Annotated in this window: 98 protein-coding genes and 1 pseudogene (1 of these 99 only partly in view); 42 read left to right on the top strand and 57 right to left on the bottom strand. The window is 63.0% G+C overall.

Annotation, left to right across the window (positions count from 1 at the left end; all coding sequences use genetic code 11):
- Together NKJ90_RS15535 and NKJ90_RS15540 are read left to right on the top strand one after the other, a co-directional pair.
- A protein-coding gene (locus tag NKJ90_RS15535) for a BtaA family protein (RefSeq protein ID WP_023756993.1) crosses the window boundary here: on the top strand, window positions 1–63 show its end. It extends 1,185 nt beyond the left edge of the window; only the last 63 of its 1,248 coding nucleotides appear in the window; its start codon lies off the left edge, out of view; its stop codon occupies window positions 61–63.
- Window positions 60–746, top strand: a complete 687-nt coding sequence (locus NKJ90_RS15540; RefSeq protein ID WP_023756992.1) for a class I SAM-dependent methyltransferase — start codon at window positions 60–62, stop codon at window positions 744–746. The genes NKJ90_RS15535 and NKJ90_RS15540 overlap by 4 nt, the downstream gene beginning before the upstream one ends.
- On the opposite strand, the gene NKJ90_RS15545 is transcribed toward NKJ90_RS15540, so the two are convergent.
- Complete coding sequence (locus NKJ90_RS15545; RefSeq protein ID WP_023756991.1) at window positions 743–2,122, bottom strand: serine hydrolase domain-containing protein; 1,380 nt, start codon at window positions 2,120–2,122, stop codon at window positions 743–745. The two genes, NKJ90_RS15540 and NKJ90_RS15545, sit on opposite strands and share 4 nt — an antisense overlap.
- A 231-nt stretch (window positions 2,123–2,353) precedes the next feature.
- Between NKJ90_RS15545 and NKJ90_RS15550 the strand changes: the two genes are divergently transcribed.
- Complete coding sequence (locus NKJ90_RS15550; protein ID WP_023756990.1) at window positions 2,354–3,154, top strand: glycoside hydrolase family 25 protein; 801 nt, start codon at window positions 2,354–2,356, stop codon at window positions 3,152–3,154.
- 298 nt (window positions 3,155–3,452) lie between these two features.
- On the top strand, window positions 3,453–4,631 hold the full coding sequence (locus tag NKJ90_RS15555) for a lytic murein transglycosylase (RefSeq protein ID WP_023756989.1): 1,179 nt from the start codon (window positions 3,453–3,455) through the stop codon (window positions 4,629–4,631).
- Window positions 4,632–4,726: 95 nt separating this feature from the next.
- Here the strand turns inward: NKJ90_RS15555 and NKJ90_RS15560 are convergent, their stop codons facing one another.
- Window positions 4,727–5,947 carry an alanine racemase gene (locus tag NKJ90_RS15560; protein ID WP_352486312.1) on the bottom strand — a complete coding sequence of 407 codons (1,221 nt, stop codon included), beginning with the start codon at window positions 5,945–5,947 and terminating at the stop codon, window positions 4,727–4,729.
- A 210-nt stretch (window positions 5,948–6,157) separates the two neighbouring features.
- Between NKJ90_RS15560 and NKJ90_RS15565 the strand changes: the two genes are divergently transcribed.
- Window positions 6,158–7,075 (top strand): DMT family transporter, encoded by a 918-nt coding sequence (locus tag NKJ90_RS15565; protein ID WP_023756987.1) that lies wholly within the window; start codon window positions 6,158–6,160, stop codon window positions 7,073–7,075.
- Window positions 7,076–7,514: 439 nt separating this feature from the next.
- Here the strand turns inward: NKJ90_RS15565 and metF are convergent, their stop codons facing one another.
- Entirely contained in the window at window positions 7,515–8,432 is a 918-nt protein-coding gene (gene metF / locus NKJ90_RS15570; RefSeq protein WP_023756986.1) for a methylenetetrahydrofolate reductase [NAD(P)H], read from the bottom strand.
- A complete protein-coding gene (locus tag NKJ90_RS15575; protein WP_023756985.1) occupies window positions 8,432–9,439 on the bottom strand; it encodes an ArsR/SmtB family transcription factor in 1,008 nt (335 codons plus the stop codon). Before NKJ90_RS15575 ends, metF begins: the two co-directional genes overlap by 1 nt.
- A 176-nt stretch (window positions 9,440–9,615) precedes the next feature.
- On the opposite strand from NKJ90_RS15575, the gene tsaA reads away from it, so the two are divergent.
- The 4 genes from tsaA (at window position 9,616) to NKJ90_RS15595 (ending at window position 12,562) form a co-directional block, all read left to right on the top strand.
- A complete protein-coding gene (tsaA, locus tag NKJ90_RS15580) occupies window positions 9,616–10,155 on the top strand; it encodes a tRNA (N6-threonylcarbamoyladenosine(37)-N6)-methyltransferase TrmO (protein WP_023756984.1) in 540 nt (179 codons plus the stop codon).
- Window positions 10,152–10,466, top strand: coding sequence for a DUF2293 domain-containing protein (locus NKJ90_RS15585; RefSeq protein ID WP_023756983.1), 315 nt, complete (start codon window positions 10,152–10,154; stop codon window positions 10,464–10,466). Before tsaA ends, NKJ90_RS15585 begins: the two co-directional genes overlap by 4 nt.
- 173 nt (window positions 10,467–10,639) lie before the next feature.
- A complete protein-coding gene (locus NKJ90_RS15590; RefSeq protein ID WP_023756982.1) occupies window positions 10,640–11,593 on the top strand; it encodes a D-amino acid aminotransferase in 954 nt (317 codons plus the stop codon).
- Window positions 11,594–11,722: 129 nt separating this feature from the next.
- Complete coding sequence (locus NKJ90_RS15595) at window positions 11,723–12,562, top strand: SDR family oxidoreductase (protein ID WP_352486313.1); 840 nt, start codon at window positions 11,723–11,725, stop codon at window positions 12,560–12,562.
- 47 nt (window positions 12,563–12,609) lie between these two features.
- On the opposite strand, the gene NKJ90_RS15600 is transcribed toward NKJ90_RS15595, so the two are convergent.
- Together NKJ90_RS15600 and NKJ90_RS15605 are read right to left on the bottom strand one after the other, a co-directional pair.
- Complete coding sequence (locus NKJ90_RS15600) at window positions 12,610–13,227, bottom strand: MOSC domain-containing protein (RefSeq protein WP_023756980.1); 618 nt, start codon at window positions 13,225–13,227, stop codon at window positions 12,610–12,612.
- Between the two features lie 4 nt (window positions 13,228–13,231).
- Window positions 13,232–13,801: a TetR/AcrR family transcriptional regulator gene (locus NKJ90_RS15605; protein WP_245266379.1), complete on the bottom strand. Its 570-nt coding sequence runs from the start codon at window positions 13,799–13,801 to the stop codon at window positions 13,232–13,234.
- A 195-nt stretch (window positions 13,802–13,996) separates the two neighbouring features.
- On the opposite strand from NKJ90_RS15605, the gene NKJ90_RS15610 reads away from it, so the two are divergent.
- The 3 genes from NKJ90_RS15610 to NKJ90_RS15620 all read left to right on the top strand — a co-directional run bounded on the left by NKJ90_RS15610 (window position 13,997) and on the right by NKJ90_RS15620 (window position 15,527).
- Entirely contained in the window at window positions 13,997–14,419 is a 423-nt protein-coding gene (locus tag NKJ90_RS15610) for a tautomerase family protein (protein ID WP_023756978.1), read from the top strand.
- 19 nt (window positions 14,420–14,438) lie between these two features.
- Window positions 14,439–14,837, top strand: a complete 399-nt coding sequence (locus NKJ90_RS15615; RefSeq protein WP_023756977.1) for a VOC family protein — start codon at window positions 14,439–14,441, stop codon at window positions 14,835–14,837.
- A gap of 114 nt (window positions 14,838–14,951) precedes the next feature.
- Window positions 14,952–15,527: a methyltransferase family protein gene (locus NKJ90_RS15620; protein WP_023756976.1), complete on the top strand. Its 576-nt coding sequence runs from the start codon at window positions 14,952–14,954 to the stop codon at window positions 15,525–15,527.
- A 4-nt stretch (window positions 15,528–15,531) separates the two neighbouring features.
- On the opposite strand, the gene NKJ90_RS15625 is transcribed toward NKJ90_RS15620, so the two are convergent.
- The 7 genes from NKJ90_RS15625 to NKJ90_RS15655 all read right to left on the bottom strand — a co-directional run bounded on the left by NKJ90_RS15625 (window position 15,532) and on the right by NKJ90_RS15655 (window position 21,385).
- Complete coding sequence (locus NKJ90_RS15625) at window positions 15,532–16,653, bottom strand: beta-ketoacyl-ACP synthase III (RefSeq protein WP_023756975.1); 1,122 nt, start codon at window positions 16,651–16,653, stop codon at window positions 15,532–15,534.
- 101 nt (window positions 16,654–16,754) lie between these two features.
- Window positions 16,755–17,090: a hypothetical protein gene (locus tag NKJ90_RS15630; RefSeq protein ID WP_050589465.1), complete on the bottom strand. Its 336-nt coding sequence runs from the start codon at window positions 17,088–17,090 to the stop codon at window positions 16,755–16,757.
- A 104-nt stretch (window positions 17,091–17,194) separates the two neighbouring features.
- Entirely contained in the window at window positions 17,195–17,986 is a 792-nt protein-coding gene (gene tam, locus NKJ90_RS15635; RefSeq protein ID WP_031259520.1) for a trans-aconitate 2-methyltransferase, read from the bottom strand.
- Window positions 17,983–18,249 (bottom strand): type II toxin-antitoxin system RelE family toxin, encoded by a 267-nt coding sequence (locus NKJ90_RS15640; protein ID WP_023756972.1) that lies wholly within the window; start codon window positions 18,247–18,249, stop codon window positions 17,983–17,985. The genes tam and NKJ90_RS15640 overlap by 4 nt, the downstream gene beginning before the upstream one ends.
- Window positions 18,246–18,494 (bottom strand): DUF6290 family protein, encoded by a 249-nt coding sequence (locus NKJ90_RS15645; protein WP_023756971.1) that lies wholly within the window; start codon window positions 18,492–18,494, stop codon window positions 18,246–18,248. Before NKJ90_RS15645 ends, NKJ90_RS15640 begins: the two co-directional genes overlap by 4 nt.
- Before the next feature lie 59 nt (window positions 18,495–18,553).
- Window positions 18,554–20,203, bottom strand: coding sequence for an energy-dependent translational throttle protein EttA (gene ettA / locus NKJ90_RS15650; RefSeq protein ID WP_023756970.1), 1,650 nt, complete (start codon window positions 20,201–20,203; stop codon window positions 18,554–18,556).
- 177 nt (window positions 20,204–20,380) lie between these two features.
- Entirely contained in the window at window positions 20,381–21,385 is a 1,005-nt protein-coding gene (locus NKJ90_RS15655) for a ribonuclease T2 family protein (protein WP_023756969.1), read from the bottom strand.
- A gap of 189 nt (window positions 21,386–21,574) precedes the next feature.
- Between NKJ90_RS15655 and NKJ90_RS15660 the strand changes: the two genes are divergently transcribed.
- The 3 genes from NKJ90_RS15660 to NKJ90_RS15670 all read left to right on the top strand — a co-directional run bounded on the left by NKJ90_RS15660 (window position 21,575) and on the right by NKJ90_RS15670 (window position 25,429).
- Entirely contained in the window at window positions 21,575–22,507 is a 933-nt protein-coding gene (locus tag NKJ90_RS15660) for an alpha/beta fold hydrolase (protein WP_023756968.1), read from the top strand.
- A 100-nt stretch (window positions 22,508–22,607) separates the two neighbouring features.
- Complete coding sequence (locus tag NKJ90_RS15665) at window positions 22,608–23,783, top strand: CaiB/BaiF CoA transferase family protein (protein WP_023756967.1); 1,176 nt, start codon at window positions 22,608–22,610, stop codon at window positions 23,781–23,783.
- Window positions 23,780–25,429: a thiamine pyrophosphate-binding protein gene (locus NKJ90_RS15670; protein ID WP_023756966.1), complete on the top strand. Its 1,650-nt coding sequence runs from the start codon at window positions 23,780–23,782 to the stop codon at window positions 25,427–25,429. Before NKJ90_RS15665 ends, NKJ90_RS15670 begins: the two co-directional genes overlap by 4 nt.
- Before the next feature lie 48 nt (window positions 25,430–25,477).
- Here NKJ90_RS15670 and NKJ90_RS15675 read toward each other — a convergent pair whose 3' ends face one another.
- Entirely contained in the window at window positions 25,478–25,918 is a 441-nt protein-coding gene (locus tag NKJ90_RS15675) for a CHRD domain-containing protein (RefSeq protein WP_023756965.1), read from the bottom strand.
- Between the two features lie 160 nt (window positions 25,919–26,078).
- A complete protein-coding gene (locus NKJ90_RS15680; RefSeq protein WP_023756964.1) occupies window positions 26,079–27,362 on the bottom strand; it encodes a cystathionine gamma-synthase family protein in 1,284 nt (427 codons plus the stop codon).
- Between the two features lie 120 nt (window positions 27,363–27,482).
- Between NKJ90_RS15680 and NKJ90_RS15685 the strand changes: the two genes are divergently transcribed.
- Window positions 27,483–27,941 carry an Lrp/AsnC family transcriptional regulator gene (locus tag NKJ90_RS15685; RefSeq protein WP_352486317.1) on the top strand — a complete coding sequence of 153 codons (459 nt, stop codon included), beginning with the start codon at window positions 27,483–27,485 and terminating at the stop codon, window positions 27,939–27,941.
- Window positions 27,942–28,075: 134 nt separating this feature from the next.
- Here the strand turns inward: NKJ90_RS15685 and NKJ90_RS15690 are convergent, their stop codons facing one another.
- The 5 genes from NKJ90_RS15690 to NKJ90_RS15710 are packed head-to-tail and all read right to left on the bottom strand — an operon-like array spanning window position 28,076 to window position 32,436.
- On the bottom strand, window positions 28,076–29,047 hold the full coding sequence (locus tag NKJ90_RS15690) for an ABC transporter substrate-binding protein (RefSeq protein ID WP_031259518.1): 972 nt from the start codon (window positions 29,045–29,047) through the stop codon (window positions 28,076–28,078).
- 41 nt (window positions 29,048–29,088) lie between these two features.
- The gene (locus tag NKJ90_RS15695; RefSeq protein ID WP_023756961.1) at window positions 29,089–30,243 is read right to left on the bottom strand and encodes an ABC transporter permease; all 1,155 of its coding nucleotides are present in this window, start codon (window positions 30,241–30,243) and stop codon (window positions 29,089–29,091) included.
- The gene (locus tag NKJ90_RS15700; RefSeq protein WP_023756960.1) at window positions 30,240–31,118 is read right to left on the bottom strand and encodes an ABC transporter permease; all 879 of its coding nucleotides are present in this window, start codon (window positions 31,116–31,118) and stop codon (window positions 30,240–30,242) included. Before NKJ90_RS15700 ends, NKJ90_RS15695 begins: the two co-directional genes overlap by 4 nt.
- Window positions 31,119–31,655, bottom strand: a complete 537-nt coding sequence (locus NKJ90_RS15705; protein ID WP_023756959.1) for an endonuclease domain-containing protein — start codon at window positions 31,653–31,655, stop codon at window positions 31,119–31,121. It lies immediately after the preceding gene.
- A complete protein-coding gene (locus NKJ90_RS15710; RefSeq protein ID WP_023756958.1) occupies window positions 31,645–32,436 on the bottom strand; it encodes an ABC transporter ATP-binding protein in 792 nt (263 codons plus the stop codon). Before NKJ90_RS15710 ends, NKJ90_RS15705 begins: the two co-directional genes overlap by 11 nt.
- 131 nt (window positions 32,437–32,567) lie before the next feature.
- On the opposite strand from NKJ90_RS15710, the gene NKJ90_RS15715 reads away from it, so the two are divergent.
- Entirely contained in the window at window positions 32,568–32,972 is a 405-nt protein-coding gene (locus NKJ90_RS15715; protein ID WP_023756957.1) for a cupin domain-containing protein, read from the top strand.
- A gap of 29 nt (window positions 32,973–33,001) precedes the next feature.
- Here the strand turns inward: NKJ90_RS15715 and NKJ90_RS15720 are convergent, their stop codons facing one another.
- From NKJ90_RS15720 to aptA, 6 genes are all read right to left on the bottom strand, one after another.
- On the bottom strand, window positions 33,002–33,379 hold the full coding sequence (locus tag NKJ90_RS15720) for a hypothetical protein (RefSeq protein WP_023756956.1): 378 nt from the start codon (window positions 33,377–33,379) through the stop codon (window positions 33,002–33,004).
- Window positions 33,380–33,395: 16 nt separating this feature from the next.
- Complete coding sequence (locus NKJ90_RS15725) at window positions 33,396–33,764, bottom strand: hypothetical protein (protein WP_031259513.1); 369 nt, start codon at window positions 33,762–33,764, stop codon at window positions 33,396–33,398.
- Window positions 33,765–33,766: 2 nt separating this feature from the next.
- On the bottom strand, window positions 33,767–35,218 hold the full coding sequence (gene hydA, locus NKJ90_RS15730) for a dihydropyrimidinase (protein ID WP_023756954.1): 1,452 nt from the start codon (window positions 35,216–35,218) through the stop codon (window positions 33,767–33,769).
- A gap of 64 nt (window positions 35,219–35,282) precedes the next feature.
- Window positions 35,283–36,533 (bottom strand): Zn-dependent hydrolase, encoded by a 1,251-nt coding sequence (locus tag NKJ90_RS15735; RefSeq protein ID WP_023756953.1) that lies wholly within the window; start codon window positions 36,531–36,533, stop codon window positions 35,283–35,285.
- A 3-nt stretch (window positions 36,534–36,536) separates the two neighbouring features.
- Window positions 36,537–36,983, bottom strand: coding sequence for an endonuclease domain-containing protein (locus NKJ90_RS15740; RefSeq protein ID WP_023756952.1), 447 nt, complete (start codon window positions 36,981–36,983; stop codon window positions 36,537–36,539).
- 112 nt (window positions 36,984–37,095) lie between these two features.
- Window positions 37,096–38,424, bottom strand: coding sequence for an omega-aminotransferase AptA (aptA, locus tag NKJ90_RS15745; RefSeq protein WP_023756951.1), 1,329 nt, complete (start codon window positions 38,422–38,424; stop codon window positions 37,096–37,098).
- Between the two features lie 226 nt (window positions 38,425–38,650).
- Between aptA and NKJ90_RS15750 the strand changes: the two genes are divergently transcribed.
- On the top strand, window positions 38,651–39,286 hold the full coding sequence (locus NKJ90_RS15750) for a TetR family transcriptional regulator C-terminal domain-containing protein (RefSeq protein ID WP_023756950.1): 636 nt from the start codon (window positions 38,651–38,653) through the stop codon (window positions 39,284–39,286).
- 4 nt (window positions 39,287–39,290) lie between these two features.
- On the opposite strand, the gene NKJ90_RS15755 is transcribed toward NKJ90_RS15750, so the two are convergent.
- The gene (locus tag NKJ90_RS15755; protein WP_023756949.1) at window positions 39,291–40,178 is read right to left on the bottom strand and encodes a helix-turn-helix transcriptional regulator; all 888 of its coding nucleotides are present in this window, start codon (window positions 40,176–40,178) and stop codon (window positions 39,291–39,293) included.
- 103 nt (window positions 40,179–40,281) lie between these two features.
- On the opposite strand from NKJ90_RS15755, the gene NKJ90_RS15760 reads away from it, so the two are divergent.
- Window positions 40,282–41,127 (top strand): SDR family NAD(P)-dependent oxidoreductase, encoded by an 846-nt coding sequence (locus NKJ90_RS15760; RefSeq protein WP_023756948.1) that lies wholly within the window; start codon window positions 40,282–40,284, stop codon window positions 41,125–41,127.
- Window positions 41,124–41,846 (top strand): SDR family oxidoreductase, encoded by a 723-nt coding sequence (locus NKJ90_RS15765; RefSeq protein WP_023756947.1) that lies wholly within the window; start codon window positions 41,124–41,126, stop codon window positions 41,844–41,846. Before NKJ90_RS15760 ends, NKJ90_RS15765 begins: the two co-directional genes overlap by 4 nt.
- Before the next feature lie 231 nt (window positions 41,847–42,077).
- On the opposite strand, the gene otsB is transcribed toward NKJ90_RS15765, so the two are convergent.
- The 10 genes from otsB to NKJ90_RS15815 form a co-directional block, all read right to left on the bottom strand.
- Window positions 42,078–42,839, bottom strand: coding sequence for a trehalose-phosphatase (otsB, locus tag NKJ90_RS15770; RefSeq protein WP_023756946.1), 762 nt, complete (start codon window positions 42,837–42,839; stop codon window positions 42,078–42,080).
- On the bottom strand, window positions 42,836–44,614 hold the full coding sequence (locus NKJ90_RS15775) for an alpha,alpha-trehalose-phosphate synthase (UDP-forming) (protein WP_023756945.1): 1,779 nt from the start codon (window positions 44,612–44,614) through the stop codon (window positions 42,836–42,838). The genes otsB and NKJ90_RS15775 overlap by 4 nt, the downstream gene beginning before the upstream one ends.
- A 142-nt stretch (window positions 44,615–44,756) precedes the next feature.
- Entirely contained in the window at window positions 44,757–46,919 is a 2,163-nt protein-coding gene (locus NKJ90_RS15780) for an amylo-alpha-1,6-glucosidase (protein ID WP_352486319.1), read from the bottom strand.
- A gap of 44 nt (window positions 46,920–46,963) precedes the next feature.
- A complete protein-coding gene (locus NKJ90_RS15785; RefSeq protein WP_023756943.1) occupies window positions 46,964–48,025 on the bottom strand; it encodes a glycosyltransferase family 4 protein in 1,062 nt (353 codons plus the stop codon).
- Window positions 48,026–48,180: 155 nt separating this feature from the next.
- The gene (locus NKJ90_RS15790; protein ID WP_023756942.1) at window positions 48,181–48,558 is read right to left on the bottom strand and encodes a DoxX family protein; all 378 of its coding nucleotides are present in this window, start codon (window positions 48,556–48,558) and stop codon (window positions 48,181–48,183) included.
- A 67-nt stretch (window positions 48,559–48,625) separates the two neighbouring features.
- A complete protein-coding gene (locus NKJ90_RS15795) occupies window positions 48,626–49,084 on the bottom strand; it encodes a carboxymuconolactone decarboxylase family protein (protein WP_023756941.1) in 459 nt (152 codons plus the stop codon).
- A 10-nt stretch (window positions 49,085–49,094) separates the two neighbouring features.
- Window positions 49,095–49,613, bottom strand: a complete 519-nt coding sequence (locus tag NKJ90_RS15800; protein ID WP_023756940.1) for an RrF2 family transcriptional regulator — start codon at window positions 49,611–49,613, stop codon at window positions 49,095–49,097.
- A gap of 107 nt (window positions 49,614–49,720) precedes the next feature.
- Window positions 49,721–51,034, bottom strand: a complete 1,314-nt coding sequence (preA, locus tag NKJ90_RS15805) for an NAD-dependent dihydropyrimidine dehydrogenase subunit PreA (RefSeq protein ID WP_352486320.1) — start codon at window positions 51,032–51,034, stop codon at window positions 49,721–49,723.
- Window positions 51,035–51,036: 2 nt separating this feature from the next.
- On the bottom strand, window positions 51,037–52,401 hold the full coding sequence (locus NKJ90_RS15810; protein WP_023756939.1) for an NAD(P)-dependent oxidoreductase: 1,365 nt from the start codon (window positions 52,399–52,401) through the stop codon (window positions 51,037–51,039).
- 131 nt (window positions 52,402–52,532) lie between these two features.
- On the bottom strand, window positions 52,533–53,270 hold the full coding sequence (locus tag NKJ90_RS15815; protein WP_023756938.1) for a gamma-glutamylcyclotransferase: 738 nt from the start codon (window positions 53,268–53,270) through the stop codon (window positions 52,533–52,535).
- 172 nt (window positions 53,271–53,442) lie between these two features.
- Here NKJ90_RS15815 and NKJ90_RS15820 point away from each other — a divergent pair, with 172 nt between their 5' ends.
- Window positions 53,443–54,219 carry a VOC family protein gene (locus tag NKJ90_RS15820; RefSeq protein ID WP_023756937.1) on the top strand — a complete coding sequence of 259 codons (777 nt, stop codon included), beginning with the start codon at window positions 53,443–53,445 and terminating at the stop codon, window positions 54,217–54,219.
- A gap of 82 nt (window positions 54,220–54,301) precedes the next feature.
- On the opposite strand, the gene NKJ90_RS15825 is transcribed toward NKJ90_RS15820, so the two are convergent.
- Window positions 54,302–54,790: a hypothetical protein gene (locus NKJ90_RS15825; RefSeq protein ID WP_023756936.1), complete on the bottom strand. Its 489-nt coding sequence runs from the start codon at window positions 54,788–54,790 to the stop codon at window positions 54,302–54,304.
- A gap of 193 nt (window positions 54,791–54,983) precedes the next feature.
- Between NKJ90_RS15825 and NKJ90_RS15830 the strand changes: the two genes are divergently transcribed.
- Complete coding sequence (locus tag NKJ90_RS15830) at window positions 54,984–55,376, top strand: DoxX family protein (RefSeq protein ID WP_023756935.1); 393 nt, start codon at window positions 54,984–54,986, stop codon at window positions 55,374–55,376.
- A 23-nt stretch (window positions 55,377–55,399) separates the two neighbouring features.
- On the opposite strand, the gene NKJ90_RS15835 is transcribed toward NKJ90_RS15830, so the two are convergent.
- Both NKJ90_RS15835 and NKJ90_RS15840 read right to left on the bottom strand, forming a co-directional pair.
- Complete coding sequence (locus NKJ90_RS15835; RefSeq protein WP_352486322.1) at window positions 55,400–57,826, bottom strand: GcvT family protein; 2,427 nt, start codon at window positions 57,824–57,826, stop codon at window positions 55,400–55,402.
- Window positions 57,827–57,883: 57 nt separating this feature from the next.
- Window positions 57,884–59,422, bottom strand: a complete 1,539-nt coding sequence (locus tag NKJ90_RS15840; RefSeq protein WP_023756934.1) for a trimethylamine methyltransferase family protein — start codon at window positions 59,420–59,422, stop codon at window positions 57,884–57,886.
- Window positions 59,423–59,639: 217 nt separating this feature from the next.
- Between NKJ90_RS15840 and NKJ90_RS15845 the strand changes: the two genes are divergently transcribed.
- Entirely contained in the window at window positions 59,640–60,230 is a 591-nt protein-coding gene (locus tag NKJ90_RS15845) for a transglycosylase SLT domain-containing protein (RefSeq protein WP_352486324.1), read from the top strand.
- Window positions 60,231–60,259: 29 nt separating this feature from the next.
- On the opposite strand, the gene NKJ90_RS15850 is transcribed toward NKJ90_RS15845, so the two are convergent.
- The 6 genes from NKJ90_RS15850 to NKJ90_RS15875 form a co-directional block, all read right to left on the bottom strand.
- Window positions 60,260–62,470, bottom strand: coding sequence for a dipeptide ABC transporter ATP-binding protein (locus NKJ90_RS15850; protein WP_031259506.1), 2,211 nt, complete (start codon window positions 62,468–62,470; stop codon window positions 60,260–60,262).
- 73 nt (window positions 62,471–62,543) lie between these two features.
- A complete protein-coding gene (locus NKJ90_RS15855; protein WP_023756932.1) occupies window positions 62,544–63,701 on the bottom strand; it encodes an ABC transporter permease in 1,158 nt (385 codons plus the stop codon).
- Window positions 63,702–63,713: 12 nt separating this feature from the next.
- A complete protein-coding gene (locus NKJ90_RS15860) occupies window positions 63,714–64,748 on the bottom strand; it encodes an ABC transporter permease (RefSeq protein WP_023756931.1) in 1,035 nt (344 codons plus the stop codon).
- Between the two features lie 226 nt (window positions 64,749–64,974).
- On the bottom strand, window positions 64,975–66,627 hold the full coding sequence (locus tag NKJ90_RS15865; RefSeq protein WP_023756930.1) for an ABC transporter substrate-binding protein: 1,653 nt from the start codon (window positions 66,625–66,627) through the stop codon (window positions 64,975–64,977).
- A gap of 266 nt (window positions 66,628–66,893) precedes the next feature.
- Window positions 66,894–72,947: a translocation/assembly module TamB domain-containing protein gene (locus NKJ90_RS15870; protein ID WP_352486327.1), complete on the bottom strand. Its 6,054-nt coding sequence runs from the start codon at window positions 72,945–72,947 to the stop codon at window positions 66,894–66,896.
- A gap of 2 nt (window positions 72,948–72,949) precedes the next feature.
- Complete coding sequence (locus NKJ90_RS15875; RefSeq protein WP_352486329.1) at window positions 72,950–74,878, bottom strand: autotransporter assembly complex protein TamA; 1,929 nt, start codon at window positions 74,876–74,878, stop codon at window positions 72,950–72,952.
- A 273-nt stretch (window positions 74,879–75,151) separates the two neighbouring features.
- On the opposite strand from NKJ90_RS15875, the gene NKJ90_RS15880 reads away from it, so the two are divergent.
- The 8 genes from NKJ90_RS15880 to NKJ90_RS15915 all read left to right on the top strand — a co-directional run bounded on the left by NKJ90_RS15880 (window position 75,152) and on the right by NKJ90_RS15915 (window position 88,983).
- The gene (locus tag NKJ90_RS15880; RefSeq protein WP_023756927.1) at window positions 75,152–80,632 is read left to right on the top strand and encodes an alpha-2-macroglobulin family protein; all 5,481 of its coding nucleotides are present in this window, start codon (window positions 75,152–75,154) and stop codon (window positions 80,630–80,632) included.
- A gap of 174 nt (window positions 80,633–80,806) precedes the next feature.
- A complete protein-coding gene (pbpC, locus tag NKJ90_RS15885) occupies window positions 80,807–82,888 on the top strand; it encodes a penicillin-binding protein 1C (protein WP_023756926.1) in 2,082 nt (693 codons plus the stop codon).
- 336 nt (window positions 82,889–83,224) lie between these two features.
- On the top strand, window positions 83,225–84,250 hold the full coding sequence (locus NKJ90_RS15890; RefSeq protein ID WP_023756925.1) for a sulfate ABC transporter substrate-binding protein: 1,026 nt from the start codon (window positions 83,225–83,227) through the stop codon (window positions 84,248–84,250).
- A gap of 18 nt (window positions 84,251–84,268) precedes the next feature.
- Window positions 84,269–85,120 carry a sulfate ABC transporter permease subunit CysT gene (cysT, locus tag NKJ90_RS15895; protein WP_023756924.1) on the top strand — a complete coding sequence of 284 codons (852 nt, stop codon included), beginning with the start codon at window positions 84,269–84,271 and terminating at the stop codon, window positions 85,118–85,120.
- Window positions 85,113–85,997, top strand: a complete 885-nt coding sequence (gene cysW, locus NKJ90_RS15900; RefSeq protein ID WP_023756923.1) for a sulfate ABC transporter permease subunit CysW — start codon at window positions 85,113–85,115, stop codon at window positions 85,995–85,997. Before cysT ends, cysW begins: the two co-directional genes overlap by 8 nt.
- A 13-nt stretch (window positions 85,998–86,010) precedes the next feature.
- Window positions 86,011–87,054, top strand: coding sequence for a sulfate/molybdate ABC transporter ATP-binding protein (locus tag NKJ90_RS15905; protein WP_023756922.1), 1,044 nt, complete (start codon window positions 86,011–86,013; stop codon window positions 87,052–87,054).
- A gap of 235 nt (window positions 87,055–87,289) precedes the next feature.
- Entirely contained in the window at window positions 87,290–88,276 is a 987-nt protein-coding gene (locus NKJ90_RS15910; protein WP_023756921.1) for a sulfate ABC transporter substrate-binding protein, read from the top strand.
- Window positions 88,277–88,533: 257 nt separating this feature from the next.
- Window positions 88,534–88,983, top strand: coding sequence for an RrF2 family transcriptional regulator (locus NKJ90_RS15915; protein ID WP_023756920.1), 450 nt, complete (start codon window positions 88,534–88,536; stop codon window positions 88,981–88,983).
- Between the two features lie 363 nt (window positions 88,984–89,346).
- Here the strand turns inward: NKJ90_RS15915 and NKJ90_RS15920 are convergent.
- The 7 genes and pseudogenes from NKJ90_RS15920 to NKJ90_RS15950 all read right to left on the bottom strand — a co-directional run bounded on the left by NKJ90_RS15920 (window position 89,347) and on the right by NKJ90_RS15950 (window position 97,338).
- Window positions 89,347–89,902, bottom strand: a pseudogene (locus NKJ90_RS15920) (gluconokinase).
- A gap of 2 nt (window positions 89,903–89,904) precedes the next feature.
- Window positions 89,905–90,891 (bottom strand): ABC transporter permease, encoded by a 987-nt coding sequence (locus tag NKJ90_RS15925; protein ID WP_023756918.1) that lies wholly within the window; start codon window positions 90,889–90,891, stop codon window positions 89,905–89,907.
- Window positions 90,888–91,868: an ABC transporter permease gene (locus NKJ90_RS15930; protein WP_023756917.1), complete on the bottom strand. Its 981-nt coding sequence runs from the start codon at window positions 91,866–91,868 to the stop codon at window positions 90,888–90,890. Before NKJ90_RS15930 ends, NKJ90_RS15925 begins: the two co-directional genes overlap by 4 nt.
- Complete coding sequence (locus NKJ90_RS15935) at window positions 91,865–93,412, bottom strand: sugar ABC transporter ATP-binding protein (RefSeq protein WP_023756916.1); 1,548 nt, start codon at window positions 93,410–93,412, stop codon at window positions 91,865–91,867. Before NKJ90_RS15935 ends, NKJ90_RS15930 begins: the two co-directional genes overlap by 4 nt.
- A 77-nt stretch (window positions 93,413–93,489) precedes the next feature.
- On the bottom strand, window positions 93,490–94,617 hold the full coding sequence (locus NKJ90_RS15940; protein WP_352486332.1) for a sugar ABC transporter substrate-binding protein: 1,128 nt from the start codon (window positions 94,615–94,617) through the stop codon (window positions 93,490–93,492).
- Window positions 94,618–94,921: 304 nt separating this feature from the next.
- Window positions 94,922–95,950, bottom strand: a complete 1,029-nt coding sequence (gene gntR, locus NKJ90_RS15945; RefSeq protein WP_023756914.1) for an HTH-type transcriptional regulator GntR — start codon at window positions 95,948–95,950, stop codon at window positions 94,922–94,924.
- 158 nt (window positions 95,951–96,108) lie between these two features.
- Entirely contained in the window at window positions 96,109–97,338 is a 1,230-nt protein-coding gene (locus tag NKJ90_RS15950) for an MFS transporter (RefSeq protein ID WP_352486334.1), read from the bottom strand.
- A 174-nt stretch (window positions 97,339–97,512) separates the two neighbouring features.
- On the opposite strand from NKJ90_RS15950, the gene NKJ90_RS15955 reads away from it, so the two are divergent.
- On the top strand, window positions 97,513–97,800 hold the full coding sequence (locus tag NKJ90_RS15955; RefSeq protein ID WP_023756912.1) for a DUF3175 domain-containing protein: 288 nt from the start codon (window positions 97,513–97,515) through the stop codon (window positions 97,798–97,800).
- A 16-nt stretch (window positions 97,801–97,816) separates the two neighbouring features.
- On the opposite strand, the gene NKJ90_RS15960 is transcribed toward NKJ90_RS15955, so the two are convergent.
- Both NKJ90_RS15960 and NKJ90_RS15965 read right to left on the bottom strand, forming a co-directional pair.
- A complete protein-coding gene (locus NKJ90_RS15960) occupies window positions 97,817–98,593 on the bottom strand; it encodes a FadR/GntR family transcriptional regulator (protein ID WP_023756911.1) in 777 nt (258 codons plus the stop codon).
- A 102-nt stretch (window positions 98,594–98,695) separates the two neighbouring features.
- Window positions 98,696–99,592, bottom strand: coding sequence for an NAD-dependent epimerase/dehydratase family protein (locus tag NKJ90_RS15965; RefSeq protein WP_023756910.1), 897 nt, complete (start codon window positions 99,590–99,592; stop codon window positions 98,696–98,698).
- A gap of 119 nt (window positions 99,593–99,711) precedes the next feature.
- On the opposite strand from NKJ90_RS15965, the gene NKJ90_RS15970 reads away from it, so the two are divergent.
- Window positions 99,712–100,650 (top strand): NAD(P)-dependent oxidoreductase, encoded by a 939-nt coding sequence (locus tag NKJ90_RS15970; RefSeq protein ID WP_023756909.1) that lies wholly within the window; start codon window positions 99,712–99,714, stop codon window positions 100,648–100,650.
- Between the two features lie 18 nt (window positions 100,651–100,668).
- Here NKJ90_RS15970 and NKJ90_RS15975 read toward each other — a convergent pair whose 3' ends face one another.
- Together NKJ90_RS15975 and NKJ90_RS15980 are read right to left on the bottom strand one after the other, a co-directional pair.
- Entirely contained in the window at window positions 100,669–101,451 is a 783-nt protein-coding gene (locus NKJ90_RS15975) for a FadR/GntR family transcriptional regulator (RefSeq protein WP_023756908.1), read from the bottom strand.
- A 179-nt stretch (window positions 101,452–101,630) separates the two neighbouring features.
- On the bottom strand, window positions 101,631–102,620 hold the full coding sequence (locus NKJ90_RS15980; protein WP_023756907.1) for a sugar-binding protein: 990 nt from the start codon (window positions 102,618–102,620) through the stop codon (window positions 101,631–101,633).
- Between the two features lie 494 nt (window positions 102,621–103,114).
- Here NKJ90_RS15980 and NKJ90_RS15985 point away from each other — a divergent pair, with 494 nt between their 5' ends.
- The 9 genes from NKJ90_RS15985 to NKJ90_RS16025 all read left to right on the top strand — a co-directional run bounded on the left by NKJ90_RS15985 (window position 103,115) and on the right by NKJ90_RS16025 (window position 111,347).
- Window positions 103,115–103,855, top strand: coding sequence for an ATP-binding cassette domain-containing protein (locus NKJ90_RS15985; RefSeq protein ID WP_352486338.1), 741 nt, complete (start codon window positions 103,115–103,117; stop codon window positions 103,853–103,855).
- A gap of 39 nt (window positions 103,856–103,894) precedes the next feature.
- On the top strand, window positions 103,895–104,893 hold the full coding sequence (locus NKJ90_RS15990) for an ABC transporter permease (RefSeq protein WP_023756906.1): 999 nt from the start codon (window positions 103,895–103,897) through the stop codon (window positions 104,891–104,893).
- A 327-nt stretch (window positions 104,894–105,220) separates the two neighbouring features.
- Complete coding sequence (locus NKJ90_RS15995; protein ID WP_023756905.1) at window positions 105,221–106,048, top strand: helix-turn-helix domain-containing protein; 828 nt, start codon at window positions 105,221–105,223, stop codon at window positions 106,046–106,048.
- 121 nt (window positions 106,049–106,169) lie between these two features.
- A complete protein-coding gene (locus NKJ90_RS16000; protein ID WP_023756904.1) occupies window positions 106,170–106,613 on the top strand; it encodes an SRPBCC family protein in 444 nt (147 codons plus the stop codon).
- 13 nt (window positions 106,614–106,626) lie between these two features.
- Window positions 106,627–107,418 carry an FAD binding domain-containing protein gene (locus NKJ90_RS16005; protein ID WP_023756903.1) on the top strand — a complete coding sequence of 264 codons (792 nt, stop codon included), beginning with the start codon at window positions 106,627–106,629 and terminating at the stop codon, window positions 107,416–107,418.
- 56 nt (window positions 107,419–107,474) lie between these two features.
- Window positions 107,475–107,957 (top strand): (2Fe-2S)-binding protein, encoded by a 483-nt coding sequence (locus tag NKJ90_RS16010; protein ID WP_023756902.1) that lies wholly within the window; start codon window positions 107,475–107,477, stop codon window positions 107,955–107,957.
- 126 nt (window positions 107,958–108,083) lie between these two features.
- On the top strand, window positions 108,084–109,451 hold the full coding sequence (locus NKJ90_RS16015) for a xanthine dehydrogenase family protein molybdopterin-binding subunit (protein WP_023756900.1): 1,368 nt from the start codon (window positions 108,084–108,086) through the stop codon (window positions 109,449–109,451).
- Between the two features lies 1 nt (window position 109,452).
- Complete coding sequence (locus tag NKJ90_RS16020) at window positions 109,453–110,457, top strand: xanthine dehydrogenase family protein molybdopterin-binding subunit (protein WP_023756899.1); 1,005 nt, start codon at window positions 109,453–109,455, stop codon at window positions 110,455–110,457.
- Window positions 110,458–110,465: 8 nt separating this feature from the next.
- Entirely contained in the window at window positions 110,466–111,347 is an 882-nt protein-coding gene (locus NKJ90_RS16025) for an AAA family ATPase (RefSeq protein WP_023756898.1), read from the top strand.
- The last annotated feature ends 267 nt before the right edge of the window (window positions 111,348–111,614 follow it).

Here is a 111,614-nt window from a genome sequence, read left to right on the forward strand (position 1 = left end):
TCGACTCGCGACCGCTCCGCCATCTATGGCGGCTTCCACCTCTATGTGAAGCGTGCAGCGTGAGCACGACCGAACTGCCGGCCAGCCCAGAATTCAAGGCAAACCATGCCGAATTGATGGACGGCGTCTACCGCTGGCAGCGCCACATCTACGACCTGACCCGCAAATATTACCTGCTCGGCCGCGACCGGCTGATAGCGGAGCTTGATGTGCCCGCCGGCGGCAACGTGCTTGAGCTCGGCTGCGGCACCGGCCGCAACATTATCCTCGCCGCTCGCAGATACCCGGAAGCGCGCTTCTTCGGCCTCGACATCTCAGCCGAAATGCTGGAGACGGCCGGCGCCGCGATGACGCGCGAGGGTCTGTCCGGCCGCGTCGTGCTGGCAAGGGGCGACGCCACGGATTTCGATGCCGAGGCACTCTTCGGTGTCGAACGCTTCGATCGAATCTTCGTGTCCTACTCGCTGTCGATGATCCCCGATTGGGAAAAAACGGTGCCGACAGCGCTTGCCGCACTGTCACCGAACGGTTCGCTGCACGTCGTCGATTTCGGCCAGCAGGAAGGTCTGCCGCGCTGGTTTCGCGCGCTGCTGCGCGGCTGGCTCAGAAAGTTCCATGTCGCGCCGCGTGAATCGCTGCGCGAGGTTCTGGAATCGGAATCTCGGCGAACCGGCGCAAGCTTCCGCTTTCGCACGCTTTATCGCGGCTATGCCTGGCTGGCCGTGATCGGGCAGCCAAAGGGCTAATGCAGCGCCTTCACCAGCGCGCCCACCATCGTCTGCGGTCGGTAGCCGAGTTTGGCCGGGGTCAGGCCCAGCCGCACCACCACCAACTGCTCAGAGGGGATGATGGCGACCGTCTGCCCGTCATGGCCCTCCATCCAGTAGGTGTCCTTTGGCAGGCCTGCGGCGACGCCCGCGCCCGGGTTTTCCTCATCGCCCGGAGCCTCGATCCACAGCTGGCCCTTGCCGTAGACTTTCGATGCGGCTGCCGGCTCCCGCATCCAGTCGACGAAGCCGGCCGGCAGGATTTGGTTGCCGTTCCACACCCCGCTTTGCAGCAGGAACTGACCGAAGCGCGCCCAGTCATGCGCGGTTGCGTAGAGATAGGACGAGCCGACGAAGGTGCCCTGCTCGTCCGTCTCCAGCACCGCGCTGTGCATGCCGAGCGGTTCGAACAGCGCCGTGCGCGGCCACGTCAGCGCCTTGGCCTTGTCGCCGATCGCGTCCTGCCAAAGGCGCGACAGCATCACCGCCGTGCCGCTCGAATAGGAAAATATCTTGCCGACCTCGGCCGCCAGCGGCTTTGATTCGGCAAAGCCCGCCATGTCGGGCTCCAGATAGAGCATGCGCGTGACGTCGGCGACGTCGCCATAATCCTCATTGAACTCCAGCCCGCTTGACATCGCCATCATGTCGGCAAGGCTGATGGCATTGCGGCCGTCCGCCTTCCACGGCCCGAACAGTCCCTTGTCGGTGAAGGTCATCTTGCCGTCCTTGAACAACGTGCCGACGATGGCGGCATTCACCGTCTTGGTCATCGACCAGCCGAGCAACGGCGTCTTTGCCGAAAAACCTGCACCATAGCGCTCGGCGACGACACGACCGTTCTTGACCACCACCACCGCGCGCAACCCAGGACCGGTCAGTGCCGCATCGTCCAGCAACTTGGCAATCAGCGGGTCCGGTGATGCCTCGATCCGCTCACCTTCCGGCCACAGCGCATTCTGGCTGACCTCCGGGGACGCCGCATGAATTGCCGTCCGCCGCACCTTGCCGACATCGCCGTCGGGGACCGAAGCGCAACCCAGCCCGTCACGGGCGACGGCGACGCTCTTGCCGAGGAAACCAAATAAGCCCGCGGAGACCGTTCCCCTGTTCTTGTCCACCGAGATCCGCATCAACCGGAGCAACGGATGCCCAGGCGCCTGCACGTCGACGGCCAGCACCTCATTGGCATTGCGTCCGGCGATAAAGACGTTCGAACAGACGATCTTGGCCGAGTAGCCCGAGCCGACGCGGATCAATTCCGGCGGCGCGATATAAAGCCAGGCAAAAAGCGCGGCGATTGCCAGCACGATCAGGCCAAGTAGCCATTTGACGATCTTGACGACGATCCGCATTTGTTTTCTTTCCTCCCAGGTCTCGCCGGACGCTGGTGTCATCGATTTGCCGCCATTGCTTTCGCAAATCATGGGGCTTGTCGAGCGTCGTCAACGGATTATCAACCATGATCGGCGATCAAAGGATAGGTTGGAGCGATGCTGTGGGGCGATCGCTCGGAGAGGCCAGTCGAGGGGGCCACCCACAACAAAACCCATCAGCGACCGGCTGAATCCGGCTCGGGAGTTGCGATGCGCCGTCTTGCGGTCCTTTTCGTGCTGACACTGCTTGGCGCCTGTTCGACCGTTGACGACCTCTCGCCGCTGTCGCCGTCCGTGTCGAACAGCCAGGCGGTCGCCGTGCGCGCGCCGCGCTTTGCCGATTCCAAGCCGCATGAATGGGAAAGCGGCGCGCCGTGGAGCTACGCTGTCCACGGCACCGATGTCTCCAAATACCAGACCTCGGTCGACTGGCCAGCGGCCAGGGCCAGCGGCATCTCCTTCGCCTTCATCAAGGCGACCGAGGGCGGCGACCGTTTCGACGACTATTTCAACGAGCATTGGGCGCGCACCAAGGCCAACGGGATTCCGCGCGCGGCGTATCATTTTTACTATTTCTGCACCCCGGCTGCCGTGCAGGCGCGCTGGTTCATCCGCAACGTCCCTGTCGATCGCTCGGCAATGCCACCGGTCCTCGACATGGAATGGAACCCGCAATCGCCGACCTGCAGGCTGCGTCCCGACGCGGTCACCGTGCGCGCGGAGATGACCACCTTCCTCGAAATTGTCGAACGGCACTACGGCAAGAAGCCGATCATCTACACCTCGGTCGACTTCTTCGACGACAACGAACTGGCGAGCTTCGGCGGGTATCCCTACTGGCTGCGCTCCGTCGCCGGCCATCCGCGCGAGAAGTATGGCAGCCACCCTTTCACCTTCTGGCAATACACCGGAACCGGCATCGTTCCGGGCATGACCGGCAAGTCCGACATCAACGTCTTCAACGGCAGCGAAGCCGCCTGGAACAAGTGGCTGCGGCAGAACACCCGCTGACATCGTGACAACGGCGGCGAAGCCTCGGGAATAAGCGCTGCGGCAGAACACCCGTTGGCATCGTGACAACGGCGGCGAAGCCTCGGGAATAAGCGCTGCGGCAGAACAACCGTTGACACCGGGGCAACAGCGGCGAAGCCTTGGGAACAAGGGCTGCGGCAGAACAACCGTTGACATCGGTGCTGTCGCCTGCTTTTCGACACAGGCAGCGGTAAAGAGTGCAACCGCAGGCAATTCAGGGCGTTGGGCTTCCCGGCGAAGCGCGACAAATGCCCCGGTTCGTTTCGAGAGGAAACCGATGCGACTGCGTTCTCAAGCCCTCGCGGCGCTGTTCCTGTGCGCCTTGGCCGTGCCGGCGATGGCGCAGGAATGCGGCGGCGACTTCGAAGCCTGGAAGCAGGGCGTGGCAGCGGAAGCCAAGGCGGCTGGCGTCGGCCCAGTCGGTCTCGACGCGCTGGAGGCCGCAGCCATCGATGAGAAGGTCCTCGCACGTGACCGCGCCCAAGGCGTCTTCACCCAGACCTTCATCGAATTCTCCGACCGCATGATCTCGGCCTACCGGCTGAAGCAAGGTGCGGCGAACCTGACGAAATACGCCGATGTCTTCGCCCGCGCCGATCGGCAGTTCGGCGTCCAGGCGCCGATCATCGCCGCGTTCTGGGCGCTGGAAACCGATTTCGGCGCCGTACAGGGCGAATTCCACACGTTGAGCGCCCTGGTGACGCTTTCCCATGATTGCCGCCGCCCGCAACTGTTCCGGCCTCAGTTGATGCCGCTTCTGCAATTGATCGATCGCGGCGTGGTGCCGGCCGACGTCAAGGGTGCATGGGCCGGCGAGATCGGCCAGACGCAGATCCTGCCGTCCGATTATCTGGTGCGCGGCGTCGATGGCGATGGCGATGGCAAGGTCGACCTGCGCGGCAGTGTGCCGGACGTGATCATGACCACCGCCAACAAGGTACTGTCGCGTGGCTGGAAACGCGACGAGCCCTGGATCCAGGAAGTCCGCGTGCCCGAAGACATGCCGTGGGACCAGACCGGTCGCACCAACAAGCTGCCCCTATCGCAATGGGCACAATGGGGCATCACCAACCCCGACGGCACGCCGCTGATCGACAACGGCCTCAAGGCCGGCTTGGCGCTGCCTATGGGCCGCAAAGGCCCCGCCTTCCTCGCCTATGACAATTTCGACGTCTATCTCGAGTGGAACCAGTCCTTCACCTACGCTCTGACCGCGGCCAATCTCGCCGCCCGGTTGGCGGGAGCAAAACAGTTCGACCCACGCAATCCCGAGACCGGTCTCGAGAGCGAGCAAATGAAGGCTTTGCAGACAAAGCTCGAAGCAAGGGGCTACGACGTCGGCACAGTCGACGGCATCCTCGGGACCAACACCCGCGAGGCGATCCGCAAGGAACAAATGCGGCTAGGTTTGCCGGTGGATGGCTGGCCGACGCCGGAGCTATTGGCAAAGCTTTAGCGAATAGCGAATAGCGAATAGCGAATAGAAGGTAGTCCTTCCTTGCTGCTGTCTCAGCAAATCTTCCCTATTCGCTACTGGCTATTCCCTATTCGCTATCCCGCCATCGTCTCCAAGCTCGCAAACCCTTGTGGCACGTCGCCCTCGTCGAAGGGCGTCGTGACCTCGACGAAGGTGTCGGGATAAAAGCCGTTGAAGCGGGTCCTTAGCGACAGCGAATAGGCGCCGATGTGGCCGATCTCGATCCAGTCGCCGGTGTCGACGGTTTCCGGGAGCCAGAACGGCCGCGACAGGATGTCGACGGAATCGCAGGTCGCACCGCAGACCTTGAAAGGCACGATGCTCTTTTCCTCGCCATTGCGCGAACGGATCGCCGGATCGGGAATGAAACGCGCCGGCAGGGTGATCTTGCCGGTCCATGAATCCGACAGCGATGCCCAGATGCCGTCATTGATGTAGAGCCGCTTGCCCTTGCGCAGCAGCACCCGCACGATCAGCGACAGGCAGCGCGCCACGATCACGCGGCCGGGCTCGGCCACCAGCGGCATCTGGTCGAACTGGTATTCCTTCAGGTCGCCGGACAGCCGCGACATGATCTGGCCGAGCGACGGCATCTCGATCTGCTTGCGGTTGGGATCATGGCCGTATTCGGCGGGAAAACCGCCGCCGACATCGAGCCCGGCAATATCGAAGGTCAGCCGGTTGCGCACCCAGTCGGCCGACGCAAGCGCCCGCTCATAGGTGTCGGGATCCTCGATCTGGCTGCCGACATGGAAACACAGGCCGACCTTGTAGCCGGTACGGTTCAGCCGCTCGGCGAGTTCGATGGCATAGGCCGGCCCGGCCCCGAACTTCTTCGACAGTTCGTAGGCGGCATGCCCTTTGGTCTGCACCCGCACGAAAACACTGATCGAGCTCGGATCGACGTCGAGCGCCCGCACCACGCGGGTCAGTTTGGTGATCTCGTCCTCATGGTCGAGCGAAATGACGCGAATGCCGTACTTCTCCAGCGCCAGCTTGATGTCCGACTGCGCCTTGACCGGGTGCATGTAGAGCATCTCGGCATCGGCAGAGACCGCGCGCACGGCGGCGAACTCGCCTGGCGAAGCCACATCGAAAGCCTTCACGCCGGCCTCGACCAGGGTCTTCAGCACGATCTGCTCGCCATTGGTCTTGACCGCATAAGCGGTCTTGCCGGGGAACATGGCCATGAACTGTTTGGCATCGGCGATCAGCACTTGCGGGCGGAAGCAATAGACCGGGTCGTCCGGACGAAGCGCCAGTGCCGCCTCGCGGGCATTTTCGAATCGCTGCATCGACGAATCCTTGACCTAGCCTGCGCACAATTAATCCAAGCTAGCGGCTAATGAAAACAATTCTGTGTCTCGCGGCGCTGTCGCAGCGGAGCTAGGTCTTGGCGTGAAGGCTTGCCATCAATCAGGTTTCGGGTGGCCCTTGTGGCCGGATCCGATATGCGTTTCGCCTGACCGACTGGCATTCAGGCCGTCTGGGGGGAGAACGATCACATGGCGATAGCCGGGGCGACTGCATCACGCGGGCCGATGGTGCTCAAGGATTGGGGCCAGCTCCTGCTGCTCGGTGCAATCTGGGGCGGCTCGTTCTTCTTTGCCCGCATCGCGGTGGCGGAACTCCATCCACTGGTGCTGGTGCTGTTTCGTGTCGCCATCGCGGCGGTCGCGCTGCATACCTATCTCGGCCTGCGTGGCCCCTCCTTCCGACTCGCGCTTCCGCATGCCGGCCTGTTCTTCCTGCTGGCACTCACCAACAACGTCGTCCCCTTCTCGCTGATCTTCGCCGGCCAGACGGAGCTTGGCGCCGGCGTTGCCTCGGTGCTCAACGCGACGACGCCGTTCTGGACATTGATCCTGGCCAATGCGTTGACATCAGACGAAAAGCTTTCCTGGAACAAGCTCGCCGGCATTGCGCTCGGCATCGCCGGCACAGCTGTGATGATCGGCCCCGGGCTGCTTGCCGGGCTCGGCGGCCCGGTCTGGGCCAAATTCGCGCTGATCGGCGCTTCGCTGTCCTATGGCATTGCCCTGATGGTCGCCCGCCGCTTCAAGGGCGTGCCCTCGCCGGTCATCGCCACCGGGCAATTGACCGCCTCGACCATCATCATGATTCCGATCGTGCTCTTCACCTATGGTCCAGCAGGCCTGTTCTCGGCCTCACCGCCGGTGTGGGCCGCGGTGCTGGCGCTGGCGCTCTTGTCCACCGCCTTCGCCTACATCCTCTATTTCAACCTTGTTGCCTCCGCCGGCGCCACCAACGCGTCGCTGGTCACGCTCATCGTGCCGGCCAGCGCCATGCTGCTCGGCTTCCTGTTCCTCGGCGAGCGGCTCGAATTGTTCGAAGTCGGCGGCGTGGTGCTGATCGCCCTTGGCCTCGTCACCATCGACGGGCGACTGTTCGGAAGACGTTAGCCGTGCGTCCAACTGGACGCGCCGTAGCGCGAAAGTCAATTCGACTTTCGCGGGGGTAGCGCTGCCATGACACGACAGAGACACATCACCGCCATAATTTATTCACAGGTCTGAAGCCAGTTTTTGCCTAGGAGTTTCAACGCCTAACGGCAAAAGACGGGTCGCGAATCTCACAATCACGTCGCAATGCAGCATATTTTCCGCTTGCCTGTGGCACAAATGAACCTAGACTCCTGGACGTAGCTCTTTAAGAGGAGGCTATGTCATGGGACTTACGAGGCCTATCAACGCATTGATGATCTGTGCTGCGTTCGCCTTTATCGGAGCCCTCATTATGGGTTTCCTTCCCTGACCGCCAAAGCGGGGAAGACCAGCACCCAAATAGTCCAACCAATTCAAAAGGCCGGGTTTTTCCCGGCCTTTTGTTGTTGAGCCTGGCTCAGGCAGCGGCTGATCCGGCGGCCGTCGCCTCATGCGAGCGGATGCCGATCATATGGCAGATGGCAAAGACCAGATCGGCCCGGTTCATCGTATAGAAGTGGAAATCGCCGACGCCGCGCTCGACCAGATCCATGACCTGTTCGGCCGCCACCGCCGATGCCACCAGCGCATGCGTCTGCGGGTCCCGGTCGAGGCCCTCGAACCGTTCCGCCAGCCAGCCGGGCACATGCGCGCCCGCCCTCGCGGAAAAGTTCGCGACCTGCTTGAAACTGTGAACCGGCTGGATGCCCGGCACAATGGGGATGTAGATGCCGGCGCGGCGGACGCGCTCGACATAGCGCTCGTAGAGATCATTATCGAAGAAGAACTGGGTGATCGCCCGCGTCGCGCCATTGTCGACCTTGCGTTTCAGCATCTCGATGTCGGTGGCGAAATCGGGGCTTTGCGGATGCTTCTCCGGGTAAGCCGCGACGGAGATGTCGAAATCCGCGATCGACTTCAGCCCGGCGACCAGCTCCGCGCCATTCTCGTAGCCACCGGGATGCGGGCGATAGGGTTCGCCGACGCCGGAGGCCGGGTCACCGCGCAGCGCCACGAACCGGTTGATGCCGATCGACTTGTAGTCCTGGATGACCGCGTCGACCTCGTCGCGCGTTGCACCGACACAGGTCAGATGCGCCGCGGCAGGAATATCGGTTTCCGTCAGGATGCGCTTTACGGTGCGGGCGGTGCGCTCACGTGTCGAGCCGCCGGCGCCGTAGGTCACCGAGACGAATTTCGGCTTCAGCGGCTCCAGCCTTGTGACTGTGTCCCAAAGCCTGGCCTCCATGTCGTCGGTCTTCGGCGGAAAGAATTCGAAGGAAACCCTGACCTTGTCGCCGATGTCGGGGCGGCGGGAAAAGCGGAACTGGTTCATCAGGCGGTTTCCCTTATCTGCTTGCTGTCGTTGGAAGGATCGGCGATCAGCAGCCGCCGGTCGCGGCCAAGCCAGAGTTTCACGGTGAGCCTGGCCTCGTTACCGCCGCGCGGCTCGAACTCCTGGGCATCTTCCAGATCGAGCCCGGCTTCCGCAAACCAATCGATGATCTGCCGGTCGGAAAAGCCGAGCCGCACATGGGCATGCTCGTCGCGCAGGAATTCCAGCGTATGCGGCGCGAAGTCGACGATGACCAGGCGCCCGGCCGGGCGCAAAAGCCGCGCCGCCTCATGAATGGCGCGCGCGGGATCGTCGAGATAATGCAGCACCTGGTGAATGGTGACGAGATCGAACGCATCGCGCTCGACCGGCGGCGCGAAGATGTCACCCTGCCGCACCTGCGCGTTTGAAACGCCGGCCTTGTCGAGATTGGCCCGTGCCACGGTCAGCATTTCGCGCGACATGTCGATGCCGACGCCGCGCCGGTAGAGTGGCGAGAAGATTTCGAGCAGCCGCCCGGTGCCGGTGCCGAGATCGAGCATGGACTGGAACGGCCGCTTGCCGACCAGCTTCAGCATGGCGGCTTCGACGGCGCGATCCGGCACGTGCAGCGAACGGATATGGTCCCAGCTCGCCGCATTCACGGAAAAGTACTGGACCGCCCGGTCCTGCCGCTTGCGCTTGACCGAGGCCAGCCGTTCGAGGTCGCGTTCAACCTGCGGATCGGCATCGCGAATGCCGGAAACCAGCCCCATGACGAAGTCACGTGCGGAATCCGCGTCCGACAGGCGGAAGAAGGCCCATGACCCTTCCTGATAGCGGCCGATCAGCCCGGCCTCCAGCAGGAGCTTCAGGTGCCGCGAAACGCGCGGCTGCGACTGGCCGAGAATTTCGGTAAGATCGGAAACAGTGAGGTCGCCGCGCGACAACAGTGCCAGTATGCGCAAGCGGCTGGATTCGGCCGCCGCCTTCAACGTATCCACCATGGTGTCGAGCGAGACATGCATCAGCGTATTCTCTTTGAAAAGATATAAACATATGTTTATGTCGATTTTCAAAACCTTGCAAGCGCTATGTCGCTGCCGGACAAGAAAATGCCGCATGCGTGATTCTCGATGCATGTCGCCTAAAAGTATGTCGCCGTTTTGAGATAACGACATGCACCAACAAAAAGATGAGCGGAATGACCGGATCGCGTGAGATGTTCGAGGAACGCGAAGGCGAGCGTAGGCTGGAAAACGATCCGGCATCTATGCCACCGGATGGCGGTATCGTCTTCATCGGCCGCATCGCTTCGCCATGGGCGACGAGGGAAACCTGCCCGAAGAACATGCGTGCCGCGGGCGAGACCGGACAGCCCGCGGTGCTGACCATCGACGCGCCCTATCGCGAGGGCCTGCAAGGGCTGGAGCGCGCCAGCCACGTCATCATCCTGTCCTGGCTGCATCATGCGCCGCGAGACCTGATCGTGCAGAAACCGCGCCATGCGGCTGAAGCGAAAGGCGTATTTTCGCTGCGCTCCCCGGCCCGCCCTAACCCAATCGGGCTGCATGTGGCCAGGCTGGTGGGGCTCGACCAAGACACCGGCCGCATCGATCTCGACGCCATCGACGTGCTCGACGGTACGCCGGTCATCGACCTGAAACCCTATTTCGCCTCGACCGACGCTTTTGCCGAGGCAACCATTGAAGGGCGCGACGAGCCCGATCGGATCCGGCCATGACGGCGCCGACCGGCCGCCGCCGCGCCATCGCCAAGGCGCTGACGGCACTGCTGCCGCTGGCGCCCTATGCCGATATGGAGAAGATCCGCACCGACGCCGGTGCGGTCCACATGAAAACCTTGCCGCCGGGCATCGCCGTATGGCTGGCGACGATTGCCCATATCCGCCACATGCACACCGATTACGAGAAACTGCTGGCCGAAGGTTACGATCGCGACTCGGCGCGTTTCTTCGTCATCGAGCAGACCAACGTCGTGCTCACCCGCTGGCGCGCGACCCGCCTGCTCGACGCCGATGACGAGGAGGATTGAACGCAGTCATTTCCGCGCGAGCAGGGCGACGGCAGAACCGGAATGGTAGTGCAATTCCAATCCAATGTATCGTTCAGACAATCATGGAGGCCGAACAGCGCCGAGCGGTTGGCTCTATGCCTTCTGCCTAGCATCGCTAGCCTGCTGGCCTCGCCTTGCGTCAGGAGGTCCCAATGAGGGAGACGATGAACGAGATGCAACTGCCCATCGTCGGCGACCGCCATCTCGACCCACATTCTTACCCCGAGGGCGTCGCTTTCCTTGACGGCCAATACCTGCCGATGTCGCAAGCCAAGATCTCGGTGCTGGACTGGGGCTTTCTGCATTCCGACGCCACTTATGACACCGCGCATGTCTGGAAAGGTCGTTTCTTCCGGCTCGACCTGCATCTGGACCGCTTCTTCGGCGGGCTGGACAAGCTGCGCATGACGATCCCCTTCTTCCGCGAAGGCGTGACCGAAATCCTGCACAATTGTGTGGCGCTGTCCGGCCATCGCGCCGCCTATGTCGAGATGCTGTGCACGCGCGGCGCCTCGCCGACCTTCAGCCGCGACCCGCGCCAGGCGATCAACCGGTTCATGGCGTTCGCCGTGCCATTCGGTTCGGTTGCCAATGCAGAGCAGTTGCAGCGCGGCCTACGCGTCGCCATCAGCGACAAGGTGCGCATTCCGCCGGCTTCGATCGACCCGACGATCAAGAACTACCACTGGCTCGATCTGGTGCGCGGCCTCTACGATGCCTACGACCGCGGCGCCGAGACCGCGTTGATTCTCGACTTCAACGGCAATGTCGCCGAAGGCCCGGGCTTCAACGTCTTCTGCGTCAAGGATGGCAAACTGTCGACGCCTTCCATTGGCGTGCTGCCCGGCATCACAAGGCGCACCGTCTTCGATCTTTGCATCGAACAAGGTCTTGCGGCCGCCGCCACCAATGTCAGCGTTGCCGCATTACGTGACGCCGACGAGGTTTTCATCACCTCCACCGCCGGCGGCATCATGCCGGTGACGGAGGTCGACGGCGTCCGGATCGCTGACGGCACGGTCGGCGCGGTCACCAGCCGGCTGATGGGACTTTACTGGGAGAAGCACGACGACCCGGCATGGTCGAGCCCTGTGAATTATCCCTGATCGACCGGCGTCCTGTAAAAAGATTCGCCTCGGCCTCTGGAAAATCAGGCGATAGACCGTATATGCCTCAAAGCGGAGCAGCCTCCGTTTCCACCGAAATCACGCCCGCAGGGGCAAGGACTCCACACTATGACAAACAAGGTTTGGTTCATCACCGGATCGTCGAAGGGCTTTGGCCGCGTGTGGGCCGAGGCAGCGCTAGCGCGTGGCGACCGCGTTGCCGCGACCGCCCGCGATGCCGGCACGCTCGCCGATCTCGTCGAGAAGTACGGCGAAAACATTGCCGCGATGAAGCTCGACGTCACCGACAAGAAAGCCGTCGATGCCGCTGTCGCCGAGGCGCACAGGCGCTTTGGCCGGCTCGACGTCGTCATTAACAATGCAGGCTATGGCCATTTCGGCGCCATCGAAGAAGTCAGCGAGCAGGAAGCCCGAGACCAGATCGAAACCAATGTCTTCGGCGCGCTCTGGGTCACGCAGGCAGCGCTGCCGATCATGCGGGCGCAGCGGTCCGGCCACATCATCCAGATCTCGTCGATCGGCGGCGTCAACGCCTTTGCCTCGCTCGGCCTCTACCACGCCTCGAAGTGGGCGCTGGAGGCGCTCAGCCAGTCGCTGAGCATCGAGGTCGCGGAATTCGGCATCCATGTCACGCTGGTCGAACCCGGTGGTTTCTCCACCGATTGGGCCGGCCCGTCGGCAAAGGTCTCCCAACCGATCGAGGCCTATGCGCCCGCCCGCGCCAAGATGGCAGAACGCCGCGCCAATTCGGTCGCCGGCGATCCCGAGGCCACCGGGCCGGCCATGCTGGCCATTGTCGACGCCGCCGAGCCGCCGCTCAGGGTATTCTTCGGCGACGGCGGCTTGCCGATGATCAAACAGGAATATGCAAACCGCATCGCCATGATGGAAACATGGGACCACGTTTCCATCATGGCGCAAGGCGAGAAGAAGAACCGCAAGGGCTGAAGCCCAGCGCTTTTGCTACGCCGCTCCATGGGCGGCGTAGCCTACTCTCAGGCTTGATAGATCCATTGTTCCGGTACGCGTACCGATATCTCTTCGCCGGCCCGGATCGTTCCCGGCTTCTCGACCCAGGCGACGACGCCACGCAGCCGCTTTGCCGCCTTCGGGAACAACAGCGCACCGGCCTCGATATCGGCCATCTCTGCATGTTCGGCGATCGAACGGCCGGCGATTCGGCAAGGGCCGTTCTGCGCGTCGACCTTGATGGTCACGCCGCCCTTGAAGAACAGCAGCGTGCCGGGCGGCAGCATTGAGAGGTTTGGCACTCCTTCGATCACCAGGTTGGCGCCGATCCACTCCGGCTTGATCTCGGCCAGGCTCATCCGTTCCGCGACGATGGCGAGTTCATCCAATGCCACGATCGATATCTGCCGTTCGTTGCGCATTTCGGTGCCGCGCGGATACCAGGGCTCGCGCCCGCCCGAACGCCGCGTCGACCCGGCATGGAAATCGCCCGCTATGCCGTCGAAACCCAGCCGCAATTCGTCCGCCGGGCGCGTCTGGAAATGATCCGATGGTGCCGCGTAAAGTGCTGCCGCCTTGGCGACAAGCTTTCGCGCGGGGACGATTTCAACCGGCTTTTCAGCTTGGGGGAAGAGATCCAGCATGGCTTCATTCCTTGGATGATGCCGCTTGGTTTTGCCCTTCGGCTGGCAAGGCCGCAAGAGCGGTTTGGGCCAAACCGCGCAACTCTTCGACCGAAGCGCCGTCCCGAGCCTGGATCGACATGCCATTCATCACACCGGCAAGGTATTTGGCGAAGCCCTCGACCGAGAGGTTTTCCGGGAGGTCGCCCACTACCCTGCCCTTGGCCAGCCGGGCTGCAATCGCCGCTTCACTTGCCTTGCGATAGATCTTGAGTTCATCGGCGATGGCTTGCGCCTGCGGCGAGGCTGCCAACGCGCCGCTGACGAACAGACAGCCAGCAGGCTTGCCGGGCCTGGAATACGCCTCCGCCGCGCCGACCAGCAACCGCCGGATCGCTTCCCGCGTCGATACCGGCGCGCTCAGCGCTTCCAGCGCAAACCCAATCTCGGTTTCGTGGTAGCGCGTCAGTGCCTTGCGGAACAAGGTCTCCTTGTCGGTGAAGGCGTTGTAGATCTGCGGCGGCGTCAGGCCCATCGCCTCGCGCAGCATGGCCAGCGACGTCGCCTCATAGCCATGCTCCCAGAATAGATGCATCGCCGCATCCAGCGCCCGGTCGGGGTCGAATGCGCGCGGCCGTCCGCCACGGGGCTTTTCCAAATCTTCCATATCGATCGATACGAAACCTGTTGACTCGCCTTCTTCTTGTAACGTAACAATTGATACGAAACATCGCAAGCCGGACGAATATCCGCCGGAAGCTATGCAAACCAGCGAACAGGAGAGAGCCAAATGCCAATCACCGTGACCGCGCCGGAAGGCGTACTGACCCCTGCGGGAGAACGCGAGATCCTGCCGCGTCTCAGCACCGCCCTCATCGAAGCCTCGGGCGCCACCGGCAATCCGTTCTTCACCGCGATCGTCGGCGGCACGGTCCATGTCCTGCCGCTTCATCGCATCTACGCCGGCGGCGTCAATTGCCCGGTCGTGATGGTCGAGCTGAAGCTGCCCAACATCGGCCTCGGTTCGATCGAAGCTCGAAATAGCTTCATCACCGCAGCCGCCGGGATCGTCGCCGAGCTTTGCGAGCCAAACCACCGGCCCGAAGACACCTGGATCAACATCGTCAACGCACCCGACGGCGGCTGGGGGATCGGTGACAGGCAATATACGGGCGAGGCGCTTATCACTGCCGCCACCGCCGCCGCGCACTGATCCGGCAAAAAGCAAACCCATGCGGCTCTCCCCTTCCCTGTTCTTCACCACCAATTGCGAACCGGCACTGACCTTCTACGAGCAGTGCGGCCTTGGCCGGGGGACGATCCTGCTGCGCTGGGGCGACAACGATATGCCGGTGCGAACCGAAGCCATGCGTGGAAAGGTGCTGCACGCGCGGTTCGAAGGCCCAGGCGTCCTGTTCCACGCTTCGGACAATGACGATGCGGAGCCAATGAAAGGCTCCGCCTTGATGCTGGAATTCGACGACCTGACCGCGATGCGCGGGCTTTTCAACCGCATGGGTGAGGCTGGCCGGATCACCGTCCCTCTGGCGAGGCAAGTTTGGGGAACCAGGTTCGGCATGCTGGTCGACGCCTTCGGCGTGCAGTGGATGTTTAACTGTCCCAATGAATGAGGTCCGCTGCGGGTCACGATCTTCTTACCTGAATCGAACCACTCCCACACAGCGCCGCATTGCCGCCGCGCTGTGCCGGCTACATGATGCCTCCGAACCATCGCGGAGGGTCTCATGCGTCCCGGGACGGCAATCACGCTTCTTTGGCTGATCTGGGTGATGTCGTGGGCCGCTGCCGCCTTCTGGGCCGACAAAGCCTCGAAGCGTGCCGGCTTCCGGGCCGAGGCGCCTTACCGCGCGGCTCTGATGACCGGCACCATCCTGCTCTTCATTCCGGCGCATAACTATGTCGGCCGGCTTCGCCTGTGGTCTCCCAACCTTGCCGAAGCCTGGATTTGCGTCGCACTGATTGCCGTAGGCTTCGCCCTCTGCTGGTGGGCGCGCCTGCATCTCGGTCGCTTGTGGTCGGGCACCGTCACCGCCAAGGCCGGGCACCGTGTCGTCGACACTGGCCCGTACGGCCTCGTCCGCCATCCGATCTACACAGGACTGCTTTTGGCAATCCTTGCCACCATGGCGGCGAAAGGCACTGTCTGGGGTGTTGCCGGCGCCCTCCTGCTGACCATCGGCATCGTCATGAAGGCAAAGCTCGAGGAACGCTTCCTGCGCGGCGAGCTGGGCAGCGCCTATGACGACTACATCAGGCGGGTACCGATGCTGGTGCCGTTCGCACCGGTCTGGCACGAATAGCTCTCTACAGCATCCTGAGAAGCGCGCCGCCTATCGAATAGCCCGCGCCAAAGGCACAGATCAGGCCGAAATCGCCGGGTTTCATGTCGGCGTGGTTCTCCGAAAGTGCAACGATGGCGCCGGCGCCCGCCGTGTTGCCAAGCCGTTCAAGCACCATCGGCGCGCGATCGTGATCGACCTCGTGGCCGAATGACAGTTTCAGGATCATGGCATTCATCCGCGCATTGGCCTGATGCAGCCAGAAGCGCCTCACCGCCTGTGGCGTCAGGCCGTGCTCGGCGAGGAATTCCACGATGAACTTCTGCCCGGCAACGGTGACTTCCTTGAACACCCTGTTACCGACCTGCTTGATCAGATTGCCTTCCAGGTTGATCATGTAGGGGTCGTCCTGGGCGGTTCGGGTGTGGTAGCCGAGATTGGTGCGGATGTTGTTCGACATCTGCGTCCAGATGCGTGTGTCCAGCACCTCGAAACGCCCAGGCCGTTTGTCGCCCTGAGCAAGTCCCTCCACCACCATCGACACCGAGGCATCGCCGAAGATGAAATGCGTCTGCCGGTCGCGGAAATTGAGATGGCCGGTGATGATTTCCGGCGTCGTCACCAGAATGCGCTTGTGCGCGCCCGAGCGCACCAAATTCACTGCCATGTGAAGGGCCGCCGCGGCGGACGAACAGCCAAGCCCCATGTCGAATCCGGCGCCCTTGGTGCCCAGCGCCTCCTGCATTTCGACGGCGATCGCCGGATAGGGCCGCTGGTGGTGCGAGGCCGAGCAGATCACAAGGTCGATATCGGACGGGTCTAGGCCAGCATGGTCGAGAGCCTTCTTGGCCGAGGCGATACCGAACTCGGCTTCAAGCGACAACGCATCGTCGGGCCGTGCCGGAATGCGCGGCGCCATGCGGGTCGGATCGAGAATGCCCTCGCGCTCGATGACGTGACGGGTGCGCACGCCCGAAGCGTGGACGATGAAGTCACTGTCGGATTTCGGCAGCGGCGGCTCGCCGGTGCCCAGGCGGCGCGCATTCTCCATGTCGACCCAGGCATTGAAGCTGGCGACCAGTTCTTCATTGGTGATTGTGGCTTCAGGGATTTCAACGCCGATGCCGCTGATGATGACGCGATGCATATATCCAGTCCGTCCGGCGTTCCAGGCTTCATGTGGACGCCGGAATGCGCCGGCGCAACAGTTTTCTCACCGCGGCGGTTTACACCGACTTAAACCAATCCTCACCAAGCGCACATCTTGGTGTTGGTCTGCGGGTTGTTCCAGCAGGCACCATCGTCGCGGCTGCGCACGAACTGCCCCGGCAGCGGCACATTGCGGTGGCCGAGATTGACATAACCATAGGCTAAGCCCGGCTCGTCGATCTCCAGAACATAGGTCGGATAGCCCGGCGCCGAGATGCGGAAACTGCCGGCGCCGTCAATCGAGCGATAGCTGCAGGCGAAATAACCGTCATCGCTGGTGAAGCAGCGCGCCCGCTTGGCCTCCGCCGAGATCGAGAACGCCAGAAGTGCCGCCGCGCACACGCCACCGCCGAAAAGCATCTTTTTCAGTGTCATTATCCACCCCTGCCACGCGGGCATTGTCATCCCATCGGAATGAATTGCGCATGGCGGCGAAACGGGGTCAAGCGGCGACAACAGGCGTCGTGCAAGATGGATAATCAGGCCCGTTTGGCGACGATGAAGATGCGCGGAAAGCGCAAAAGCACTTTGCCGCTCGCCGTCTTCGGATAGGCCTTGGCGATCTTGGCCGTGTAGCTGTCGAGGAACAGCGCCCTCTCATTCGCATCGAGCGGGTCGACAAAGGGCTTCAAACCGGTCGACTTGACCCACTCGACGATCGCCTCGGCGTCGGCAAGCGGGTGGTTGTAGATCGTGTGCCAGATGTCCAGCCGATCGCTGAGCGGCGAAAGAAGGTCATAGTAGAACGACACCGATGGCAGGGGGGCGCGCGCCGCGCCCTTCATCTTGGCGGAAAACGGCATTTCGGCGGCGGTTTCCCGCATCAGGCGGTGCGAGTCCTCGCCCATATTGTCGGGCATCTGAACGGTCAAGGCGCCACCCGGCGCCAGGAAGCCCATCAGCCGCTGGAAGACCGCGGGATGCTCGGGCAGCCATTGGAACACCGCATTGGCGAAGATCACGTCGACCGGCTCCGCCGGCTGCCATCTTGAGGCATCGGCGAGATCAAAAGTGACCTCGGGGAGACGCGCCTTCGCCTTCTCGATCATGTCGGGCGAAGTGTCAAAACCGCTTACCTGCGCATTCGGCCAGCGCTGGACAAGCAGCTCGGTCGAATTGCCCGGCCCGCAGCCGACGTCGACGACCCGGCGCGGAAAATCCACCGGCACCTGCGCCACCAAGTCCCGCGCGGGCCGCGTGCGCTCATCCTCGAATTTCAGGTACTGAGCGGCTGACCAATCGGGCTTTTGTAAAACGCCGCCGTTATTCATCGATAGACCTCGCGACGGTTGCCTATTTCCACGACCAGGACGACAAGACGGCTATCCCAGAACTGGACGATGATGCGATAGTCGCCGACGCGAAATCGCCAAGCTTCTTCTTTGGTCGCTGTCAGACGCTTGGCCAGAACTTTCGGATCGGGATGCGCCGAAACTCTTCCAGAGAGGAACTCCAGGATTCGGCGCTGGTCTTTTGTCGAAAGCCGCTCAATATCTTTTTTGGCTCGCAGCGTGAACTCGACACGCCAACTCATCCAGCGGCGGGCTTCTTGCCGCGCTCCTCGACTTCACGAAGTTCAAGCTTGCGGATCATCTCCTCCAGCGGGACACGAACGCCGTCATCATTCCTGATGCGCTCCTCGGCAATCCTGGCGTCCTGCCAATCCTCGATAGCCTCGAGGATCGCATCAACTGCGATCTGATCGGCCGTGCGACCGCTGGCCTTGGCCATGTCGGCTAGCAGCTTCTCGGTCTTTTGCGGCAGTTTGACTGTGATCATATACAGCTCCGTCAGGCCAATTTAGGTCAAACGCCGATCACCCGCAACGGCCCTGCCCCTTACCGCGTCAGCCTCTTATAGGTCATGCGGTGCGGGTTGACGGCATCCGGCCCGAGGCGGCGGATCTTGTCCTGCTCGTAATCCTCGAAATTGCCCTCGAACCATTCGACGTGGCTGTCACCCTCGAATGCGAGGATGTGCGTCGCCAGGCGGTCGAGGAACATGCGATCGTGCGAGATGATGACCGCGCAACCGCCGAAGTTTTCCAGCGCGTCTTCCAGTGCGGCAAGCGTTTCCGTATCGAGATCGTTGGTCGGTTCGTCGAGCAGCAGCACGTTGCCGCCGGTCTTCAGCATCTTGGCCAGATGCACGCGGTTACGCTGGCCGCCGGAGAGATTGCCGACCTTCTGCTGCTGGTCGCCGCCACGAAAGTTGAACGAGGCGCAATAAGCACGCGTGTTGGCCTCGAACTTGCCGAGTTTGACCACTTCGGCGCCGCCGGAAATCTCTTCCCACACCGTCTTCGACGGATCGAGCGCATCGCGGCTCTGGTCGACATAGCCGAGCTTCACCGTTTCGCCAACGCGGATCGTGCCGGCATCCGGCTTTTCCTGACCGGTGATCATGCGGAACAGCGTCGTCTTGCCGGCGCCATTCGGGCCGATGACGCCGACGATGCCGCCGGGCGGCAGCTTGAATTCCAGCCCGTCGATCAAAAGCGTATCGCCAAAGCCCTTTGACAGGCCTTCCGCCTCGATCACGACATTGCCGAGCCGCTCGCCATGCGGAATGACGATCTGTGTATCGCTCGGACGCCGCTTGTCGGCTGCATCCAAAAGATCCTGGAACGCCTGGATACGCGCCTTGGATTTGGTCTGGCGCGCCTTCGGGCTCGACTGGATCCACTCGCGCTCGCGGCCGATGGCGCGCTGGCGGGCGTCGTCCTCGCGACCTTCCTGCTTGAGCCGCTTGGCCTTGGCTTCGAGGTACTTGGTGTAGTTGCCCTCATAGGGAATGCCGCGGCCGCGATCGAGTTCGAGGATCCAGCCGGTGACATTGTCGAGGAAGTAGCGATCGTGCGTGATGATCATCACGGCGCCCGGATAGGCACGCAGATGCTTTTCCAGCCACGCCGTGGTTTCGGCGTCGAGATGGTTGGTCGGTTCGTCGAGCAGCAGAAGGTCGGGCTGGCGCAGCAAGAGCTGGCAAAGCGCTACGCGGCGGCGCTCGCCGCCCGAAAGCTTGGTGACTTCTGAATCCTTGGGCGGGCAGCCCAGCGCTTCCATCGCCATCTCGACCTGTTGTTCGAGATCCCACAGGTTGAGCCGGTCCATCTCGTCCTGGAGCTTGGCCGACTCGTCGGCCGTCTCGTCGGAATAGTTCATCATCAATTCGTTGTAGCGCTCGATGATGGCGGTCTTGGCGGCGACGCCTTCCATGATGTTTTCGAACACGGTCTTGTTCGGATCGAGGGCCGGCTCCTGTGCCAGGTAGCCGACAGTGGCGCCTTCAGCCAGCCAGGCTTCGCCGTTCCACTCCTTGTCGAGCCCGGCCATGATCTTGAGGATCGTCGACTTGCCCGACCCGTTGGGGCCGAGGATGCCGATCTTGGCGTCGGGATAGAAGGACAGATGGATGTTCTCGAGCACCTTCTTGGTGCCGTAGGCCTTGTTGAGCCCGGCCATGTGATAGATGAACTGGCGTGCCACGCGCGCTTTCCCTGATAAACTGACTGATCCAGAAAACGGACTGGATTTGTCGAATTGAGTGGAGGTTGGCCGCTATGTAGGCGATGCGGCGGCGAACGGCAATCGCTTTTGCCATATCTGGCCGGTCACGTGGACAAGCGCGCGCTGCCGGTACCCGCCCGGAGCCGCACCCCGCATTTACTGGAACCCGATCGCGTCGACGGTGCCGGTCGGGCAGCCGGCCTTGTTGGTCGGCACCGACGCCAGCAGCAGACCCTTCAGCGAGCTGTCGGGGCCGATCGGGCCAGCGAGGCCGAGTGTCAACTCCCCGATCAGCCGCCGGCCGCTCGACGGATCGATGACGCAGGACACGCGTACACGGTCCCCGGCCCCGGCACCGAAGGCGGCGTCGAAGGCGCCGCGAATCTGGTCCGCCGTCAGCTTGCCGCCGATGTTCTTGGCAAAGAGACCGCGCACCGGCGAGCTGTTCACCTCACGCATCAGCTTGAGCGCGTCGGAGAAGTATTCCTGCTGGCTCTTGCCGTAGCAGGTGCCGTGCTTGATCCACTCATGCCGATCGAGCTGCGAAGCCGTGCCTGGCATCACCTTGTCGAGTTCCGCGCGTGTGACCGCGTCCAGATTGACGGGCGGCAGATCCTTCCAGTGGGCCGGAATGTCGTTGGCCTTGTCGCCAGCTGACGCCTGGCAATAGAAATTGCCGTTCGGCTGCGGCCACAATCCGTGCAAGGTGAAGTTGGTGGCATCGAATTCGTTCGGGTTTTGCGCCTTGCATTCGGCCTTGTTCGACTTGGTCTCGCAAAAAGCCGGCTGCCAGCTCAGTGCGAAGACGTATTCGGGTTTTCCGGACATTGCCAGGTTGCCTTTATCGACTGGTGCTGCCGGCACGGTCGCCACGCTGCCAGAGACATGGCCGCAGCTAACCTTCACCCACCGTCGCTCCGGATCGGCGCCCGGCACCTGGATAAGGTAATGCGTCGGCGCCTCCTTGTTACCGGCAAGCAACTGGTAGCTCTGTCCGGCATCGGTCGAGACATTGCCGGGGTTCTTGCCGTTCTTGATGGCTTGCGTTGCCGGACAGGCGGCGTCGGCGACGAAGCTGCCGCTCATCTTGACATCGGCATGCGCCACACCGGCCAGCGACGCCGCCAGCATGGCCAATCCGAAAACAACACCAATGCGCATGGAGAATCCCCGGCTGAAGAAAGTGGGCGACAGACTGAAGCTGTCTCCATGTCAGAATTGCGATATTTCAGCGGCCAAATGCAAGAAACATCGTCGCGGAAAAGCAGGCACAGCGGATTGACGCAAAACCGGCACCGGCGCAAACAAAGCCGGCGCCGCGATGGTGCCGGAGCCTGGAGACCAAGCGGCATGTCATTCAGCCAGCAGCGCGTGGTTGCCTCGCCGACCGGTGCCGTTCTCAATCTTTTCGTCAGGCATGCCGAGGGCCGGCCGCGTGCCGTTGTCCAGATCAATCACGGGCTGGCCGAGCACGCCGCGCGCTATGCCCGCTTCGCCGATTTCCTCGCCCAGCGCGGCTTCCACGTCTATGTCCACGATCATCGCGGCCATGGTGCGACCAAGGCCCCCGACGCGCCGCTCGGCAGGTTCGCCGGCAAGGACGGCCCGGCCAAGGTGATCGCCGACATCGATGCCATTCACGATGTCATCGCCAGCGAATGCCCGAACCGGTTGGTCATCCTGTTTGGTCATTCGATGGGTGCGTCCATGGCGCTGAACTACCTGCTGCGCCATTCGCCGCGCGTTCATGCCGCCGCGATCTGGAACGGCAATTTTTCTCAAGGCCTGCTCGGCCAGCTGGCGCTCGGTATTCTTGCCTGGGAGCGGTTCCGGCTGGGCTCGGACGTTCCGTCGCGGCTGCTGCCGAAACTCACCTTTCAGGCCTGGGGCAAGGCGGTGCCTGACCACCGCACGCTGTTCGACTGGCTGTCACGCGACGAGGCCGAGGTGGCGAAATACATCGCCGATCCGCTCTGCGGCTGGGATGCTTCGGTGTCGATGTGGCGCGACGTTGTCGGTTTGGCGCTGAACGGGGGCAAGGATGCCGGCTTTGCCGGCATCCGGCGCGGCCTTCCCGTCAACATCGTTGGCGGCGAAAAAGATCCCGCCTCGGACTACGGCAAGGGGATCATGCATCTTGCCGGTCGCATGCGTGCGATGGGCTTTTCGAATCTCGTTTCAAAGGTTTACGCCGACACCCGCCACGAAAGCCTGAACGAAGTGAATCGCGACATCATCATGGATGATTTTGCGACCTGGGCCGACGGCGTGCTGAAGGGTTGAAGGGATTGGCCTATCGCAAGAGCCGTGACAGCCATTGCAGGGCTTGATAGAGGCTCTGCATTCGCAGCAATCAAGGTGATTGCAGCAACCACGGTGATTTATGGCCGAACCCCCGCTGAAAGGCGTCCGCGTCGTCGAACTCGCCCGCATCCTTGCCGGGCCATGGGCCGGGCAATTGCTTGCCGATCTCGGCGCCGATGTGATCAAGGTCGAGAGCCCCGATGGTGGCGACGATACCCGCAAATGGGGTCCGCCCTTCGTCATGGGCAAGGATGGCGAGAACCTGTCGGCTGCCTATTACCATTCCTGTAATCGTGGCAAGCGCTCCATCGCCATCGACTTCTCGACGCCGGCGGGCGCCGAGACCGTGCGCCGGCTGGTCGCGACGTCGGATGTGCTGATCGAGAACTTCAAGCTCGGCGGCCTGAAGAAGTACGGCCTCGACTATGACAGTCTGCGCAAGATGAACCCCCGCCTCGTCTATTGTTCGATCACCGGCTTCGGCCAGGATGGCCCATACGCGCCACGCGCCGGCTACGACTTCATCATCCAGGCCATGGCCGGCATGATGTCGATCACCGGCGAGGTTGGCCGCGAGCCGCAAAAGGCCGGCGTCGCCATCTCGGACATCTTCACCGGCCTGTATTCGGTCATCGCCATCCAGGCTGCACTACGCCATGCCGAACAGACCGGCGAAGGCCAGCAGATCGACATGGCACTCTTCGACACCCAGATCTCGGCGCTCGGCAACCAGAACCTCAACTATCTCGTTTCCGGCAAGTCGCCGGTGCAGATGGGCAATGCGCATATGAACATCGCCCCTTACGAAGTGGTGCCGGTCAGGGATGGCCACATCATCCTGGCCGTCGGCAATGACGGCCAGTTCGCGAAATTCTGCGCTGCCGTCGGGTTGGACGATTTGCCTGTCGATCCAGACTTTGCGACAAATCCGGCCCGGGTCGTCAACCGGGTCAAGCTGCGCGAACGCATCATCGAGGCGCTGAAGGTTTTTGATCGCGATCCGCTACTGGCAAAGCTGGAAGCGGCGAGCGTGCCGGCCAGCCCGATCAACACGATCGGCCAGATGTTCGCCGATCCGCAGACCATCGCGCGCGGCATGCGGCTCGATCTCGACGACGGCCACGGCAACCTTCTGCCGTCGGTGCGCGCGCCGATGATCATGTCTGGTACGCCGCTCGTCTATGAACGTCCCTCGCCGCGCCTGGGCGAGCACACGCAAGAAATCCTGGCCGAACTGGAGAAGTCTGGACAATGAAGACCGGCGGACAACTGATCGTCGACGCGCTCGAAGCCAACGGCACCGACCGCATCTATTGCGTGCCGGGTGAATCCTATCTGGCGGTGCTCGACGCGCTGCACGATTCGGCGATCCGCACCATCGTCTGCCGCCAGGAAGGCGGTGCGGCGATGATGGCCGATTGTCACGGCCGCCTGACCGGCAAGCCCGGCATCTGCTTCGTCACCCGCGGCCCCGGCGCCACCAACGCCTCGGCCGGCATCCACATCGCCATGCAGGATTCCATACCCGTCATCCTGTTCATCGGCCAGGTCGCCAGCCATGCCAAGGAGCGCGAGGCCTTCCAGGAGGTGGATTACGTCAGGTTCTTCGGTGACATCGCCAAATGGGTGGTCGAGATCGACGATGCGTCGCGCATCCCGGAATTCGTCACCCGCGCCTTCGCGGTGGCGACATCGGGCCGCCCTGGCCCGGTCGTCATCTCGCTGCCGGAAGACATGCTGACCAGCGTCGTCGAAGCGCCCATCGCGCTGGCCCACACACCGGTCGAAACGCGAGCCGGCGAAGCCGAACTCGACGCGCTGGAGAAATTGCTGGCCAACGCCAAGCGGCCGTTCGTCATCCTCGGCGGCACGCGCTGGGATGCCGAGGCGGTTGCACAAATGCGCACGATCGCCGAGGCGTGGTCGCTGCCGGTCGGTTGTTCGTTCCGCCGCCAGATGCTGTTCGACCATCTGCATCCGAACTATGCCGGCGATGTCGGCATCGGCATCAATCCGAAGCTGGCGACAGCGATCAAGCAGGCCGATCTCGTGCTGCTGATCGGCGGCCGCATGGGCGAAATGCCGTCGTCCGACTACACGCTGTTGAAGAGCCCCTATCCGGACCAGGCGCTTGTCCATATCCATGCCGACGCAGGTGAACTTGGCCGCGTTTACCGGCCGGCACTGGCGATCAACGCCTCGCCATCCGCCTTTGTCGAGGCTTTCGCCAAACGCAAGCCGGCCTCGGCTCCGAGTTCGGCAGCCGAAACGTCAAAGTTGCATGCCGCCTATCTCGACTGGTCGACGCCGCCGGAGAGCGGCCCCGGCTCGGTCCAGATGGGGCCGATCATGAACTACCTGGAAAAGATGTTGCCTGACGACGCCATCCTCACCAATGGCGCCGGCAATTACGCTACCTGGGTGCATCGCTTCCATCGCTCCCGCCGCTTTGCCACGCAAGCAGCACCGACCTCAGGCTCGATGGGCTATGGCACGCCTGCTGCGGTCGCCGCCAAAGAGCTGTTTCCGGATCGAACCGTGGTCGCCTTCGCGGGCGACGGCTGCTTCCTGATGAACGGGCAGGAGTTCGCCACCGCCGTGCAGTACGACCTGCCGATCGTCGTCGTCGTCGTCAACAACGGCATCTACGGCACCATCCGCATGCATCAGGAGCGCGAATACCCCGGCCGCGTCATCGCCACTGATTTGAAGAACCCTGACTTCGCGGCCCTCGCCCGCGCCTATGGCGGGCATGGCGAGACGGTCGAGAAGACCGCGGAGTTCGCCCCGGCCTTCGAGCGTGCCCTCGCCAGCGGCAAGCCGGCGATCGTCGAAATCAGGCTCGATCCGGAGGCGATCACGCCGACCCGGACGATGAGCCAGATCCGCGACAAGGCGTGATTCACACAAAAGGGGCGGTCGCCCGCCCCTCTTTCGGAACAGCCTGTACTACTTCGCCTTTTCGATCTGGCCGCGGATCTCACCGTCCTTGTTGGCTGATGTATGGATGTTGACGTAATATTTGCCCGACTCCAAGTCAGCCGCCTGGGCATCCGTCAGCGTTTCAGATCCCCTGATCGGGCTCTTGAGTTTTTTGAATGGGATGACCGGGTCGGCGTTTGCACCCATCGCCGCCGGGCCGTGAATGTGCGCGCCCGTTGCTGGTCCGCTGAGGCCTGAATATTTGACGTTCCAGCTGAGCTTCTTCTTGGCCGTGTCGAACGTGAAAGTGGCCGTGCCCTTGCCCTTCGTGGTGACGGGCGGGTTTTGCTGGCCGCCGTCGAGCGTCGCCTTGAACTTTTCCGTGGCGGCCAGAGCCGGCGATGCGAACAGGAACGCGGTCGAAATGGCCAGCGCCGAAAGCGCCGGGAAGAAGGATAGGTTGCGCATGAAGCACCTCCGATTGGGATGTCGCATCCGTCGCGCCTCCCGGCGCGCGCATGCGGTAATGCAACGGCTGAGCAGCGAAATGTATCCCACCACACGCTTTTGTGATGGCTGATGAAGGAATCCGATCGCTTGCCCTTCCCGGATTCCAGGGAATGACCCGTCAGACCGCCGCCAGCGCCTGCGTCAGGTCGGCGATCAGATCGTCCGGGTGCTCGACACCGATCGACAACCTGACCGTGGTCTCAAGCACGCCGATGCGCTGGCGCACCTCGACGGGAATTCCCGAATGGGTCATGGCCGCGGGGTGACTGGCCAGCGATTCCGTTCCGCCGAGGCTTACCGCCAGCTTGAATATCTGCAGCCCGTTGAGGAAGGCGAAGGCCGCCTTCTCCCCGCCCCTGATGTCGAAGGAGAAGGTCGATCCGGCGCCACTGCATTGCGCCCTGTAGACGCGGCCCGCTGGCGTATCCTCGCCCAGGAACGGCAAATAATGTACCTTCTCGACCTTGGCATGATCGCGCAGGAATTCGGCGACCAGGCGCGCATTGTCGTTGGCCCGCTCCATTCGGATCGACAGCGTCTCCAGCGACCGGCCGAGCATCCAGCAGGAATGCGGGTCGAGCTGCGTGCCGATCGCGCCGCGAAGCGCCTTGATGGGCTTGGTGACCGCCTTGCTGCCCATGGCGGCGCCCGCGATCAGGTCGGAATGGCCGCCGACATATTTGGTCAGCGAATAGACAGAGACATCGGCGCCATGTTCGATCGGCCGCTGGAAAACCGGGCCGAGCAATGTGTTGTCGCAGACGACGATCGGCGTCGACCCTTGAGCCGCGCCAATCTCGTCGGCGATCGTCCGCATCAGGTCGATGTCGACCAGGCTATTGGTCGGATTTGACGGCGTCTCGACCAGGATGACCGATACGCGGCCTTTCGCGACGGCCGCGTCGGTAGCCGCGCGCACTGCCGTCTCGTCGACGCCGTCGGCGAAGCCGACAGCGCCGACGCCGAGACCTGAAAGCGTGCGCGTCAGAAGCGTCTCGGTGCCGCCATAGAGTGGCTGCGAATGCAGGATGACGTCGCCCGGACGGGCATAGGCGAGCAGAATGGTGGCGATCGCCGACATGCCTGACGAAAACAGGATGCAGGCATCCGTCCCCTCGTAGATCGCCAGCCGGTCCTCGACGATCTCGCTGTTGGGATGGTTGAAGCGCGAATAGACCAGGCCGGACGCGGTACCGCTCGGCGGCTCCTTGCGGCCCGACGTGTAGTCGAAGAAGTCGCGTCCCTCTTCCGCCGACTTGAAGACGAAAGTCGAGGTGAGGAATACCGGTGGTTTGACCGCGCCCTCCGAAAGCTGCGGATCGAAACCATAGCTCAGCATCAGCGTCTCCGGATGGAGCTTGTGGTTGCCGATATGGGTTTTCGATGGGCGTGGCGCGGTCATGTCTTTCTGCCTTATTCGAGGAGTGTCGCGGCAATTTATGCGATCCTGATCCGCCAGTCCTTGCTATTCTTCGGCTCGCATGCCTGCATTCCCGCAACAAATTGCCTGGAGAGACCGAAAGTGCAGCAGAAGATAGCCGATGATTTCGACCGCAGGATCCTGCGTGAGCTGCAGGCCGATGCCCGCATCACCAACAACGAGCTTGCCGAACGGATCGGCTTGTCGCCGTCGCCTTGCCTCCGGCGGGTGCGGCGGCTGGAGGAAACCGGCGTCATCAGGGGCTACACCACGTTGGTCGACCCCACAGCCTTCGGCTGGAGCATGGTCGCCATCGCCACCATCCGGCTCAGCCGCCAGAACGAGGACGAGATCGTGATGTTCGAGGATGCGATCCGCGGCTGGGAAGAGGTCCTGGAATGCCACCTCGTCACCGGCTCGCGCGACTATGTGCTGAAGGTAGTGACCGGAAGCCTCGAGCAGTACGAGCGCTTCATCAAGGAAAAGATCGCGCGACTGAAATGCGTCGCCTCGATCGAGACCAGCTTCGTCATGAACACCATAAAGGAACGGCGCCTCTAGCACCAATGCATGTCGCGCAAAAGTGTGCAGCGGTTTTGGGATAACGACATGCATCAAAACAAAGAGATAGAGCGGTTCTACCGAACCGCTCTATCCAGAGGCGCCGTTCGAGATCGAGATGTTGCCGACTAGGCTTACTTGACCGCCTTGTCGGTGATGGCGGTGGTGTAGGCGCCGGTCGGCTCCTTGGTGATGATCTTCTGGTCGAGCAGCGCCTTGGCGGTGCGCTCGTAGGTTGCCGGATCGAGCTTGCCGTCGGCATTGTCGATCAGCTTGGCGACTTCGCTCATCATCCGCTTCTGGTGGTTTTCGTCCTGGCCGCCGCCGTCCATGACGATGCTCGCGGCTTCGTCATTGTGGTCGATGGCGTATTTCCAGCCCTTCATCGAAGCGCGCACGAAACGCACCATCTTGTCCTCGAAGGCCGGATCCTTGAGCTTGTCTTCCGACGCATAAAGCCCGTCTTCGAGCAGGTCGTTGCCCATGGCCGAATAGTTGAACACGGTCAGCTGTTCGGGCTTGTAGCCGGCGTCGATCAGCTGCCAGTACTCGTTGTAGGTCATGACCGAGATGCAATCCGCCTGCTTCTGGATCAGTGGCTGCACGTCGAAGCTCTGCTTCAGGACGGTGACGCCGTCCGGACCGCCATCGGTCTTGAGGCCAAGCTTGTTCATCCATGCGTAGAACGGATATTCGTTGCCGAAGAACCAGACGCCGAGCGTGTGGCCCTTGAAGTCGGCTTCGGTCTTGATCGGGCCGTCCTTGGGGCAGACCAACTCCATGCCGGCCTTCTTGAACGGCTGGGCGATGTTGACCAGCGGCACGCCCTTCTCGCGGGCGGCCAGCGCACCGCCCATCCAGTCAACGATGACGTCGGCGCCGCCACCGGCGATCACCTGCTCGGGGGCAATATCCGGACCGCCCGGCTTGATGTCGACGTCGAGGCCTTCGGCCTCATAGAAACCCTTGGCCTTGGCAACATAGTAGCCGGCAAACTGGGCCTGCGTGACCCATTTCAGCTGCAAGGTCACCTTGTCGGCGGCCATTGCCTGGAAAGCGGCTAGCGACATCGCGCCGGCCAGAACTGGAATAACAAGTCTTTTCATGTTTTTACCCTCTGAAGTTAGCACCCTTAAACCCACCGCCCCTATCCACCACGGACAGAGGGATGCCAAAACGTGACGGCTCTTTCGACAAGAGCGACCACGCCATAAAAGACCGAACCCGCAAGTGCTGCAACTGCGATTTCGGCCCAGACCATGTCGATGTTCATCCGCCCGACCTCGGTCGAGATGCGGAAGCCCATGCCGACGACAGGCGTACCGAAGAACTCGGCGACGATGGCGCCGATCAGCGCCAGCGTCGAGTTGATCTTCAGCGCGTTGAAGATGAAGGGCGCGGCTGCCGGTAGCCTGAGCTTCAACAACGTCTGCCAGTAGCCCGAAGCATATGTGCGCATCAGGTCGCGTTCCATATGGCCCGAGGCGGCGAGACCCGCGACCGTGTTCACCAGCATCGGGAAGAAGGTCATAATGATGACCACCGCCGCCTTGGACTGCCAGTCGAAGCCGAACCACATGACCATGATCGGTGCGACGCCAATGATCGGCAGCGCCGAGACCATGTTGCCGATCGGCAGCAGCCCGCGCCGTAGGAACGGCACACGGTCGGCGAGCACCGCGGCGATGAAGCCGGCGCCACTGCCCACGACATAGCCGAAGACAACCGCCTTGAAGATGGTTTGACGGACGTCGGCGCCGAGTACAGGCAGCGAACCGGCGATGCGCACGCCGATGGCGCTAGGCGGCGGCAACAGGATGAAGGGGATGCCCGCGCCTCGCGTCACCGCTTCCCAGATGATCAGGATCCAGGCGCCGAAGATGGCTGGGATGATCAGGCGCAACCCCGTCCGAGCCCAACTGGCGAAAGGACGTAATGACGACAGCACCGCCACGCAGCGCCAGCCAAGCAGCCATGCGGCCGCGAGCAGCAGGAAATACGGCGCCAGTGCGGTGCCCTCAAAACCGGTAATGCCCGATATCAGCAGCCAGGCGATCAGGTGAGCGCCGACAAAGAGCACCATCGCTTCAGCAAGGGGCGGAATCCTGGTCATCGAGACCAGCGCTGCCAGTATGGCCAAGCCGAACATCAGGCTTTTGGCTCCGAGATAGGGATAATTGATGCTGACCGTTGGGTCCGTAAGCGCCGCCGCTTCCGGCTTCGACATCGCGCCGAGCGCCACCGCGATCAGGCACAGCACGATGGCCAGCCCAGCTTGCCAGGAAAGCTTCAGCCAGTTCATGCCGGCCTCCCGCCCATGGCACGGTCGACGATGCGCCCGGCAATGCCGACCACCATGACCAGAAGTGCGGCCACCACAGAGCCGGCGACCAGCGCCGACCAGATGTCGATGGACTGGCTGTAATAAGCGCCGGCCAACAGCTTGGCGCCGATGCCGGCGACAGCACCGGTCGGCAGTTCGCCGACGATGGCGCCGACCAGGCTTGCCGCCACCGCCACCTTCATCGAGGTGAACAGGAACGGCACCGAGGCCGGCACGCGCAATTTCCAGAACGTCTGCGCACGGCTGGCATTGTAGGTGTGCATCAGGTCGAGATGCATGATCTCGGGCGAGCGCAGCCCCTTCACCATGCCCACGGTCACCGGGAAGAACGACAGATAGGTCGAGATCATCGCCTTCGGCACCAGGCCGGTGATGCCGATAGCCGCCAGCACGACGATGATCATCGGCGCCACCGCCAGGATGGGAATGGTCTGCGAGGCGATAATCCACGGCATCAGGCTGCGGTCGAGCGTCGCCACATGCACGATGCCGACAGCGATGATGATGCCGAGCGCCGTGCCGAAAGCAAAGCCGAGCAGCGTGGACGACAGCGTCACCCAGGCATTGTAGACGAGGCTGCGACTGGAGGTAACGGGCCGCAGGAACGTGTTTTCGAAGAAATTCACCGCCACCTGATGCGGCGCCGGCAGCGTCGGCTTCGGCTGCGCCAGCGTGTTGGCGATGAACCCGCTCAAGGCAGGTGATTCACCGGCGCGGCGGTCGAGATCGCGCTGGAACGGTGTGTTGAGGATGACGGCGAAAACATACCAGAGGACGACGACGCCAGCGAGGATCGAGGTCACGGGAATGAGCTTGTCGCGGAAGGTGTCCATCTAGCGAGCCTCGCCAGGTACGCGCCCTCCTCTCCCCGACGGGGAGAGGGTGGCCGGAGCGAAGCGGAGGTCGGGTGAGGGGGTAGAAATCTTTCCGTCCAGGCAAGCCAAGATCGTATCCAGGACCGCTCGACGTTCGGCCAAAACCTCATGGTTCCAGAACCGGAGAACCGAATAACCATGGCCATTCAGCCAAGCTGTTCTGGCCGGATCGGTTGGTGAATCCGCGTGTTGGCTGCCGTCGAGTTCGACAATCAGGCCCATCTCACGGCAAACAAAATCAGCGATGAATGGCCCAAGCGGCACCTGCCTCACAAATTTGTAGCCGTTGAGGTGACGGCCCCTCAGTTCTCCCCAAAGCCTGTACTCGGCTTCGGTCTCGTCAAACCGCAGCTTTCGGGCGCGCTCGGTTGCCCCGACCTTTCTTTTGGTCGGATCTGTCGGCGCCGCCCCCTCACCCGACCTCCGCTTCGCTCCGGCCACCCTCTCCCCGTTGGGGAGAGGAGGAAGCCCATCGTTCGCCCCCTCAATCATCATAACTATGCCCTGCCCGCAGCCCGTCGCGCACCCGCGCGGCGATCGCCAGAAACTCCGGCGTCTCGCGGATGTCGAGCGGCCGTTCTTTCGGCAGCGTCGACTCGATCACATCGCTGACGCGGCCGGGACGCGGCGACATGACGACGATGCGCGTCGATAGATAGACGGCTTCGGGAATGGAGTGGGTGACGAAGCAGATCGTCTTGTTGGTCCGCCCCCACAGTTCCAGCAATTGCTCGTTGAGGTGGTCGCGCACGATCTCGTCCAGAGCACCAAACGGCTCGTCCATCAGCAGCAGGTCGGCGTCGAAGGCCAGCGCGCGGGCGATCGAGGCGCGCTGCTGCATGCCGCCCGACAATTGCCAGGGATATTTCTTTTCGAATCCCGAGAGGTTGACGAGGTCGAGCGTTCGCTTGATGCGTTGCGCCTGCTCCGCCTTGGACAGGCCCATGATCTCCAGCGGCAGCCCGACATTGCGCTCGATGGTGCGCCAGGCAAACAGCGCTGCCGCCTGGAAGACATAGCCATAGGCGCGTTTCTCGCGTGCCTGTTCTGCTGTCATGCCGTTGACCGAAATCGTCCCCGAGGTCGGCTTCTCCAGATCGGCGATGACGCGCAGCAGCGTGGTCTTGCCGCAGCCCGAGGGCCCGATGAAGGAGACGAATTCTCCCTTGCCGATGGTGAGATCGACATTGGACAGCGCCTGCACCGGCCCGTCACTGGTCTGGAAGGTCAGCCCAAGTTTGCTTGCCGCGACGACGGCTGGCGAAATCCCTGTCATCGGCTGCCGCCCGCCTGGTCCCGTCCCCGCAGCGCCGGCTGGAATCCGATTGCTTTTATTGCGATGTTGTTTTCCACTCGCCCTGTCCCATTGGTCTTGTCCCACACTCAATCGACGCCCGGAGTTTCCCGATGTCGCCCAAACCCACTTGTCACCTTATCCGCCCTGAAAGCACTTATGAAGGCAAGCAGGGATTGACCTATTTCGCCGGCATCGCCGCCGAAACCGTCGGCGCCTCCGGCATCTGCATGCACGTCCTCACCATGCCACCCGGCGCCCGCGCCAAGGCGCACATGCATGAGAGCCATGAAACGGCGATCTATGTCCTCTCCGGCGAAGTCCATACCTGGTATGGCGACCGGCTTGAGCATCATATCGTCGTCAAGGCTGGCGACCTTTTCTACATTCCCGCCGGCGTGCCGCATTTGCCGGCCAATCTGAGCGGCGCCCCGTCTTCGGCCGTCATTGCCCGCACCGATCCCAACGAACAGGAAAGCGTCGTCCTGTTGCCGGAACTGGATGCGCTGGTCGCCTGAATCCGACGGCATCGATAGGAACTTGCGCGTCATCGGCACCGGGAAACTTCCCCGTACACAGTGCCATCCTCATCCGCGATCACCAGCTTCTTGGCGTTCTTGGGACTGCGCTTGATGGTGAACTGTATCGGCGACTGACCATCCCCGCCGTCTGCCTCGCACATTGACTTTACCACCAGCGAACCGTCAGCCTGCGTCTTCTTGTCGGTAAAGGTGCAGGCGTTGGTCGCGGTGATGAATTCCGTAGCGTTCAGCAGCAGCATGTCTTCCGCATAGACTTTCTGGCCGTTCTTGTTGATGCAACCGGACTTGTTGCCATAGGGCTTGGACAGATCGATGCCCGCCGCCGAGGCTTGGCCCGCAGCCAGCACGAGAACCATCGCGACAGATAGACCAAAACCACGCATGCTCACCCCCAAAACGTCACAAACATGATTGCAGCGGCCCCATTTCCTCAAGGCCGGGGATGGCGACAAAGAAACCATCCACTCCCTTGTTGGTGACCACGACGGTTTCGACCGTCGTTCCTGCCTCGCCTTCGGCAGAACAGGTCGAAATCAGCGATTGTGCACCCAGCACCGGCTTCAATTGATGCGCGAACCGGCAGCCGCTGCCATAGGTTTCGATGCCTTCGGCGGTCAGGACGATATAAGCGTCACTGTCCTGATAGCCGACCTTGAGGCCGGCACACCCGACATCATTGCCCCAGGAGCCGGCCAGCACGCCGCCTGCTGCCGGGCCGGAGACAATTGCCGCCAGGACCAACGAAAAAAGCGCGGCCGAACGCGCCAAGCTCAAACCCCGGTCGCCGGGATACCGGTGCGTTCCACCTTGCGCGGCGCGGAAATCTCTTTCCACGTCGACAGCGCCCGGTTGACCGCCGCATTCGGCTCGCGAGCGACGAACTCGCCATGGCCGGGCTTGGCCTTGACCTCGGCCTCCTGGATCGACAATTCGCCGCGGGAGAAGACGAAGCGCGGCAGGCCAGTCACCTCGAACCCTTCGAAGACGTTGTAGTCGATCACCGACTGCTGCTTTTTCGACGTGATCTTCTTCTTGGCGCCGGGATCCCAGACGACGATGTCGGCATCGGCGCCTTCGACGATGGCACCCTTTTTCGGATACATGTTGAGAATCTTGGCGATGTTGGTCGAGGTCACCGCGACGAACTCGTTCATCGTCAGCCGGCCGGTGTTGACGCCGGTGGTCCATAGAACCGGCATCCGGTCTTCCAACCCGCCGGTGCCGTTCGGGATCTTGGTGAAATCACCGACGCCGTTGCGCTTCTGCTTGGTGGTGAAGGCACAGTGGTCGGTCGCCACCACCTGCAGCGAGCCCGCCTGCAGGCCGGCCCAGAGCGAGTCTTGGTGGAGCTTATTGCGGAAGGGCGGACTCATCACGCGGCGCGCCGCATGGTCCCAGTCCTTGTCGAAATATTCACTCTCGTCGAGTGTCAGATGCTGGATCAGCGGCTCGCCGAACACCCGCATGCCCTTCTGCCGCGCCCGGCGGATCGCTTCGTGGCTCTGCTCGCAGGAGACATGCACGACATAGAGCGGCACGCCCGCCATATCGGCGATCATGATGGCGCGGTTGGTCGCCTCGCCCTCGACTTCCGGCGGCCGCGAATAAGCATGACCCTCGGGACCATTGTTGCCGGCGGCAAGCAGCTTCTGCGACAGGGCGGCGACCACGTCGCCGTTCTCGGCATGCACCAGCGGCAGCGCGCCGAGGTCGGCGCAGCGCTGGAACGACGCATACATCTCGTCGTCGTCGACCATCAGCGCGCCCTTGTAGGCCATGAAGTGCTTGAACGAGGTGATGCCCCTGTCGACGACATCAGCCATCTCGTCGAACACCTGCTTACCCCACCAGGTGATCGCCATGTGGAAGGAGTAGTCGCAGGATGCCTTCGAGGTCTTGTTGTCCCACATCTGCAACGCTTCGAGCAGCGACTGCTTCGGCGCCGGCAGGCAGAAATCGACCACCATCGTCGTGCCACCGGCAAGGGCTGCCCGCGTGCCGGATTCGAAATCGTCGGCCGAATAGGTGCCCATGAACGGCATTTCGAGATGGGTGTGCGGGTCGATGCCGCCCGGCATGACGTAGCAGCCGGTGGCGTCGAACTCGTGGTCGCCATGCAGTCCCGCGCCGATGGCGACGATCTTGCCGTGGCTGAACAGCACATCGGCCTTCCACGTGCGGTCGGCGGTGACGATGGTGCCGTTCTTGATGACTTTGGTCATTTTCGTGTTCCCTTGCTCTCTTCGCGCTTCTTTGCGAGCGGCGTTTGGAAAGTAGTTTCTAAGCTCACTCCACGATGACAGCCGTCTCCACCACTGCATGGAACAAAACGTCGGCGCCGGCGCTGGCCCATTCCTTGGTGATCTCCTCGGCCTCATTGTGGCTCAGCCCGTCGACGCAGGGGCACATCACCATGGCGGTCGGCGCAACGCGATTGATCCAGCAGGCGTCATGGCCGGCGCCGGAGACGATGTTGCGGTGGGAATAGCCGAGGCGTTCGGCGGCATCGCGGATCGCCTTGACGCAACCGGCGTCAAAGGTGACCGGATCGAAAGCGCCGACCTGTTCGATCTCGTAGCGGATGTCGAGCGCCTCGCAGATCGTGTCGATGCCTTCGCGGATGCGGCCGTCCATGGCGTCCAGCACTTCCTTCTCGGGCGAGCGGATATCGATGGTGAAGACGGTGCGGCCGGCGATGATGTTGCGCGAGTTGGGATAGACCTCCATGTGGCCGACCGCGCCGACGGCATCGGGCTGGTAGTCCATGGCGATCTCGTGCACCAGCTCGATCACGCGTGCCATGCCGAGCCCGGCATTGCGGCGCTTGGGCATCGGCGTCGAACCGGTATGCGCCTCCTTGCCGGTCAGCGTTACCTGCAGCCACTTCAGGCCCTGGCCGTGGGTGACGACACCGATGTCGATGTCTTCGTCCTCGAGGATCGGTCCTTGCTCGATATGCAGTTCGAAGAAAGCGTGGATCTTGCGGTCACCGACCTTCTCGGTGCCCTTCCAGCCGATGCGTTCGAGCTCCTCGCCGAATTTTTTCCCCTGCTGGTCGGTGTGCCCGTAGACATCGGCCTGGTCGAGCACGCCGGCGAACACGCCGGACGCCATCATCGCCGGCGCGAAGCGCGCGCCCTCCTCGTTCGTCCAGTTGGTGACGACGATCGGATGTTTGGTCTTGATGCCGAGATCATTGAGCGAGCGCACCACTTCAAGCCCGCCCAGCACACCGAGCACGCCGTCATATTTGCCGCCCGTCGGCTGCGTATCCAGATGGCTGCCGACATAGACTGGCGGCAGGCTGGGATCGGTGCCTTCTCGGCGGGCAAACATCGTGCCCATCTCGTCGACGCCCATTTCGAGCCCGGCCGCATCGCACCAGCGCTTGAACAGATGCCGGCCCTCGCCGTCCTCGTCGGTCACGGTCTGGCGATTGTTGCCGCCGGCAATGCCGGGGCCGATCTTCGCCATCTCCATGATGGAATCCCACAAACGGTCTGAATTGATTCGCAGATTCTCGCCGGGTGCGGCCATGCTTTAAAACCTCATCGATTGCAGGACGCCCGCGTCCCCCTCCCCCTCGAGGGGAGGGTGGCCGCGAAGCGGTCGGGTGGGGTCGCCGAACATGCGCTCGACCTTCTCCTTGACCACCTGTGCGACATGCCAAGCGCTATTTATGACATCGGGCTCGTCAACGCGAAAGACGTCGAACCCGAGCGAGCGGAGATAGGCATCGCGGACGGCATCGTGCCGTTTACCCCTCTCGTGTTCGTGCAGATCACCATCGACCTCTACGACCAGCTTTACGGCGAGGCACGCGAAGTCGACGATATAAGGCCCGATCGGGCACTGGCGGCGGAACTTGATGCCCACCGACTTCAGCTCCCGCAGTTCATACCACAGCAGGGATTCGCCCTTGGTCGCGTGAACTCGAAGCGCGCGCGCCTTCTGGCGCATTTCGAAACTGACGCGGGTACGGGGCATCAGGAGCGACCTCGCAGCAAAAGATCAGGTCGGCGCACTGCCGCACCGACCCCACCCGACCGCTTCGCGGCCACCCTCCCCTCGAGGGGGAGGGATATCCGCGTCCAGTTCTTCAATCGATCGCCCTCAGCACTTCCCGGACATGGTCGATCAACTCGTTGATCTGGCCCTTGGTGATGATCAGCGGCGGCGACAGCGCGATGATGTCGCCGGTGGTGCGGATCAATGCGCCGCGCTCGAACGCCTTGACGAAGGCGGAGAAGGCCCGTTTGGTCGGCTGGCCGGCGATCGGCGCCAGCTCGATCGCTCCGATCAGGCCGATGTTCCTGATGTCGATGACGTTCGGCTCGCCCTTCAGCGAATGCAGTGCGTCTTCCCAGTACGGCGCCAACTCCTCGCCGCGGGTGAGCAGGCCCTCTTCCTTGTAGGTGTCGAGCGTGCCCAGAGCGGCTGCGCAGGCGATCGGATTGCCCGAATAGGTGTAGCCGTGGAAGAACTCGATCATGTGCTCGGGACCGGTCATGAAGGCGTCGTGGATTTCCTTCTTCACGAACACCGCTCCCATCGGGATAACGCCGTTGGAGACGCCCTTGGCGGTGGTCATGATGTCGGGCGTGACGCCGAAGTAATCGGCGGCGAACGGCGTGCCGAGACGGCCGAAACCGGTGATGACCTCGTCGAAGATCAACAGGATGCCGTGCTTGGTGCAGATCTCGCGCAGCTTCTGCAGATAGCCCTTCGGCGGCAGGATGACGCCGGTGGAACCGGCGACCGGCTCGACGATGACGGCGGCGATGGTCGAGGCGTCATGCAGGGCGACGATGCGCTCCAGTTCGTTGGCGAGTTCCGCGCCATGCTCCGGCACGCCCTTGGTAAAGGCGTTCTTTTCCGGCAGATGCGTGTGCGGCATATGGTCGACGCCGCCGAGCAGCGTGCCGAACATCTTGCGGTTGGTGACGATGCCGCCAACCGAGATGCCGCCGAAATTGACCCCGTGATAGCCGCGCTCGCGGCCGATCAGGCGCGTGCGCGAGCCCTCGCCCCTGGCGCGGTGATAGGCGATCGCCATCTTGAGCGCGGTTTCGACCGATTCCGAACCGGAATTGGTGAAGAAGACATGATCCATGCCCTTGGGCGCGAGGTCGACCAGGCGGTTGGCCAGTTCGAAGACGATCGGGTGGCCCATCTGGAAGGCGGGCGCATAGTCGAGTTCGGCGGCCTGGTGCTGGATCGCCTCGGTGATCTTTGGCCGGCAGTGGCCGGCGTTGACGCACCACAGGCCGGCGGTGCCGTCGAGCACCTTGCGGCCGTCGCTGGTCGTGTAATGCATGTCCTTTGCGGACACCATCATGCGCGGCGCCTGCTTGAACTGCCGGTTTGCCGTGAACGGCATCCAAAATGCGCTGAGATCGTTCGGCGTGACTTTCAGCCGGTTGGACATGACCAAGACTTCCCCTTGTAACCTGTTTCGGTGCGCCCAACGCTTGGTCTTTGCCGCGCTTTCATGCTACGCAAATTTTGACCGATTGGACAAACGTTAGCACCGCCCTGCCGGCGGTCAAGGGATTACTAGCGGAAATGCAGCACCTGAAGTGCGTTCCACAGGCTAGGGAAAAACTGGTCCAGAGAATTGGTCCAGATGACCCTCAACACGAGGGCTTGCAACGGTGACCACCGGGACGGACGCCCCTCGCCGGACCCGCATCCAGCAGGAAAAGCGGGAACTCATCCTGGAGGCGGCGCTCGAGGTGTTCTCCACCAACGGTTTCCGTGGTTCGACCATCGACCAGATCGCCGAAGCCGCCGGCATGTCGAAGCCGAACCTGCTCTACTATTTTCGCCGCAAGGAAGACATCCACGAGACGCTGATGCAGCGCCTTCTCGACACCTGGCTTGCGCCGCTGCGCGAGTTGGACGACATTGGCGATCCGCTCACCGAATTGCGCAGCTATATCAGGCGCAAGCTGGAGATGGCGCGCGATTTCCCGCGCGAGAGCCGGCTGTTCGCCAACGAGATCCTGCAAGGCGCGCCGCGCATCATGCCGCTGCTGGCCGGCGAGTTGAAAACGCTGGTCGACGAGAAAGCCGTCGTCATCAAGGGCTGGATGCGCGCCGGCAAGATTGCCCGCACCGACCCCTGGCACCTGATCTTTTCGATCTGGGCAACGACGCAGCACTATGCTGACTTCGACGTCCAGGTCCGCGCCGTGCTCGGGCCGAACCGCGGCGGTGACGGCCGCTTCGAGGACGCGGCGAGGTTCTTGGAGCAGCTGTTCCTCGACGGGCTCAAGCCAAAGGGCTGACACCTCAGGCGCTGCGACGTTCGGCTGGCAGCGCGTCCAGTAATGTCTGCAGCTTGGCGACGGAGTTTTGCTCGGCAAGCGGCGTGTAGACGATCAGCTTCATGTCGGAGCCGTCGCCGATCGACAAGCTCATATGCTCGAAGGTCATGGCGCCTGCGCTCGGGTGCCGGACGTGCTTCACTCCCGACAGTCGGTGCGCGACGTCGCGCTGCGGCCACCAACTGCGAAACTCGGGGCTAGAGCGTGTCATCAACTCAATCAGCCGCTCGAAATCCGGGTCGCCGACATATCTGGCGCTTGCGGCCCGAAACGAGGCAAGCACGGTGCGCGCCAATTGCTCCCAGTCAACCAGCAGGCGCCGGTGGTGCGGGTTGGTGAACACCATGTGGACGATGTTGCGGGCGTCACCTTCCAGCAGGCCATAATCGCCGAACACCGCGACCGCCGCCGGGTTCCAGGCCAGCACGTCCCAGCGCCGCCCGACAACATAGGCCGGCTGCAGCACCAAGCTCTGCAGCATATGCAGCAACGGACCGTCGACCTTTTCCGGCGCTACGGCACGGCGCTCCGGCTGCTGGCGGTCGGCAAGGATGAACAAATGCTGTTTTTCGGCGACGTCGAGGCGCAACGCTTCGGCGAGCGCGGTCAGCACCTCGACCGACGGCCTGACCTCACGCCCTTGCTCCAGCCATGTGTACCAGGTCGTGCCGACGCCGGCGATCATCGCCACCTCCTCTCGGCGCAAGCCCGGCGTGCGCCGCCTGAGACCCGTGGCGATGCCTGCGGCTGACGGCGTCAGCCTTTCGCGGCGCGAGCGCAGGAAGGCGCCAAGCTCGCGCCGGCGGCTGTCTTCAGCCGAGTGAGTAGGGGTCGGGCGGGGTTGGGACTCCATGCGCCTAATATAGCAGTATTGATACCAGGATAAAGTTTGAACTGTTTGGCTCGCGCCAACTGCCCCATCTTCCACTCAGAGCAACAGAACGGAGGCTCTGAACATGGACCCGAAAGACAAGACAATCCTCGTCACCGGCTCAACCGACGGCGTCGGCCGCGTCGTCGCGCAACGGCTCGGCGCCGCGGGCGCCCGCGTGCTGGTACATGGCCGCGATGCAACGCGCGGCAAGGCTGTTATCACTGAAATTGAAGCCACCGGCGGCAAGGCCGAGCTTCTGGTCGCCGACCTGTCGTCATTGGCCGAGGTCCGCCGTCTCGCTGAGGCCGTGCGCGCCGGAACGGACCGGCTCGACATCCTCATCAACAATGCCGGTGTCGGCACCGCGGGGCAAGGCGCCAAGCGCCAGGTCAGCGCCGATGGCTACGAACTGCGCTTCGCCGTCAATTATCTCGCTGGTTTTCTGCTGACGTCGGAGCTTCTGCCGTTGCTGAAGGCCAGTGCTCCGGCGCGCATCGTCAATGTCGCCTCGGCGGGGCAGCAGGCGATCGACTTCGGCGATGTCATGCTGACCCGCTCGTATGACGGCGTGCGCGCCTATTGCCAGAGCAAGCTGGCGCAGATCCTGTTCACCATCGACCTTGCGGAGCAGCTAAAGGGTACCGGCGTCATCGTCAACGCGCTGCATCCGGCGAGTTACATGAACACCACCATGGTTCGGCAGGCGGGTGTCACGCCTTGGAACTCGGTCGAGACCGGGGCTGACGCTATCCTCAATCTCGCCACGTCGCCAGCGCTCGACGGAAAAAGCGGCCTCTATTTCGATGGCCTGCGCGAATCCCGAGCCGATGCCCAAGCCTACGACGCCAAGGCAAGACAACAGTTGCGCGCCTTGAGTCTCGACCTCATCGGCCCGGCCTCACCAACATCGAAAGAACAGCGTTCATGACCAAGGCAACCCAGCACACCGTTATCATCGGCGGCTCGTCCGGCATCGGCCTGGCGACGGCGCACAAACTGCTTGGCCCCGGCATGAAGGTGACCATCACCGGTCGCAACGAAGAGAAGCTGAGGAGCGCGTGGAAAAGCCTTGGTGGCGCTGCCGACAAGGCTGCTTTCGATGCCGCGAAGCCGGACGAGGTCAGCGGGTTCTTCGAGCGCCTTGGCCCGTTCGATCATCTCGTGTTGGCGGCGAGCGGCGGCAAGGGCCTTGGCCCTTTCCCGACGCTCGACCTGACCGACATCGGCAGCGGCGTCGACGAGAAAGTCCGCCCGCAACTGTCCTGCCTGCAGGCGGCCTTGCCGACACTCAGCAAGGGCGGATCGGTCACCTTCATCTCGGCCGTCTCGGCTCAGCTCGCCATGCCGGGCGTCGCCGGCATCGCTGCCATCAACGGCATGCTGTTGACCGTGGTGCCGATCCTGGCGGTGGAGCTGAAGCCCTTGCGCGTCAATGTCGTCGCGCCCGGCGTCATCGACACGCCGTGGTGGGATTTTCTGCCCGAGGAGCAGCGACAGGCGCTCTTTGCCGATTATGCCGGCAAGACCCCGGTCGGCCGCGTCGGCCGCGCCGAGGACGTCGCGGAGGCAATAGCCTTTCTCGTATCCAACGGCTTCATGACCGGCCAGGTGCTGACGTGCGATGGCGGTCTGCGGTTTGCGGCTTAACAGGGCGCTCCGGAACGTGGGAATAATCAGGCGTGTCGGCCCCATACATCTTGTTGTCGATCGCTTCTTGCCATCTGGAATCGGCATCGGACGGTGAGACGCCGGCGGTCCCATGCGAGCGGGAATGAAGCCAATTCGGCGTGATTTCTCGAATCAATTGTGCAAGGCGTCCCATCGAAACCGTTCCTTTCCTTCCTTTCCCGCACGCGCGATCGCGGTTGCGCCGTAGACCTAAAGTTGGCCTCTCAGCCAGGCGAGCGTCTCGGCAACGCCGGCAAGGCCGTACTGCGCCGTGGTATATTCTGGTGGTTTGACCCTTATCGATATGCCGCCGGCATCGTTGACGGTTTCGAAGCCGTTTTCGTCCGACGTGTCGTCGCCCAGGAAGACCGGGCGCCGGCCGGTGAATGGCGCGATATCCATGAAACGCCGGATCGCGGCGCCCTTGGCCGCCTCGAGCGGCAGCAACTCGACACCGGCATTGCCGGCAACCACCCGGTAGCCCTTGGGCAGCACGGCCAGCGCTTGCTCGACAAGCTGCGTCGCGCGAGGGAGCAGGTGCGGGGCGGCGCGCGTGTGGATGGCCAGCACCCGGCCTTTGCGCTCGATATACGCCCCACGACCGAGCTCGGCCTCGATCTCGTCGGCAAGAGCCGCAATATCCGACGGCTCATCCGCGATTTCGACGTCGTCGCCCGGCAGGAGCCTGTGTTCCAGGCCATAAAGCCCGGCCGCGCGCAGCTTCAAAGGCTGAAACAACTGGTCCACGGCCGCAACGGAGCGGCCTGTGATGAAGGCCAATGCGCCGTTCAACTTGTGATCCAGGCCTTGCAGCAAAGCGCGAAGCTCGGCGCTGACCGAGACGGCGTCCGGATGTTCCGCATGCTCCAGCAGGGTGCCGTCGATGTCGAGGAACAACGCCCAATCGCCGGTCAGCAAGGCCTGCGGCTTTTGCAGGGTTTTGCTCGCAACCTTTTGCAGGATTTCACTCATGACAGCGCCACCCGTTTCCGCTCGAACATGGACACGACATTGTCGATGCCCGGCGGCCGGTCGCCAGCACCGGTTACGCGATCGAGGTCACCGCGCTTGCGCAAGCGTGCCGCGTCCAGAAGCATGCTGCCGGCCCAGCGATAGACATTGTTGTCGCGAACCATCTGCCGCATGGGCCGCATGCGCTCGCGCTGTTCGTCTGGCGTCATGTTCAGCGCCTGCAGCAGCGCTTCGCTCATCATGGCCGCGTCGTAGGGGTTGACGATCAGCGCCTCCAGCAATTCGCGCGAAGCACCGGCGAATGTGCTGAGCATCAAGACGCCCTGTTCGTCGTCGCGCGCCGTGACGAATTCCTTTGCGACCAGGTTCATGCCGTCATGCAGGCTGGTGACCATGCATATGTCAGCGGCCCGATAGATCTCATAGACCTGTTCCTGCGAATGATGTTCAGCCACCATGATCACCGGCTTGTAGCCCTCGCTGCCGTAACGCTGGTTGAGCTCTTCTGCATAGCGATGGCATTCGTCGTGGAGCAGCTTGTAGGCCGGGAGCGTGCCACGGCTGGGGGCCGCGATCTGCAGGAAGACCAGTTTTCCGATCCACTCAGGGTATCGCTTGAACAATTCGTCCAGCGCATGAAACCGATCCAGAATGCCCTTGGTGTAGTCGAGACGTTCGACCCCGACGGCCAGCTTCACATCCGCCGTAAGTCCGAACCTATTCCGCAGGCGGGCGCGGCAGTCATCGGCATCAGGCAGTTTTGCCAGCAGGTCCGCCGGCCATTCTATCGAGATCGGATAGGCGTGCACCAGCGTCGTCTGCCCACCATAGGAGATGGCCGCATCCGCCCGCTCGATACGGCTTTCCAGGAAGCGATCGACGCTCTCGGTGAAATTGTTGGCATGGAACTGGGTATGGAAGCCGATGATCGAACTGCCGAGCAGCCCTTCGAGGATGCGTTCGCGCCATGGGCAAATGCTGTAAACCTCCGAATTCGGCCATGGGATGTGCCAGAAGGTGATGACGATCGCCTCGGGCAGGCGCTCTCGGATCATGCGCGGCAGCAGCGCGAAATGGTAGTCCTGGACCAGCACGATCGGCCGCTCGTTACGCGCCTCGGCCACCACCGTGTCGGCGAACTTCCGGTTGACGGCTTGATAGGCTTCCCAATCCGAGGCGCGAAAGATCGGCCGGGTGAAGGCGATGTGGCAAAGCGGCCAGAGGCCCTCATTGGCGAAGCCGAGATAGTAGCTCTGATATTCTTCCTCCGTCAGCCAGACCCGGCGCAGGGTATAGGACGGATTGCCGGGCGGCACCTGCACGCGGTCGTTGTCGTCGACCATGAGACGGTCCGCCGTTCCGCCGCCATAGGCGATCCAGGTGCCGCCACAGGCGCGGGTAATCGGCTCGAGCGCAGACACCAGCCCGCTGGCCGGCACCAGTAATTCGACGTCATCATTCTTGCTGTTGTGGATATAGGGTTCGCGGTTGGACACCACGATAACCTGCGCCCCCGGCAGGTCGTCGGCCAGAATCTTGCGCAATGTTTCAGGCGACCATGTCACCAGCGCCGCATCGGCCGATTGGCCATTCTTTTCGAACTCGCGTATCACCTTGCGCGCCGCTTCCGCGGCTACGTCTTCGCCGGCGATATGTGCAACCGTCGGAGGGCGACTGCGGCGCTGACGCGATATGGAGACGAAGACGGCGAAAGCGGAAAAACCGAGGCTCGCAAAGATCAGAACCCAGAGCAGGTCCGCACCGTAATTTGTCATTGGAATATCAACTCACCTCCGGCCGTTCGGCCGCCGTCTTGTTCGTGTTCCCGATTTAAGACTACCCGCGGGGATAGGGCCGCCGTTCGGGCCTGTGCTTTTTGCAACGCAGAAAGCCGGGATCGGTTCCGCCCAATTTGGTTCATGTTCTGACGACGAGCGGCACCAGCCCTTCATGGCGGTCCGCGAGGAACGCGACTACCCGATCGCCGACGCGTTGGAAGGTAAGATCGACCACCCTTTCGCCGACGCCTAGGTGGCGAAGCGTGAGCGTGTCGATGCCTATCGGCAGCCTGGGACGGGTAACGCGGATTTCACCATCCCAGCCGTCGATTTCCAGGCCAAGGCAGGCCTGCATCAGCATGAAGGCGGAACCCGCCGACCACGCTTGCGGCAGGCAGGCTACGGGATAGGCGATCGGTGCTTCGCCCGGCGCTCGGGTAAAACCGCAGAACAGTTCCGGCAACCGCATGTTGAAATGGACCGCGGATTCGAACGTGCCGCTCAACAGGCGAACCACGCTTTCACGCTCGCCGTAGCGCGCCAGGCCGGTACCGCACATAGCGGTGTCATGCGGCCAGATCGAGCCATTGTGATACGACATTGGGTTGAAGAACACGGCATCGTCGGCAAGCGTCCTCAACCCCCAGCCGGAATGGAAGGAGGCGGAAAGAAGCTGATCGGCGACCATCCGCGCCCGCTCCGGCTCAGGCAGTCCGACAAAGAGGAGGTGGCCCGCATTCGAGGTCCGCACCTTGCAGGGCTCCCCTGCTCCATCGATCGCCAACGCATAAAAGCCCAGATCGTCGACCCAGAAATCGCGTTCCACCGCTGCCCGCATGGCCTCCGCGCGGTCATCCCAGTGATCGGCCCTCTCGTCCTCGCCGCGGCGACGGGCAAGTGCGGCCAGCCCCCGGAAGGCGGCAAAGACATAGCCTTGAACCTCGACCAGCGCGATCGGACCCTTGGGGATGCGGCCATCGGCGTGAAAGATGGAATCGAAGCTGTCCTTCCATCCCTGGTTGGCGAGGCCGGACTCGGCGGCCCGCTGGTAGGTGACGAATCCGGTCTCGCGGCCCGCCTCCTCCGTCCATTCTGCCGCGGCGCACAGCGACGGCCACAGGATGTCGATGAACGCCATGTCGCCGGTACGATCGGCATAGGCACAGGCGAGATGGATGTAGAGCGGCGTCGTGTCGACGCCGCCATAGTAGCGGCCGAACGGAAGCTCCCGCAGCGCCGCCATCTCGCCCTTGCGCGTCTCGTGCATGATCTTGCCGGGCTGCGAATCGCTGAATGGCAATGTCTCCGTCGCCTGGTGCTGGGCAAGGAAGGCCAGCACCCCCCGCGCCAGGCCTGGATTGAGCCACAGCATCTGCAGCGCCGAGATGACGCCGTCACGGCCGAACGCCGTCGAGAACCAGGGGATGCCGGCATAGGGATAGGGTCCCGTCGCCAGTTCGGTTGTGAGCAGCGCGACATCGGCGCGGGCGCGCTCCACCCAGTCGTTGAAGACGCGGCCCGAACTGTGCACCGTTGCGCCGTGGCGGCGCTTGGCCCGCATGCCAAAGCGAGCCCGGGCGGCGGCCGCCCGGAAACGGTCGCGGTCAGGCGCATCCGCCATCTCGGGACCGACCTCGACATAGAACACCTTGCTGCTGCGCTTGGTGACGGCAACCAGGAAATCGGCGCGTTCGGAGGTCAATTTGTCCGGCGCCTGCGAGAACGATATCGCCGATACGCGCACCAACTCATCCAACCCCTCGTAGCGCAGCAGGACGGATGTCGCATTCATCTCGGCCACATGGGCCATTCCGCGCCTCGGCCGCGTCGAGCCGCGCACTTCGAACATGTCACGGAAATCGGCGGCAAAGTGCAGGGAAACGCCGATTGTCGAGGTCTCCCGGCTGTAGTTGGAAAGGGTGATGCGCTCGAACAGCCTGTCCTGCCATAGCAGCCTGACGCGTTCGATATGAATCGCGCCCTGCGGAATGTCGCGGCCGCTGACGCTCTGGATCGGCAGATTGGTCAGGTTGGCGGTGAACAGCACATTGTCCTGGCTGAGGGAGGCGCCAAGCAGCGACGTCTGCCTGCCGCCGATGGTCAGCCGGAATTCGGAGAGCACCCGTGTATCGTCGCGGAAGAAACCGTCGCCGGCGCCGCGTATGTCGCCATAGGCATCGGCAACCGCAAAGCAGTCGGCCTGCTTGAGCGCAAACAGCCGGTGCGGCTCACGAGGAGCGGTCGCGTCGAGCGACGCAAGCGCTACGGCGGGATCGAGCTGGCGCTCATCGAGTTGGGCCATTCGTCACAAATCCTATTGTTTCGTTGCCATCGCTCGAACGTTGCTCACGATGCCTTCGCCTCAACCGGGACGCCGATCAGGCGCGCATAGGCGGCGAGGTAGTCCCCAGCCATTCTTCTGGCGGAAAACCGCTTTTCGAAAACAGCCCTCACCTTTCGCCTGTCGAGTCGCAGCAGGTCCGGCACCGCGGCGACGGCGTCGTCCATCGACCCGGCAATAAAACCGGTTACGCCCTGATCGATGATCTCTGGCAGTGCACCACAATTCCAGGCGATCACCGGCGTGCCACAGGCCATAGCCTCAATGGCGGCAAGACCGAACGGCTCCGGCCAGTCGATCGGAAACAGCAGGCCAGCCGCCTTGCCGAGAAATTCCACTTTCTGGTCCTCTTCGATCTCGCCGACATAGACGACACGGTCGCCGTCGATCAAAGGCTCGACCATCTCGTGGAAATAGGAACGATCGTCGTCGCCGATCTTTGCCGCAAGCTTCAGTTTCAAACCCGAGCGCAAGGCGATCTCGATGGCGCGGTCCGGGCGCTTGTCGCGTGAAAACCGGCCGAGGAAGCAAAGATAGGGTTCCTCCGCCGTCGTCTCGAAACTCGGCTCGTAGATGTCGGTCGGCAGTCCGTGGTGAATCGTCGCCAACCAGTTGGCCTTTGCGAGGCCCGCCTTCTGGCTGCGCGAAATGGAAATCATCGGAAAGCGCGGAAAATGCGCATAGGCCGGCGCCAGGTCGACATAATCCAGCCTGCCATGCGGCGTCGTTACCGTCCGCTCCGCCATGTCCTCGAAGAAGGAAAAGTGCAGGAAGTGGCTGAGATGGAAGTGGATGACGTCGAACTCCCGCGCCCGTTTCCGCACATCGGCAAGCATCGAAAGATGCGCCGCGATCTCGGATTTGAAGGGACGCGGATCGAGGCGAAGCGCGCATTCCCGGCCGGCCACCAGCTTTGCGGAAGTCCGGCTGTCGCCACTGGCAAACAGCGTCACCTCATGCCCCAACTCGACGAGCGCTTCGGTGAGATACGACACGATGCGTTCGGTGCCACCATAGAGCCTTGGCGGCACCGACTCATAAAGCGGCGCGACATGGGCAATTTTCATATTGTGTCCTGGATGCTCGGCATACAGGTGCCAAATGCGTCAACGGCTCGATTGGTTCCGATTTAATGATCGATGCCGTCTGCGCCATGCGTCCGCCCTTGTCCTGAAAACGCGCATCGAGGGAACGAAAATGGCTTAGGGCCGCGGCCGGACTGTCAAACAGACTGCGCGATCAGCGTCAGGAAACCGCCGACTAATGCGACATTGCCGACGAAGCCATTGATGCGCGAAGCCCGATCCGGGCCCTGGTGGTCCCAGAAATTGTGGAACATCGGCGTGGCGACGATGAGGAATAGCAGCAGTACCGCCGCAGCGATTGCCGTCCACAGGCCGGCGATCACCAGCACGCCGGCGGCGAGCCGAAGCACGATGCCAAGCCACAGCGCCAACCGCGCTTGCGGCACGCCGCGCGCGGCCATCAGCTGGGTCAGGAAAGCCGCGTTCTGAATGTTGCGCAGGCCGGCGAAAACGAAGGCGCCGCCGAGCAGCAGGCGGCCAAGAAACAACAAGCCCGAAGGCAAATCGGCAGGCATCGAACTCTCCCTTTGAAAAACGATTGGAGCGCCGCCTCTCGACGGCGCTCCAAAACTGACCGGACAATCAGGCGGCCTTGGCCGCCGGCATCGGATGAAGTGCCTGAAACGGGACGCAGAGCCGGTTCCAGGTGTTGATCATGCCGAGCGCGACGGACAGCTTGACCAATTCTTCTTCCGAGAAATGCTCAAGTGTCCTTGCATAGAGTTCGTCCGGCACGCCGTTGTTGGCGATCAGGGTCACCGCCTCGGTCCAGGCTAAGGCGGCGCGTTCACGCTCTGAAAACAGAGGCGATTCCTTCCACGCCGACACCAGGTAGAGCCGCTGCTCGGTCTCGCCGTCGCGCCTCGCCTCGCGGCTGTGCATCTCGACGCAGAACGAGCAGCCATTGATCTGCGACGCCCGCAATTTGATCAGGTGCAGCAGGCTTTCCTCGATCCCGCATTCGTCCACCGCCTTGTTGAGCGCCGACACCGCCTTCATGATCTCCGGCGCCTTGGCGAAAAATTGCAGCCTCTGTTTCATCTGATGTCCTTTACGCTTGCTTGGTTGAACTGGATTTCTGCGGCCGCTGATGGCGCGCGACAAAGGCGCAGCCGGCGGCGACCGAACGCGGATCGGCATCGGTCACGTATTCCGAAACGATGTCGGACAGCTTTGCTTCGGCGAGTGCAGCGCGATAGGCCTTCTCGGCCTTCAGCATCGCGGCGTTGATGCCGCAGGGTTTGACATAGGCAGACGCGTCGAGCCTGACCGGACCGTTGCGGCGGATCTCGCCGCAGCGAAAGGCCGGCTCACGCCCTTCGACGGCCAGCACGATATCGAGCAGCGAAATCCGTTCGGCCGACCGCGCCAGCCGATAGCCGCCGGCCGGTCCCGAGACCGATTCCAGGATGCGCGCGGCGGTAAGCATGTTGAGATGTTTCAGGAGATAGCTCGGCGACAGGCCGAAAGCCTCCGCCATAGCGGAGGCCGCCATGGTGCTGTTGCCTTCGACACCGGCCAGCATGGCGGCGCAGTGGATGGCTGCCTCAACGCCCTCGCCCAACTTCATTGGATGGATTTCCTAATCATGGATATTCTTTATCGTGGATAATGTTTATCTGCAATAGGAAAATGAAAAAACGGCGTCCGAAGGCGCCGTTTTTGTCGAACGGCTCGCTACTCCGCCGCCACCTTGGCCATCGGGTTGTTGGGGTGCGTCGTCCAGTTGGCGTAAATCGGCGACACCGGCTTGCCGGTGCGCTGGTCCATCGCGCCGGCGGCCAGCGGCTCCATGGTGATGCAGTTCTCGACCGGGCAGACATTGACGCACAAATTGCAGCCGACGCATTCGGCCTCGATCACCTCGAAGTGCCTCTTGCCGTCGACCATGCTGGTGATCGCCTGATGCGAGGTGTCCTCGCAGGCGATGTGGCAGCGGCCGCATTTGATGCAGGCGTCCTGGTCGATACGCGCCTTGGCGACGTAGTTGAGGTTGAGATACTGCCAGTCGGTGACATTGGGCGTGGCGCGGCCGACGATGTCGTCGAGCGAGGCATGGCCCTTCTCGTCCATCCAGTTTTCCAGGCCGGCGATCATCTCCTGCACGATCTTGAAGCCATAGGTCATCGCCGCCGTGCACACCTGCACATTGCCGGCCCCGAGCGCCATGAATTCGGCCGCGTCGCGCCAGGTGGTGATGCCGCCGATGCCGGAGATCGGCAGGCCGTGGGTTTCGGGATCGCGCGCGATCTCGGCCACCATGTTCATGGCGATCGGCTTCACCGCCGGGCCGCAATAGCCGCCATGCGAGCCCTTGCCGTCGATGGTCGGCTGCGGCGCGAAGCTGTCGAGATCGACGCCGGTGATCGAGTTGATGGTGTTGATCAGCGAAACCGCGTCGGTGCCGCCGGCGTGTGCCGCGCGCGCTGGCTTGCGCACATCGGTGATGTTGGGCGTCAGCTTGGTGATGACGGGCATGCGGGTGTTCTGCTTGCACCAGCGCACCACCATTTCGATATATTCCGGCACCTGGCCGACGGCGGCACCCATGCCGCGCTCCGACATGCCGTGCGGGCAGCCGAAATTGAGCTCGATGCCGTCGGCTTCGGTCTCCTCGACCACCGGCAGGATCGCCTTCCAGGCCTCCTCGACGCAAGGCACCATCAGCGAGACGACGATGGCGCGATCGGGCCAGTCCTTCTTGACCTGCTTGATCTCGCGCAGGTTGACCTGCAGGTCGCGATCGGTGATCAGCTCGATATTGTTGAGGCCAAGCAGTCGGCGGTCGGCGCCCCAAATCGCGCCATAGCGCGGGCCGTTGACGTTGACCACCGGCGGGCCTTCCTCGCCCAGCGTCTTCCACACCACGCCGCCCCACCCGGCCTTGAAGGCGCGGATGACGTTGTAGGCCTTATCGGTCGGCGGCGCCGAAGCGAGCCAGAACGGATTGGGCGATTTGATGCCGACGAAATTGTTTCTGATATCTGCCATGCTCATGCCCTCCCGTTCGAGGTCAGTGCCCGATTGATACTCTCCGCCGCGTCGCGGCCCTGCGCGACCGCCGAGACGGTGAGGTCGTCGCCGCCGAAGATGCAGTCGCCGCCGGCCCAGACCCTGGCGAGTGAAGTGCGCCCTTCGGCATCGACCTTGATGCGGCCTGCTTCGAGCTCGATAGACGCGCCGCTGCCGTTGAGTGCTGCCGGCACAAAGCTCTGGCCGATGGCCTTGAACACCTGGTCCGCAATGAGCGTCAGCGTCTCGCCTGTGCCGGCAAGCGTGTCGCCGTTCAACGCCGTATATTCGAGTTCGATGGCACTGACCTTGCCGCCCTCGGCTATGACCCGCTTCGGCTGCAGCCAATGGCGAATGGTGACGCCATTGGCGGCGGCAAGATCCTGTTCGAACTCGGACGCGTTCATGTGCTCCTGGCCGCGCCGGTAGCAGATAGTCACCTCCTCGGCGCCGAGCAGCTTCGACTGCACGGCGGCGTCGATCGCCGTCATGCCGCCGCCAATGACCACGACGCGCCGGCCAACCGGCAGGCCGGAAAGGTCACTCGCCTGACGCAGCTCGGCAATGAACTCCACCGCATTGACGACGCCGTCCGCGTCCTCGCCATCGGCGCGCAGCGCATTGACGCCGCCAAGCCCCATGCCGAGAAACACCGCATCGTAATTGCGGATCAGGTCCGACAGTTGATAGTCGCGGCCAAGCGCCTTGCCGTTCTGGATATCGATGCCGCCGATCGCGGTCACGTAGTCGACTTCGGCCTGGGCGAAATCGTCGACGCTCTTGTAGGCGGCGATGCCGTATTCGTTGAGGCCGCCTGCCTTCGGGCGCGCCTCCAGTATGGTCACGTCATGGCCATGGCGGGCAAGCCGGTGCGCGGCGGCAAGGCCGGCCGGCCCGGCGCCGACCACGGCGACTGTCTTCCCGGTCGGCTCGGCGCGCGCATAAAACTGCTTGTTCTCGCCCATCGCGACGTCGGTAGCATAGCGCTGCAGGCGGCCAATCTGCACCGGCTTGCCCTCCGCCACTTCGCGTACGCAAACTTCTTCGCACAGCGTCTCGGTCGGACAGACGCGGGCGCACATCCCGCCCAGAATGTTCTGATCGAAGATCGTCTTGGCCGAACCGATCGGATTGCCGGTCGATATCTGGCGGATGAACAGCGGAATGTCGATCGAGGTCGGGCATGCATTCATGCACGGCGCGTCGTAGCAGAAATAGCAACGGTCGGATTCGACCAGCGCCTCATGGTGATCGAGCGGCGGGTGCAGGTCGGAGAAATTGTCCGCGTACTGGTCGGCCGAGAGCCTCCCGCCTGCAATGCCTTCTTTGAACTGGCCTTCTGGCATTTTCAGTTCCCCATGTTTTTCGCTTTGGGGAAGGCTAGCACATTTAGTTTTTTTATCAATTGGTCAATTTTTCGCGCAAGACCGCGCAAGACGTTGAAAAGCTTCGCAATAATATGAATTTTTTACTCATGTTAAGGCGATTGCCGTTGCCTCCGCGGAGCGAGCGAATGGCTCGGATCAAGTCTGCGGCCATGAATAACCCTGACCTCGTCCGCGACCAGTTGCTGCAACCGCCACAGGTTGCGATCGTGGATGCCGAATGCTTCGAGATGGCTGACCGTGTTGTAGAGATATTCGGCGCCGGACCCGATATGACCGCAAGCTCTGGCCAGCACGCTCGCCACCTTGTCCAGCGGCTGGTTCAGCGACGTTCCCCTGCCCTTCACGCCGACCCAGAAGCCGAGCGCGCGCAGCGCGCCTTGCAGCGTGTGCACCGGCAGCCACCTGACCGTGTCGATGCTTTCGTGGTCGCTGATCTCGCGTCGCAGCAGCCTTTCGATCTGGGTCGGTTTTTCGCCCTCCGGCAAACGATAGATCACCCCGTTGCACCGGCCGCCCCGCTCGAGCGCCATCATCAGACCCGGCTGCTCGGCGCTGCCGCGCCAGCGCACCATGTCGAGGCAGAAGGAGCGGTGCCAGCCAAAGGCGGTGGCGAGCTGTTGCTCGACCGACTCGAATTCCGGCTTCCAGATCAGCGACCCGTAGGCGAACACCCACAGCGGCCCCTCATCGGCTTCACCGGACAGCCGCAAGGCAAGGGCCCGGAAATCCTCGTCGTTCAACTCCGTCCAGCTCGGGTCCGGACCGGGATCGGCCTCTTCCCGATGGCACAGTGCGACAAGCTCGGCCGTGAGCGACATAAAGCGCATGAATGATAACCCCTCATGACCGCAGAGAAATCGAAAAACGCCGGGCGCGCAATCGGGGAACGCTTGGCATGCAGAGACATTGTTGTTCGGGGGCTGTCGGATTTCCGTGGTGAAGATCGTCCTAGGATGGATCGGACGACGATCGATGCATGAAAGGTGAGGAGACCGAAAAATGCCAAAAGCCCCGATGCCCTTCTTCTGGTACGAATTGATGACATCAGACCTCGACGCCGCCGAGGCGTTCTACCCCAAAGTGGTCGGCTGGACGGCACAGCCTTTCGACAAGGCGCCCGGCATGCCACGCTACATCGTCATGAATGTCGGCGAGCGTGGCGTCGCCGGCCTGATGACCCTGCCCGAGGATGCCGCCAAGATGGGCATGCCGCCCGCCTGGCTGGGCTACATCCATACAAAAGATGTCGATGCCGCAACGGCATCGCTGGAAAAAGCCGGCGGCACCGTTCACCGCCAGCCCGAAGACATTCCGGGCGTCGGACGATTTGCCGTCGTCGCCGATCCTCAAGGCGCGACATTCATGTTCCTGCAGCCGAACGGCCCCGACCAGCCTGTCGTGCCGGCCAGCACGCCCGGCCATATCGGCTGGCACGAGCTTTACACGAGCGACTGGAAGGCCGCGTTCGATTTCTATTCGGACCAGTTCGGCTGGATCGATGCCGGTGATTTCGACATGGGCCCGATGGGCACCTACCAGACCTTCACGGCGGGCCCCGAATCCGGCGGCGGCATCATGAACAAGCCGGAGCAGATTCCAGTCCCGGTCTGGCAATTCTATTTCAATGTTCCGGCCATCGACGCGGCCGCCAAACGCGTGACCGACAATGGCGGCAAGATCCTGATGGGGCCGATGGAGGTCCCCGGCGGCAGTTGGGTCGTCCAGTGTCAGGACCCGCAAGGCGCGCATTTCGCATTGATGGCGCCGGTACGCTGACGGCGATAAACAGCGTGGGAACAAAGCGCCGGCCTTTCATCGCACCACCGATGAAGGCGGTATTCCTTAGCCTGGCGCCGACCTATTCCGGCGCCAGGACCGCGACCTTCAGGTCAGCCCCTTTCGCGCCGCTGAACTGGACGGTGGCCGGGCCGGACGCAAGCTTGAAGCGTACGCTCTTGCGGATGCCGGGGCAGGTTTTCACGCCGCTATAGCCCGCCGACTTGATGGCGTGACCATCCTGAATGACATCGATCCAGGCCTCACCCGAGAGACTTATCTGTATAGCTCCCTCGGGTGGCACCTCCACGCTGGTAACAGCGCCGAACGTGCCTGCCACCGGAGCCCGTTCGGGCGGTATCGCGAAGCCGGCTCTCTCGACCGGCACCAGTGCCAGGTCCGCGGCCGCACCGACCGCCAGCGTCGTTCCCGACGGGGTCGCCGGCGCTGCGGCAAACAAGACCTGTTCCCGGGTCACCGGCCATTTGAAGGCCTCGCAGCCTGCCTCCTCGGCCACGGCGAAGCTGGTGCCTGCAAGGAATGCGAATAGGCTGATGACGACTTTTTTCATGGCAAGGGGACCCACGGGTTGGAGTTCCACACCAATACAACCATAACGGAAATAATGCAACCCTAGCGTGAATAATATAAAGTGGCTGCGGAACATTTCCGATCACCGACTGTTGATGGCAGGCCATGGGATGTGAATGGTCCATTGCCAGGCGATAATTTATGCCCGGCCCGGGAGGTAAAGGGAGTTTAAGATGAAGCTTTTCGATGGCCTTGCCAGATATCAGCCGCAGGCACTCGGCGTATTGCGCATCGTCACGGCCCTGCAGTTCATCGAGCATGGCTCGCAGAAACTGTTCAATTTCCCGGTCGGCGAGCATGCCGAAGCCCTGACCGGACTGACACTCTCAGCCGGCATCCTCGAATTCGCAGGCGGTATCCTGCTGGCGCTGGGGCTGCTCACCCGCCCGGTCGCATTCCTTCTGGCTGGCGAAATGGCGATCGCCTATTTCATGGCGCACATGCCGCGCGACTTTTTCCCCGTCAACAACGGCGGCGATTCGGCGATCTCGTTCTGCTTCATTTTCCTTTATCTGGTGTTTGCCGGCGCCGGCGCCTTCGCGCTGGACAATCGCCGCAACGCCTGACGCCTTGCAGCGCCCGCCTGGCTTCAGGCGCGCATCCGCTCAAAATTGGCGTCGAACAACGGAGCCGGTTGCATGCGCGCCGCATGTCGCTTGCCCAACAACTCGATCTCGAACCCGTCGCTCTCATCGGCGATCTCTTTTGGCACATAGCCGACAGCGACGGATTTTTTCGAGTGATGCGCGTAGCCCCCCGACGTGACCCAGCCTCGCACGGCGCCGCCGAACCAGATTGGCTCGTCGCCGATGACATCGGCGTCGTCTGCATCGACGATGAAGGCGCGCAGGCGCAGCCTGCCGCCTTGCTTGCGCTCGGCGAGCGCAGCGGCCTTGCCGATGAAGTCGGCGTCCTTGCCGTAGGCTACGAAACGGTCGAGCCCGGCCTCGAGCGGCCCGTAGATCGGCCGGTACTCGCGTCCCCAGGAGCCGTAGTTCTTTTCCAGCCGCAGCGCGTTGAGCGCGCGCGAGCCGAACAGGCCGATGCCGAATTCCTCGCCGGCCGCCATCAAGGTCTGGAATGCGGCGCGCTGGTATTCCGGCGCCACCCAGATCTCGTAGCCGAGATCTCCGGTGTAGCTGACGCGGCCGACCAGGCACGACGCCATGCCGATGTCCATCCTGCCGATGGCCATGAACGGAAACGCCGCATTCGACACATCGGAGCGCGTGGCCTTTGCCAGCACATCCCGCGCTTTCGGCCCGGCGATCGACAGGCCGGTGAGCTTCTGGCCAAGCGCATCTATGCGAACCGATCCGTCGTCAGGCAGATGCTTTTCGAACCAGCGCATGTGGTATTGCTCGGCGATACCGGAGCCAGCGAGGAACCAGCCTTCGCTACCCAGATTGGCCAGCGTGAAATCGCCGATCAGTCTGCCGTCGTGCTTCAGCATCGGCGCCAGCGTCATGCGGCCGGGCTTCGGCAGTTTGCAGGCAAGCATCCGGTCGAGCCAGGCGGCCGCGCCCTCGCCCGTCACCTCGTATTTGGCAAAGCTCGAAATCTCGGACAGGCCGACACCGTCGCGAACGGTCGCGACCTCCTTGGCCAGTTGTGTGAAATCGCTCGAGCGGCGCCAGGAGAACTCGTCCTTGACGCCCTCCGGCGCGTACCAGAGCGGCACCTCCAGCCCATAGGCAACGCCCCATTGCGCACCCTTGGCCGACAACAAATCATAGACCGGCGTCGTCTTCAGTGGCCGCCCCGCGGGCAGTTCCTCATTGGGGAAGCGGATCGAGAACCGCCTGGAATAGTTCTCGCGCACCTTGGCGTTGGTGTAGGCCATCGTCGCCCAGTCGCCATAGCGCGCGACATCCATCGCCCAGATGTCAGCGCCGGGATCGCCTTCGATCATCCAGTTTGACAGTGCCAGCCCGACGCCGCCGCCTTGTGAAAAGCCAGCCATGACACCGCAGGCGACCCAGAACCCTGGCAGCCCGCGCACCGGCCCGACCAGCGGGTTGCCATCCGGGGCGAAGGTGAAGGGGCCGTTGATGATCTGCTTGATGCCAGTGTTCTGGAAGGCCGGGAAATGCCGGAACCCGACTTCCAGCGACGGCGCGATGCGGTCGATGTCCGGCGCCAGCAATTCGTGGCCGAAATTCCACGGCGTCTGGAACTCGGACCACGGCTTGTTGGCCTTCTCATAGGTGCCCATCAGCATGCCGCCCCGCTCCTGGCGCAGGTAGAGCTCGCCATCGAAATCGACCGCGTGGATGATTTCGGTACCAGTCTTGGCGTTCCAGGCGGCGACCTCCGGCATGTCCTCGGTGATCAGGTACATATGCTCCATCGCCAGCACCGGCAGTTCGAGCCCGACCATGCGGCCAACCTCGCGCGCCCACAGGCCGCCGGCGTTGACGACATGCTCGGCCACCACCTCGCCCTTGTTGGTGATGACGCGCCATAGGCCGTCCGGACGACGCACGATGTCCTCGACCTTGGTGAAGCGTTCGACCTCGGCGCCTAGTTTCCGCGCCGCCTTGGCATAGGCATGGGTGACGCCGGAGGGATCGAGATGGCCATCCTCCTTGTTCCTGACAGCGCCGACGAACTGCTTGGGATCGAGCAGCGGCATCAGCTCGGCCGCCTCGCTGGGCGAGATTTCCTCAAGCTCGATGCCGAGATAGCGGCCCTTGGCGACGACGCCGCGCAGCCAGTCGAGGCGTGCCTCGGTCGCCGCCAGGAGCACGCCACCGGTCAGATGCACGCCAGTCGCCTGGCCGGAAAGCTCCTCGATCTCCTTGTAGAGGTTGATGGTGTATTTCTGCAGCTTGGCGACATTGGGGTCGCCATTGATGGTGTGCATGCCGCCGGCCGCATGCCAGGTCGAGCCGGACGTCAGCTCGTCTCGCTCCAGCAGCACCACGTCGGTCCAGCCGTGGCGGGCGAGATGGAACAGCACGGAGCACCCGACGACACCACCGCCAATGACCACGACTTTTGCATGCGATTTCATGGATTTTTCTCTGATATCAGTGGGTTGGATGGGCGAATGGATTCACGATGGGAGGCATCACGGTTCGCCCTGCCCGATCGCTTCCTTACGCTTGGCCATGTAAGCCTCCAGCGCCTCGCGCACGGCGACGTCCATCACCGGCTCGACATAGTCTTCCAGCGCCTTCTTCCACAGCCGCGTCGCGCGTGCCGTGGCGTCGAGCCCGCCGGCTTCCTGCCAGGCCTCGTAGTTCTGCCAGTTGGACAGCATCGGCTGGTAGAAGGCAGTGGCGTAGCGCTCCAGCGTGTGCGGCTCGCCGAAGAAGTGGCCGCCGGTCGGCACCGCGCCCAGCGCCTCGACGGCAAGCTCGGCCTCGTTGACCTCGATCGGACGCAGGAATTCCATCATGTGCTGGATCATCTCGACATCAATGATGAGCTTCTCGAATGACGCCGTCAGCCCGCCCTCCTGCCAGCCTGCGGCATGATAGACGAGATTGCCGTGGCCGAGCACCGCGCCCCACAGCGCCATCAGCGTCTCATAGGCGCCTTGCGCGTCGGCGGCATTGGAGGCCGAGCCCGGCGTCGTGCGATATGGCAGCCCGTAGCGCCGCGCCAGTTGCCCCGACGCGATGTTGGCCTTGGTGTTCTCCGGCGTGCCGAAAGCCGGTGCGCCCGACTTCATGTCGACATTGGAGGTGAAGGCGCCATACATGACCGGCGCGCCGGGACGCACCAGCTGCGTCAGCACGACGCCGAACAGCGCCTCCGCATTCTGCTGCGCCAGCGCGCCGGCCAGCGTCACCGGGCTCATCGCTCCCATCAGCGTGAATGGCGTCACCGCAACGGACTGGCCGAACTCGGCCATGGTCATCAGCCCCTCGGCCATCATCTCATCGAAGCGGCGCGGCGAGTTGACCGAGATGATGGTGGTGACGCCGGGGTCGTCGCGCAACTGGTCGAGGCTCAAGCCTCGGGCGATCGCCATCATTTCGATGCCGTCGAGCGCCCTGCCCCGGCCGATTGCCGAGACATGGAAACTCTTGTCGGTCAGCGTCAGATTGGTGAAATAGGTGTCGAGATGGCGGGAATTGGCCGGCAGCTCGACCGGCGCGCAGACCTGGTTGCCGAGCATGTGGATGCAGTTGAAATGCTGCGCCAGCCGGGTCAGGTCCGAATAGTCGCGCAGATTGCCGGCGCGACGGCCGCGCTCCATGTCATGCACATTGGGCGGTCCGGCAACGAGGGTGAAATTGATGGTGTTGCCGCCGAGATGAACGGCCTTGGCCGGATTGCGCGGAGTCAGCACATAGCTCGACCGCGTGGTTTTCAGTGCTTCGGCGACCAGACCGCGATCGATGCGGACATTCGCCGAGGCATGATCGACCTTGGCGCCGGCCTTCTCGAAAAGCGCCAGTGCGCGCGGGCTCATAACCTCGATGCCGAAATTCTCCAATATGTGCATCGACGCGTGGTGGATCTGCTCGATCTGGTCGGCAGACAGCATGGCCATTGGCGGATAGGGATTGGTCACGCGCCGCAGCGGCAGTTGCGGAATGGCCGACGGGCCCCTGTTGCTGGTGCGCTCTGCGCCGCGTTTGCGTCTCGGTTCGTTCATGCCTGGCATCAAAGCCCCGGCAAACCAGGCAAGCTGTCAGAAATACGTCATATGCGGGCGTGATTTTAGCCAAGGCGGCATTTCTGTGATTTCAATATAGATAAAACGACGAAATGCGTCGATTTATTGATACGATGCTTTCTCTGAGGACCACGCCGCCGAAGCATTAACGAAGGCTGCAAGATTCCCTTTATGATTTCGGCCTATTGCTCTGCCGATGCGTAGTTCGAGTTTTAGTAAAATTGCTGCGGTTTGCGTGCTGCTGGCGCTTTCGGCCTGCGCCACCGCGCCCAATCATATCAACAATGTCTGCGCCGTCTTCGATCAGAATGACGGCTGGTTCGACAACTGGCAGTCGGCCGCCGAGCGCACGCAGCAGAAATATGGCGTGCCGGTTCCCGTGCTGATGGCGACGGTGCGCAAGGAATCCGGCTTCAAGAGCAACGCCCGGCCGCCACGCACCAAGCTTCTCGGCTTCATTCCGTGGAAGCATGTCTCATCGGCCACCGGCTTCTCACAGGCGCTGGACGGCACCTGGTCGCAATATCAGGGCGAGACCGGCAACTGGGCGGCGCGGCGCACGAAGTTCGCCGATGCGGTCGATTTCGTCGGCTGGTATCACTCCAAGACGGCAGACACCTACGGCATCGCCCGCAACGACACCTATAATCTCTACCTTGCCTACTATCTCGGCTGGACCGCCTATGGGCGAGGCAACCGGGGCGATGCCGGCGTACAGGGCTACGCGCGGGCGACCGACAAGATGGCCCGCGATTATGCGCAGCAGTTGAGCCAGTGCGGCAACTAGAAGGACTGCCGCGACAGCGGCAGCCTTGATCAGCTCGGCTTCGGCTTCTTGCCGCGCGGACGCTTCGGCGGCGGGCCGGCAAAGCCGGGGCCATCGCCATGCGGCGAGTCCTCGGGCACGCCCTCATGCGCGGCATGTTCCTTGTCGAACTTGATCACCGGCTCCATCTTGGCCAGCACGTCGTCGGAGAGCCAGCACAGGCTCATATGGCCGTCGCCGAGATGCTTGACCGGCGGCACCTTGGTCTCGCACAGATTATCCGGCACCAGCTTCTTGTAGCCGCAGCGCGTCTGGAACGGACAGCCCGACGGCGGGTTCATCGCCGACGGGATATCGCCTTCCAGCACGATGTGGCGCTTGACCACGCTGGTGTCGGCGATCGGGATCGCCGACAGCAGTGCCTCGGTATAGGGGTGATAGGGCGGCGCGAAGATCTGGTCGGTCGTGCCCTGCTCGACGATATAGCCGAGATACATCACGACGACGCGGTCGGCGATGTAGCGAACGACGGACAGATCGTGGCTGATGAACAGCATCGTCGTCTTGTTCTTACGCTGGATGTCCATCAAAAGCTCGGTCACCGCTGCCTGCACGGACACGTCCAGTGCCGAGACCGGCTCGTCGGCCACCACAACCTTGGCGTCGCCGGCAAAGGCCCGCGCCACGCCGATGCGCTGCTTCTGGCCGCCGGATAGCTGGCGCGGCTTGCGGGTCTCGAAGGCCCGCGGCAGCTTCACCAGGTCGAGCAGTTCCAGCATGCGCTTGCGCCGGTCGGCAACCGTCTTGCCGACATTGAACTTCTCCAGGGTCCGGATGATCTGCGAGCCAACAGAATGGCTGGGATTGAGCGTGTCGAACGGGTTCTGGAACACCATCTGGATCGACGATACAGTCTCGACGCTACGGCTCTCGATGCCGGTCGACTGGATTTCCTTGTTGCCCAGCGTCACCGTACCGGCACTTGCCGTCTCCAGCCCGAGCAGCACCTTGGCCAACGTCGACTTTCCGCAGCCGGATTCGCCGACGATGGCAACGGTCTCGGATTCGCGCGCCATGAACGAGATCGTCTCGTTGGCCTTGACGACGCGGCCCTCGCTCGAGCCGAACACCTCGCTACCGCCGACCTTGTAGTATTTTCTCAGATCCTCGATCTTGAGCACCGGCGCGCCGGGCACGACGCGCTCCTTGACCTTCTTGGCGCCCGGCGGCAGCGCGTCCCAGTCGATCTCGTTGAAGCGCACGCAGCGCGAAAAATGGCCTTCGTGACCCGCGACCTCGATCATCGGGATTTCGGCGGCGTTGCAGACGCCCTCGACGAAATGGTGGCAGCGTGGGCCGAAATTGCAGCCCTTGGGCCGCTCGTGCGGCAGCGGCAATTGCCCTGGGATGGAAATCAGCGGCCGTGAGTTCTTGTCGGCGCCGGGCAGCGGAATCGAGCGGAACAGCCCTTGCGTATAGGGATGGCGCATCCGGTCGAACACGTCCTTGATCTTGCCGGTCTCAACCGCTTCGCCCGAATACATCACCGTGATGCGGTCACAGGTTTCCAGTATCAGGCCAAGATTGTGCGAGACGAAGATCATCGACGTGCCGAACTTCTCGCCAAGCCCCTTGACCAGGTCGACGATGCCCGCTTCCACCGTCACGTCGAGCGCCGTCGTCGGCTCGTCGAGCAACAGCAGCGCCGGCTTCGACAGCAGCGCCATGGCAATGACGATGCGCTGCTGCTGGCCGCCGGAGAGCTGGTGCGGATAGGAGCGCATCATGCGCTCGGGATCGGGCAGCTTGACCGAGCGCACCATTTCAAGCGCGCGCTTATACGCCTCTTCCTTCGACACCTTGTCGTGGATCAGCGGCACTTCCATCAACTGCTGCCCGACCTTCATCGCCGGGTTGAGGCTCGCCATCGGCTCCTGATAGATCATAGCGATCTTGTTGCCGCGGATGGTGCGCAACTCCTCGTCGGAGAGCTCGCCCATGTCCTTGCCCTGGAACTTGATCTTGCCGCCGACGATCTTCCCGATGTTGGAGAGGTCGCGCATGATGCCGAGCGACACGGTCGACTTGCCGCAGCCGGATTCACCGACGATGCCCATCGCCTCGCCCGGCATGACGGTGCAGGAAAAATCCATGACCGCCGGTATCTCGCCCTTGCGGGTGAAGAAGGAGATCGACAGGTTCTCGATCTCGATGATCGGCCCATTGGCCGGCTTGGCGGGATTTCGAACTGCCTCATTCATGGGTCGCTCCAATCCTGGTTCTTTCGGGCCTGGTTCTTGGTTCTTTCAGGCGCATCGGGTCGAGACCCGCAGATCAGTCTTTCATCGATTGTTCGCGCAGCGAGTCAGCGAGCAGGTTCAAGCCCAGCACGAACGACATCAGCGCGATCGTCGGCGGCAGCGCCGGGTGGACGAAGGAACGCAGCAGCCGGCTGGCGTCCTTGATCGCGGTGCCCCAGTCCGGGCTTTCCGGCGCCAGGCCAAGGCCGAAATAGCCGAGCGTGCCGAGTAGGATGGTGGTGTAGCCGATACGTAGGCAGGCATCAACGATCAGCGGCCCGCGCGCATTGGGCAGGATCTCCCAAAGCATGATGTACCAGGGCGACTCACCGCGTGTCTGCGCCGCTGCCACATAGTCGCGTGTCTTGATGTCCATCACCAGGCCGCGCACGATGCGGAACACGCCGGGGCTGGAGGCGAACACCACCGCCACGAAGATGTTGAGCTGGTTGGGATCGATGTGCACGATCCGCAGCGGGTCCTTGTCGAACACAAGGCCGAGATAGATCCAGCCGCCGACGATCAAGGTGATGCCGAGCAGGATGTAGAGCCGGTCGGGCCGGTTCTTGTAGCGCGTCCAGAACAGCACGCTGAAGAAGATGATCGGAAAAAGGAAGAACACGCCGGCCATCGCATAGGGGATCGGCGTATCCATGATGCCCGGCGTCACCAGCAGGTAGAACAGCAGGATGACCGGGAAGGCGAGCACCAAATTGGCCAGGAACGACAGCACCGTGTCGATCTTGCCGCCGTAATAGCCGGCCGGCAGGCCGAGCGTGATGCCGACCATCAGCGCGAAGCCGGTTGCGGCAGGCGCGATGATCAGCACGATCTGGCTGCCAAAGACCATGCGCGAGAACACGTCGCGCGCCAGCTTGTCGCCGCCGAACAGATAGGAAAGTCCCGATTGCGGTTCGATGGCGCCCGGTAGCACATCCTTCATGATGGGGACCTGGGCCAGCGGATCGAACGGTGAGATCGTTGCGGCGAAGATCGCCGTGAACAGCCAGAACAGGCAGATGCCGACGCCGACGACGCCGACGCCGCTATCGAACAACTGGCCGTAGAGCGCCAGCTTCTTCTTGTAGGCGTAGCTCGCGCCCATGACGATGACGAGCGCGATCCAGACCGGCCAGAAGCGCGACAGCACTTCGAGAACGACGGTGAAGCCACTGATATATTGTACCGGCATCCGCTTCGCTCCCTACTGAACTCTGATACGCGGATTGAGAAACGCGTAGCCGACATCGGAAATGAGCTGCGTGATCAAGACGATGAACACCGAAACCAACGAGCAGCCGAGCAACAGGTCGATATCGTTGTTGCCGGCTGCCTCGACCAGCGTATAGCCGAAGCCCTGGTAGCGGAACATCACCTCGACGATGACGACGCCTGTGAGCAGCCAGGGAAACTGCAGCATGATGACTGTGAAGGGCGCGATCAGCGCGTTGCGCAACGCGTGTTTGATCACCACGCTGCCGAAGGAGAGACCCTTCAATCGGGCGGTGCGGATATATTGCTGCGTCATCACCTCGACCATCGAAGCGCGCGTCATGCGGGCGATGTAGCCGATGCCGTAGATCGCCAGCGTCATCACCGGCAACGTGAAATTGTAGAAGGTGATGCCCTGGCTCGCCGAAGCGGCCGAGCCATTCAGCAAGCCAAGCCACGAGGCGAAGATGACGGTAAAGATGACGCCCGATACATATTCAGGCGTCGCCGTCGAAGCGATCGAGGCGACCGAAAGCACGCGGTCGGTTCGCGAGCCCTCACGCATGCCGGCCAGAATGCCGATCAGCAGCGAGATCGGCACCATCACCGCCAGCACCCAGAACATCAGGATACCGGTGGCGCCGAGCGCCGGAAACAATTTCGAGGCGACCGATGCCTTGAACTTGGTCGAGCAGCCGAAATCGCCTTCGAGGACGCCAGCGAAGGTTGGCACGACCGGATCGTTGCAGAAGGAGAACCGCTGCGCCGGCTTTCCGGTCGCAGGGTCCGTCACCGGTTGCTTGGGCACGACGCCCAGCCACTGGCCATAACGGACGAAGAAGTTCTGCCGGTAGCCATGATTGACCAGCCAATTCTCAAGCTGCTCGGCCGACGTATGCATTTCGGTCTGGCTGATCGCCAGCTTCTTCAGATTGGGTTCGAGGTTAATCAGGAAGAAGACAACCATGGTCAGGCACAGCATCGTCAATGCCATGGTGCCAAGACGCCTGATAACGAAAGAAAGCATGGCTGCCCCTGCCGATGGGTTGGGGTTTGAGCCGGCTATGAAAGCCAACCCTGCCGTGACCGGCGGGGCTGGCTGTCAAACAGGCCTTCGGATGCGATCAACTTTGTTTTTGTTGCATGACCTTGGCCTGGAGTCCCGCAACTTTTTTGAGAAGCGCGGACCCACAGGGGCAGACGATGCAAAGAGCGAGGGAAAGGGGCGACGCCCCTTCCCCTTGTCGGCGCAATCAAGCCTGTTCGAGCCAGACCTTGCCGTAGTCGCGCTCGAAGGTCGGGTGCATCTTGTAGTTCTGCACCGCCTTGACCGAGTGGCTGTACAGCTTGCGCCAGTACGGCTGGATGATGATGCCTGAATCCTGCAGGATCTGCTCGATATCCTTCATCATTTCCTTGCGCTTGGCGGCGTCGGCAACGGCGAGCGCCGCATTGAGCTTGGCATCCCAGTCGGGATTCGACCACGCCGTCTCATTCCAGGCCTCGCCGGTGCGATAGGCGATGGCCAGGACCTGGACGCCGAGCGGGCGCATGTTCCAGTTGGTCATCGACAGCGGATACTTCGTCCAGTCGTTCCAGAACGTCGAGCCCGGCAGAACGGTGCGCTTCACCTTGATGCCAGCTTCGCGCAACTGGGCGGCGATCGCATCGCCGGTGTTCTTGTGCCAGTCCTCGTCGACGGTGATCAGCTCGTGTTCGAAGTCCGCCTGGCCGGCTTCCGCCATCAGCGCCTTTGCCTTGGCCGGATCGCGGGCCACCTTGGGCAGCTCGTAATATTCCGGATGGATCGAGCACACATGGTGGTTTTCGGCCACCGAGCCGGCATTGCCGTAGCCGAGCTGCAGGACGACATTGTTGTCGACCGCAAGCTGCAGCGCGTTGCGCACCTTCTGTTCGCCATAGGGCTTGTTGTTGACGTTGGAGCGGCAGACGATGGTCGATGCCGTAACGATTTCCGACTTGACCAGATCCATGCCGTCGAGAATCGACACATAGTCGGCCGAGGTCTCGAAATTGGTGTGCACCTCGCCAGCTTCGAAAGCGCTGACCATGGCGGCCGGATCGGTGCCGTAGTCGATGAATTCCAGGCCATCGAGGAACACTTCGCCGTCCCACCACTTGTCGTCGGTGCGGCGCTTGTAGACCACTTTCTGGCCGACATCGTAGGAGACGAGTTCGAACGGACCGGTGCCGATCGGGCAGGCCTTGAAGTCGCCGCCCTTCTCGTCGAAGCTCTTGTGGACGATCAGGCCGGGATAGTCGCACATGTTGGGAATGAGCGCGATGTCAGGCTTGCCGAGCTTGAGTACGACCGTGTGGTCGTCAGGCATGGTGACGGCGCTCTCGTCGAGCTTGTCATCCTTGACCAGCGAGCCGAGACGGCCGGGCATCGAATTGCCTTCGGCTTTCTTGTCGGCCCAACGCTTCAGATTGAAGACGACGTCGGCGGCAGTGAAGGGGTCGCCATTCGACCAGGTGACGCCCTTGCGCACATGCAGCGTGTACTGCGTGGCGTCGTCGTTGACGTCCCAGCTCTCCAGCAGGTAGGGGCGGAACGTGTATTCGGATGTATACTTGACCAGCGGCTCGAGCGCCTGGCGCTCGGCATTGGCAATTTCCGACCAGTCGGCTTTGCGCGGGTCCTTGGGATCCTTGATCCACTGGGCGATCTTGAGCGTGCCGCCCTTCTTGCCTTTTACCTCTTCGGCCTTCGCCGGAGTCGGGTCGGCGAGGCCGAGCAAGCCGTAAGCCATTGCCGTCGACGCACCGAAGACGCTGGCCATGGCCAGGAATTCGCGGCGATCCACCTTGCCTGCCTTGGCGTCTTCGGCCATGGCCAGGATGTGATCCGGAACGCGATCGCCATTACTTTTATAAATCGTCATGACTTAACTCCCATTGTTGGCTTTCCGCCTTTTAACATTCCGCATCCGGGCCATGATGTCAAAGACGGCATGGATTGGGAACATGTTAGGGAATGTGCAACTTTGGCAAAGAAGCGGTTCGCGTGATAACGACAGTCTTGGCGCAAAATTGCTACTGCGTGACGGATTCCTCTGGAATCTCGATAGTCGATTAAACTGAGACATTTACGCGGGCCCGGACGGCGCCGGCCTTGAACCGACCTAAGGCCAAAAGCTCCGACGAAGTATCAGTATTCCCTCTCGTAAAAGATGCCGCCCTTGGCTTCACCGGCGTCGTTGGCCTCGCCGCGCAGCTTGACCCCGCGCCCGACATTGAGATCGACCGTCGCCTTGCCCGAGCCTGGCTTGTCACCCTTCTGGATCGTCACATAGGTGCGGTCGTTGAGGTATTTGCCGGCCGAAACCGCCGTGCCGCCCTGCTCGTCCGTCGTGACGTCCAGATCGTCGACGCCGATGGCGCTACGCAGGTTTTCCAGCAGCGACGTCGAGCCGCCAACCCCGGCCAGTTGCCCTGCCGCTTCGGCGAGCTGGGCGATCTGCAGCGGCGACAGGTTTGACATCGAGCGGCCGAAGATCAATTGCGCCAGCACCTCGTCCTCGGGCAGCGCCGGCACCGAGGAGAAGATGAATTTCGGATTTGTCGCCTCGCCCGACACCAGAATGGTGACGGTGGCGCTGCTCGTCGTCGTTGTCGCCGCCAGGTTGAGATAGGGTACCAGCGAGCCGGAGAAGCCAACCGTGCCTTCGGTGAAGGTCAGCCGCTTGCCGAGGATCGACAGCCGGCCGCGCTGCAAGGTGAAGGTGCCGATCGCTTGCGGCGACGAGGCCGGGCCGGTCAGCCTGAGCGAGCCGCCGAATTCGGCATCGACGCCCCTGCCCTGGATGAAGATCTGGTTCGGCGCATTGACCGTGACATCGAGGGTGAGGCCAGTGCCGCCGCCCTTGCCGCTGGTCGTCGGCGGCCGCAGCGCCTTGTCCTGCGCCCGTACAGCACCAGGCGCGTTTTTGTGCTTGACGTCGAGCGCCGCCAGCGAGCCCGGCAATTTGTCCGGAACCGTGATCACCGTCTTGGCGAGATTGATGGTGCCGGCAATCACCGGGGCTGACGTCAGCGGTCCCTTGATCGTCAGGTCGCCGCCGAGATTGGCGGTCACGACCCGTCCGTCCGTATAGCGGCCGTCGACCAGCTTGATCGACAGGTCGGCCGGGAAACCCTGCGCCGGGTTGATGCCGACCGTGCCGCTGGCCGACAGACTGCCGCGCGTCGACAGCGTCCCGGTCAGCCGGTTGATCCTGGCGATGCCGCCGGCAATCGAGATATCGGCGGCGAGATCGTTGACGGCGAGGCCCGAGCGCGCATCCACAAGACGCGCGCCGGAGGTGCTGACGCTACCGCCAATGACAGGCGCTGAAGCCGCACCGCGCACCTGCAAATTCACATTGGCGGTTCCAGACAGCGACAAGCCTTGCGCGGCGAGCTTCTGGCTGAGCAGGCCGAACGGCACGGCGCCATTGAAATCGAGCACCAACGCCGGCGTGCCAGCGGTCGTCACGGTGCCGCCGCCCTTGAGGCCAAGGCCGGCGCCATCACTCACATTGGCGTTGAAGGCCAGCTTGTTGGCGGCAAAGGTGCCGGACGAGGAAACACTCACCGCCCCGACACCAGCGCCTCGGGTCTGCGATGTCTGCACACCCGCCGCGTCGATGTTGAAGGCGACCGCAGGGCTCGCCGGCGCACCCGTCACCTTCACCGTGCCCGAAATCGAGCCGGCGGCGTCGAGGCCCGCCGAGAAACTGTTCGCAAGCGACATCGGCACCCGCGCCAGCGTCGCGTTGATGTCGAGCGCCGTGCCGATCTTGCCGGTCACCGTCGCTGTGCCGCCGCCAAGGTTGAGCACCAGCCGGTCCAGCGTCGTCGTGCCATTGGCAATGCTGACGGTCGAGGCCTGGGCGATGGCGGTCTTGATGCCCTGGACCGTTGCCTGGCCGGACGCAAGCTCGATGGTCGTCGTGCCGTTGGCCACTTTCACGCGGCCAGCGGCCCGCGCCGGAATGCCCTTGGCGGTCGCGCCGCCGGAAAAGCCGGTCCAGTCACCGTCGCGTTTCAAGTCGACATCGATGCCGCTGATCACGGTGCCCCCTGACGTGACGGTGTCGGCGCGGATTTTTCCGGAGATGACGGGTACGGCCAGATAGTTGGCGACCAGCGCATCGATAGAGACAGCTTTCGCCTGAAGGTCGCCCCGCCTGATCGACGCGGTCGCCGCCTTGATCGCGACCTGCGGAGCGCCGCCATTCTTCGAGAAAGCAATCGTGCCGCGCACGTCGCCTTCCGCCTTCTCCAGCGCCAGTGCCGCCAGCGGGCCGATATCGGGAAGGTCGAGCGCAATCGTGCCGACCGGCACGAACTTGTCATCCAGCGCCAGATCGCCGGAAATCCTGTTCTTGCCGAGCGACAGCAGCAGGCCGTTGATGGCGCTCTTGCCGTCAGCCGTCGCCAGAACCGCACTGCCTTGCAGCGCCTGGCCGGTGACATTGCCGGTCAGTTGCACATTTGCCGCCGGGTTGGCGGCATCGGCCTTCGCCGTGGCGGTCAGCTTCAGGCCGGTGATCTCGCGCGATGCCACCAGCAGCCTGTCGCTGTCGACCGTCAGCGACAGATCCGGCGCGGCGGCCGGCCCCTGAGCATTCAACGCGAAGACGATGGCGCCCTTGGCATCTTTCGATAGCAGCGAGATGTCGCTCAGCGCACCCTTGATGTCGGCGGCGAGTTTGTTCTCGGCAAGGCTGGCATGCCCTTGCGCAGTCAGCGCGCCCGAGGCCAGCTGCAATCCATCGACATTGACATTGCCCGACGCATCGCGCTTCAGCGCAGCGCTCAGTTCAGCGCGTTCGGCAAGCATGCCGCGCACCGCCGCCGGCAGCGCCGTCGAGGCGGCATCGGCTTTCAAATTGAGGTCGATGGCGCCGTCGGCCAGCGATACCCGACCGGTGAAGCCACTGTTCAGCGCATCGCTCGTCACCGAGCCGCTGTCGATGGTGACTGCATCCGCAGCCAGCCTGCCGACAACCTTGGCCGTGACCTTGCCGGCGATGAGCGGCGCAATGGTCGCATTGTCGAGACCGATCTTTTCCGCCGATACCGTGCCGGAGATCGGCCCTGTGCGGGTCTTCAAGTCAAAGGCATCGGAATGCAGGGCGACCGCGATGCCTTCGACCTTTGCCAGCTTCGTAGCAACCGAAGACACCCTCGCCGAAATGTCGAGCCGGGGCTGCGCGCCCTGCCCCGCTGCCTTCACCGAAAGCGCCTGCAGCTCGAGCTTGATCGGGCTTTCAGCGCTGCCCAGCGTCAGCGGCAGGCTCGAACCGGTCGAATTGAGGTCGATAGCAAAATCGCTGGCGCCGTTCGGATTGAGGGTGCCGGTCGCCTGGCCGGAAATCTTGTCGCCGGTCAGCGTCGCATGGTCGAGCAAAACACCGCCGGCCGTCGTGTAGCTGCCGGCGGCATCGACAGCGAGCGGCCCGAGCCCGGCCTGGCGAGTCTGGCTGGTTTCGACGCCAGCCAGCTGCGCGTTGAAACGGACGTCAGGAGCTGCCGGCGATCCGCTCACCTGCGCCGTGCCGCCGAGCGTCCCCGCCGCATCGAGACCGGGCGAAAAATCATTGGCCAGTGCTGCCGGCAGCGCCGAAAATTGCGCCGCGAGGTCGAGTGTCTGGCCGGCGGTGCCCGACAGCGTCACCGAACCGCCACCGACATCGAGCGCCAATTTCTCGATGGTGGTCGTGCCGTTTGCAATGCTTAGCGTAGAGGCTTGAGAGATTGCCGCCTTGATGCCGCGAACCGTGGCTTCGCCCGAGGCGATCTCGACGCTTGTCGTGCCGTCGGCGATCTTCACCCGGCCGGCAGCGGTTGCCGGAATGCCCGATATGGTGGCGCCGCCGGTAAAATTGGTCCAGTCGCCGTCGCGCTTCAGATCGACGGCGATGCCGCCGATTTCGGTGGTTCCGGAGGTGACGCTGTCGGCCTTGATCGAACCGGCGATCGCCGGCGCCTTGAGATAATTGGCGATCAGCGCATTGACGGTGATCGTCTTGGCCGTCACCTCGCCACGTGCGATCGACGTGCTCTTCGCATCGATTGCGACGGAAGGCGCGTCACCCTCCTTGGCAAAGCGGATGGTGCCATCGACGTCGCCCGTCACCGCCTGGCCGGCAAGTGCGGCCAGCTGGTCGATGGCGGGTGCCGCGAGCGTCAGCGTGCCGAGCGGCATGAATTTGTCGTCCAGCGCGAGGTCGCCCGAGATCTCGTTGTCGCCAAGCGAGACCAGGAAGCCATTGATCGACCGCTTGCCTTCGCTGGTCACCAGTGCCGCCTTGAGGTCGAGCGGCTGGTCGTTGACGGAACCGGTCAGCGAGACGTTGGCGGCAGGGTTCTCAATGTCGGCCTTGCCGCTCGCCGTCAGCTTGATGCTCTTCACCGTGCGGCCCGAGGCCGTCAGGCTGTCGCTGTCGGCGGAGACCGTGAAGTCCGGGGCCGTCATGGCGCCGCTTGCCGTCAGCGCGAAATCGATGCCGCCGGCAACCGGCACGCCGACCGTTGGCGACAGCACGGAAACATTGCCCAGTTTGCCCTTGATGTCGGCCTGGATATCGGTGCCTTGCAAGCTGGCGGTGCCAGTGGCGCTGAGCGACCCGGACGTGAATTCGATCGCGTTGGCAGCGAAGGAGCCCTGCGGATCGCGAGTCGCGCTGGCCGAGAATTTCACCCGGGCGCCGAGCACAGAGGCGATCTGAGGCGGAAGGGCGGTCGCGACGGCATCGGCGTTCATCTTGAGCTGCATCGACAGATCGGCAAGCGCCACCGTCGCCGTCAGCGAGGCGTTGAGCGCGTCCGAGCGCAATGTGCCCTGGTCAATGGCAATGGCATCCTTGCTGACCGATCCGGCGAGGTCGACGCCGACCTTGCCGGTGACCAAGGGCGCCAGCGTCGCCACGTCGGTTTTGAGACCACCTGCCTCCAGCTTGACGGCGACCGGGCCGGCGCGGTTCTGGATGTCGAAACCGTCGGAATGGATCTGCGCCGCCAGATCGTCCAGTCGCGTACCACCGGCTATGATCGAAACGAAGGAGGCGCCGATGTCGATGATCGGCGCCTTGCCGTCCCCGAACGCGCGGGCGGTGGCATTGTTGATCGCCAGCGTGATCGGCTGCGCCTTGCTGCCGACGCTGATGACGACCGGCGGGCCCTTGGCGGCGAGTTCGACCGAGAGATCGCTTGCGCCGGCAGGATCGATGATGCCGGTGGCGGTGCCATGCACCGCATCGCTGTCGATATTGGCACGGTCGACACTGACGCCGCCGGCTGATGTGGCGGTGCCCGCGACATCGAAGCTGGTCTTGCCAGCAAACAGTGGCTTCAAATTCTCCGGCAGGAAGCTAGCGAAGTCCCCGTCGCCCTCGGCTTCGACATGGCTGCCCTTGTCGGTCGACTGGTGTCGGCCTGTCAGCTGAGTGACGATCCTGCCGTCGACTGAGAACGTGCCGATGCCGTTCCAGTTGGCGAGCGGTCCCGTGCCGGAGACGATTATGTCGACCGGCGGCGCGTCGGGCAATTTGAGCAGATTGGCGATGATGCCGCCTGCCGGCTCTGAGGCCTTGAGATCGAGGTCGAGCCTGTTGTCTGCCGGCGCAAAGTGGATTTTGGCATCGACATTGCCTTGCTTTCCGTCATGACGGGCGACGTTGATCGTTGTCTCGATCGCCAGCGGCGCGGCGTCGGCCTTGAGCATCCCCTTGGCGGCGAGTTCGGCGATGCCGCTGCCGGCCAGATCCTGGCCGAGCGCGATCTCGGGCAGATCGATCTGCTTGATGTCGAGCGAAACCGGCAGCGTCGTCGTGCCGCCGCTCGGCGCTGGCTGCGTGCTGGCCATAGGCAACCGGGCGAGTTCTATGCGTTCGGCGGCGATGCGGTCGGCGCTGAAATTTTTCGACAGCAGCGCCAGCGGCGACCAATCGACGGCCACTTTGCGCGCCACCAGCCAGGCGCCCTCGCGATCCTCCAGCACGACATGGTCGACGCTTAGGGCCCCGGACCAGATGCCGTCGATGCCGCTGACAGTGATCTTGCGATCGTCGCTCGAAGCCAGGCGCGAGATGATGCCGGCGAGATTGTCGCGGCCGCGCTCGGTCTCGGTCAGCACGACCAGTGCGCCGATCGCCCCCGCAACCACGATCAGCAGCGTGTAAAGGACAATGCGGAGGATGCGCCAGACCGTCTTCATCGTCAAAACGCCTGTCCGATGCCGGCATAGATGCCGAAATGCGGGTCGCTCGGATCGCGGTTGAGCGGCAAGGCCGCGTCGATGCGCAGCGGCCCGAACGGCGTCACATAGCGCAAGCCGACGCCGGCGCCGACCTTGACGTCGGAGAAATCGGGCAACGGTTTGGTCGACACGGTGCCGGCATCGACAAACGGCACGATGCCGATCGTGTCGGTGATGGCGATGCGCATTTCGACCGAAGTCTCGAAGAACGACAGGCCGCCGATCGGCTGGCCGGTGAAATCCTTCGGGCCGATGCCCTGATAGGCATAGCCGCGCACCGAACCACCGCCGCCGGAGTAGAAGCGCCGGTCGGCCGGCACGTGTTCTAGGCTGGTACCGACGATCGAACCGGTGGCGACACGTTCGGCCAGCACGAACTTCGAAGCCGAATCCAGCGACTGATAGGCCGATCCCTCGCCCTTCAGCTTGAGGAAAGCCGCGCCGCTCAAAATGTCGTAGCTCGGCTCGGCATAAGCCAGCACCCGGAAGCCGCTGGTCGGGTTCAGCCGGTTGTCCCTGTTGTCATAGACATATTGCAACGGAATGCTGGCGATCAGGTATTTGTGCTTGCCGAAAGCGTCGTGGATGCGGGAATAGTCGAGCGCCAACTCAGCTGAAACCGTCTGGTTCTTGGTCAGTTCGTAGGACAGGCCGGTGCTGCCCTTGACCGAGAAATGGTCATAGGCATCAGGATGTTCGAGCACGGTCTTGACGCTGGCGATGAACTTCGATGCCGGCCCGATCACGCCCGGCTTCTCGAACATGATACCGGCATTGTAGTTGAGTTCGCCAAGATCGTTGCTGCCGATGCCGCTGATCTTACCATCGATGCGCAGCTTCTCGGCCCGGCCGAACAGGTTGCGGTGGCCCCAATAGCCTTCCAGGCCCAGCCCCTCGGTGTTGGAGAAGCTGCCGCCGACGCCAAAATAGCGCGGCTTGCGCTCGCTGACCTGGACGCCGATTGGAATGTTGCCGTCGGCGTCGAGCGTGTCGGCTTCCTTGAACGTCACGCTGTTGAAGACTTCGAGCGCCAGCAGCCGGTCGCGCGCATCGTCGATCTCTTGCGGCGAATATTGCCGGCCGCGCTTGAGGCCCGTCATGTATTCGGTGAAGTCGCGGTCGACCTTCTCGGTGCCTTCCACCGTGGTCGCTCCGTAGCCGGCGACCGGCCCGGCAGCGACCGTCAGCGTCACGTCCAGCGTCGAAGTGGCATGGTCGGCGACGATTTGCCGGTTCGTCACCTTGGCCAGCGGCCTGCCTTGCTCTTTCAGCGTCCGCACGATCAGTGCCTCGGCCTTGAGCACGGCGCCGGACCCGGCGTCGCCGCCTGATATCAGGCCATAATCGGCGCTCATCAGCCCCGCCGCGTCACCTTGCAGCCGGATATTGCCCAGGGTGAATTTCGGCCCGCTGGCGATATCGATGACCACCGGGACCGGCTGCGGCCCCTTGAACTCGGCGTCGGGCGGCAAATCATCGAGCGGCTTGCCGTCGATGGTAACGGTGACCACGCCTTCGTAGCGGGCATCGGCATAGAGCGCGGCGACAAGCTGTTCGCGATCGCTGCGCGCCTTGGCCATCAGCCCGAGCGAGCCGGAAACCGGACGCTCCTCGTCACTTTTCAGCGTCGAGGCGTTTTCGAGCTTCTTGACGAGATCCTTGTCGGCGTCGGGGGCATTGATTGTGACGGCATAGCGCAGCGGGTTGACGATGTCGGCATCCTCGTCGCTGGACGACCCCCACAACTTGATGCCGAAAAGCTCGAACGCAGCCGCCGGCCTTGATTCGGGAACCAGCGCCGCCGAGCATATCACGGCTATAAGCAGGGCGCGCGGAAGCACACGCCCTGGCGCGCGACCTCCTGACATCTGCTCTTCATGCGCCGGCATTAAGACAACCTAGGTTATAAAACTAAAATTGGAATGAAGTTCTGAAGCGCTCGTAAAGGGGCCACAATCCAATTGTCTGAAATAGGACGGGCTTGGAATTCACACCTTTTGCGTTGCCGCAAGAAAGCGTGATCCCCTGTCCTATGGAGGTACTACCGGCCATCGGCCGGAAAGGAAACCGTTGGCAGGCGGAACCCTGCCGCGTCCTTGCGTTGACAAGCCTGACTGAAGCTTGATCATGCCTGGAACGTCAGCTGTGTCTGGAGGGGTGCTATGGCAATGCGAGCGGCTCGTGGTCTGTCGGTCCTGATTCTTCTGTTTTTTGCCTGGAGTGGTATCGCGCAAGCGGCTGAATCCCGACGAATAGCGACGACGGACAATTCCGACTATTTCGGCTTTGATCTCAGATCCGACCAGAACGTCACGCTCGACCAGTGCAAGACGACATGTCTGGGCGATCCGGCCTGCCGCGCCTTCACTTACAACAATAAAGCCAAATGGTGCTTCCTCAAATCCGACTACAACCAGCTGAAACTGTTCAACGGCGCGGTCGCCGGCAAGGTCGTCAACATCGATGGCGATCCCGATATCGGCGCGCCGCCTGAACTCGCCTTCTTCCCCAACTGGATGGCCGATCAGGCCCAGCAATACCGCAACAAGTTGTTGGGTCCGGCCTACATCAAGCCGACCGAAGGGCTGACCGCGCTGACGACTGCCGCCGAGCAATCGGTGCTTACCGGCGACCACCGCTCCGCCATGCTGAGATACGAAGGCGCCGTGTCTGTCATGCCCGATGACGGCCAGCTCTGGCTCGACCTGGCGCGTGAAACGCTGGCCGTGCAACCCGCCGCCAACACTTCCGATGCCTCCACTTTGCCGGCAGACGGGACGTCGGCCGCATTCATCGCCTACAAGCTGCTCCGCACCACCAAGACGCGAGCAGAAGCGCTGGCGCTGCTCGGCAACGGCCTCGACAAGCGCGATCTCTACCGGCCGGCGCTGCAAGCCTACGAAGCCAGCCTTGCCCTGAACCCTTCGCCGGCGGTCCAGGCCGACTATGCCGATCTCAAGGCGCGCAAGGGTTTCCGCGTCATCGACCATACCCTCGATGCCGACACCAGCGCGCCGCGTATCTGCGCGCAATTCTCCGAGGATCTGGTCAAGACCGGCGTCGATTACGCGCAGTTCGTCACCGTCGACAATGCGCCGCCCAAAGGAGTCGAGGCCAAGGACAAGCAGATCTGCGTCGAAGGGCTGGAGCACGGCCAGCATTACGACGTTACTTTCCGCGCCGGCCTGCCGGCGGCAATCGGCGAAGTGACCGCAGCCCCCGTGGTGCTGTCGATCTATGTGCAGGACCGCGCACCGTCCGCCCGCTTCACCGGCGACAGCTTCGTGCTGCCGGCCGGCGCACGCCGCGGCATCCCGGTCGTCACCGTCAACATGAACGCCGCCGAGATGAAGCTCTACCGCATCGGCGATCGCTCGCTGGCCCAGCTTCTGTCGGGCTACCAGTTCCTGCACCAGCTTGACGGCTACGACATCTCCAACATTTCCGAGCAGATGGGCGCGCCGGTCTGGCAAGGCCAACTCGACATCGCCAACGATCTCAACAAGGAAGTCACCACCTCCTTCCCGGTCGACCAAGCACTGCCGCAGCGCAAGCCCGGCGTCTATGTGCTGACCGCCCAGGCGGTCAACGACAACGCCGACGACTACAATTCGATGGCTACGCAATGGTTCGTCGTCTCCGACATCGGCCTGTCGACCTATACCGGCCAGGACGGCCTGAATGTCTTTGCCCGTTCGCTGGGCAGCGCCAAGCCGATAGCAGGCGCCGAACTGACCCTGGTTGCCAGGAACAATGAGGTTCTCGGCACGGCGACATCGGATGCCGATGGCCACGCCGTCTTCAATCCCGGATTGACGCGCGGCGACGGCGGCATGATGCCGGCCGTGCTGATGGCCAAACAGGGCAACGATGATTTCGTCTTCCTCGACATGGGCCGGGCCGGCTTCGACCTGTCCGATCGCGGCGTCACAGGGCGCGCGGCGCCCGGCGCGCTCGACGTCTATGCCTGGACAGAACGTGGCATCTACCGCGCCGGCGAGGACGTTCATGTTGCGGCCCTTGCCCGCGACGGCGCCGCCAAGGCGGTCGAAAACCTGCCGCTGACCTTCATCTTCTCGCGCCCCGACGGCGTCGAGGACCGCCGCATCGTCAGCGACGGCGCCTCGGCCGGCGGCCATGCCGTCGACCTGCCGCTCGAACCCAACGCCATGCGCGGCACTTGGTCGGTGTCGATCTACACCGATCCCAAGCAGGCGGCGGTGGCCAGCCAGATGTTCCTGGTCGACGATTTCGTGCCGGATCGCATCGAATTCGACATGAAGGCCGACAAGCAGGAGATCGCGCAGGGCGAAACCGCCAACATCAATATTGACGGCCGCTTCCTCTACGGAGCGCCGGCAGCAGGCCTGGCGCTGGAAGGCGAACTGACGCTGTCGACCTCGCGCGATTGGGACCGCTTCCAGGGCTTTTCCTTCGGCCTCGCAGACGAGCAGTCCGCAGAACCCACTGTTACCCCCCTCGCCGATCTGCCGGTGGTTGGCGATGACGGCAAGGTGACCTTCCCGGTCTCCGTCGATCAACTGCCCTCGACCACCAAGCTGGTCGACGCCAAGGTGACGGTCAGGATGCGCGAAACCGGCGGCCGTGCCATCGAGCGTTCGCTCGACATCGGCATCCGTCCGCAAGGCCATATGATCGGCATCCGCCCGGACTTCGCCGACAATGAAGTGCCGCAAGGCGGCACGGCCAAGTTCAGCCTGATCGCCGTCGATCCCGACGGCAAGCGCGAGGCGCTGAAAGGCGCGCAATGGACGCTGGTCAAGGTCGAACGCAATTACCAGTGGTACCGCTCCAACAATTCCTGGAACTACGAACCGGTCTCCTTCACCAAGTCGATCGCCAATGGCCAGGTCGACCTCAGCGCCGATGGCGACGCAACGGTCTCCGTGCCGGTCGATTGGGGCCAGTACCGGCTCGAGGTTGAAACCGCCGATCCCGAAGGACCGGCGACCAGCTACGAATTCGATGCCGGCTGGTACGTCTCATCTACCACCACCGAAACGCCTGACGGTCTCGAGATCGCCCTCGACAAGGACAGCTATGCCGCGGGCGAAGTGGCCAAGCTGAAAGTCTCGCCGCATTTTGCCGGGGAACTTCTCATCAACATCGGTTCCGAAAAGCTGTTGAAGAGCGTTACGGCGTCAGTGCCGGCGGGAGGCAGCACCGTCGATATTCCGGTCGGCGACGACTGGGGCGCCGGCGCCTATGTCACCGCAACCCTGTTCCGGCCGGGCGAGGCGCAGGAAACGCGCATGCCGGCGCGCGCCATCGGCGTGAAATGGCTGAAGGTCGATCCGGGCTCGAAGAAGCTCGCCATCACCTTGACGTCGCCGGACAAGACCGTGCCGCGCCAGCAGCTGTCGATCCCGGTTTCCGTGGCTGGCGTGCAGCCGGGCAGCAATGCCTATGTCATGGTTGCCGCCGTCGATGTCGGCATCCTCAACCTGACCAATTACAAGGCACCCGATCCGGAGAACTGGTTCTTCGGCCAGCGCATGCTGGGCATGGAAATCCGCGACATCTACGGTCGCCTGATCGACGGCTCGCTTGGCAACACCGGCAAGCTCAGGACCGGCGGCGACGGCGCCAATATGCAGGCGCAGGGCAGCCCTCCGACAGAAAAGCTGGTCGCCTTCTTCTCCGGCCCAGTCGAGCTTGACGCCGACGGCAAGGCTAGGGTCGACTTCGACATTCCGCAGTTCAACGGCACCGTGCGCGTCATGGCCGTCGCCTGGACCAAGGACGCAGTCGGCCATGCCCAGTCCGACGTCATCGTGCGCGATCCCGTCGTGATCACCGCCGGCCTGCCGCGCTTCCTGGCGCCTGGTGACGCCGCCATCATGCGCCTCGATGTCGCCGACACCGACGGCCCTGCCGGCGACTATGCTTTGTCGATCGAAACGACGGGGGACCTGTCGACGGGCGACAAGCCCCTGCCCCAGAAGCTGACGCTCGCCCAGGGCAAGCGGCAGACGCTGACCGTGCCGCTGATCGCACAGACGGCCGGCAATGCCTCGCTGACCATCAAGCTCGCCCATGCCGACGGCACCAAGGTCGAGCAGACGCTCTACGTGCCGGTGCGTCCGGCGCAATTGCCGGTCACCACCCGCCTGGTGGTCGACCTCAAGGGCAATGGCGGCGCGTTGCGCGTCGACAAGGAACTGCTGGCGGCGAGCCTGCTCGATGGCGCTTCCGTCAGCGTCGGCGTTTCACAGGCCTCCGCCTTCGACGTGCCGTCGCTGTTGATGACGCTCGACCGCTACCCCTATGGTTGCGCCGAGCAGACCACCAGCCGCGCCATGCCGCTTCTCTACGTCAATGAGTTGGCATCCGGCATCGGCATGGCCAGCGACCCCGACATCCATGGCCGCATCCAGGACGCGATCTACAAGGTTCTGAGCTACCAGGCCTCGGGCGGCAGCTTCGGCCTGTGGGGTCCTGGCTCCGGCGATCCGTGGCTCGATGCCTATGTCACCGACTTCCTGACCAGGGCGCGCGAGCAGAAATACGACGTGCCGAGCCTGGCCATGAACCAAGCGCTGAGCAATTTGCAGAACTCGCTCGGCTACGACCAGAGCGTACAGGACCGTGGCAGCGAGATCGCCTACGCCCTCTACGTTCTGGCTCGCAACAAGAAGGCTTCGATCGGCGATCTGCGCTACTATGCGGACACCCAGCTCGAAGCTTTCTCCAGCCCGATGGCCGTCGCCCAGCTGGCGGCGAGCCTGGCGCTCTACGGCGATACGCCGCGCGCCGAAGCGACGTTCAAGACCGCCCTGCAGCTCGCCAAGTCGACCACCGACTACGACTACTACCGCTCCGACTACGGCTCGCGGCTGCGTGACGGTGCGGCGATGCTGGCGCTGGCGGCGGAATCGAAGCCGGTGCCGACGATCGTGCCGGAGCTGATCAAGCTGGTTACCAGGGAACGCGCCGGAGCCCGCTGGACCAGCACCCAGGACGAATCCTGGATGCTGCTGGCGGCTCGCGCGCTGAAGGAAGGCAATGATGCAATCACGTTGACAGTCAATGGTGCCGCGCACGCCGGCGGCTATTCCAACCAGATCGACGGCAGCGACCTGGCCGACAGCCCGCTGACCATCGCCAACACCGGCAAGACTCCGCTGCAAGCCGTCGTCACGACGGTGGCGTCGCCGATCCAGCCCTTGCCGGCAAGCGGCGACGGCTTCACCATCGATCGCACCTACTACAAGCTCGATGGCACTGAAGCCAATGTCACCGAGGCGACCCAGAACGAACGCTATGTCGTCGTGCTCAAGGTCAACGAGCAGAACAGCTGGCCGTCGCGCCTGCTGGTAACGGACCTGTTGCCGGCCGGCTTCGAGATCGACAATCCAGGCCTGGTGTCCAGCGCCCAGTTGACCAACTTCTCATGGCTGGCGCAGACCGATGCGGCCCATCTCGAATTCCGCGACGACCGTTTCGTCGCCGCGTTCAACCCGGCCGACGGCGACCACGACCACAATCTGACCCTCGCCTATGTCGTACGTGCCGTGACGCCTGGCACCTATGCGCACCCGGCGGCAACGGTGGAGGACATGTACAGGCCGCAGTATTCGGCCCGCACCGCCACCGGCATGATGGAGATCAAGGCGCCGTAAGGCGCTGGTGGTGATGGACGCGATAAGCAAAGTGCCCCCTCACCCGCCCTCCGCTTCGCTCGGTCGACCTCTCCACGAGGGGAGAGGAGACGACCAGCGCCGGCGCCAGTCTCTTCTCCCCATCGGGGAGAGGGTGGCCGCGAAGCGGCCGGATGAGGGGGCATCTTTCCAGCCATGAAGATACTTCGCAAACTCGCTATTGGAGCCGCAGGCGGCGCCTGCCTGTTGGCGCTCTCCACCGCCTCCCTCTGGGAACTCGACCGCGCCTTCCCGCCACCGCTGCCTGCCGAGCTCACGGTCTCGACGGAAGTCCAGGACCGCGACGGCCAACTGTTGCGCGCCTTCGCCACGCCGGACGGCTACTGGCGGCTCGAAACCCGGCTCGATCAGGTGGACAAGCAATTCATCGACATGTTGGTCACCTACGAGGACAAGCGTTTCTGGGATCATGAGGGTGTCGACGTGCTGGCGCTGGCCCGTGCCGCCGGCCAGTTCGCCACCAGCGGCCACATCGTCTCCGGCGGCTCGACCCTGTCAATGCAACTCGCCCGGCTGATCGAGCCGCGCGAAAGCCGCAGCCTCGGCTCCAAGATCAAGCAGATGCTGCGCGCCATCCAAATCGAGCGGCGGCTGTCCAAGCGCGAGATCCTCGAGCGCTACCTGACGCTGGCCCCTTATGGCGGCAATCTGGAAGGCGTGCGCGCCGCGTCCCTCGCCTATTTCGGCAAGGAGCCGAAGCGGCTTACCGTGTCGGAATCCGCTCTGCTCGTTGCCCTGCCGCAGCTGCCGGAAAAGCGCCGGCCCGACCGCAACCTGAAAATCGCGCACGCCGCCCGCGACCGGGTGCTGACCCGCATGGTGTCCGCCGGCCTGCTCGGCGAGCGCGAGGCGGCACGTGCCGCTCTCGATGATGTGGCGGGCCTGCGTCGCACGCTGCCGGCGCTCGCCGCACACGCCGCCTATGCGATGCTGCCCAAGGCCGTGCCCGGCCAGCCTTTGCAGCTGACGATCCGCAAGAGCGTCCAGGAAGGGCTGGAGCAGGTGGCGCGGGACGCGGCCACCAAGCTTGGACCTCGCCTGTCGGTCGCCATGGTGCTGGCCGACTCCCGCACCGGCGACATTCTCGGCGAAGTCGGCTCGGCCAATTTCTTCGACGCCAGCCGCGCCGGCTGGATCGACATGACCAAGATCGTCCGCTCGCCCGGCTCGACGCTGAAGCCGTTCATCTACGGTCTTGCCTTCGAACAGGGGCTGGTGGCGCAGGAAACGCTGATCGACGACAGTCCTGTCGATTTCTCCGGCTACCGGCCGAAGAATTTCGACATGGGCTATCAGGGCGACGTCAGCATCCGCCAAGCGCTGCAACTGTCGCTCAACGTGCCGGCGATCCGCGTGCTCGACGCGGTCGGACCAACGCGTCTGATGGCGCGCTTCCACCAGGCCGGCGTCAGCCCCGTGCTGCCGGTCAACGAGGCGCCGGGCCTGGCCATCGGCCTTGGCGGAGTTGGGATAACATTGCGCGACCTCGTCCAGCTCTACACAGGGCTCGCCAATGGCGGCAAGACCCACACGCTGCATGACGGCACCGAGCCCGCCAATGCCGAGCGCACCAGCGCTACCATCCTCGACGGTCAGGCCAACTGGCAGATCATCGACATTCTGTCGGGCGTCAAGCCGCCCGAGGGCGCCTTGCAGCGCGGCATCGCCTACAAGACCGGCACCTCCTACGGCTATCGCGACGCGTGGTCGGTCGGCTTCGACGGCCGCTATGTGCTGGGTGTCTGGGTCGGCCGCCCCGACGCCGGCGCAGTGCCGGGCCTGTCCGGCTATGTCTCGGCCGCTCCCATCCTCTTCGAGGCTTTTGTCCGCTCGGGCCTGGCCACCGTCCCATTGCCGGGCAGGCCGCCCGGCGTGATCAACCCCAGGCGCGAGGATCTGCCGGTGACGCTCGCCCGCTTTGGCGCCGGGTCGGACGGCCTCGTGCAGGCGACAGTGACCGAACCCGCACCGACCATCATCTTCCCGCCCGACGGTGCCCGCGTCGATCTCGACACCAATTCAGTCGATGCCTCGCCACTGGTTCTGAAATTGCAAGGCGGCCGCGCGCCGTTCCGTTGGCTGGCCAACGGCAAGCCGCTCGCCGGCATCGACCGTCGCCGCACCGCGACTTGGCAACCTGACGGCGCCGGCTATTCGACGCTGACCGTGATCGACGCCGCGGGACGCGCGGCCAGCGTCAAGGTGTTCGTCGAATAGACCGAGCCAAGCGATTCATTCAATTGGCTTTCCGGGCGCTCGGCAGATAGCAGGACATTCACCCATGCCTGTTCCGAGTCACCCCCCTCTGGCCTGCCGGCCAGAGGGGGGTGCCTCGCGCGATCCTTTCTTGTCGGCAGCTTTGCCTCGACGCTGCTCATTTCTAAATAGGCTGGGTGTGCGGCAGGATTCTTCCCGGAGACGCGGGAGGAAAATATTTCTCCATGCTGCAAAGGATCGTCGAATATTTTCTCTAGAGGGGCAAAAAAGGCAACATTCAATGCATCTAATTTCTACCAGTTCGGTAGATTTGCCGTGGGTTCAACGGAGGCAGAAATGACCAAACCTCATTTCAGGAAACTGCTCGGCGCACTGGTCGCCACATCCATCCAGTTCGGCACGCTCGGCTTCGCGTTTGCCGACACCACCATTCTCAACGTGTCCTATGATCCGACACGCGAGCTCTACAAGGCCTATAACGAAGCCTTCGTCGCGCATTGGAAGGCCGAGACCGGCGAGACGGTCACCGTCCAGCAGTCGCATGGCGGATCCGGTGCCCAGGCCCGCGCCGTGATCGACGGCCTCGATGCCGATGTGGTGACACTGGCGCTCGAAGGCGACATCAACGCAATCGTCTCGAAGTCGAAGAAGATCAATCCCGACTGGCGCACAAAATTCGAAAACAATTCAGCGCCTTACACCTCGACCATCATCTTCCTCGTGCGCAAGGGCAATCCCAAGGGCATTCACGATTGGAGCGACCTCGTCAAGGACGGCATCCAGGTGATCACGCCCAACCCCAAGACCTCCGGCGGCGCTCGCTGGAACTATCTCGCCGCGTGGGCCTACGCCAGTGCCAATGATGGCGGCGACGAGGCCAAGACCAAGGAGTTCGTCGGCAAGCTCTACGCCAATGCCCCGGTGCTCGACACCGGCGCGCGCGGTTCGACCGTAACCTTCGCGCAAAAAGGCCTCGGCGACGTGCTGATCGCCTGGGAAAACGAGGCCTATCTGGCGCTCGACGAGTTCGGCGCCGACAATTTCGACATCGTCTACCCGCCGACCTCGATCCTGGCCGAGCCACCTGTGGCGGTGGTCGACGCCGATGTCGACGCCAAAGGCACGCGCAAGGTTGCCGAAGCCTATCTGAGCTGGCTCTATTCCAAGGAAGCCCAGACGATCATCGCCAAGAACCACTATCGCCCGGCAAAGCCCGATCTGGTGCCGGCGGAGGACCTCGCCAAGCTGCCTCCGATCAAGCTGATCTCGATCGACGACCCGCTTTTCGGTGGCTGGAAAAAAGCACAGCCTTATCATTTCGGCGATGGTGGTATATTCGACCAGATCTACAAGCCTCAGTAAGTCGATATTCAGGACGATATGACCACAGCACCCGCGCAGGCGGGGTGGCGATTCAAGCAGCCGAGCGTCATTCCGGGTTTCGGATTGACGCTCGGCTTCTCGCTTGCCTACCTCACCCTCATCATCCTCATCCCGCTTTCCGGGCTGCTCTGGCGCTCGGCCGCGCTTGGCTGGCCTGAATTTTGGGCGATCGCCACCGATCGCCGCACCATCAATGCGCTGAGGATCAGCTTCGGCACCGCCTTCCTCGCGGCTGCTGTCAATGTCGTGTTCGGCACGCTGGTCGCCTGGGTGCTGGTGCGCTACCGCTTTCCCGGCCGCCGAATCGTCGATGCCATGGTCGATCTGCCCTTCGCCTTACCCACGGCTGTGGCCGGCATCGCGCTGACCACTCTCTACGCACCGAACGGCTGGATCGGCAAATTGCTGATGCCGCTCGGCATCAAGGTCGCCTATACCCCGCTCGGCATCGTCATCGCGCTGGTCTTCATCGGCTTGCCCTTCGTCGTGCGCACCGTGCAGCCGATCATGGAGGAGATCGACAGGGAGGTGGAGGAAGCCGCCGCCACGCTTGGCGCCAATCGCCTGCAGATCATCACCCGCGTCCTGTTTCCGGGCCTGGCGCCGGCCATCGTCACCGGCTTCGCGCTCGCCTTCGCGCGCGGCGTCGGTGAATATGGCTCGGTTATCTTCATCGCCGGCAATTTACCCTACAAATCCGAAATCGCGCCGCTTCTGATCGTCATCCGCCTCGAGGAATACAATTACCCCGCGGCAACTGCGATCGCGGCGATCATGCTCGCTTTGTCGTTCATCATGCTTTTGGTCGTCAATCTCGTGCAGACATGGAGCCGCAAGCGCTATGCCTGATCCCGAGATCAAATCCTACGAACCGCACCACGGAAGCCGGTCGGCGGCGGTCACGGAAAGTCGCCCAGCGCGTGTAGCGCTGATGGCTGTCGCCTTCGCCTTCCTCGGCATTTTCCTGGTCTTGCCGCTGATCATCGTCTTCAACGAAGCCTTCGCCAAGGGCATCGATGCCTATACCGAAGCGCTTGGCAATCCCGACACGCGCTCGGCGATCCGGCTGACCCTGCTGGTGGCGGCGATTTCGGTGCCGCTCAACATCGTCTTCGGCATCTCCGCCGCTTGGGCGATCGCCAAGTTCGAGTTCAAGGGCAAGGCCTTCCTGACCACCCTGATCGATCTGCCGTTCTCGGTCTCGCCGGTTATTTCGGGGCTCGTCTATGTGCTTCTGTTCGGCGCCCAGGGGTTGCTCGGCAGCTGGCTGAAAGCACATGGCATCGTCATCCTGTTTGCCGTGCCCGGGATCGTGCTGGCCACCGTCTTCGTCACCTTCCCCTTCGTCGCTCGCGAACTGATCCCGCTGATGCAGGAACAGGGCAATGGCGACGAGGAGGCAGCACTTTCGCTTGGCGCCAATGGCTGGCAGACCTTCTGGTACGTGACCTTGCCCAACGTCAAATGGGGCCTGCTCTACGGCGTACTCCTGTGCAATGCGCGTGCTATGGGCGAGTTCGGCGCGGTGTCGGTCGTGTCGGGCCACATACGCGGCCTGACCAACACCATGCCGCTGCATGTCGAAATCCTCTATAACGAGTACAACGCTGTCGGCGCCTTTGCCGTCGCTTCATTGCTTGCGGGCCTGGCGCTCGTCACGCTGGTCTTGAAAACACTTCTCGAGATGCGCTACGGCGCCGAGATCGCCGCGACGCGCGGGCACTGACAGAGGGATTTGCATGGAAGTTCGCGTTGCCAACGTACGCAAGGAGTTTGAGCGGTTTCCGGCGCTTCATGACGTGTCGCTCGACATCAAGTCGGGCGAGTTGATCGCGTTGCTGGGGCCGTCCGGTTCCGGCAAGACGACGCTGCTCAGGCTGATAGCCGGTCTGGAGCGTCCGACGCGGGGCAATATCTTCTTCGGCGACGAGGACGCCTCGCACAAGTCGATCCAGGAGCGCAATGTCGGCTTCGTCTTCCAGCACTATGCGCTGTTCCGGCATATGACGGTGGCCGACAATATCGGCTTCGGCCTGAAGGTCCGGCACGGGTCGTCGCGCCCGCCGGCGCAGGAAATCCGCCGCCGCGCCTCCGAGCTGCTCGACCTCGTCCAGCTTTCCGGGCTCGAAAAGCGCTATCCGGCGCAGCTCTCCGGCGGCCAGCGCCAGCGCGTGGCACTGGCGCGCGCCATGGCCATCGAACCCAAGGTACTGCTGCTCGACGAGCCGTTCGGTGCGCTTGACGCGCAGGTGCGCCGGGAATTGCGCCGCTGGCTTCGTGAGATCCACGACGCCACCGGCCACACCACCGTCTTCGTCACCCACGACCAGGAAGAGGCGCTGGAGCTTGCCGACCGCGTTGTGGTGATGAGCCAGGGCCGCATCGAGCAGGTCGGCACTGCCGACGACATCTATGACGCGCCCAACTCGCCCTTCGTCTACGGCTTCATCGGTGAATCGAGCTCGCTTCCGGTCAAGGTCGAAAATGGCGAGATCTGGCTCGCCGACCGTCCGATCGGGCTTGCCGCGCCGCCCAACGAGCCCTCGGGCGAAGCGACGCTTTACTTCCGCCCGCACCATGTCGAATTGCTGGATGGCTGCAGCGGCTGCATCGCCGGCACGGTCGCCGCCAGCCGCCGCGTCGCCGGCACGCGCCGCGTCGAACTCGAGATCGGTGGCGAGCGCCAGCGCGTGGAAATCGAACTGCCGGTCGATCATCCCGCGGCGCAGAAAAGCCGGGTGGCGTTCCGTCCCGGCCGCTGGAAGCTGTTTCCGCCTGCCTGATACTCGGTCGAGCGCTATTCCAGCCAGTTCTGGACCCAGCATCGCGATGCGATCTTCTTGCCCACGATCAGATCTGAAGGGTGTCTCTCTTTGGAAGAAAATCCTGGCATCCGGCTGTTTCGGCCGATAACTTTTCTCGCAGCACAACCACAGAGCCGTCTCGCGTGCCTCGTCGCGCACCCTGCGCCACAGCTATGGTTCGACCATAAACCAATTGCATCCGGAGCTTGTTTTCATGAAGCGATTTTTCCTCGGCGTCGCCACCGTCGCCGGCCTGCTCCTGGCATCCTCCCAAGCCTGGTCGGCCGATAAATTGCTCAACGCATCCTATGATGTCGGCCGCGAACTGTTCGTGCAGATCAACAGGGCCTTCATCGCGCACCATCCGGGCGTCGCCGTCGACCAGTCGCATGCCGGCACCTCGGCGCAGGCGCGTGCCATCGCCGAAGGCCTCGCTGCCGATGTCGTCACCTTTAACCAGGTCACCGACATCGACTTCCTCGTCAAGAAGGGCCTGGTCTCGGCCGACTGGCAGAAGGATTTCCCCGACAACGCCTCGCCCTTCTATTCGCTGCCGTCCTTCCTGGTGCGCGCCGGCAACCCCAAACATATCAAGGACTGGAACGATCTCGTGCGCGACGACGTGCAGGTGATCTTCCCCAACCCGAAGACATCAGGCAATGCGCGCTACACCTATCTGGCGGCTACCGCCTATGCCAAGGAAGCCTTTAAGGGCGACGACGCCAAGGTGAAGGAGTTCATCACCAAGCTGTTCAACAACGTGCCGATCTTCGACACTGGCGGCCGCGCCGCGACCACCACCTTCGTGCAGCGCGAGATCGGCGATGTGCTGATCACCTTCGAGTCCGAGACGCGCGGCATCCGCAAGGAGTATGGCGATGACAAATTCGAGCAGGTCACTCCCTCTGTCAGTCTGCTGGCCGAATTCCCGGTCGCCATCGTCGACAAGGTCGCCGACGAGCATGGCACGCGCGATCTGGCAAAGACCTATCTCGACTTCCTCTACACGCCGGAGGGCCAGGACGTCGCCGCCCGCAACGGCCTGCGAGCCCGCGACAGCGCTGTGGCGACGAAATACAAGGCCGACTTCCCCGATATCCGGCTGCTGACCGTGGAAGGCGTTTTTGGCGGCTGGGACAAGGTGCAGAAGGAGCATTTCGCCGCCGGCGGCCTGCTCGACCAGACCTATGGCAGCCGCTGACGGCACAAACATCCGGAGCAAATGAAGAAAGCCGGCACCTTGCCGGCTTTCTTCATTTTGTGCTCCGGCAACCCGGTTTTCAGCGAGATATCGGCGTCATCCGTGCAAAACGTTACAAACAATCAACGTGTTTGCGCCTAACATGCCATTCGGCGCCTTGTTTTCGCGAAATATCGCCGCACGGCAAAAACGTCATTATTTGCACACAAACAGTCGCCAGATGCGAGTGGTTGGGGCCTCAATGGGGTGATCTGGGCATGCTGACAAAAAAAGGCAAATACGGCCTCAAGGCCCTCGTGCATCTGTCTGGCCTGCCACTGGGCCAATTGGCCTTCGTCAACGACATCGCGGTGGCCAACAATATTCCGAAGAAATTCCTCGATGCCATCCTGGGCGAGTTGCGAAATGCCGGGTTCGTCCAGAGCCGCAAGGGCAAGGAAGGCGGCTATCGCCTCGCCAGGCCGGCCTCTGAAATCAAGATCGGCCATGTCGTGCGGGTGCTTGACGGGCCGCTGGCGCCGATCCCCTGCGCCAGCCGCACGCAGTATCAGCGCTGCGACGACTGCGACGAGGCCACCTGCCAGGTCCGGCAGATGATGCTGGAGGTGCGGCAGGCGATCGCCGAAGTGCTGGACAATCGCAGCCTCGCCGCCATGCGCGATGCCGACAATGATGATTTCCCCGTCGAACTGACGTCACAGATCTAGACCACCGACTGCCAATCTGCCGCCGCGTATCGAGGTTTCGCTTGTAGCGCCATATGCGCAAGGAATTCCCTGCTTACGCCGCCGCCACCCACGCTGTGCTTGGTGAAGGCACCGATGCGCGCAAACTGTTCGAGGGTTTGCTGGCGGCTCCGCCATCGCTGCCGCCTGCAGCTCGCCGCGCATCCGGTGGCAGGCCGCTGGGTCGCCTACGATCCGGTTCAGGGCAACGAACTCGGGTTAACGGGTTCCTTCGGAGCCTTTGCCGGCGCGTAGGCTGACGGAAACGAAAACCCGCCTGTGCGGCGGGTCACTGGCGCAAATCAGCACCATAGGCGAATATGTACCATAGCTGAGGTCACGGAATCAAGAAAAAATTCCTATCGACCGGCGTAGCTGCTGGACGGCGGCACTGACGAGTTCGCTGACCGGGCGGGTCGCATCGAGCGTCAAGGCCCTCTCATCCGCTGTCGGCGGCTCTAGGATAGCGAACTGGCGGTCGACGAGGCTTGCCGGCATGAAATGGCCCTTGCGGCTGCCGACACGCCACTTGGCCGTGTCAGCGTCGATCTGCAGATAGAGGAAGACGATCGCAGGGCAGAAAGCGCGCGCGATAGCTGCGCTTCAGCGCCGAGCAGGCGGCAATCACGCCTTCGCCCTGCCCTACCGACGCGGCGATGCGCTCGCCGATCGCGTCAAGCCAGCCTTCACGTAGTTGATCGGTGAGTGGCTCGCCGCTGGCCATGCGCGCGACATTTTCCGGCGGGTGCAGCCCGTCACCCTCGATAAAGGTAACGCCCAGCGCGGCCGCCAGTGCAATACCGACGGCCGACTTGCCGCAGCCGGCGACGCCCATCACCACGATGGCTTGAGGCAATGAGCCGGGAGCGCCAATTGGCGCCTGTGCTGGCCTTTCGCCCACTGTCAGCGGCTTGCCGGCGCGCGGCCGTAGAGCAGCAGCATGGCGACGATGACGACGCCGTAGATGATCTGCCGCCCCGCCTCCGGCATCTGCATGACCGACAGGATGGATTGCAGCAGGGTGATCAGGATGACACCGGCGACGGTGCCCAGATACGAGCCGCGCCCGCCCAGGATCGAGGTGCCGCCAAGCACGACAGCTGCGATCGATGGCAGCAGATAGGCATCGCCCATCGACTGCGCCGCCTTGGAGGCATAGCCGGCGAGCAGCACGCCGCCGAACGCGGAGAGCCCGCCCGATACCGCGAAAGCGATCATCACCACGCGCCGTGTGTCGATGCCGGAGAGATAGGCGGCGCGCTCGCGGTTGCCGATGCCGTAGACGGTGCGGCCGAAACTGGTGCGGGTCAGCACGAACACCATTGCAGCGCCGATCAGCGCCCAGATGATGACCGCGTTGGGAACGCCCGGAATGGCGAAGCCGGTCGCCAGGTAGCGCATTGCGCCCGTCGCCGAATCCTGTGGCGAGAAGCCGCCGGTATAGACGACCATCAGCCCTTGCGCGACGGCGTTGGTGGCCAGCGTGATGATCATCGACGGGATACGCAGGTAGGCGACGCCGATGCCGTTGACGATACCGATCAGCACACCGCAGAGAATGCCGAACGGGATCGCCAGCACCACCCCGGCCGGGCCATAGGCGGCCGCCGCGCAGGCCATCATCGCGCCCGCCGCCATGGACCAGGGTACCGACAGGTCGATCTGGCCGAGCAGGACGACCAACATCATGCCGGTGGCGATGACACCGAGGAACGAGGCGACCTTGAGCTGCTGCAAGAGATATTCAGGCGACAGGAAGCTTCCGGAATAGAGGCTGCCGAGGAACAGCAGAAGCACGATGCAGGCAAAGGCGGTCAGCACCGCCGGATCGGCGCGGCGGATGAATCTGGGCATGCGGCCGGCAATGCCGCCAAGCGTCGTTTCGCTCACAGGAACCACTCCAGCCGGTTGCGGACCCGAAACAAAGCGAAGGCGCCGAGGCTGACGGCGACCAGCAGGATAACGCCCTGGAACAGCGGCTGCCAGAGCGGATCGAAATCGAAGACGAACAAAAGGTCGCCAATGGTGCGGAAGGCCAGCGCGCCGAAGATCGCGCCGATGGCGCTGCCCTTGCCGCCGAACAGCGAGACGCCGCCGAGCACCACGGCGGCGATCGAAAACAGCGTGTAGGCGTTGCCGCTGGCATAGGCCGCCTCGCCCGTATAGGTGAAGAAGGTCAGGAACAGCCCGCCGATCGCCGCCAGCAGCCCGGCCAGCGTGTAGGCGGCGAACTTGCCACGCCTTATCGGCACGCCGGACATGTAGGCCGCCGTCTCCGACGATCCTGCTGCGTAAGCGGCGCGGCCTAGCACCGAACGGCTGAACGGCACCCAGATCACCAGCACGATGGCAAGCAGCACCACAAGGCTCGCCGGCACCACGCCGAACACGCGGCCGGTCAGGGCGTCGGCCAAATCCTCATTGACCGAACCGCCCGGAAATGGCCGCAGCAACAGGCCGATGCCGTAATAGACGGCCCCTGTGGCAATGGTGGCGACGATCGGCTGCAGCCGGCCATAAATGACGATCGCGCCATTGATCGCCCCGCACAGCAGACCTACCGCCAATACGGCGAGTACACCAAGCGTCGTCTGCATCGGCGTGCCCACCACCAGCCAGGACGCCAGGCAATTGGTGAGCAGGAAGATCATGCCGACGGACAGATCGATGCCGGCGGTGATCACCACCAGCGTCTGCGCCATGGCGACGAAGGCGAGCAGCACGCCCTTGTTCGCCGCCGTCTGCACGACATTGGCGGTGAAACCGGCCGGATGGTTCGAGGTGTAGATGACGAACATGACGATGAAGATGCCAAATGCCAGCAGCGTTCCGCGTTGCTCGGCAAGCCAGTAGCGCCAATCCTTCATGCGTCCGCTCCCAGGCTCACGGGGCTGTCCTCGCCATGGATGTTGAGCGCACTCGATATCAGCGCCCGCTCGCTGATCTCGGCGCCGACCAGCTCGCGCTTGACCGCTCCATCATAGAGCACCAGCACACGGTCGCAGCAGCCGATCAACTCGTCATAGTCGGTCGAATAGAACAGGATCGCCGCACCCGCATCGGCAAGCTTGCGCATCAGCTGGTAGAGCTCCTGCTTGGTGCCGACGTCGATGCCGCGTGTCGGATCGTTGAGTAGGATGATGCGCGGCTGGCGCATCAGCCATTTGGCGATGACAACCTTCTGTTGGTTGCCGCCCGAAAGTGCCGCGACCGGAATGTCGAGGCCCGCCGTCTTGATCGCCAAAAGGCCGACCATGTCGTCGATCAGCCGCTGCTCGGCGGCGCGGTCGATGATGCCGGCTTTCGAGAGCCGGTCGAGGGCTGCGAAAGACAGGTTCTCGCGCACGGTCATCGGCAGCATCAGGCCTTCGGTCTTGCGGTCCTCGGGGATGAGCGCCATGCCGATACCGTCGTCGCGCGCAACGGATGGACTGGTGATCGACACAGACTTGCCGTCGATCAGGATTTGACCGCTGAGGCCGCGCAGCACACCGAAGAAGGCGAGCAGCAATTCGCGCTGGCCCTGGCCATCAAGGCCGCCGAGGCCAACCACCTCGCCGGCCCTGACAGTCAATGAAATATTGTCGAGCCGGTCAGTCCACGAGAGCTTGCGGGCCTCTAACCTGGGGGCGGCGGTGGCAGGCACAGCGGCAGGCTTCGGCGGAAAGATGTGGCTGTATTCGCGGCCGATCATCAGTTCGACCACTTCATTGTCGCTCTTCGAACCAGCCGGATAGCTTGCGACGTTACGACCGTTGCGGAACACCGTGCACTGGTCAGCCAATTCGGCGATCTCGTTCATGCGATGCGAGATGTAGAGCAGGGCCAGCCCTTCCGAGCGCAGCCGCTTCAGCACCGCGAAGATGTTCGAGACGTCCGCCACCGTCAGCGCCGACGTCGCTTCATCGAGGATCAGGATGCGCGGCTTTCTGGCGAGTGCCTTGGCGATTTCGACCATCTGCCGCCGCGACAAGGGCAGGTCCTTGACCAGTGCCGACGGATGAATGTCGGCCGCACCCGCGCGCGCCAGGGCCTCTTCCGCGATGCGGCGCTGCGCCTTGCGGTCGATCATGCCGAAGCGTTTGGGCGGATCGGAGATGACGATGTTGTCGGCGACGCTGAGTTCTGGGACCAGCGACAGCTCCTGGAAGATGCAGACGATGCCAGCATGGTTGGCAGCAGCCGGCGACGCGAACGTCAGCTCGCGGCCATCCAGCGTCATTCGGCCTTCATCGGCCGCGACGACGCCCGCCATGATCTTGATCAGCGTCGATTTGCCGGCGCCGTTTTCGCCAAGGATGGCGTGGATGCTGCCGGACGTGACCGAAAGTTCGGCCTTTTCCAGCGCCCGCACGCCACCATAGCGCTTCGATATACCTTCCATCCGGAAGAGCGGAACCGCACCGTCCATCGGCCCTCCCCAGGCACTTTGACGACCAGACTATCGAGTGGTCGGGGCCGTGGGTTCCACGGCGCCGATTGTGCAGCCTACTGGTTTTCCTTGGTCTGCCCCATGATTTCCTGCGCGGTGAAATTGATGCCGCAAGTCGGGAAAGAATTGCCGACGAAGAAATTGTCGGATTGGTCGGGGAAGAAATCCTGACCAGCCTTGAAGTTCGGATCCTCGACGATGGCAAGCGGCAGCTTGACTGACTGAGGGACGACATTGCCTTCAAGCGCTGCGATCGCGGTCTTGATAGCAACGGCCACCTGCGCCGGCCCGGTACCGGCTGACGAACATTTCAACCCGTCGGCTGCATGGGCCGCGCAGAACTTGCGGAAGCCGTTTTCGGTCTCGCCACCGAACGGCACGAATGGATGCTTGGCATCGATCATCGCCTGCACGATGCCAGTGTCGCCGCCCTGGCCGGTAATGCCGACGAACGGACCATTGGTGGCGATCGCGTCAGCCGTGACCTTCTGCGCTGTCGGATCATCCCACTTGCCGGCGACTTCGGTGACGTCCCATTTCTTGCCCGAAGCATCGAAGACCTCATGGATGCCATTGTGGCGGTCGGTATCGACCGACGTGCCAGCAACACCGCGTACCTCAAGTATCTTGCCGCCATCGGGTATATGGTCGACCAGCCATTTGCCCCAAAGTTCGCCGAGACCCTTCTGATCGACATTGACGTTGATGGCGTCCTCGGTGTCGAGAATGTTGTCGAAGGCAACCAGCACGACACCGGCCTCCTTGGCGCGCTTGATGACCGGCGCGAAAGCGGTCGGGTTCTGCGCGTTGACGACAATGGCGTCATAGCCGGAATCGATGAAGTTGTTGATCGCCGAAATCTGCGCCGGCACATCCTCGCCGGTCGACACCACCTTGAATTCCTTCAACTTGGCGGCGACGTCCTTTTGCGCTGCGTAAGCCTTGGCGGTCTGGATCATCTGGATGCGCCAGGTGTTGGCGATGTAGCCATTGGCGAGCGCGATCCGGTATGGGCCGTCCTTTTTGGGAAACTTGAAAAACTGCGTATCCGCGGCCCAGGGCGCGAAGCAATCCGGCTCCGCTGCCGGGCCCTTGACGATTTCAGGGCCCGCGGCAATCGCCGACGAGCTCAGCATGACGAATGCAGTGGCGGCAACGATGCCACCAACAAGTGACTTGATCATCGATATTCCTCCCAGTTGCAGTTCTGATTGTGGTTTTCGCTATGCGAAATTATTGACGCGATCGGGCCGGCACCTCCTTGCCTTGGCATACGCGTTTAGTCGCCTGTGACGGCCGACCCAGTTCCTCCCCTTGTCACCGCCAGCCGAGCGAAAACTATCATATTATCCATAATAAACAAGAATTAGTTGTCGCTTATGTATAATAAACAGCCGCACCCCGCTGCGCGCCCATCTGCTCAGCGGAAAATGGTAGCGCTACCAAATTGTCCTGTAAACCGGCATTCGCACAGTCGTTTCTGTGTATTCAACGGGCGGTGCTCTCGCGGCGCTTGAGCTCGAAACCGAGATCGACGATCCGTTGCTCCGGCCTGTCGCCGGCGATCGCAGCCAGCGCCATGGCGACCGCACGCCTGCCGATCTCGTAGCGATGGGTGCGGATGCTGGTGATCGACGGAAACGCCACCTGCATCATGTCGAGGTCGTTGAAACCGACGATACCGATCGTCTTCGGCACCAAGATCGAGGTGCGATGACACTCGAACAACACGCCGAGCGCGATGTCGTCATTGTTGCAGAAGACAGCGTCGAGTGTCGGCACCTTGGCCAGTGCGTCGCGGAACATCTCGCGGCCGAGCGATACGCTGGACGGAACCGGCGTGGTGGTGACGAGGCGCGGGTCGAATAGCCCGGCCGCCTCCATCGCCGCGCGGTAGCCGGCAAGGCGTCGCTGCGAACGTGGGTCCATGCGCGCGCCGATGAAGCCGATGCGGCAATAGCCGGCCTCGATCAGATGTTCGGTCGCCGTCCTGCCGCCGTCCAGATGCGAGAAGCCGACCATCATGTCGACTGGATCTGGCCCGGTTTCCATGACCTGCACCACCGGGCAGCCGGCGTTCTCCAGCAGCTTTCGCGAGACTGGTGTCTGGTCGATGCCGGCGACGATCAGCGCTGCCGGCCGCTGCGAGCCGAACACCTGCAGCAGCCGTTCTTCCTCGAGGCCGGAATAATGGGTGTTGCCGAGTTGGATGCGAAAGGGGCTGTCGGACAGGCTGTCATAGATGCCGCGCACCACCTCGGCAAAGACGTTGTTGGTAAGCGACGGCACCAGGACGCCGAACACCTCGGCGCGCGCCGAGGCCAGCGCCCGCGCATTCGGGTCCGGCACATAGCCGAGTTCGTCGACGGCGGCCTGGATCTGGCGACGCAGCTCTTCCGAGACACGCTCCGGCTCGCGCAAGGCGCGCGACACTGTGATGGCGCCGACCCCGGCCTTGCGCGCGACATCCGATATGGTCGGGCGGCCGCCACCACGGCGAGAGCGCGGCTTGATCACGGAAGCGCTCGCTCGGGAATGCACCCGGCAGTGCGCGGTCGCGATACAGTCGTTTTTGCTGTCACCATCCCGCCGGCCCGCTTTGCCGCACCCACTCGCCTTCTGGCGTCGCGCAGCCTGTTGTCCTTGTCAAGCAACGGCAACAATCCTGCCAGCCTTCAAGCCATCGCGGCGGTGCTGCGCCGGGCCTTCCAGAACAACAGTCCGATCGCCAGTATGTTCAGCAAATTCCAGGCGATGCCGTTCAGGAACGCCGCGGCATAAGAACCGGTGAGGTCGTAGATCCAGCCCGACATCCAGCCACCGATCGCCATGCCGAAGATCGTCGCCATCATCACGATGCCGATGCGCTGGCCGGCCTCTTTGGCGGGCATGTAGTCGCGCACGATGATGGCGTGGCAAGGCACGATGCCGCCTTGCGACAGGCCGAATACCAGCGACACCACATAGAGCGAGGCAAGCCCGTCGAACGGGATGTAGAACAGCAGCGACAGACATTGCAGCACCGAACCGATCATGAGCGTTTTCATGCCGCCGATGCGATCGGCAACAAAGCCCGATGCCAACCGGCTGACGACGCCGCCCGCCATCATGATCGACAGCATGTCGGCGCCGTGTGCCACGCCGTAGCCGAGATCCATGCAATAGGCGACGATATGCACCTGCGGCATCGACATCGCCACGCAGCAGCCGAGGCCGGCGACGACCAGCAGCACCTGCAACGCCGCCGGCGACAGCGAGATCGGCTGCACCGGCCGGCTCCCGGGCGAACCTGCGGCTGCCGCCGCCGGGGCACCGCGCCGCAGCATCAGCACCAGCGGCACCATGGTCACCAGGCAGAAGATGCCGATGGCCGCATAGGTGAAACGCCAGCCCTCCGCCTTCATGAGTGTCGGCATGATGGTCGGCCAGAACGCCCCGGCAAGGTAGTTGCCGGCGGCCGCCGCGGTCACCGCGACACCGCGCCGGCGGTTGAACCAATGCGAGATATCGGCGATCAGCGGCCCGAAGATCACCGATGTACCGACGCCGATCAGCAGCCCTTGGGCAAGGGTGAACTGCAGGATCGAGGTCGACAGCGCCGCGAGCAGGAGGCCGGCGGAGAGCGCAATCGAAGAGAGCAGCGCCGGGACCCAGTAGCCCATACGGTCGATGGCGCGGCCGATCAGCACGTTGCCGGCGGCAAAGCCGACCATGGTCGCGGTGTAGGGCATGGACGCCGCGGCGCGGTCGACGCCGAACTCGGCCTGCACGGCGGGCAGCACCACGACAACCGCCCACATGCCGACGGCACCGATCGTCGCCAGCAGCATCGAGATGGCGAGCCGCATCCAGGCATAGGAGCTGTCGATGCCGGTGCTCGGCTGAATGCTGTCGGTTCGGGCCAATGCGTTTCCTGTCGGCGCTCTCAGTTCGGCTGCCGTCTCGCGCCCATTATCGGCCCATCCTCAAGCCGCAGCAGCGCCACAGCGGGCAAATCCGTGGCTCCAGAGCCAGGGACGTGGGAACCGATGCCAAAGTGCGGAGTTTCCCGGCCAGCCCCCTGCATAAGGAGTCCTGCCGTGAGCGCGAAGAAAAAATGGTCGGCCGACGTGACCGAGCACAGCGATGCGTTGGATCTCGAGGACCACGTCTTCGAATCCGACGACGCCAAGAAGATCGCCGCCTCGCTCAAGCGATCCGCCGAACACAGCCACCGGCGCAAGGCCGGACCGTTCCAGTCAGCCATGTCGATGCTGAACTTCTACATCAACCGCGCCGGCAAGAACCTGCCCGCCGAGCGCAGACAAGTACTTGAGGACGCCAAGGACGAACTGCGCGCCGCCTTCGGGCGTGAGAAAGACGATTAGCAGCGCCCAATAGGCCCTATCGGGCGCGGATGACGCCGTCGGTGTTTGCCAACAACTTGCGCACCGCGTTGCGCGCCGCATCCGGGCGTTGCAGCCGGATGTTCTTCTCGATTGCCTCATGCAGCTTCTGCGCATGATTGAGATCGTCGATCTCCCGCGTCGTATAGGCAAAGAGATGATCGAAGGCGGATTCGATCAGCACGCCGAGCGGCACCAGAAGGTCGTTGCCCGAGGCACGCAGAATGGCGAGGTGAAAACGGGTGTCGGCGCGGGTGCGATCCTGCAGGCTGGCCGCCTCGCCCATCTCCCGGCATGCCTGGCTGATCTCGGCCATCTGTTCGTCGGTCCGCCGCATCGCGGCAAAGGCGGTCGCTTCCGGCTCGATGATGTGGCGGAACTCCTGCACGGTCTTCAGGAACACTTCGCGATCCGGCGATGTCGCGTACCAGGCCAGCACATCGCGATCGAGCAGGTTCCAGCGTTCCTTCGGCTCGACCCAGCTGCCGATCTTGGGGCGTGAGGCCAGCAGGCCCTTGGCCATCAGCATCTTGATCGCTTCACGCACCGCCGAGCGGCTGACGCTGAAGGTCTCCGACCATTTCGCTTCATTCGGCAGGATCGTGCCGGGCGGATAGTCGCCACGCACGATCCTGAGGCCTATCTCGCTGGCCAGCGAGGCATGAACGCTCGAGCCTGGAATGCGCGCCGCGTCGGGTCGGCGTACGCCGGCGGAACGCTCGGTGGAAGCCGCTTTCGCTGGCGATTTTTCCTTGTTCGGCTTCGCGTCCCGCATGCGTTCCAGAAAGTCCGGATTGAGGGTGCTGTCAAGCGCGGCAAGCGGCTTGGGCCGCAAAGCCGGGCGCTGTGCACAGATCAGCCCAGTTGCTCTCGTGAATCAGGCCGTCGTCACGTATTTGCGCCAGCTATGCTCCGGGTGGAAACCGAGCACCTCGCGTGCCTTGCGGTTGGACAGCAGCGTTTCATATTCGCCGAGTTCGGTTTTGACCGGCACGCCGGGGTAGAAACGCTTCAAGAGCTCGGCGGTCGGCAGATCGGACGAGGTATCATCGTTGGCGGCGTTGAACACCTGGTAGCCGAGGCCGTCCTTCTCGATGGCGCGCAGCGTTATCTGGCCGAGGTCGCGCGCATCGACATAGCTCCAGGCGATGCGCTTGCGGAAACCGGGATCGGCGAACCATTTCGGAAAAAGCGAATATTCATGCGGCTCGATGACGTTGCCAATGCGCAAGGCGTAGATATCGGTGCCGTTGCGCTGTGCGAACGCGCGTGCCGTCTTCTCGTTGACGACCTTGGACAGCGCATAGCTGTCCATCGGATCGACGTCGTACTCCTCGTCGAGCGGGAAATATTTGGGATCGCGCGGCTCGTTGGCGAAAACCAGGCCATAGGTCGTTTCGCTGGAGGCGATCACCACCTTGGGGATGCCGAGCTTCACAGCCGCCTCGATGACATTGTAGGTGCCGAGCGCATTGATACGGAACACCTCATTGTCGGTGGTAATCATGATGCGCGGGATGGCGGCGAAATGGACCACGGCATCGACCGGCTGGGGGCGCAGCGATGGGTCGAATTCATGCAGGCCCATGTAGCTCGACAGCGCGTTGAACACCTGCCCGCTGTCGGTGATGTCGGTGATCAGCGTGCGCACCTTGGGGTTGCCGAGCGGCTTGGTGTCGATGTTGAGCACCTGACAGCCCTGCTCCACCAGATACTGCACGACATGGCGTCCAGCCTTGCCGCTGCCGCCGGTGAACATGATCCGCTTCGCCATTTTGCTCTCCACATCCTCTGGAATTTATGTGTATTGTCAGACAATACCGCGATCCGCAACCGCTCTCGCCTGCAAAACGGCAGCGCCGATCATCAATCATTGCAACAGGACTTGAAGACATGAATACGACCGCCGCGAGCGAAAAGATCGGCTTCATCGGCCTTGGCCTCATGGGACACGGGATCGCCAAGAACATCGTCGACAAGGGCTACGCCCTGACCTTTCTCGGCCGCAAGAACCGCAAGCCGGCGGAAGACCTTATTGGCCGCGGCGCCACTGAAGCATCGACCTCGCGCGATGTGGCGGCGGCATCGACAATCGTCTTCATCTGCGTCACCGGCTCACGCGAGGTCGAAGCCATCATTCGTGGCCCCGGCGGCCTCAAGGAGGGTTTGAAGAAAGGCTCGGTCGTGATCGATTGCTCGACCTCAGATCCTGTCTCGACGGTGGCGCTGGCGGCGGAACTTAAGGCGCTCGGCATCGATCTTGTCGACGCGCCGCTGAGCCGCACGCCGAAGGAAGCCTGGGAAGGCACGCTCGACGCCATGGTCGGCGCGCCGGACGACCTCTTTGCCAGGGTGAAACCGGTGATCGAAACCTGGGCCGGCCGCATCGTCCATATCGGCGATACCGGCGACGGCCACCGCATGAAGCTGCTCAACAATTTCATCTCGCTCGGCTACGCAGCGATCTATTCCGAGGCATTGGCGCTGGCCGAGAAGGTCGGCATCTCGCCGCCGCGCTTCGACAGCGTCATCCGCAATGGCCGCATGGATTGCGGCTTCTACCAGACCTTCATGCGCTGGACGCTGGAGGGCGACCGCGACGCCCACAAATTCTCGATCGCCAACGCCTTCAAGGACCTGACCTACCTGGAATCGATGGCGGGGGCAGCCGGCATCGCCAATCCGCTCGGCAACGCCACCAAGAACTCCTTCGCCGGCGCCCATGCCACCGGCCCTGCCGAGCAATTCGTACCTATGCTGGCGACGCATATCGGCAAGATCAACGGCGTCGACCTGATGCCGACCAAGGACGGCAAGAAGCAGACGATCTGAGCCAGACAAAGGCGCCTGTCAGCGCCTTGACCGCCCGATCCCATCGTCGGTGTTTTCAAGCAGCTTGTGCACGGCACTGCGCGCGGCTACCGGACGTCGCAGGCGGATGTTCTTCTCGATCGCCTCATGCAGTTTCTGTGCCTGCCGCTGATCACCGACCTGCTGCGTTGTGAACGCGAAGAGATGGTCGAGCGCCGACTCGATCAGAACGCCGAGCGGCACCAAAAGGTCGTTGCCGGAGGCGCGCAGGATAGCCAGATGAAAGCGCGTGTCGGCGCGGATACGGTCCTGCAGGCTCAGGGCCTCGTTCATGTCGCGGCAGGCCTGGCTGATCTCCTCCATCTGCTGGTCGCTACGCCGCACGGCGGCAAAGGCCGACGCCTCGGGCTCGATGATGTGGCGGAACTCCTGTACGGTGCGCAGAAAAGCCTCGCGGTCAGGAGCGGTCGCGTACCAGGCCAGCACGTCACGGTCGAGCAGGTTCCAGCGCTCCTTCGGCTCGACCCAGCTGCCGATCTTGGGGCGCGATGCCAACAGGCTTTTCGCCATCAGCATCTTGATGGCTTCGCGCACCGCCGAACGGCTGACATTGAAGATCTCGGCCCATTTGGCCTCATTGGGCAGGATAGTGCCGGGCGGATAGTCGCCGCGCACGATCCGCAAGCCAATCTCGCCGGCCAGCGAGACATGCACGCTCGCCCCTGCGAAGTGCGCCGCACCACCCGTTCGCATGACGGCCGTACGGCGGCTGGCTTGTGCCTTGGTCCGATCGGCTCGCTCTTTTGACTTCTCGTCCGGCATCCACGTTCCAATGCGTCGGCCGTCTGACGTCCGGACTGGCCCGAACCTGCACGGTGCGCCGATCTTGCCGAAAAATCCAAACCATGGACGCGCCAAAGCCGGCGCCTGTCGCCCCAACCATTGCGTCCAATTCAGGAAGTGACGGGGCGCCCGTTGCCGAGCGCCCCGAAATCGAAAACCTACTTCTGGATGCAGGTGTCGACAGTATCCTTGGTGCATTCGTCGAGGCCGGTGAACACCGGATCGGCGACGGCCTTGCCCTCGATGAGGTCGATCATCACCGACGGCGCCTTGTAGCCCATTTCGAACGGCCGCTGACCGACCAGCGCGGTCACGAGACCGTCACGGGCGATCGCCACCTCGTCGCCGATCGTGTCGGCGGCACCGATGACGAAGTCGTTGCTGGCTATCCGGTCCTTGAGCGGTCCGAACAGATCGCGATAGGGCTGCGGCGCGCCGAACAGCGGCCAGCCGCCCATGATGCCGAAGGCGTCGAGCTTGGGGTTGGCGGCGAGGATGTCGGTCATCGCCTGTACGCCCTTGGCGCCGTCGTCATTGGTGAACACCGGGCAGCCTGCAACTTCGGTCCAGCCACCTTCACCGGCAAGTGCGGCGAGGCCGTCCTTGCCCGAAAGCGCATCACGCATGCCCTGGGCACGACGCAGGATGTTGTCGGCAGCCGGGTTGCCTTCAATGGTGCAGATCGTACCACCATTCGGCTTGCCCTTCTTGATGTACTCGCCGATCTTCTTGCCCATCAGATAGTTGTCGGTGCCGAGATAGGTCTTGCGAAGTGCTGCATCTTCCTTGCTGAGATCCGCATCGACGGTCATGATCGGGATCGTCGGGTTGGCGGTCTTGATCGTCTGCGCGATCAGTGGCGCGTTGGACGGCGAAATTGCCATCGCCACCGTGTCGGCCTTGCTCAGCATGTCCTGGACGATCTGCGCCTCGCCGGCTTCATCGGAAGTCGACGCCGGACCGGTGTAGAAGCACTCATATTCCGAGCTGGCGTTTTCCTTGTTCCATTTCTCGCAGCCCTGGTGAATGGCTTCGAAGAACGGATTGTCGAGACCTTTCACGACAATGACGAGCTGTTTCTTGGCCAAAGCCGGCCCGGCGCCAAGCGCCATGGCGGCGACGGCGGCGAGCAAAAGTGTTTTCCTCATGTCAGTCCTCCCTTGGAAACAGACGGGCACGGCGTGCCCGCCACACAGATCGACCGGATGCGTGCTGACAGAGGGTCGTTGTGCGAGCGCTCATGTCATACGCCAGGCCGATAAGTATTTTCATCTCGGTCGGCCAGATCGAAAACTGACTGGCAACGACCGACAATCCTCCGATGATCCCGCGCGGCAGGCCGGCATGGGATCGGTATATTAAATTTAGTCCTCCGATGCTCAGCTAATCTCGGCTCGCGGCCAACGTCAATGCCATTTGTCCTACAAAACTGATTTTTCGAAAGATTCAACCCCGTCCCGCAAGAGCCTCCGGCCGCATTTCCATGACTATCGCCAATTCTTATTCGTCTGACAATTGACGCCTGCGCAGGCATTCGCGTAGATGCACGTCAGCGCTGTTTCCGGGAGGAGCTGGAAAAGCGTGGCGAAAGCTGCGCCCGGTCCACCGGAAAAGCAGGCAAGGCACGGGGAGGTTAAGGCTGGTGGCGGTTCTCGAACTCACCAACATCTCAAGGCATTTCGGCGCCATCCAGGCGGTCAACGACGTGTCGTTGTCGATCGAGCCCGGACAGGTGGTCGGCCTGATGGGCGACAACGGCGCCGGCAAGTCGACGCTGGTCAAGATGATCGCCGGCAATTTCCGCCCGAGCCATGGCACCATGCGAATGGACGGCAAGGAGTTGATCCTGCACAAGCCGGCGGAAGCCCGCCAGCACGGCATCGAGATCGTCCACCAGGATCTGGCGCTCTGCAACAATCTGACCGCGGCGGCGAATGTCTATCTCGGCCGCGAATTGCGCCGCGGCCTAGGGCCGCTCCGCATCCTCGATTATGCGACGATGTACAAGCGCGCAGGCCAGCTCTTCGCCGAATTGAAGTCCGAGACCCGTCCGCGCGACCTCGTCAAGCAGATGTCGGGTGGCCAGCGCCAGGCGGTGGCGATTGCCCGCACCATGCTGTCGCAGGCCAAGATCGTGCTGATGGACGAACCGACGGCCGCAATCTCGGTCCGCCAGGTCGCCGAGGTGCTGAACCTGATCCGCCATTTGCGCGACCAGGGCATCGCCGTGGTGCTGATCAGTCACCGCATGCCCGATGTCTTCACCGTCGCCGACCGCGTCATCGTCATGCGACGCGGCCGCAAGGTCGCCGACAAGACGATTGCGTCGAGTTCGCCCGAGGAAGTCACCGGGCTGATCACCGGCGCCATCGAACAGGTTTGATTTCAAGCTTTTCACTATGACAGCAAATGAAGGTCGATGATGGCACTGACAATTGACCAGCCGATCGAGCACAAGCAGCAATCCTTGCCGGCAAGGTTGTTTGCCAGCCAGACTTTCTGGGTGGTGATCTCCGTCATCCTTGCGTGCGTGTTCCTATCGTTTGCCACCGACGCCTTCGCCACGTCGAAAAACCTCTACAACATCACCCGCAACATCACCTTCGTCGCCATCATCGCGCTCGGCATGACCTTCGTCATCATCACCGGCGGCATCGACCTGTCGGTCGGCTCGGTGCTTTGCCTGTCGTCGATGATTTTGGCCGTCACCATGCATGCCGGCTACTCGATCGAGGTCGGCATTCTGGCCTCTATCGCAACCGCGCTCGCCATCGGCGCCTTCAACGGCATCCTGATCGCCTATCTTGGCTTTCCACCATTCGTGGTAACGCTCGGTGTGCTGTCGATCGCCCGCAGCCTGGCGATGGTCGCCTCCAACAACACCGTCGTCTTCCAGTTCGGGCCAGACCACGCCAAACTGCTGGCATTGGGCGGCGGCGCCTGGGTGTTCGGCATCGCCAATCCGGTTCTCTACATGATCCTTCTGGCGCTGATCACCGGCTTCATCCTGCGCTGGACCAAGTTCGGCCGCCACATCTTCGCCATTGGCGGCAATGAGCATGCGGCGACACTGACCGGCGTGCCGGTGCGCAAGATCAAGGTTGCCGTCTACATGATCTCGGCGCTGTCGGCAGGCATTGCCGGCATCATCCAGACCGGCTGGCTGGGCGCCGTCACCACCAATCTCGGCACCGGCATGGAGTTGCAGGTGATCGCCGCCACTGTCATCGGCGGCGCCAATCTGGCTGGTGGCGTCGGCACCGCCTTCGGCGCCATCGTCGGCGCGGCCCTGATCGAAGTGATCCGCAACAGCCTTGGCCTTCTCGGCATCAATGCCTTCTGGCAAGGCGTGTTCATCGGCGGCGCCATCCTGCTGGCGGTGCTGTTCGACCGCATCCGCAATTTCCGCCGCAGCGATTAAGACCATGATCCCCAAGAGTGGAAACCGGTTTTCTCGGACAAACGGAACCGGTTGCCCAGAGATCATCGTCATACGACAAAACAGTCTGTGACAAACGCCCTGTTCAGCCTCGATGGGCGGCTTGCGCTGACGGCTTCGGTTTGAGAGGGCGTTCTTCCCTTCTTCCCTTGTGGGAGAAGGGGAAACCTATCGCTCAGTCTGAAAATCCGCCGGCATCGACCGTCATTCACCTTCGTCGCAGCCCCGCGTCTTGACGCGGCCCCGAACTCAGCAGCACTATCCCGGCGCAGGCGAAGGGAGGCCAGTCGTCTGCGGGAGGATATACCCATGACGGAAGCGATCAGGCTCTACTGGGGCCGGTTCGGACATGTTTCTGTCCTCAATGTCGCAAGCGACTTCGTCACCCATGCCCATGTCGAGGCGCATCTGATCATCTGGCTGGAAGGCACGGCCGGGGAGATGACCATCGGCCGAGAGACCGTACGGCTTGGCCCCTGCACCGCCGCCGGCATCAACTCCTTCCAGCCGCACAGCCATGTTCTGTCGCAAAACAGGACGCCCGGTCTGTTTCTCGCCTTCTACATCGATCCGGATTGGGCGCGGCGCCGCCGCGACCTGCCCTCGTCCGCGCCACTGTTTTCACAAGCCGCGATCACGCTCGAACCTTGGCTGCATCAGGCCGCCGCCAATCTGCTCGACCATCTCAGCGATAATGAGAGCATCGACGACATCGCCAACTACGAGATCGAGCGTTTCATCGACTCGGTGCTCGATGCCGCCGACGCCTCGGCGCCGCAGGAGGTGCGTGTCCGCATCAACACCATGCAGGACTTCCGGGTCCGCAAGGCGATCCAGTTGATGAAAGCCAATGTCTGCGAGCGCATTTGCTTCGACGAGGTGGCGCGCAGTGTCGGACTGTCGCGGCCGCATTTCTTCGCTCTGTTCAAGGAACAGACCAATCTGACGCCCAACGTCTACTGGAACACGCTGCGCATGGACGAAGCGGTGCGGCAGCTGCAATGGTCGCAGGAGCCGCTGATCTCGGTCGCGTGCAATCTCGGCTTCACCACGCAGGGCAATTTCTCGCGCTTCTTCCGCGACCATGTCGGCGTGCCGCCGACGGTCTATCGTGAGGCCGCGCGAGCCATCGCCTGAACCAGCGGCCCCGCCACCCTTTTTCAGACTCCTTGATACGCACTCAAGACGCATTGATAAGCGTCGCTAGACCTGCCGCCCTACCCTTGCACCGGATCGCATTTGCAAGGGAACATTAGATATGGCGAAAGTCACCATCTCCAGCGTCATCGACGCGCCGGTCGAAAAAGTCTGGGCGCGCATACGCGATTTCAACGGATTGCCAAGCTGGCATCCGCGCATGGTCGAAAGCCATATCGAGGACGGCAAGGACGCTTCGACGATAGGCAGCGTGCGCAATTTTCAGCTCATCAGCGGCGCGCGCCTGCGCGAAAAGCTGCTCGACTTCTCCGACCGGGATTTCCTCGTCAGCTATTCTATCCTCGAGACGCCGCAGCCGCTCACCAACCACAAGGCGACGCTGCAATTGCGGCGGGTGACCGATGGCGACCGTACCTATGCCGAATGGACCGCCAGCTTCGACGCAGCACCCGAAGAAGCCGACAAGCTGGCCGAGGGCATGGGCGCCAATGTCTTCCAGGGCGGCTTCAATGCCCTGAAGAGCCACTTCGCCGGCCAGAGCTGACAGGAGCCAAACCATGGCGCTAGCACTGCAGACCTTTGCAACGGTGAAGGACGCCAACGCAGCACTGAAAGCCGCTGGCACGCGCTATCTCGGTGGCGGCACACTCGTGATCCGCGCGGCCAACGAGGGCGATGTTTCGGTCTCCGGCTTTGTCAGGTCGACCGAGCCGTCTTTGTCCACCATCGCGGTTGCCGGCGGCAAGGTCCGCATCGGCGCTTCGGTGACCATGTCGACGATCTCCCGCCATGCGGACCTCGGCGCTCTTGCCAAGGCCGCCCGCGCCGTTGGCGGCCCGGCAGTCCGCAACATGGCGACCATCGGCGGCAATCTGTTCGCGCCGGCTCCCTATGGCGATTTCGCTGTTGCCCTGCTGGCGCTCGACGCCATTGTCGGCACCGATGACGGCGAAGCGCCGATAGAGATCTTCCTGGCCAATCGGTACGGCAGCGCCATCGTCACCTCAGTGAGCTTCGCGCTGCCGAAAGCCGACAGTTTCCGTTTCCTGAAAGTGTCGCGGGTCAAGCCCAAGGGCGTCTCGGTGCTCAGCATCGCCAGCGTTCTGGAACTGGCGCCGGATGGCACCGTGTCTTCGGCGCGGATTGCATTGGGATGCATGGCCGACCGGCCAATGCGCGCCAAATCGGCCGAAAACGCTCTGATCGGCCAAAGCCTGACCAAGGACGGCATCGCGTCGGCCTTGGCGGCAGTCAACGACGGCACTTCGCCTGCAACCGATCCGATTGCCAGCGCCTGGTATCGCAACGAAGTGCTGCCGGTCCATCTCGGCCGGCTGCTGCTCGGCTAATAACCTGTCGGGGGCGCGCGCTTGCCCTGCGGGGCAGGCGCGCTGGGAGGAAAAACATGGCGAAGGTCCCGGTTCAATTCACGCTCAACGGCTCCGAGAAGGCCGAATTCGTCGACAGCGGCACGACGCTGCTGCACGCCTTGCGCGACAAGATCGGCGACACCTCGCCGAAAGGCGGTTGCCATCAAGGCACCTGCGGCGCCTGCTCGGTCATCATCGACGGCGAACTCAGGCTCTCCTGCCTGACGCTGGCCGAGACCTGCAATGGCGTTGCCATCACCACGACGGCGGGGCTTTCGGAAGCTGGCGTGCTGCACCCGCTGCAGCGCGCCTTTCTGGAGGCCTTCGCCACGCAATGCGGCTTCTGCACGCCTGGCATGATCATGGCCGCCAAGGTGCTGCTCGACCACACCCCGAACCCCAGCCGCGACGAGGTGGTCGAGGCGCTGTCGGGCAACATCTGCCGCTGCACCGGCTACGAGCCGATCATCCAGGCGGTGCTGACCGCCGCGCGGTCCAACTCTCAGAACGCGGCCTAGAGCCGGATGATTTCAGGTCGATTCGACCTGAAATCTGAATCCGCCTCTAAATCAAAGAGATAGAGCATGATGTCGTCCGAAAACCGCTTCACACCTTTCGGCATCATGCTCTGAGGGAACAAAAGAATGGAACTGCGCAAGAACTACTTCGCCGATGTCCGCAAGGACGATCTGCATGAGATCGGCCAGCCAAGGCCGCGCTCGGATTCGCCCGGCCATGTCACCGGCAAGACCGCCTTTTTCGCCGACCGCAATTTCCCGGGCATGCTGCATCTGAAGATGGTGCGCAGCCCCCATCACCATGCCCGCATCCGCTCGATCGACGCGTCGGAAGCCGAGAGGCATCCGGGCGTCGTCAGAGTGCTGACCGCCAAGGATGTGCCGCACAATGTCTATACCATTCTCATCCTGATCCAGATCGGGCCGGAGGATGAAACCGTTCTGGCCGACGGCAAGGTGCGCTGGAAGGGAGAGGCCGTGGTCGCCGTGCTGGCCGAGACCGAGCGCGCCGCACAAGAGGCTGTCGCCAAGGTCAAGGTCGACTATGAGGTTCTGCCGGCTGTCTTCGACATGGAGGAGGCGCTGAAGCCCGGCGCGCCGCTGGTGAATGAGTACCACGGCCAGAACTACTACCTCTATGACAGCGGCGAGTGCCGCAAGGTGCGCTTCGGCGATGTCGAGGCGGGCTTCGCCGGCGCCGACCACGTGCTGGAGCAGAGCTACCAGTCCTCGCCGATCGAGCACGCGCCTACCGAAACGACGGGCTGCCTTGTGGTGCCCGAGGGCAATGACCGCTTCACCTGCTACACCAACACGCAGGCGATGTTCTTCACCCTCGACAACACATCGATCATCCTGCAGATGCCGGGCAGCAAATTGCATTTCGTCGGCGGCACCGTTGGCGGCGGCTTTGGCGGCAAGGTCGACGTCATCGTCGAGCCGATCGCCATCCTCGGCGCCAAGCTAACAGGACGACCAGTCTGTTTTATTTACAGCCGCGAAGAGGAGATGCAGATATCGTCACCTCGCGCCGCCGAAAAAATCGTCATCAAGGACGGCGTCATGAAGGACGGCCGCATCGTCGCGCGCAAGGTCACCGGCTACACCGACGCCGGCGCCTATTCGCGCCACTCACCCTATGGCGCGCAGAAGGGCGCGGGTCACTACCCCGGTCCCTACACCATCCCCAATGTCTGGATCGACACCTACTGCGTCTATACCAACCGCACCCCTTCCTCCGCCATGCGCGGCTTCGGCGTCACCATCGGCGACTTCGCGCTGGAGGTGCAGATGGACAAGCTGGCGCGGCTGATCGGCATGGACCCGCTCGAATTCCGCTTCATCAACGCCTATCGCGACGGCGACATGAAGGCGCACCGCCAGCCGACCGAGGGCGCGGCGCTGATCGAATGCATGCAGGAAGCCTCGCGCGCCGCCAACTGGCCGGTGGCGGAAAAATTCATGGCCATGACCTCCTATGTGAAGGGAGCTTGAGATGGCGATCAGGCGCGGACGCGGCGTTGCCGCGATCAATTATCCGACCGGCATGAACCTCGGCGGCGACCCGACGCAGGCGCTGGTGCATTCGACGCCGACCGGCAATTTCATGGTGACGCTGTCCAGCGTCGATCTCGGCCAGGGCATGAAGCAGATCATGGCGCAGATCTGCGCCGAGACGATCGGCGTGCCGACCGACCGCGTCGTCGTCGACACCGCCGACACCGACACCGGCCCGCACTGCATGGGCACCTTCGCATCGCGCGGCACCCACCGCGCCGGCAACGCCGTCATCCAGGCGGCCAGGGAAGCCCGCCAGGTGATGCTGGAAGTGGCTGCGGAAGAGCTGGAAGTGAATGCCTCCGACCTCGAGACCGACGGCCAGGGCAACATCCTGGTCAAGGGCGCGCCGCAGAAATCGATCTCGATCTTCGATGTCGCGCTGTCGGCGCATTTCAAGCGCGGCCGCTCGATTTCCGGCCGCGGCATGTTCCTGATCCCGCGCTCCTATCCGGAGAAAGAGACCGGTGCGATGAAGCCGTCGACCTGCTACGCGCATGCCTGCACCGTGGCCGAGGTCGAGGTCGATGACGAGACCGGCGAAGTCACCGTGCTGACAGTCAAGAACGTCTTCGAGATCGGCCGCGCGCTGAACCCGAAAATGGTCGAGCAACAACTCGTCGGCGGCTCCTGGATGGGCATCAGTCACGCGCTCTACGAAACCACGGAACCCTACTATCCCAACCGCGACCATGGCGGCACCGACTTCAACCAGTATCTCATGCCCGGCCCCGGCGACCTTGCCGAGACCGAGATCATCGTGCTGGAGCGACCCTCGGCAGACGGGCCATACGGTGCCAAGGGACCGGGCGAAATGTGCGCCAATCCGCAAATCCCGGCGGTCGCCAATGCCGTCTTCGATGCCGTCGGCGTGCGCATCGACACGTTGCCGATCACGCCGGAGCGCATTTTGCGCGCGCTGAAGGCGCAAGCGGCGAACTGAGGGCCGCAATGAACGGGACAAGCGCCGAGACTGTCGCGACCTCGCCGGAGGCGGTGGCACAGCATCTGGCCGCCTCACGCTATCTGGCGGATGAGAGCCTTTCCACAGCCATCTTCCTGGCGATCCGGCTGGGCAAGCCGCTGCTGCTCGAAGGCGCGCCCGGCGTCGGCAAAACGGAAGCGGCCAAGGCGATCGCCGCGCTGCTCGGCCGCGATCTGGTGCGGCTGCAATGCTATGAAGGCATCGACGCCGCGCATGCGCTCTACGAATGGAATTATCAACGCCAGCTGCTCGCCATCCGCCATGCCGGCGAGCATGAGATCGATATCTATGACGACCGTTTCCTGATCGCGCGGCCGCTGCTGCAGGTGCTGAAGGCGCCGGAGCAGCGCATACTGCTGGTCGATGAGATCGACCGTTCCGACCACGAATTTGAAGCACTGCTTTTGGAATTCCTCTCCGATTTCCAAATCAGCATTCCCGAGCGCGGCACCATCCGCGCCACCGCGCAGCCGATCGTCATCCTGACCTCGAACCGCACCCGTGAACTCGCCGAGGCGCTGCGCCGGCGCTGCGTCTATCACTGGATCGGCTATCCCAATGCCGAGCGCGAGGCCGCCATCATCATGCTGCGCGCCGGCGATGTGGCCGAGGCAACGGCGCGCGCGGTGGCCGCAGCCGTGCAGACCATCCGCGCCCGCCCGCTCGCCAAGCCGCCAGGCATCGCCGAAGCGGTCGAATGGGCCAACGCCGCCACCATCCTGGAAAAAGGCGGCAGCCCATGGCCGGAAGCCTTCCGCCGCGCCATCGGCGTGCTGATCAAGGACGAGGAGGATCTCTCCTACATCGCGCCCGAGCTTGGCCGCATTGTCGAGGAGGCGCTGGCGTGATGCGCGACGTCAACGACCCCTTCGCCCCGTTCCTTCCGGAACGCTGGCGGGACAGCGCCCCCCTCTGTCCTGCCGGACATCTCCCCCTCAAGGGGGGAGATCAGCTGTCATCTCGGCTTTCGCCAATCCCCCACGTCGCAGTACCAGGCGACGCGTCAAAGCTGCCAATCTCCCCCCTTGAGGGCAGGGCTATCGCATATGAGTAAAGAGGCTAAGCAGGTTTTGATCGGCCCATCGTGCCTTGAGTCGTTTGTGGCTGAGCGGGAT

Source organism: Mesorhizobium sp. M0051 (assembly GCF_040323235.1).
Taxonomy (GTDB): Bacteria; Pseudomonadota; Alphaproteobacteria; order Rhizobiales; family Rhizobiaceae; genus Mesorhizobium.

Excerpts from the sequence above, each read along its gene's own strand:
- NKJ90_RS15545 (WP_023756991.1), bottom strand. The coding sequence starts at position 2,122 with ATGCGGATCGTCGTCAAGATCGTCAAATGGCTACTTGGCCTGATCGTG.
- NKJ90_RS15550 (WP_023756990.1), top strand. The coding sequence starts at position 2,354 with ATGCGCCGTCTTGCGGTCCTTTTCGTGCTGACACTGCTTGGCGCCTGT.
- NKJ90_RS15555 (WP_023756989.1), top strand. The coding sequence starts at position 3,453 with ATGCGACTGCGTTCTCAAGCCCTCGCGGCGCTGTTCCTGTGCGCCTTG.
- NKJ90_RS15560 (WP_352486312.1), bottom strand. The coding sequence starts at position 5,947 with ATGCAGCGATTCGAAAATGCCCGCGAGGCGGCACTGGCGCTTCGTCCG.
- NKJ90_RS15565 (WP_023756987.1), top strand. The coding sequence starts at position 6,158 with ATGGCGATAGCCGGGGCGACTGCATCACGCGGGCCGATGGTGCTCAAG.
- metF (WP_023756986.1), bottom strand. The coding sequence starts at position 8,432 with ATGAACCAGTTCCGCTTTTCCCGCCGCCCCGACATCGGCGACAAGGTC.
- NKJ90_RS15575 (WP_023756985.1), bottom strand. The coding sequence starts at position 9,439 with ATGCATGTCTCGCTCGACACCATGGTGGATACGTTGAAGGCGGCGGCC.
- tsaA (WP_023756984.1), top strand. The coding sequence starts at position 9,616 with ATGACCGGATCGCGTGAGATGTTCGAGGAACGCGAAGGCGAGCGTAGG.
- NKJ90_RS15585 (WP_023756983.1), top strand. The coding sequence starts at position 10,152 with ATGACGGCGCCGACCGGCCGCCGCCGCGCCATCGCCAAGGCGCTGACG.
- NKJ90_RS15590 (WP_023756982.1), top strand. The coding sequence starts at position 10,640 with ATGAGGGAGACGATGAACGAGATGCAACTGCCCATCGTCGGCGACCGC.
- NKJ90_RS15595 (WP_352486313.1), top strand. The coding sequence starts at position 11,723 with ATGACAAACAAGGTTTGGTTCATCACCGGATCGTCGAAGGGCTTTGGC.
- NKJ90_RS15600 (WP_023756980.1), bottom strand. The coding sequence starts at position 13,227 with ATGCTGGATCTCTTCCCCCAAGCTGAAAAGCCGGTTGAAATCGTCCCC.
- NKJ90_RS15605 (WP_245266379.1), bottom strand. The coding sequence starts at position 13,801 with ATGCATCTATTCTGGGAGCATGGCTATGAGGCGACGTCGCTGGCCATG.
- NKJ90_RS15610 (WP_023756978.1), top strand. The coding sequence starts at position 13,997 with ATGCCAATCACCGTGACCGCGCCGGAAGGCGTACTGACCCCTGCGGGA.
- NKJ90_RS15615 (WP_023756977.1), top strand. The coding sequence starts at position 14,439 with ATGCGGCTCTCCCCTTCCCTGTTCTTCACCACCAATTGCGAACCGGCA.
- NKJ90_RS15620 (WP_023756976.1), top strand. The coding sequence starts at position 14,952 with ATGCGTCCCGGGACGGCAATCACGCTTCTTTGGCTGATCTGGGTGATG.
- NKJ90_RS15625 (WP_023756975.1), bottom strand. The coding sequence starts at position 16,653 with ATGCATCGCGTCATCATCAGCGGCATCGGCGTTGAAATCCCTGAAGCC.
- NKJ90_RS15630 (WP_050589465.1), bottom strand. The coding sequence starts at position 17,090 with ATGACACTGAAAAAGATGCTTTTCGGCGGTGGCGTGTGCGCGGCGGCA.
- tam (WP_031259520.1), bottom strand. The coding sequence starts at position 17,986 with ATGAATAACGGCGGCGTTTTACAAAAGCCCGATTGGTCAGCCGCTCAG.
- NKJ90_RS15640 (WP_023756972.1), bottom strand. The coding sequence starts at position 18,249 with ATGAGTTGGCGTGTCGAGTTCACGCTGCGAGCCAAAAAAGATATTGAG.
- NKJ90_RS15645 (WP_023756971.1), bottom strand. The coding sequence starts at position 18,494 with ATGATCACAGTCAAACTGCCGCAAAAGACCGAGAAGCTGCTAGCCGAC.
- NKJ90_RS15655 (WP_023756969.1), bottom strand. The coding sequence starts at position 21,385 with ATGCGCATTGGTGTTGTTTTCGGATTGGCCATGCTGGCGGCGTCGCTG.
- NKJ90_RS15660 (WP_023756968.1), top strand. The coding sequence starts at position 21,575 with ATGTCATTCAGCCAGCAGCGCGTGGTTGCCTCGCCGACCGGTGCCGTT.
- NKJ90_RS15665 (WP_023756967.1), top strand. The coding sequence starts at position 22,608 with ATGGCCGAACCCCCGCTGAAAGGCGTCCGCGTCGTCGAACTCGCCCGC.
- NKJ90_RS15670 (WP_023756966.1), top strand. The coding sequence starts at position 23,780 with ATGAAGACCGGCGGACAACTGATCGTCGACGCGCTCGAAGCCAACGGC.
- NKJ90_RS15675 (WP_023756965.1), bottom strand. The coding sequence starts at position 25,918 with ATGCGCAACCTATCCTTCTTCCCGGCGCTTTCGGCGCTGGCCATTTCG.
- NKJ90_RS15680 (WP_023756964.1), bottom strand. The coding sequence starts at position 27,362 with ATGACCGCGCCACGCCCATCGAAAACCCATATCGGCAACCACAAGCTC.
- NKJ90_RS15690 (WP_031259518.1), bottom strand. The coding sequence starts at position 29,047 with ATGAAAAGACTTGTTATTCCAGTTCTGGCCGGCGCGATGTCGCTAGCC.
- NKJ90_RS15695 (WP_023756961.1), bottom strand. The coding sequence starts at position 30,243 with ATGAACTGGCTGAAGCTTTCCTGGCAAGCTGGGCTGGCCATCGTGCTG.
- NKJ90_RS15700 (WP_023756960.1), bottom strand. The coding sequence starts at position 31,118 with ATGGACACCTTCCGCGACAAGCTCATTCCCGTGACCTCGATCCTCGCT.
- NKJ90_RS15705 (WP_023756959.1), bottom strand. The coding sequence starts at position 31,655 with ATGATGATTGAGGGGGCGAACGATGGGCTTCCTCCTCTCCCCAACGGG.
- NKJ90_RS15710 (WP_023756958.1), bottom strand. The coding sequence starts at position 32,436 with ATGACAGGGATTTCGCCAGCCGTCGTCGCGGCAAGCAAACTTGGGCTG.
- NKJ90_RS15715 (WP_023756957.1), top strand. The coding sequence starts at position 32,568 with ATGTCGCCCAAACCCACTTGTCACCTTATCCGCCCTGAAAGCACTTAT.
- NKJ90_RS15720 (WP_023756956.1), bottom strand. The coding sequence starts at position 33,379 with ATGCGTGGTTTTGGTCTATCTGTCGCGATGGTTCTCGTGCTGGCTGCG.
- hydA (WP_023756954.1), bottom strand. The coding sequence starts at position 35,218 with ATGACCAAAGTCATCAAGAACGGCACCATCGTCACCGCCGACCGCACG.
- NKJ90_RS15735 (WP_023756953.1), bottom strand. The coding sequence starts at position 36,533 with ATGGCCGCACCCGGCGAGAATCTGCGAATCAATTCAGACCGTTTGTGG.
- NKJ90_RS15740 (WP_023756952.1), bottom strand. The coding sequence starts at position 36,983 with ATGCCCCGTACCCGCGTCAGTTTCGAAATGCGCCAGAAGGCGCGCGCG.
- aptA (WP_023756951.1), bottom strand. The coding sequence starts at position 38,424 with ATGTCCAACCGGCTGAAAGTCACGCCGAACGATCTCAGCGCATTTTGG.
- NKJ90_RS15755 (WP_023756949.1), bottom strand. The coding sequence starts at position 40,178 with ATGGAGTCCCAACCCCGCCCGACCCCTACTCACTCGGCTGAAGACAGC.
- NKJ90_RS15760 (WP_023756948.1), top strand. The coding sequence starts at position 40,282 with ATGGACCCGAAAGACAAGACAATCCTCGTCACCGGCTCAACCGACGGC.
- NKJ90_RS15765 (WP_023756947.1), top strand. The coding sequence starts at position 41,124 with ATGACCAAGGCAACCCAGCACACCGTTATCATCGGCGGCTCGTCCGGC.
- otsB (WP_023756946.1), bottom strand. The coding sequence starts at position 42,839 with ATGAGTGAAATCCTGCAAAAGGTTGCGAGCAAAACCCTGCAAAAGCCG.
- NKJ90_RS15775 (WP_023756945.1), bottom strand. The coding sequence starts at position 44,614 with ATGACAAATTACGGTGCGGACCTGCTCTGGGTTCTGATCTTTGCGAGC.
- NKJ90_RS15780 (WP_352486319.1), bottom strand. The coding sequence starts at position 46,919 with ATGGCCCAACTCGATGAGCGCCAGCTCGATCCCGCCGTAGCGCTTGCG.
- NKJ90_RS15785 (WP_023756943.1), bottom strand. The coding sequence starts at position 48,025 with ATGAAAATTGCCCATGTCGCGCCGCTTTATGAGTCGGTGCCGCCAAGG.
- NKJ90_RS15790 (WP_023756942.1), bottom strand. The coding sequence starts at position 48,558 with ATGCCTGCCGATTTGCCTTCGGGCTTGTTGTTTCTTGGCCGCCTGCTG.
- NKJ90_RS15795 (WP_023756941.1), bottom strand. The coding sequence starts at position 49,084 with ATGAAACAGAGGCTGCAATTTTTCGCCAAGGCGCCGGAGATCATGAAG.
- NKJ90_RS15800 (WP_023756940.1), bottom strand. The coding sequence starts at position 49,613 with ATGAAGTTGGGCGAGGGCGTTGAGGCAGCCATCCACTGCGCCGCCATG.
- preA (WP_352486320.1), bottom strand. The coding sequence starts at position 51,034 with ATGGCAGATATCAGAAACAATTTCGTCGGCATCAAATCGCCCAATCCG.
- NKJ90_RS15810 (WP_023756939.1), bottom strand. The coding sequence starts at position 52,401 with ATGCCAGAAGGCCAGTTCAAAGAAGGCATTGCAGGCGGGAGGCTCTCG.
- NKJ90_RS15815 (WP_023756938.1), bottom strand. The coding sequence starts at position 53,270 with ATGCGCTTTATGTCGCTCACGGCCGAGCTTGTCGCACTGTGCCATCGG.
- NKJ90_RS15820 (WP_023756937.1), top strand. The coding sequence starts at position 53,443 with ATGCCAAAAGCCCCGATGCCCTTCTTCTGGTACGAATTGATGACATCA.
- NKJ90_RS15825 (WP_023756936.1), bottom strand. The coding sequence starts at position 54,790 with ATGAAAAAAGTCGTCATCAGCCTATTCGCATTCCTTGCAGGCACCAGC.
- NKJ90_RS15830 (WP_023756935.1), top strand. The coding sequence starts at position 54,984 with ATGAAGCTTTTCGATGGCCTTGCCAGATATCAGCCGCAGGCACTCGGC.
- NKJ90_RS15835 (WP_352486322.1), bottom strand. The coding sequence starts at position 57,826 with ATGAAATCGCATGCAAAAGTCGTGGTCATTGGCGGTGGTGTCGTCGGG.
- NKJ90_RS15840 (WP_023756934.1), bottom strand. The coding sequence starts at position 59,422 with ATGAACGAACCGAGACGCAAACGCGGCGCAGAGCGCACCAGCAACAGG.
- NKJ90_RS15845 (WP_352486324.1), top strand. The coding sequence starts at position 59,640 with ATGCGTAGTTCGAGTTTTAGTAAAATTGCTGCGGTTTGCGTGCTGCTG.
- NKJ90_RS15850 (WP_031259506.1), bottom strand. The coding sequence starts at position 62,470 with ATGAATGAGGCAGTTCGAAATCCCGCCAAGCCGGCCAATGGGCCGATC.
- NKJ90_RS15855 (WP_023756932.1), bottom strand. The coding sequence starts at position 63,701 with ATGCCGGTACAATATATCAGTGGCTTCACCGTCGTTCTCGAAGTGCTG.
- NKJ90_RS15860 (WP_023756931.1), bottom strand. The coding sequence starts at position 64,748 with ATGCTTTCTTTCGTTATCAGGCGTCTTGGCACCATGGCATTGACGATG.
- NKJ90_RS15865 (WP_023756930.1), bottom strand. The coding sequence starts at position 66,627 with ATGACGATTTATAAAAGTAATGGCGATCGCGTTCCGGATCACATCCTG.
- NKJ90_RS15870 (WP_352486327.1), bottom strand. The coding sequence starts at position 72,947 with ATGAAGACGGTCTGGCGCATCCTCCGCATTGTCCTTTACACGCTGCTG.
- NKJ90_RS15875 (WP_352486329.1), bottom strand. The coding sequence starts at position 74,878 with ATGCCGGCGCATGAAGAGCAGATGTCAGGAGGTCGCGCGCCAGGGCGT.
- NKJ90_RS15880 (WP_023756927.1), top strand. The coding sequence starts at position 75,152 with ATGGCAATGCGAGCGGCTCGTGGTCTGTCGGTCCTGATTCTTCTGTTT.
- pbpC (WP_023756926.1), top strand. The coding sequence starts at position 80,807 with ATGAAGATACTTCGCAAACTCGCTATTGGAGCCGCAGGCGGCGCCTGC.
- NKJ90_RS15890 (WP_023756925.1), top strand. The coding sequence starts at position 83,225 with ATGACCAAACCTCATTTCAGGAAACTGCTCGGCGCACTGGTCGCCACA.
- cysT (WP_023756924.1), top strand. The coding sequence starts at position 84,269 with ATGACCACAGCACCCGCGCAGGCGGGGTGGCGATTCAAGCAGCCGAGC.
- cysW (WP_023756923.1), top strand. The coding sequence starts at position 85,113 with ATGCCTGATCCCGAGATCAAATCCTACGAACCGCACCACGGAAGCCGG.
- NKJ90_RS15905 (WP_023756922.1), top strand. The coding sequence starts at position 86,011 with ATGGAAGTTCGCGTTGCCAACGTACGCAAGGAGTTTGAGCGGTTTCCG.
- NKJ90_RS15910 (WP_023756921.1), top strand. The coding sequence starts at position 87,290 with ATGAAGCGATTTTTCCTCGGCGTCGCCACCGTCGCCGGCCTGCTCCTG.
- NKJ90_RS15915 (WP_023756920.1), top strand. The coding sequence starts at position 88,534 with ATGCTGACAAAAAAAGGCAAATACGGCCTCAAGGCCCTCGTGCATCTG.
- NKJ90_RS15930 (WP_023756917.1), bottom strand. The coding sequence starts at position 91,868 with ATGAAGGATTGGCGCTACTGGCTTGCCGAGCAACGCGGAACGCTGCTG.
- NKJ90_RS15935 (WP_023756916.1), bottom strand. The coding sequence starts at position 93,412 with ATGGACGGTGCGGTTCCGCTCTTCCGGATGGAAGGTATATCGAAGCGC.
- NKJ90_RS15940 (WP_352486332.1), bottom strand. The coding sequence starts at position 94,617 with ATGATCAAGTCACTTGTTGGTGGCATCGTTGCCGCCACTGCATTCGTC.
- NKJ90_RS15960 (WP_023756911.1), bottom strand. The coding sequence starts at position 98,593 with ATGCGGGACGCGAAGCCGAACAAGGAAAAATCGCCAGCGAAAGCGGCT.
- NKJ90_RS15965 (WP_023756910.1), bottom strand. The coding sequence starts at position 99,592 with ATGGCGAAGCGGATCATGTTCACCGGCGGCAGCGGCAAGGCTGGACGC.
- NKJ90_RS15970 (WP_023756909.1), top strand. The coding sequence starts at position 99,712 with ATGAATACGACCGCCGCGAGCGAAAAGATCGGCTTCATCGGCCTTGGC.
- NKJ90_RS15975 (WP_023756908.1), bottom strand. The coding sequence starts at position 101,451 with ATGCCGGACGAGAAGTCAAAAGAGCGAGCCGATCGGACCAAGGCACAA.
- NKJ90_RS15980 (WP_023756907.1), bottom strand. The coding sequence starts at position 102,620 with ATGAGGAAAACACTTTTGCTCGCCGCCGTCGCCGCCATGGCGCTTGGC.
- NKJ90_RS15990 (WP_023756906.1), top strand. The coding sequence starts at position 103,895 with ATGGCACTGACAATTGACCAGCCGATCGAGCACAAGCAGCAATCCTTG.
- NKJ90_RS15995 (WP_023756905.1), top strand. The coding sequence starts at position 105,221 with ATGACGGAAGCGATCAGGCTCTACTGGGGCCGGTTCGGACATGTTTCT.
- NKJ90_RS16000 (WP_023756904.1), top strand. The coding sequence starts at position 106,170 with ATGGCGAAAGTCACCATCTCCAGCGTCATCGACGCGCCGGTCGAAAAA.
- NKJ90_RS16005 (WP_023756903.1), top strand. The coding sequence starts at position 106,627 with ATGGCGCTAGCACTGCAGACCTTTGCAACGGTGAAGGACGCCAACGCA.
- NKJ90_RS16010 (WP_023756902.1), top strand. The coding sequence starts at position 107,475 with ATGGCGAAGGTCCCGGTTCAATTCACGCTCAACGGCTCCGAGAAGGCC.
- NKJ90_RS16015 (WP_023756900.1), top strand. The coding sequence starts at position 108,084 with ATGGAACTGCGCAAGAACTACTTCGCCGATGTCCGCAAGGACGATCTG.
- NKJ90_RS16020 (WP_023756899.1), top strand. The coding sequence starts at position 109,453 with ATGGCGATCAGGCGCGGACGCGGCGTTGCCGCGATCAATTATCCGACC.
- NKJ90_RS16025 (WP_023756898.1), top strand. The coding sequence starts at position 110,466 with ATGAACGGGACAAGCGCCGAGACTGTCGCGACCTCGCCGGAGGCGGTG.